Annotated in this window: 133 protein-coding genes, 2 pseudogenes and 2 riboswitches (1 of these 137 running past the window's edge); of the genes and pseudogenes, 98 read left to right on the top strand and 37 right to left on the bottom strand. The window is 36.8% G+C overall.

Annotation, left to right across the window (positions count from 1 at the left end):
- Together MKY13_RS09950 and MKY13_RS09945 are read right to left on the bottom strand one after the other, a co-directional pair.
- Nucleotides 1–96, bottom strand: the 5' portion of a protein-coding gene (locus tag MKY13_RS09950) for an MFS transporter (protein WP_339212308.1). The gene continues 1137 nt to the left of window position 1, outside the view; the window shows 96 of its 1233 coding nt (coding positions 1–96); the start codon lies at nucleotides 94–96; the stop codon falls past the left edge of the window.
- A 127-nt stretch (nucleotides 97–223) separates the two neighbouring features.
- The gene (locus MKY13_RS09945; RefSeq protein WP_339212307.1) at nucleotides 224–850 is read right to left on the bottom strand and encodes a LysE family transporter; all 627 of its coding nucleotides are present in this window, start codon (nucleotides 848–850) and stop codon (nucleotides 224–226) included.
- A 491-nt stretch (nucleotides 851–1341) separates the two neighbouring features.
- Between MKY13_RS09945 and MKY13_RS09940 the strand changes: the two genes are divergently transcribed.
- Nucleotides 1342–1710 (top strand): VOC family protein, encoded by a 369-nt coding sequence (locus tag MKY13_RS09940; protein ID WP_339212305.1) that lies wholly within the window; start codon nucleotides 1342–1344, stop codon nucleotides 1708–1710.
- Between the two features lie 14 nt (nucleotides 1711–1724).
- Here MKY13_RS09940 and MKY13_RS09935 read toward each other — a convergent pair.
- Nucleotides 1725–2387, bottom strand: a pseudogene (locus MKY13_RS09935) (GNAT family N-acetyltransferase).
- A gap of 401 nt (nucleotides 2388–2788) precedes the next feature.
- Here MKY13_RS09935 and MKY13_RS09930 point away from each other — a divergent pair.
- From MKY13_RS09930 to MKY13_RS09885, 10 genes are all read left to right on the top strand, one after another.
- Nucleotides 2789–3217: a DUF1641 domain-containing protein gene (locus MKY13_RS09930; RefSeq protein ID WP_191698805.1), complete on the top strand. Its 429-nt coding sequence runs from the start codon at nucleotides 2789–2791 to the stop codon at nucleotides 3215–3217.
- A gap of 32 nt (nucleotides 3218–3249) precedes the next feature.
- Nucleotides 3250–4437 (top strand): NAD(P)/FAD-dependent oxidoreductase, encoded by a 1188-nt coding sequence (locus MKY13_RS09925; protein WP_339212301.1) that lies wholly within the window; start codon nucleotides 3250–3252, stop codon nucleotides 4435–4437.
- Between the two features lie 120 nt (nucleotides 4438–4557).
- Nucleotides 4558–5175 carry a serine protease gene (locus tag MKY13_RS09920; protein WP_339212299.1) on the top strand — a complete coding sequence of 206 codons (618 nt, stop codon included), beginning with the start codon at nucleotides 4558–4560 and terminating at the stop codon, nucleotides 5173–5175.
- 23 nt (nucleotides 5176–5198) lie between these two features.
- Entirely contained in the window at nucleotides 5199–6536 is a 1338-nt protein-coding gene (locus MKY13_RS09915; protein WP_339212297.1) for a dehydrogenase, read from the top strand.
- A gap of 339 nt (nucleotides 6537–6875) precedes the next feature.
- Nucleotides 6876–7517, top strand: coding sequence for a cyclic di-AMP binding protein CbpA (gene cbpA / locus MKY13_RS09910; protein WP_191698809.1), 642 nt, complete (start codon nucleotides 6876–6878; stop codon nucleotides 7515–7517).
- 137 nt (nucleotides 7518–7654) lie between these two features.
- Nucleotides 7655–8287 (top strand): hypothetical protein, encoded by a 633-nt coding sequence (locus tag MKY13_RS09905; protein ID WP_339212295.1) that lies wholly within the window; start codon nucleotides 7655–7657, stop codon nucleotides 8285–8287.
- 122 nt (nucleotides 8288–8409) lie between these two features.
- Nucleotides 8410–8796: a hypothetical protein gene (locus MKY13_RS09900; RefSeq protein WP_339212293.1), complete on the top strand. Its 387-nt coding sequence runs from the start codon at nucleotides 8410–8412 to the stop codon at nucleotides 8794–8796.
- Between the two features lie 136 nt (nucleotides 8797–8932).
- Nucleotides 8933–9643, top strand: a complete 711-nt coding sequence (locus MKY13_RS09895; protein WP_339212291.1) for a cytochrome c biogenesis protein CcdA — start codon at nucleotides 8933–8935, stop codon at nucleotides 9641–9643.
- Nucleotides 9644–9698: 55 nt separating this feature from the next.
- Nucleotides 9699–10064 carry a response regulator gene (locus MKY13_RS09890; RefSeq protein WP_339212289.1) on the top strand — a complete coding sequence of 122 codons (366 nt, stop codon included), beginning with the start codon at nucleotides 9699–9701 and terminating at the stop codon, nucleotides 10062–10064.
- Nucleotides 10065–10096: 32 nt separating this feature from the next.
- Entirely contained in the window at nucleotides 10097–10588 is a 492-nt protein-coding gene (locus tag MKY13_RS09885; protein ID WP_339212288.1) for a cytochrome c biogenesis protein CcdC, read from the top strand.
- Nucleotides 10589–10641: 53 nt separating this feature from the next.
- Here the strand turns inward: MKY13_RS09885 and MKY13_RS09880 are convergent, their stop codons facing one another.
- A complete protein-coding gene (locus MKY13_RS09880) occupies nucleotides 10642–11076 on the bottom strand; it encodes a DUF2621 domain-containing protein (protein ID WP_339212286.1) in 435 nt (144 codons plus the stop codon).
- Between the two features lie 119 nt (nucleotides 11077–11195).
- Here MKY13_RS09880 and MKY13_RS09875 point away from each other — a divergent pair, with 119 nt between their 5' ends.
- From MKY13_RS09875 to MKY13_RS09860, 4 genes are all read left to right on the top strand, one after another.
- On the top strand, nucleotides 11196–11414 hold the full coding sequence (locus tag MKY13_RS09875) for a DUF1659 domain-containing protein (RefSeq protein ID WP_339212284.1): 219 nt from the start codon (nucleotides 11196–11198) through the stop codon (nucleotides 11412–11414).
- A gap of 32 nt (nucleotides 11415–11446) precedes the next feature.
- Nucleotides 11447–11668, top strand: coding sequence for a DUF2922 domain-containing protein (locus MKY13_RS09870; RefSeq protein ID WP_191698816.1), 222 nt, complete (start codon nucleotides 11447–11449; stop codon nucleotides 11666–11668).
- 62 nt (nucleotides 11669–11730) lie between these two features.
- Complete coding sequence (locus MKY13_RS09865) at nucleotides 11731–11871, top strand: YvrJ family protein (RefSeq protein WP_191698817.1); 141 nt, start codon at nucleotides 11731–11733, stop codon at nucleotides 11869–11871.
- Between the two features lie 113 nt (nucleotides 11872–11984).
- Complete coding sequence (locus MKY13_RS09860; RefSeq protein ID WP_191698818.1) at nucleotides 11985–12596, top strand: SCO family protein; 612 nt, start codon at nucleotides 11985–11987, stop codon at nucleotides 12594–12596.
- Between the two features lie 387 nt (nucleotides 12597–12983).
- On the opposite strand, the gene MKY13_RS09855 is transcribed toward MKY13_RS09860, so the two are convergent.
- Entirely contained in the window at nucleotides 12984–13469 is a 486-nt protein-coding gene (locus MKY13_RS09855; protein WP_339212282.1) for a diadenosine tetraphosphate hydrolase, read from the bottom strand.
- 142 nt (nucleotides 13470–13611) lie between these two features.
- On the opposite strand from MKY13_RS09855, the gene MKY13_RS09850 reads away from it, so the two are divergent.
- From MKY13_RS09850 to MKY13_RS09820, 7 genes are all read left to right on the top strand, one after another.
- Entirely contained in the window at nucleotides 13612–14142 is a 531-nt protein-coding gene (locus MKY13_RS09850) for a GNAT family N-acetyltransferase (RefSeq protein ID WP_339212281.1), read from the top strand.
- 33 nt (nucleotides 14143–14175) lie between these two features.
- Complete coding sequence (locus MKY13_RS09845; protein WP_339212279.1) at nucleotides 14176–15087, top strand: hypothetical protein; 912 nt, start codon at nucleotides 14176–14178, stop codon at nucleotides 15085–15087.
- Complete coding sequence (locus tag MKY13_RS09840) at nucleotides 15065–15745, top strand: HAD family hydrolase (RefSeq protein ID WP_339212278.1); 681 nt, start codon at nucleotides 15065–15067, stop codon at nucleotides 15743–15745. Before MKY13_RS09845 ends, MKY13_RS09840 begins: the two co-directional genes overlap by 23 nt.
- 16 nt (nucleotides 15746–15761) lie before the next feature.
- Complete coding sequence (locus MKY13_RS09835) at nucleotides 15762–16517, top strand: nucleotidyltransferase domain-containing protein (protein WP_339212277.1); 756 nt, start codon at nucleotides 15762–15764, stop codon at nucleotides 16515–16517.
- Nucleotides 16518–16631: 114 nt separating this feature from the next.
- On the top strand, nucleotides 16632–16958 hold the full coding sequence (locus MKY13_RS09830; protein WP_339212275.1) for a hypothetical protein: 327 nt from the start codon (nucleotides 16632–16634) through the stop codon (nucleotides 16956–16958).
- Between the two features lie 137 nt (nucleotides 16959–17095).
- Nucleotides 17096–17662, top strand: a complete 567-nt coding sequence (locus MKY13_RS09825) for a cysteine peptidase family C39 domain-containing protein (RefSeq protein WP_339212273.1) — start codon at nucleotides 17096–17098, stop codon at nucleotides 17660–17662.
- Complete coding sequence (locus MKY13_RS09820; RefSeq protein WP_339212271.1) at nucleotides 17655–17789, top strand: hypothetical protein; 135 nt, start codon at nucleotides 17655–17657, stop codon at nucleotides 17787–17789. The genes MKY13_RS09825 and MKY13_RS09820 overlap by 8 nt, the downstream gene beginning before the upstream one ends.
- A 79-nt stretch (nucleotides 17790–17868) precedes the next feature.
- Here the strand turns inward: MKY13_RS09820 and MKY13_RS09815 are convergent, their stop codons facing one another.
- Complete coding sequence (locus MKY13_RS09815) at nucleotides 17869–18279, bottom strand: Lrp/AsnC family transcriptional regulator (RefSeq protein WP_339212269.1); 411 nt, start codon at nucleotides 18277–18279, stop codon at nucleotides 17869–17871.
- Between the two features lie 105 nt (nucleotides 18280–18384).
- Between MKY13_RS09815 and MKY13_RS09810 the strand changes: the two genes are divergently transcribed.
- A complete protein-coding gene (locus tag MKY13_RS09810; protein WP_339212267.1) occupies nucleotides 18385–18792 on the top strand; it encodes a carboxymuconolactone decarboxylase family protein in 408 nt (135 codons plus the stop codon).
- A gap of 67 nt (nucleotides 18793–18859) precedes the next feature.
- On the top strand, nucleotides 18860–19429 hold the full coding sequence (locus MKY13_RS09805; RefSeq protein WP_339212266.1) for a GNAT family N-acetyltransferase: 570 nt from the start codon (nucleotides 18860–18862) through the stop codon (nucleotides 19427–19429).
- A gap of 128 nt (nucleotides 19430–19557) precedes the next feature.
- On the opposite strand, the gene MKY13_RS09800 is transcribed toward MKY13_RS09805, so the two are convergent.
- The 3 genes from MKY13_RS09800 to MKY13_RS09790 all read right to left on the bottom strand — a co-directional run bounded on the left by MKY13_RS09800 (nucleotide 19558) and on the right by MKY13_RS09790 (nucleotide 22013).
- Nucleotides 19558–19761, bottom strand: coding sequence for a transcription initiation factor TFIIIB (locus MKY13_RS09800; protein ID WP_339212264.1), 204 nt, complete (start codon nucleotides 19759–19761; stop codon nucleotides 19558–19560).
- Between the two features lie 20 nt (nucleotides 19762–19781).
- Nucleotides 19782–20471 (bottom strand): VC0807 family protein, encoded by a 690-nt coding sequence (locus MKY13_RS09795; protein ID WP_339212263.1) that lies wholly within the window; start codon nucleotides 20469–20471, stop codon nucleotides 19782–19784.
- Between the two features lie 348 nt (nucleotides 20472–20819).
- Entirely contained in the window at nucleotides 20820–22013 is a 1194-nt protein-coding gene (locus MKY13_RS09790; RefSeq protein ID WP_339212262.1) for a transglutaminase-like domain-containing protein, read from the bottom strand.
- A 200-nt stretch (nucleotides 22014–22213) separates the two neighbouring features.
- Nucleotides 22214–22348, top strand: a riboswitch (FMN riboswitch).
- A gap of 100 nt (nucleotides 22349–22448) precedes the next feature.
- A riboswitch (FMN riboswitch) is annotated at nucleotides 22449–22582 on the top strand.
- 121 nt (nucleotides 22583–22703) lie between these two features.
- Here MKY13_RS09790 and ribE (MKY13_RS09785) point away from each other — a divergent pair.
- The 5 genes from ribE (MKY13_RS09785) (at nucleotide 22704) to MKY13_RS09765 (ending at nucleotide 25140) form a co-directional block, all read left to right on the top strand.
- Nucleotides 22704–23339 (top strand): riboflavin synthase, encoded by a 636-nt coding sequence (gene ribE / locus MKY13_RS09785; RefSeq protein WP_191698828.1) that lies wholly within the window; start codon nucleotides 22704–22706, stop codon nucleotides 23337–23339.
- Nucleotides 23340–23353: 14 nt separating this feature from the next.
- A complete protein-coding gene (ribB, locus tag MKY13_RS09780; RefSeq protein WP_191698829.1) occupies nucleotides 23354–23965 on the top strand; it encodes a 3,4-dihydroxy-2-butanone-4-phosphate synthase in 612 nt (203 codons plus the stop codon).
- 15 nt (nucleotides 23966–23980) lie between these two features.
- On the top strand, nucleotides 23981–24445 hold the full coding sequence (ribE, locus tag MKY13_RS09775; RefSeq protein ID WP_191698830.1) for a 6,7-dimethyl-8-ribityllumazine synthase: 465 nt from the start codon (nucleotides 23981–23983) through the stop codon (nucleotides 24443–24445).
- Between the two features lie 162 nt (nucleotides 24446–24607).
- A complete protein-coding gene (locus MKY13_RS09770) occupies nucleotides 24608–24814 on the top strand; it encodes a spore coat protein (RefSeq protein ID WP_339212258.1) in 207 nt (68 codons plus the stop codon).
- 17 nt (nucleotides 24815–24831) lie between these two features.
- Entirely contained in the window at nucleotides 24832–25140 is a 309-nt protein-coding gene (locus tag MKY13_RS09765; RefSeq protein ID WP_339212256.1) for a spore coat protein, read from the top strand.
- A gap of 124 nt (nucleotides 25141–25264) precedes the next feature.
- On the opposite strand, the gene MKY13_RS09760 is transcribed toward MKY13_RS09765, so the two are convergent.
- Nucleotides 25265–25504, bottom strand: a complete 240-nt coding sequence (locus MKY13_RS09760; protein WP_339212255.1) for a hypothetical protein — start codon at nucleotides 25502–25504, stop codon at nucleotides 25265–25267.
- Nucleotides 25505–26089: 585 nt separating this feature from the next.
- Between MKY13_RS09760 and MKY13_RS09755 the strand changes: the two genes are divergently transcribed.
- Nucleotides 26090–26581, top strand: coding sequence for a hypothetical protein (locus tag MKY13_RS09755; protein WP_339212253.1), 492 nt, complete (start codon nucleotides 26090–26092; stop codon nucleotides 26579–26581).
- Here the strand turns inward: MKY13_RS09755 and MKY13_RS09750 are convergent.
- A protein-coding gene (locus tag MKY13_RS09750; RefSeq protein WP_339212252.1) for an IS3 family transposase occupies nucleotides 26542–27671 on the bottom strand; the annotation gives its coding sequence in 2 pieces (ribosomal slippage) (nucleotides 26542–27425 and nucleotides 27425–27671; 1131 coding nt in all). The two genes, MKY13_RS09755 and MKY13_RS09750, sit on opposite strands and share 40 nt — an antisense overlap.
- A 350-nt stretch (nucleotides 27672–28021) precedes the next feature.
- Between MKY13_RS09750 and MKY13_RS09745 the strand changes: the two genes are divergently transcribed.
- The 4 genes from MKY13_RS09745 to MKY13_RS09730 all read left to right on the top strand — a co-directional run bounded on the left by MKY13_RS09745 (nucleotide 28022) and on the right by MKY13_RS09730 (nucleotide 30973).
- Complete coding sequence (locus tag MKY13_RS09745) at nucleotides 28022–28531, top strand: hypothetical protein (RefSeq protein ID WP_339212250.1); 510 nt, start codon at nucleotides 28022–28024, stop codon at nucleotides 28529–28531.
- A gap of 220 nt (nucleotides 28532–28751) precedes the next feature.
- Nucleotides 28752–29591: a methyl-accepting chemotaxis protein gene (locus MKY13_RS09740; RefSeq protein ID WP_339212248.1), complete on the top strand. Its 840-nt coding sequence runs from the start codon at nucleotides 28752–28754 to the stop codon at nucleotides 29589–29591.
- A gap of 357 nt (nucleotides 29592–29948) precedes the next feature.
- A complete protein-coding gene (locus tag MKY13_RS09735) occupies nucleotides 29949–30404 on the top strand; it encodes a DUF2975 domain-containing protein (RefSeq protein WP_339212247.1) in 456 nt (151 codons plus the stop codon).
- Nucleotides 30405–30754: 350 nt separating this feature from the next.
- Entirely contained in the window at nucleotides 30755–30973 is a 219-nt protein-coding gene (locus tag MKY13_RS09730) for a hypothetical protein (RefSeq protein WP_339212245.1), read from the top strand.
- Between the two features lie 95 nt (nucleotides 30974–31068).
- Here the strand turns inward: MKY13_RS09730 and MKY13_RS09725 are convergent, their stop codons facing one another.
- On the bottom strand, nucleotides 31069–31524 hold the full coding sequence (locus tag MKY13_RS09725) for a hypothetical protein (RefSeq protein ID WP_339212244.1): 456 nt from the start codon (nucleotides 31522–31524) through the stop codon (nucleotides 31069–31071).
- A gap of 140 nt (nucleotides 31525–31664) precedes the next feature.
- Between MKY13_RS09725 and MKY13_RS09720 the strand changes: the two genes are divergently transcribed.
- The 6 genes from MKY13_RS09720 (at nucleotide 31665) to MKY13_RS09695 (ending at nucleotide 37558) form a co-directional block, all read left to right on the top strand.
- The gene (locus MKY13_RS09720) at nucleotides 31665–31982 is read left to right on the top strand and encodes a PadR family transcriptional regulator (RefSeq protein ID WP_191698843.1); all 318 of its coding nucleotides are present in this window, start codon (nucleotides 31665–31667) and stop codon (nucleotides 31980–31982) included.
- Nucleotides 31975–33180: a DUF2812 domain-containing protein gene (locus tag MKY13_RS09715; RefSeq protein ID WP_339212241.1), complete on the top strand. Its 1206-nt coding sequence runs from the start codon at nucleotides 31975–31977 to the stop codon at nucleotides 33178–33180. The genes MKY13_RS09720 and MKY13_RS09715 overlap by 8 nt, the downstream gene beginning before the upstream one ends.
- A 412-nt stretch (nucleotides 33181–33592) precedes the next feature.
- A complete protein-coding gene (locus MKY13_RS09710; protein WP_339212239.1) occupies nucleotides 33593–34558 on the top strand; it encodes a M23 family metallopeptidase in 966 nt (321 codons plus the stop codon).
- 29 nt (nucleotides 34559–34587) lie between these two features.
- Nucleotides 34588–35766 carry a DUF2812 domain-containing protein gene (locus MKY13_RS09705; protein ID WP_339212237.1) on the top strand — a complete coding sequence of 393 codons (1179 nt, stop codon included), beginning with the start codon at nucleotides 34588–34590 and terminating at the stop codon, nucleotides 35764–35766.
- 302 nt (nucleotides 35767–36068) lie between these two features.
- Nucleotides 36069–36689, top strand: a complete 621-nt coding sequence (locus MKY13_RS09700) for a LysE family translocator (RefSeq protein WP_339212236.1) — start codon at nucleotides 36069–36071, stop codon at nucleotides 36687–36689.
- Nucleotides 36690–36838: 149 nt separating this feature from the next.
- Nucleotides 36839–37558, top strand: coding sequence for a TspO/MBR family protein (locus MKY13_RS09695; RefSeq protein ID WP_339212235.1), 720 nt, complete (start codon nucleotides 36839–36841; stop codon nucleotides 37556–37558).
- A gap of 388 nt (nucleotides 37559–37946) precedes the next feature.
- On the opposite strand, the gene MKY13_RS09690 is transcribed toward MKY13_RS09695, so the two are convergent.
- A complete protein-coding gene (locus MKY13_RS09690) occupies nucleotides 37947–39026 on the bottom strand; it encodes a CopD family protein (RefSeq protein WP_339216806.1) in 1080 nt (359 codons plus the stop codon).
- On the bottom strand, nucleotides 39023–39568 hold the full coding sequence (locus tag MKY13_RS09685; RefSeq protein WP_191698850.1) for a copper resistance protein CopC: 546 nt from the start codon (nucleotides 39566–39568) through the stop codon (nucleotides 39023–39025). Before MKY13_RS09685 ends, MKY13_RS09690 begins: the two co-directional genes overlap by 4 nt.
- Before the next feature lie 165 nt (nucleotides 39569–39733).
- On the opposite strand from MKY13_RS09685, the gene MKY13_RS09680 reads away from it, so the two are divergent.
- Nucleotides 39734–40480, top strand: coding sequence for an alpha/beta fold hydrolase (locus MKY13_RS09680; RefSeq protein ID WP_191698851.1), 747 nt, complete (start codon nucleotides 39734–39736; stop codon nucleotides 40478–40480).
- Between the two features lie 31 nt (nucleotides 40481–40511).
- Here the strand turns inward: MKY13_RS09680 and MKY13_RS09675 are convergent, their stop codons facing one another.
- Entirely contained in the window at nucleotides 40512–40895 is a 384-nt protein-coding gene (locus tag MKY13_RS09675; RefSeq protein WP_191698852.1) for an SET domain-containing protein, read from the bottom strand.
- Nucleotides 40896–40971: 76 nt separating this feature from the next.
- Here MKY13_RS09675 and MKY13_RS09670 point away from each other — a divergent pair, with 76 nt between their 5' ends.
- The gene (locus MKY13_RS09670; protein ID WP_225231109.1) at nucleotides 40972–41373 is read left to right on the top strand and encodes an SLAP domain-containing protein; all 402 of its coding nucleotides are present in this window, start codon (nucleotides 40972–40974) and stop codon (nucleotides 41371–41373) included.
- Between the two features lie 49 nt (nucleotides 41374–41422).
- On the opposite strand, the gene MKY13_RS09665 is transcribed toward MKY13_RS09670, so the two are convergent.
- The gene (locus tag MKY13_RS09665) at nucleotides 41423–41839 is read right to left on the bottom strand and encodes a hypothetical protein (RefSeq protein ID WP_191698853.1); all 417 of its coding nucleotides are present in this window, start codon (nucleotides 41837–41839) and stop codon (nucleotides 41423–41425) included.
- A gap of 127 nt (nucleotides 41840–41966) precedes the next feature.
- Here MKY13_RS09665 and MKY13_RS09660 point away from each other — a divergent pair, with 127 nt between their 5' ends.
- Complete coding sequence (locus MKY13_RS09660; protein ID WP_191698854.1) at nucleotides 41967–42860, top strand: 3-hydroxyacyl-CoA dehydrogenase; 894 nt, start codon at nucleotides 41967–41969, stop codon at nucleotides 42858–42860.
- Between the two features lie 155 nt (nucleotides 42861–43015).
- On the opposite strand, the gene MKY13_RS09655 is transcribed toward MKY13_RS09660, so the two are convergent.
- Nucleotides 43016–43318 carry a hypothetical protein gene (locus MKY13_RS09655; RefSeq protein ID WP_191698855.1) on the bottom strand — a complete coding sequence of 101 codons (303 nt, stop codon included), beginning with the start codon at nucleotides 43316–43318 and terminating at the stop codon, nucleotides 43016–43018.
- A 474-nt stretch (nucleotides 43319–43792) separates the two neighbouring features.
- On the opposite strand from MKY13_RS09655, the gene MKY13_RS09650 reads away from it, so the two are divergent.
- Entirely contained in the window at nucleotides 43793–44011 is a 219-nt protein-coding gene (locus MKY13_RS09650) for a hypothetical protein (RefSeq protein WP_339216801.1), read from the top strand.
- 86 nt (nucleotides 44012–44097) lie between these two features.
- A complete protein-coding gene (locus MKY13_RS09645; protein WP_225231111.1) occupies nucleotides 44098–44286 on the top strand; it encodes a hypothetical protein in 189 nt (62 codons plus the stop codon).
- Between the two features lie 272 nt (nucleotides 44287–44558).
- Here MKY13_RS09645 and MKY13_RS09640 read toward each other — a convergent pair whose 3' ends face one another.
- Nucleotides 44559–45743 carry an MFS transporter gene (locus MKY13_RS09640; RefSeq protein WP_339216798.1) on the bottom strand — a complete coding sequence of 395 codons (1185 nt, stop codon included), beginning with the start codon at nucleotides 45741–45743 and terminating at the stop codon, nucleotides 44559–44561.
- Nucleotides 45744–46079: 336 nt separating this feature from the next.
- Between MKY13_RS09640 and MKY13_RS09635 the strand changes: the two genes are divergently transcribed.
- The 16 genes from MKY13_RS09635 (at nucleotide 46080) to MKY13_RS09560 (ending at nucleotide 59552) form a co-directional block, all read left to right on the top strand.
- Nucleotides 46080–46541, top strand: coding sequence for an NUDIX domain-containing protein (locus MKY13_RS09635; RefSeq protein ID WP_191698857.1), 462 nt, complete (start codon nucleotides 46080–46082; stop codon nucleotides 46539–46541).
- A gap of 226 nt (nucleotides 46542–46767) precedes the next feature.
- Nucleotides 46768–47907 carry an acyl-CoA dehydrogenase family protein gene (locus MKY13_RS09630; protein WP_339216796.1) on the top strand — a complete coding sequence of 380 codons (1140 nt, stop codon included), beginning with the start codon at nucleotides 46768–46770 and terminating at the stop codon, nucleotides 47905–47907.
- Between the two features lie 4 nt (nucleotides 47908–47911).
- Nucleotides 47912–48784, top strand: a complete 873-nt coding sequence (locus MKY13_RS09625) for an ABC transporter ATP-binding protein (protein ID WP_339216794.1) — start codon at nucleotides 47912–47914, stop codon at nucleotides 48782–48784.
- An 11-nt stretch (nucleotides 48785–48795) separates the two neighbouring features.
- On the top strand, nucleotides 48796–49866 hold the full coding sequence (locus MKY13_RS09620) for an ABC transporter substrate-binding protein (RefSeq protein WP_191704491.1): 1071 nt from the start codon (nucleotides 48796–48798) through the stop codon (nucleotides 49864–49866).
- Nucleotides 49867–49883: 17 nt separating this feature from the next.
- Nucleotides 49884–50654 carry an ABC transporter permease subunit gene (locus tag MKY13_RS09615; protein WP_191704492.1) on the top strand — a complete coding sequence of 257 codons (771 nt, stop codon included), beginning with the start codon at nucleotides 49884–49886 and terminating at the stop codon, nucleotides 50652–50654.
- The gene (locus MKY13_RS09610; RefSeq protein WP_191698862.1) at nucleotides 50651–51007 is read left to right on the top strand and encodes a FixH family protein; all 357 of its coding nucleotides are present in this window, start codon (nucleotides 50651–50653) and stop codon (nucleotides 51005–51007) included. Before MKY13_RS09615 ends, MKY13_RS09610 begins: the two co-directional genes overlap by 4 nt.
- Entirely contained in the window at nucleotides 51004–51495 is a 492-nt protein-coding gene (locus MKY13_RS09605; RefSeq protein ID WP_191698863.1) for a redoxin domain-containing protein, read from the top strand. The genes MKY13_RS09610 and MKY13_RS09605 overlap by 4 nt, the downstream gene beginning before the upstream one ends.
- A gap of 15 nt (nucleotides 51496–51510) precedes the next feature.
- Complete coding sequence (locus tag MKY13_RS09600; RefSeq protein ID WP_191698864.1) at nucleotides 51511–52809, top strand: O-acetylhomoserine aminocarboxypropyltransferase/cysteine synthase family protein; 1299 nt, start codon at nucleotides 51511–51513, stop codon at nucleotides 52807–52809.
- Between the two features lie 15 nt (nucleotides 52810–52824).
- The gene (locus tag MKY13_RS09595) at nucleotides 52825–53196 is read left to right on the top strand and encodes a chemotaxis protein CheY (protein ID WP_339216790.1); all 372 of its coding nucleotides are present in this window, start codon (nucleotides 52825–52827) and stop codon (nucleotides 53194–53196) included.
- 12 nt (nucleotides 53197–53208) lie between these two features.
- Nucleotides 53209–54336, top strand: a complete 1128-nt coding sequence (locus MKY13_RS09590) for an LLM class flavin-dependent oxidoreductase (RefSeq protein WP_339216788.1) — start codon at nucleotides 53209–53211, stop codon at nucleotides 54334–54336.
- 4 nt (nucleotides 54337–54340) lie between these two features.
- Nucleotides 54341–55669 (top strand): LLM class flavin-dependent oxidoreductase, encoded by a 1329-nt coding sequence (locus tag MKY13_RS09585; RefSeq protein ID WP_339216900.1) that lies wholly within the window; start codon nucleotides 54341–54343, stop codon nucleotides 55667–55669.
- A 12-nt stretch (nucleotides 55670–55681) separates the two neighbouring features.
- Complete coding sequence (gene ssuE / locus MKY13_RS09580; protein WP_339216786.1) at nucleotides 55682–56215, top strand: NADPH-dependent FMN reductase; 534 nt, start codon at nucleotides 55682–55684, stop codon at nucleotides 56213–56215.
- A gap of 580 nt (nucleotides 56216–56795) precedes the next feature.
- On the top strand, nucleotides 56796–57305 hold the full coding sequence (locus MKY13_RS09575) for a sigma-70 family RNA polymerase sigma factor (protein WP_191698869.1): 510 nt from the start codon (nucleotides 56796–56798) through the stop codon (nucleotides 57303–57305).
- Nucleotides 57295–57915 (top strand): zf-HC2 domain-containing protein, encoded by a 621-nt coding sequence (locus MKY13_RS09570; protein ID WP_339216784.1) that lies wholly within the window; start codon nucleotides 57295–57297, stop codon nucleotides 57913–57915. The genes MKY13_RS09575 and MKY13_RS09570 overlap by 11 nt, the downstream gene beginning before the upstream one ends.
- Before the next feature lie 260 nt (nucleotides 57916–58175).
- Nucleotides 58176–58982 carry a hypothetical protein gene (locus tag MKY13_RS09565; RefSeq protein WP_339216782.1) on the top strand — a complete coding sequence of 269 codons (807 nt, stop codon included), beginning with the start codon at nucleotides 58176–58178 and terminating at the stop codon, nucleotides 58980–58982.
- Nucleotides 58983–59552 carry a hypothetical protein gene (locus tag MKY13_RS09560; RefSeq protein WP_339216780.1) on the top strand — a complete coding sequence of 190 codons (570 nt, stop codon included), beginning with the start codon at nucleotides 58983–58985 and terminating at the stop codon, nucleotides 59550–59552.
- A gap of 321 nt (nucleotides 59553–59873) precedes the next feature.
- Here the strand turns inward: MKY13_RS09560 and MKY13_RS09555 are convergent, their stop codons facing one another.
- Entirely contained in the window at nucleotides 59874–60410 is a 537-nt protein-coding gene (locus MKY13_RS09555; RefSeq protein ID WP_339216778.1) for a carbamoyl-phosphate synthase small subunit, read from the bottom strand.
- Nucleotides 60411–60516: 106 nt separating this feature from the next.
- On the opposite strand from MKY13_RS09555, the pseudogene MKY13_RS09550 reads away from it, so the two are divergent.
- Nucleotides 60517–60594 (top strand): annotated as a pseudogene (locus tag MKY13_RS09550) (CPCC family cysteine-rich protein); the annotation flags it as partial.
- Between the two features lie 112 nt (nucleotides 60595–60706).
- Here MKY13_RS09550 and MKY13_RS09545 read toward each other — a convergent pair.
- A complete protein-coding gene (locus MKY13_RS09545) occupies nucleotides 60707–62056 on the bottom strand; it encodes an IS1182 family transposase (RefSeq protein WP_191701905.1) in 1350 nt (449 codons plus the stop codon).
- A gap of 253 nt (nucleotides 62057–62309) precedes the next feature.
- Between MKY13_RS09545 and MKY13_RS09540 the strand changes: the two genes are divergently transcribed.
- From MKY13_RS09540 to MKY13_RS09525, 4 genes are all read left to right on the top strand, one after another.
- Nucleotides 62310–62519, top strand: coding sequence for a CPCC family cysteine-rich protein (locus tag MKY13_RS09540; RefSeq protein ID WP_339216898.1), 210 nt, complete (start codon nucleotides 62310–62312; stop codon nucleotides 62517–62519).
- A 113-nt stretch (nucleotides 62520–62632) separates the two neighbouring features.
- Nucleotides 62633–63283: a class I SAM-dependent methyltransferase gene (locus tag MKY13_RS09535; protein ID WP_339216776.1), complete on the top strand. Its 651-nt coding sequence runs from the start codon at nucleotides 62633–62635 to the stop codon at nucleotides 63281–63283.
- A gap of 76 nt (nucleotides 63284–63359) precedes the next feature.
- On the top strand, nucleotides 63360–63551 hold the full coding sequence (locus MKY13_RS09530; protein ID WP_339216774.1) for a DUF4083 family protein: 192 nt from the start codon (nucleotides 63360–63362) through the stop codon (nucleotides 63549–63551).
- Nucleotides 63552–63656: 105 nt separating this feature from the next.
- Complete coding sequence (locus MKY13_RS09525; RefSeq protein ID WP_339216772.1) at nucleotides 63657–64160, top strand: GNAT family N-acetyltransferase; 504 nt, start codon at nucleotides 63657–63659, stop codon at nucleotides 64158–64160.
- A 107-nt stretch (nucleotides 64161–64267) separates the two neighbouring features.
- Here MKY13_RS09525 and MKY13_RS09520 read toward each other — a convergent pair whose 3' ends face one another.
- The 3 genes from MKY13_RS09520 to MKY13_RS09510 are packed head-to-tail and all read right to left on the bottom strand — an operon-like array spanning nucleotide 64268 to nucleotide 66728.
- Nucleotides 64268–65323, bottom strand: a complete 1056-nt coding sequence (locus tag MKY13_RS09520; RefSeq protein ID WP_339216896.1) for an LLM class flavin-dependent oxidoreductase — start codon at nucleotides 65321–65323, stop codon at nucleotides 64268–64270.
- A gap of 13 nt (nucleotides 65324–65336) precedes the next feature.
- The gene (locus MKY13_RS09515) at nucleotides 65337–66275 is read right to left on the bottom strand and encodes a ring-cleaving dioxygenase (RefSeq protein WP_339216770.1); all 939 of its coding nucleotides are present in this window, start codon (nucleotides 66273–66275) and stop codon (nucleotides 65337–65339) included.
- Nucleotides 66276–66293: 18 nt separating this feature from the next.
- The gene (locus MKY13_RS09510; RefSeq protein WP_339216768.1) at nucleotides 66294–66728 is read right to left on the bottom strand and encodes a MarR family transcriptional regulator; all 435 of its coding nucleotides are present in this window, start codon (nucleotides 66726–66728) and stop codon (nucleotides 66294–66296) included.
- A gap of 134 nt (nucleotides 66729–66862) precedes the next feature.
- Here MKY13_RS09510 and MKY13_RS09505 point away from each other — a divergent pair, with 134 nt between their 5' ends.
- The gene (locus tag MKY13_RS09505; protein WP_339216766.1) at nucleotides 66863–67249 is read left to right on the top strand and encodes a hypothetical protein; all 387 of its coding nucleotides are present in this window, start codon (nucleotides 66863–66865) and stop codon (nucleotides 67247–67249) included.
- Between the two features lie 18 nt (nucleotides 67250–67267).
- Entirely contained in the window at nucleotides 67268–68398 is a 1131-nt protein-coding gene (locus tag MKY13_RS09500) for a DUF4362 domain-containing protein (protein WP_339216764.1), read from the top strand.
- Between the two features lie 288 nt (nucleotides 68399–68686).
- Here the strand turns inward: MKY13_RS09500 and MKY13_RS09495 are convergent, their stop codons facing one another.
- Nucleotides 68687–69850, bottom strand: a complete 1164-nt coding sequence (locus tag MKY13_RS09495; protein WP_339216762.1) for an aminotransferase class I/II-fold pyridoxal phosphate-dependent enzyme — start codon at nucleotides 69848–69850, stop codon at nucleotides 68687–68689.
- Nucleotides 69847–70962: a methionine biosynthesis PLP-dependent protein gene (locus tag MKY13_RS09490; protein WP_339216760.1), complete on the bottom strand. Its 1116-nt coding sequence runs from the start codon at nucleotides 70960–70962 to the stop codon at nucleotides 69847–69849. Before MKY13_RS09490 ends, MKY13_RS09495 begins: the two co-directional genes overlap by 4 nt.
- 502 nt (nucleotides 70963–71464) lie before the next feature.
- Here MKY13_RS09490 and MKY13_RS09485 point away from each other — a divergent pair.
- A complete protein-coding gene (locus MKY13_RS09485) occupies nucleotides 71465–71641 on the top strand; it encodes a hypothetical protein (RefSeq protein ID WP_339216758.1) in 177 nt (58 codons plus the stop codon).
- Nucleotides 71628–72113 carry a DedA family protein gene (locus MKY13_RS09480; protein WP_339216756.1) on the top strand — a complete coding sequence of 162 codons (486 nt, stop codon included), beginning with the start codon at nucleotides 71628–71630 and terminating at the stop codon, nucleotides 72111–72113. The genes MKY13_RS09485 and MKY13_RS09480 overlap by 14 nt, the downstream gene beginning before the upstream one ends.
- 109 nt (nucleotides 72114–72222) lie before the next feature.
- Here the strand turns inward: MKY13_RS09480 and mscL are convergent, their stop codons facing one another.
- A complete protein-coding gene (gene mscL / locus MKY13_RS09475) occupies nucleotides 72223–72615 on the bottom strand; it encodes a large conductance mechanosensitive channel protein MscL (RefSeq protein ID WP_339216754.1) in 393 nt (130 codons plus the stop codon).
- Between the two features lie 145 nt (nucleotides 72616–72760).
- Between mscL and MKY13_RS09470 the strand changes: the two genes are divergently transcribed.
- Complete coding sequence (locus tag MKY13_RS09470) at nucleotides 72761–73456, top strand: lytic transglycosylase domain-containing protein (protein ID WP_339216752.1); 696 nt, start codon at nucleotides 72761–72763, stop codon at nucleotides 73454–73456.
- A gap of 69 nt (nucleotides 73457–73525) precedes the next feature.
- Here MKY13_RS09470 and MKY13_RS09465 read toward each other — a convergent pair whose 3' ends face one another.
- Both MKY13_RS09465 and MKY13_RS09460 read right to left on the bottom strand, forming a co-directional pair.
- Nucleotides 73526–73783, bottom strand: a complete 258-nt coding sequence (locus tag MKY13_RS09465; protein ID WP_191698890.1) for a GlsB/YeaQ/YmgE family stress response membrane protein — start codon at nucleotides 73781–73783, stop codon at nucleotides 73526–73528.
- 104 nt (nucleotides 73784–73887) lie between these two features.
- Nucleotides 73888–74433, bottom strand: coding sequence for an isochorismatase family cysteine hydrolase (locus tag MKY13_RS09460; RefSeq protein ID WP_191698891.1), 546 nt, complete (start codon nucleotides 74431–74433; stop codon nucleotides 73888–73890).
- A gap of 736 nt (nucleotides 74434–75169) precedes the next feature.
- Between MKY13_RS09460 and ilvD the strand changes: the two genes are divergently transcribed.
- The 12 genes from ilvD (at nucleotide 75170) to MKY13_RS09400 (ending at nucleotide 90338) form a co-directional block, all read left to right on the top strand.
- A complete protein-coding gene (gene ilvD / locus MKY13_RS09455; protein ID WP_191698892.1) occupies nucleotides 75170–76840 on the top strand; it encodes a dihydroxy-acid dehydratase in 1671 nt (556 codons plus the stop codon).
- 447 nt (nucleotides 76841–77287) lie between these two features.
- A complete protein-coding gene (gene ilvB / locus MKY13_RS09450; RefSeq protein WP_191698893.1) occupies nucleotides 77288–79036 on the top strand; it encodes a biosynthetic-type acetolactate synthase large subunit in 1749 nt (582 codons plus the stop codon).
- Nucleotides 79033–79548, top strand: a complete 516-nt coding sequence (ilvN, locus tag MKY13_RS09445; protein ID WP_191698894.1) for an acetolactate synthase small subunit — start codon at nucleotides 79033–79035, stop codon at nucleotides 79546–79548. Before ilvB ends, ilvN begins: the two co-directional genes overlap by 4 nt.
- An 85-nt stretch (nucleotides 79549–79633) precedes the next feature.
- A complete protein-coding gene (gene ilvC / locus MKY13_RS09440) occupies nucleotides 79634–80647 on the top strand; it encodes a ketol-acid reductoisomerase (protein WP_191698895.1) in 1014 nt (337 codons plus the stop codon).
- A gap of 1 nt (nucleotide 80648) precedes the next feature.
- On the top strand, nucleotides 80649–82193 hold the full coding sequence (locus MKY13_RS09435) for a 2-isopropylmalate synthase (RefSeq protein ID WP_191698896.1): 1545 nt from the start codon (nucleotides 80649–80651) through the stop codon (nucleotides 82191–82193).
- Between the two features lie 102 nt (nucleotides 82194–82295).
- Nucleotides 82296–83396, top strand: coding sequence for a 3-isopropylmalate dehydrogenase (leuB, locus tag MKY13_RS09430; protein ID WP_191698897.1), 1101 nt, complete (start codon nucleotides 82296–82298; stop codon nucleotides 83394–83396).
- Between the two features lie 154 nt (nucleotides 83397–83550).
- Nucleotides 83551–84960 carry a 3-isopropylmalate dehydratase large subunit gene (leuC, locus tag MKY13_RS09425; RefSeq protein WP_339216748.1) on the top strand — a complete coding sequence of 470 codons (1410 nt, stop codon included), beginning with the start codon at nucleotides 83551–83553 and terminating at the stop codon, nucleotides 84958–84960.
- A 12-nt stretch (nucleotides 84961–84972) separates the two neighbouring features.
- Nucleotides 84973–85563, top strand: a complete 591-nt coding sequence (leuD, locus tag MKY13_RS09420; protein WP_191698899.1) for a 3-isopropylmalate dehydratase small subunit — start codon at nucleotides 84973–84975, stop codon at nucleotides 85561–85563.
- 128 nt (nucleotides 85564–85691) lie between these two features.
- Complete coding sequence (locus MKY13_RS09415) at nucleotides 85692–86261, top strand: ABC transporter substrate-binding protein (protein WP_339216746.1); 570 nt, start codon at nucleotides 85692–85694, stop codon at nucleotides 86259–86261.
- 525 nt (nucleotides 86262–86786) lie between these two features.
- Complete coding sequence (locus tag MKY13_RS09410) at nucleotides 86787–88130, top strand: spore germination protein (protein ID WP_191698901.1); 1344 nt, start codon at nucleotides 86787–86789, stop codon at nucleotides 88128–88130.
- Complete coding sequence (locus tag MKY13_RS09405; RefSeq protein ID WP_191698902.1) at nucleotides 88127–89230, top strand: GerAB/ArcD/ProY family transporter; 1104 nt, start codon at nucleotides 88127–88129, stop codon at nucleotides 89228–89230. The genes MKY13_RS09410 and MKY13_RS09405 overlap by 4 nt, the downstream gene beginning before the upstream one ends.
- Nucleotides 89217–90338: a Ger(x)C family spore germination protein gene (locus tag MKY13_RS09400; protein ID WP_339216743.1), complete on the top strand. Its 1122-nt coding sequence runs from the start codon at nucleotides 89217–89219 to the stop codon at nucleotides 90336–90338. Before MKY13_RS09405 ends, MKY13_RS09400 begins: the two co-directional genes overlap by 14 nt.
- Before the next feature lie 60 nt (nucleotides 90339–90398).
- On the opposite strand, the gene MKY13_RS09395 is transcribed toward MKY13_RS09400, so the two are convergent.
- Nucleotides 90399–92135 carry an ABC transporter ATP-binding protein gene (locus tag MKY13_RS09395; protein ID WP_339216741.1) on the bottom strand — a complete coding sequence of 579 codons (1737 nt, stop codon included), beginning with the start codon at nucleotides 92133–92135 and terminating at the stop codon, nucleotides 90399–90401.
- 298 nt (nucleotides 92136–92433) lie between these two features.
- Between MKY13_RS09395 and MKY13_RS09390 the strand changes: the two genes are divergently transcribed.
- The 4 genes from MKY13_RS09390 to MKY13_RS09375 all read left to right on the top strand — a co-directional run bounded on the left by MKY13_RS09390 (nucleotide 92434) and on the right by MKY13_RS09375 (nucleotide 99484).
- Nucleotides 92434–93831: an ABC transporter permease gene (locus MKY13_RS09390; protein WP_339216739.1), complete on the top strand. Its 1398-nt coding sequence runs from the start codon at nucleotides 92434–92436 to the stop codon at nucleotides 93829–93831.
- Nucleotides 93832–93845: 14 nt separating this feature from the next.
- On the top strand, nucleotides 93846–95342 hold the full coding sequence (locus MKY13_RS09385; RefSeq protein ID WP_191698906.1) for an ABC transporter permease: 1497 nt from the start codon (nucleotides 93846–93848) through the stop codon (nucleotides 95340–95342).
- 19 nt (nucleotides 95343–95361) lie between these two features.
- A complete protein-coding gene (locus tag MKY13_RS09380; protein ID WP_191698907.1) occupies nucleotides 95362–97170 on the top strand; it encodes an ABC transporter substrate-binding protein in 1809 nt (602 codons plus the stop codon).
- A 505-nt stretch (nucleotides 97171–97675) separates the two neighbouring features.
- The gene (locus MKY13_RS09375) at nucleotides 97676–99484 is read left to right on the top strand and encodes an S-layer homology domain-containing protein (protein WP_339216736.1); all 1809 of its coding nucleotides are present in this window, start codon (nucleotides 97676–97678) and stop codon (nucleotides 99482–99484) included.
- A gap of 77 nt (nucleotides 99485–99561) precedes the next feature.
- On the opposite strand, the gene MKY13_RS09370 is transcribed toward MKY13_RS09375, so the two are convergent.
- Nucleotides 99562–100041 (bottom strand): YusW family protein, encoded by a 480-nt coding sequence (locus tag MKY13_RS09370; protein WP_339216734.1) that lies wholly within the window; start codon nucleotides 100039–100041, stop codon nucleotides 99562–99564.
- A 417-nt stretch (nucleotides 100042–100458) separates the two neighbouring features.
- Here MKY13_RS09370 and MKY13_RS09365 point away from each other — a divergent pair, with 417 nt between their 5' ends.
- From MKY13_RS09365 to MKY13_RS09355, 3 genes are all read left to right on the top strand, one after another.
- The gene (locus MKY13_RS09365) at nucleotides 100459–101811 is read left to right on the top strand and encodes a TraB/GumN family protein (protein WP_339216732.1); all 1353 of its coding nucleotides are present in this window, start codon (nucleotides 100459–100461) and stop codon (nucleotides 101809–101811) included.
- A gap of 107 nt (nucleotides 101812–101918) precedes the next feature.
- Nucleotides 101919–102437: a sigma-70 family RNA polymerase sigma factor gene (locus tag MKY13_RS09360; RefSeq protein ID WP_339216730.1), complete on the top strand. Its 519-nt coding sequence runs from the start codon at nucleotides 101919–101921 to the stop codon at nucleotides 102435–102437.
- Nucleotides 102424–103668 (top strand): hypothetical protein, encoded by a 1245-nt coding sequence (locus tag MKY13_RS09355; RefSeq protein ID WP_339216728.1) that lies wholly within the window; start codon nucleotides 102424–102426, stop codon nucleotides 103666–103668. Before MKY13_RS09360 ends, MKY13_RS09355 begins: the two co-directional genes overlap by 14 nt.
- 79 nt (nucleotides 103669–103747) lie before the next feature.
- On the opposite strand, the gene MKY13_RS09350 is transcribed toward MKY13_RS09355, so the two are convergent.
- Nucleotides 103748–104086, bottom strand: coding sequence for a GlpM family protein (locus MKY13_RS09350; protein ID WP_191699416.1), 339 nt, complete (start codon nucleotides 104084–104086; stop codon nucleotides 103748–103750).
- 266 nt (nucleotides 104087–104352) lie between these two features.
- Between MKY13_RS09350 and MKY13_RS09345 the strand changes: the two genes are divergently transcribed.
- The 8 genes from MKY13_RS09345 (at nucleotide 104353) to MKY13_RS09310 (ending at nucleotide 110964) form a co-directional block, all read left to right on the top strand.
- Nucleotides 104353–105159, top strand: coding sequence for an AraC family transcriptional regulator (locus MKY13_RS09345; RefSeq protein WP_339216726.1), 807 nt, complete (start codon nucleotides 104353–104355; stop codon nucleotides 105157–105159).
- Nucleotides 105160–105324: 165 nt separating this feature from the next.
- Complete coding sequence (locus tag MKY13_RS09340) at nucleotides 105325–106263, top strand: ABC transporter substrate-binding protein (RefSeq protein WP_339216894.1); 939 nt, start codon at nucleotides 105325–105327, stop codon at nucleotides 106261–106263.
- Between the two features lie 131 nt (nucleotides 106264–106394).
- Nucleotides 106395–107405 carry an iron ABC transporter permease gene (locus tag MKY13_RS09335; protein WP_339216724.1) on the top strand — a complete coding sequence of 337 codons (1011 nt, stop codon included), beginning with the start codon at nucleotides 106395–106397 and terminating at the stop codon, nucleotides 107403–107405.
- Nucleotides 107395–108417, top strand: coding sequence for an iron ABC transporter permease (locus MKY13_RS09330; RefSeq protein ID WP_339216722.1), 1023 nt, complete (start codon nucleotides 107395–107397; stop codon nucleotides 108415–108417). The genes MKY13_RS09335 and MKY13_RS09330 overlap by 11 nt, the downstream gene beginning before the upstream one ends.
- Nucleotides 108418–108423: 6 nt before the next feature.
- Nucleotides 108424–109209, top strand: a complete 786-nt coding sequence (locus MKY13_RS09325; RefSeq protein WP_339216720.1) for an ABC transporter ATP-binding protein — start codon at nucleotides 108424–108426, stop codon at nucleotides 109207–109209.
- 9 nt (nucleotides 109210–109218) lie between these two features.
- A complete protein-coding gene (locus MKY13_RS09320) occupies nucleotides 109219–109950 on the top strand; it encodes an alpha/beta hydrolase-fold protein (protein ID WP_339216718.1) in 732 nt (243 codons plus the stop codon).
- A gap of 451 nt (nucleotides 109951–110401) precedes the next feature.
- Nucleotides 110402–110656 (top strand): hypothetical protein, encoded by a 255-nt coding sequence (locus tag MKY13_RS09315; RefSeq protein WP_339216716.1) that lies wholly within the window; start codon nucleotides 110402–110404, stop codon nucleotides 110654–110656.
- A 53-nt stretch (nucleotides 110657–110709) separates the two neighbouring features.
- Complete coding sequence (locus MKY13_RS09310; protein WP_225231117.1) at nucleotides 110710–110964, top strand: hypothetical protein; 255 nt, start codon at nucleotides 110710–110712, stop codon at nucleotides 110962–110964.
- A gap of 47 nt (nucleotides 110965–111011) precedes the next feature.
- Here MKY13_RS09310 and MKY13_RS09305 read toward each other — a convergent pair whose 3' ends face one another.
- The 6 genes from MKY13_RS09305 to MKY13_RS09280 form a co-directional block, all read right to left on the bottom strand.
- A complete protein-coding gene (locus tag MKY13_RS09305; RefSeq protein ID WP_191698918.1) occupies nucleotides 111012–111269 on the bottom strand; it encodes a translation initiation factor 2 in 258 nt (85 codons plus the stop codon).
- A gap of 22 nt (nucleotides 111270–111291) precedes the next feature.
- Nucleotides 111292–111945 carry an HAD hydrolase-like protein gene (locus MKY13_RS09300; protein ID WP_339216713.1) on the bottom strand — a complete coding sequence of 218 codons (654 nt, stop codon included), beginning with the start codon at nucleotides 111943–111945 and terminating at the stop codon, nucleotides 111292–111294.
- 1 nt (nucleotide 111946) lies between these two features.
- On the bottom strand, nucleotides 111947–112423 hold the full coding sequence (locus MKY13_RS09295; protein ID WP_339216711.1) for a DUF5412 family protein: 477 nt from the start codon (nucleotides 112421–112423) through the stop codon (nucleotides 111947–111949).
- 182 nt (nucleotides 112424–112605) lie between these two features.
- The gene (locus MKY13_RS09290) at nucleotides 112606–113133 is read right to left on the bottom strand and encodes a YceI family protein (protein WP_339216709.1); all 528 of its coding nucleotides are present in this window, start codon (nucleotides 113131–113133) and stop codon (nucleotides 112606–112608) included.
- Nucleotides 113134–113261: 128 nt separating this feature from the next.
- Nucleotides 113262–113864 (bottom strand): FMN-binding negative transcriptional regulator, encoded by a 603-nt coding sequence (locus tag MKY13_RS09285; RefSeq protein ID WP_339216707.1) that lies wholly within the window; start codon nucleotides 113862–113864, stop codon nucleotides 113262–113264.
- A gap of 9 nt (nucleotides 113865–113873) precedes the next feature.
- On the bottom strand, nucleotides 113874–114389 hold the full coding sequence (locus MKY13_RS09280; RefSeq protein WP_339216705.1) for a GNAT family N-acetyltransferase: 516 nt from the start codon (nucleotides 114387–114389) through the stop codon (nucleotides 113874–113876).
- Nucleotides 114390–114569 lie beyond the last annotated feature (180 nt).

The following is a 114569-nucleotide window of genomic DNA, read 5'->3' as shown; positions in this document are numbered from 1 at the left end:
TGGTATAAGCATGGAATTTCCCAACGTCATGATTAGAGGAATTGAAGTTAAACTGACAATACACCAGACACTTACTTTAACCTTACTTTTGTCCATTACCACACCTCGACTAATTTGTTTATTTATTCAGGTATGGTTTCCTTTCCTATTCATTTTATGCGTAACATTATTTTACAAGCTTATCCTGAAACGGTCCGATTATATTAAGAGTTGTCTACGTGCATTAAAATAACATTTGGAAAGCCATTTTGCCGAAGTATAGTCCGAATCCGATCATTAATATAGCTGAAACAAAGGAAACGATTTTCAAAAGCCTCGTGGATAATAATTTTCGTGCGACACTTGAGAAAAAGGACATAAGAAAATCCACTAAAATAATACCAACTAAAATGGCAATACTAAGAATTATGATTTGATAGATTGTAGTTGAACCCGCATTTTTTGCAAGGATGGAGCCATAGATCCCAAGCCAGAAAAGAATCGTTAGCGGATTTAGCAGCGACATGAAGAAACCGGACATAATTGATTGTCTAAGACGTGTTCTTTTTTTGGTATTTGAATCCATCTCAATTTTATGTAGCGATAGAAGATTTTCTATACCTGTATACAAAAGGACAAAACAGCCGAAAGACCAAAGTATCGTTTTCAATAATTCCGATTCAATAAATTGTCCAATTCCAAAATAAACAACAAACATATAGATGACATCGGTTACTATGGCACCGAGACTAAAAAACCAGGCATGAAAAAACCCGTTTTTCAAACCCGTATTTAATAAAACGGTCTTAACAGGTCCGATTGTTGCAGCCATAGATACGCCTAAAAAGACATACGTCAAAATAGAATTCATGAATAGCCCCCCAAGAAAATGATTTCCTTGCATTTTATTCCGAATCAATGACTTCTAGGACTAGTTAAAGGGAAAATCAAATAAGAAATAATTGGGGATTGCATAAAAATAAGATTTTCTACGGGGAATACGCATTGTAAGTGTGGGGGCGGGAAATTGAAGTGCGGAATGTGATAAATAGCGGAATGAATTTCCCTTATTTTAAAAATAAAATAAAAAGTAGGCAAAATAAGGGAAGGAATTTCCTTTATTGAACTAAAAAACATGAAATTTTATGATTTTATTTGAAATAACGGTAAAACGTTCCCTTATTTATCCTAAAAATGAGCTGCATCATTCAAATAACGGTAAAATATTCCCTTATTCTAGGAGGGCATTTTCGTAGATACCAATAAGAAATAGTTATTGGTTTTCATAAATAACCCATAATTTTATTTATATACCATATTACATATAATAAAATTACAGTTTTAATACTTAGGGGGATATATATGATTCTTGGATTACATCATGCTCAAATTACGATACCAAAAGGTGCCGAAGAAGAAGGAAAAAATTTTTATTGCCATGTTTTACAATTAGAAGAAATTCAAAAGCCAGATTCGCTTCAAGGAAGAGGGGGCTTTTGGTTACAAGTTGGTAGTACACAAGTGCATGTAGGAACAGAAGATGGCTTTGACAGATTATCAACGAAAGCCCATTTAGCATATGAGGTAGAAGATGTATCCTATTGGAAAGAAGTATTGATTGAAAATGATATAAAAATATTAGATTCAGTGCCTATTCCCAATTTTGAACGTTTTGAGTTTAGAGATCCTTTTGGAAACAGAGTCGAGATGATAAGTAACACTAAAAAATAGCTTAAGTAATACACCTATTTAAACGGATTTCTCCACTCCATTAGCACCCCGTAATGACAGGATTCTTCGTCCTCCAAATAATTGGTTATGACCTGGACAGGGATTCGTCCACAGCGCAGTAAAAAGGAAATGACAGAATCCTGTATATCGCCGTTTACTACGGACTGAACGTATAGTTCCGGTGTCATGTCATTTTCATAACGATGCTAGCCGGGCATGCGACTTCCTCCTAATAATCTTTCCAGCTTGAGATGGACGACTATGTCATACATCGATAACATGAGCCATTTTCCTAAGCCTAACTTACGATAAACAGGACTTACACAAATATCAACTACATAAAGTGTATTGCCGTTTTGATTGTGATTTCTAATATAACCGTTGTCTGTTATTTCCTCCCATGTATGGTGCGGTGCATTCATATCAAAGTCGACAAGCAAGGCTGTCATAGAGCCAGCAAGTTTACCTTCCACTTCAATACACAATGCACCTTCTGGAAATAGCGCAGTATGATTTTTTAATTGCTCCGTATTCCACCATAATTCTTCGGGGAATGGAGGGGGGAAACATTCTTTTTGAATGCGGATTAATTCAGCGAAATCCTCTTCCCGATAATTTCGAATCGTCGCAGGGAACGGTTTACTTTCATTGGATACATATAACTCTTTATAATACATTGCTCCGCCTCATTTCCGGTTTGGATTAAGATGTTTGCGCAAGTATTTCTAAGTTGTAGCACTCCGCTTTTATAAGTTTCTTCTTATTAATTACTGCATAAATTTATTTACCTAAAAAAATTATCGCAAAAAAATACTTCATTAAAATAAAATATAAAAGAATAATTCAACCCGAAAAATCACAGAATATCTCTTAAAATACATAAAAATAAAAGTTTTTAATCGGTTCAAATTACAGAATATTCGATTATTTTATTTTTCCTAATTTTATTTCATTTTTCTAATTGTAACAAGTGATTCTTTGTGCTATCGTTGCTTAATGAATGGGTATGTGAAAGGAATTACAAATAAGTATGAACTTTCGTTAGAAAAAATATTGGTGTTGGCAAAGGAGAGTTATTATGTCAGAAATGAATAATCAGCAGGTAGAAAAAGTGTCTGTTACACAAGAACAATTAGACGTATTAGACCAACTATTAAAGCCAGAGGTGCAGGCTTCATTGACTACTTTGGTAGATAATTTACCGAAATTAGCTGAAATGACAACTTTATTAACAAAAGCGTATGATTTCGCATCAAGTGTTGCAACAGATGAAACGCTAAAAAATGATACAGTAGCTGCAGTTACTGAAATGGCAAGCCCAGTAGTAGGAACAGCAAAATCTATTGCTCAAACTGCAATTGAAGCGAAAGACCGTGCTGAAGTAAGCAATGAAACAGTAGGCGTATTTGGCTTATTAAAAATGTTGAAAGACCCTCAAGTACAAGGGGCATTACGTTTTGCAAATGCATTTTTACAAGTAGCAGCTGAACGTAAAGAAACGAAATAATTGCATAATCTATTTATTGGAGGATATTGATCATGGTAACTAAAGAAATCGTTATTTTAGGTGCTGGGTTTGCCGGTGTATTAGCTGCTCAAACAGCTCGCAAATTTTTAACTACGAATGAAGCGCGTATTACAGTCGTAAACCAATTCCCAACACATCAAATTATTACAGAATTACACCGTCTTGCAGGTGGAACAATTAAAGAAGGCGCTGTATCTTTATCACTTGAAAAAATCTTCAAAGGCTTAGATATTAACCTTGAAATCGCTAAAGTGAACAGCTTTAATGTAAATAATAAAGAAGTAGCACTTTCAAACGGCAAAACTTTACAATATGATACGTTAGTAGTTGCTTTAGGAAGCCAAACTGGATTCTTCGGTATCCCAGGCTTAGAGGAAAACTCTTTCGTATTAAAATCTGTTGATGAAGCAAACGCTATTCGCGAGCATATTGAAGCTCGTATTAAAGAATACGCTAAAACTAAAGATGAAGCAGACGCGACAATCGTTATCGGCGGTGGCGGTTTAACAGGTGTTGAGCTTGTAGGTGAAATCGTTGACCACTTCCCGAAAGTAGCGGAAAAATACGGTGTACAATTCGAAGACCTAAAAATCAAGCTAGTTGAAGCAGGTCCAAAAATTTTACCAGTATTCCCGGATAACTTAATCGACCGTGCGACAACTTCATTACAAAAACGTGGTGTTGAATTTATCACGTCAACTCCTGTTACAGGTGTAGAAGGAAATGTAATTCAGTTAAAAGACCGTGAGCCAATCGTAGCTAATACATTAGTATGGACTGGTGGGGTTGCACCACTTCCAATCGTAGGTGAATCTGGTTTAGCAGCAGATCGCGGTAAAGCGACAATCAACGATTTCCTACAATCAACTTCTCACCCAGAAGTATTTGTAATCGGTGATGCTTCAGCACATATTCCTAACCCGGGCGACCGTCCAACTTATGCACCAACAGCACAAGTTGCATGGCAGCAAGGTGAAGTAGCAGGCTATAACATCTTCGCTCAAATTAAAGGCGCAGATTTAAAAGAATTCAAATTCACAAACTCAGGTACTTTAGGTTCTTTAGGACGTAAAGACGGTATCGCTACAATTGGTGCTAACAATACGCAACTAGTAGGATTACCAGCTTCACTGATGAAAGAAGCTTCAAATGTTCGTTATATGACACATATTAAAGCGCTATTCGGTTTAGCGTATTAATTATATGGCATACTAGAAAGTTTATTACTTTCTGGTATGTCTTTTTTTTAGGAATAAATTTCACTTTTTTAGTAAAAACCTATTATAATGGAATAAAATGATTGATGAGGTGATATATAGTTGAAATATTTTGAAGCATCCAACTCTTTATTTCTTTTAAATGAGCAACAGCGGAACCAATTTTCAAGACTTGAATACTATGATTACTTTTATCACTTAATTCATCCAGACTTCCATTCCTTATCATTCGCTAATTTTAGTTTAAGTGATTTATGGGTTTACTATTATTTCGAGGAAGTTCCTATTATAAATTCCGAGCATGCGCTCCACTATTTATTAAGAAATTTTATGCTAAATGAAGTCCTGATCAGTTCGAAATTTAAACGTTTAAAGAAAACGACAATCGGTTCCTATACCAATGCTTTAATGGCAGCTGTTCTCACAGTAAATCTGTTTATGGATATTTTAAGCGAGCTTCTCAGTTCCATACCGAAAGAAGAAAGCGATTTTTACATGAAATTTGAAAACAGCTCGAAGCAACTATTTAATGATCGCTTTGCAACTTATGAGCATTACCCGAAAAAACTTGTCCTCATTGAGACTATGATTATTAAAAGCATGCGGGGATACCTAGAACAGCATGAAGCGACCTATACTGATCGGAAATTAAACGTAATACGTTTTATGGATCAATTTACAATTACAAAAAGAGAGCTATTTGAGCTGCCGGTAGTTTAAAAGAATAGGAGGTCCGCAAATCTATGGTAGAACGTGTGAAAACAATACATGAGCTAGAAATTTATCGATCACAGCCATTCCCATCGCAGGAAGCACAATATGAGGGTTTTGAATCGATTTTTACATACATTATTCAAAAAGGCGATGCTGAAACAATCAATGACTTTATACTCTTGGAGAGTAAGCCATTTATATTGTCTCACGACTACAACATGAAGCTGTTGCAATACTTAATGAATCAAGAACCTTATTTCAAGGACAACTTAAAAGAGTGTCTAGCTGTACTCTATTTAGTAATTGGGCATTGCTATTATTTTAGTCTGGATTTTGAAAAGGCAAAAAACTACTATAAAATTGCGAGTAGCTATGCACTTCAATTCGAAAATTATTCCGTCCTGTCAATCGCAATGAACAACTATACTGCAGCACAGAAGGATGTTTTGCCGAGTGATGTATTATGGCAATTGAGTAAACTCCCAGCAGTCTTTTTTAAGATGGGGTCAGAATATGATGAGCGATACTTCATAACTCGATTTATTGCGCATATTGAAATATCACTACAACTTAATAAAGTTCAGTATGCTGAAAGTTTATATAATAGCTATTTTACGGGATATGAAGTAGAAAAGGATTCTCGCAGTGATTTACATATTCGTGTACTTCGGGGGAAAATACATTATCAAAAAGGTGAATATGAAACAGCAATAGAGCTGCTGCATGAAGTACTCATCGTCTGTATGAATTTAAAAAGAAATAAAGATTTAGTTCAGGAATGTTATACGTTCATTACCGACTCATATAAAATGCTGAATGAGGATAGCATCTCTCGGGAAATGGAACAGTTTCATGCGCTGTTTTACCGGAAAATCGAAACAGACAAGCGCTATATGGAAAAGTATATTAAAGCTGCCTATGACAATGAGTATGAACAGGATGATCATTTCCTATCTCCTTTATCACGATTTAAACTTGCAGGAAAGTGTTTATTGAGTAATGTAGAAAATGATGGTCATACACTAGTTCTAGTGGATTGCAAAATATTAACATGCGAAGAAGAAAGCATTAGTGAAATCCTTCATTTAATCAATGACGAAATGATGAAGGCAATGAAGCAAGAGATCATTACGAGCACACGAATCGACGCGTCGACAATCGGCTATATTATCCAATTATCGGAACAGGAGACCGATGAGCTGTGCGCAAAGGTGTTTGCAATAATCCGCGAGCAATACCCAAGGAACGGCAGTGTGTTGGAGGCCATCTATTTTGCCTCAGTTAATAATAAGGAAAATAATCTGGCGAACTATCAAAAATGCATCGATTTAGCATATGCCTATATTTATTATGAACTTTATAAATAGTTTTATTTGATTCTTCACCATAAGTTAGGGATGACAAAATTGCCGCCTCATCGTTAGCGCAAGAGGATTGATTAGGTGTTTTTTACTTCACTATATAACGAGGGCAGATTTTGGGATTGGTGGGCCTCGCAAACGGCAATAGAGGCAGTGATAAAGACACGTATCACATGGCTTTAGCGCTGTCATGCCGCAGCCCACCAATCAAGTGGAATTTTAATTGAAAAGTAACCCCATGTTATGGTGATTAGCTTTTTATTTTACAAAATATTCAAAAAATAACTTCCGTAATTGTGATTCTACTATTAAAATAATAGATAGAACACCAAAGGAGGTAACACAATGCTTGTAAAACAAAAGTATGTTAAAAAGAAAGACGTAAGTTATGCGAAAGAAACGGACCTGATTTCAGATGTACTCGGTCAATTGAATGACAATGGCTATCGATGCATTCCTGTGTTGGACGAAGCCGGCGAAAAATTTATCGGCAATATTTATAAGGTAGAATTACTCGAACATAAATTAAAAGAGGGCGATATGAAAGTACCGGTAAAAATTCTAACAGAAGAGCCCGATGCCTTCATTCATGAAAACAGTTCTTTTTTTGAAGTGTTCCATTCTATTAAACAGCTCCCATATCTAGCAGTAGTTGATACAAAAGGGAACTTTTCAGGCATTTTACCCCATTCAAAAGTGTTCGAGCTTTTGGAAGAAGCATGGGGCTACCGAACAGGCAGCTGTGCGATTACCGTTGCACTGCCGGATACGGATGGCATATTAATTAAAGTGCTAACGGCAGTTAAAAAGGTATGGCCATTACATTGTGTGTTCTCGTTAGATGACGATACAACTTATTTGCGCCGTGTTGTCATGACTTTAACTAAAGGTGCTAAACAGTCTACTGTGGATGAGCTGGAAGCGGCTATTACAAAACAAGGTGCACGCATTATCGATCTTGAAATATTCGATAAAGAGAATTTTTAATGGAAAAGCGATTCGTTCAAATTGAGCGAGTCGCTTTTTTTATTGTACTAATACAGTAAAGACGAAACTTTTAGAGGATTTTGTGAATTTATGTCGAAATTAAAGTGAATGGGGATTTTTAAGAAAGGGGAGCTACTATGTTAATTCAAGTAAAAGGGGAAAAGATACGTTTTACGAAAATCGAAATGCTTGTACTAGAACAGGGGATTGTGAATTTATTCGAAAGTTTCGATAAGAAAACGCTGCATGAACTTACATTACAAAAAAAATACGAACACCTGCTACAAGAGGTTAGCCGCCAAGCACAGCATGTATTAAATTGGCCTGCAGGGAAGGCAATAAAGCAATTAAAAGATGAGGGGAACATCTTTTACAGGCAGTTTCTAAACAACTACGGCGATCTTACATATACACGCTTTATCGTTAAGGGGGAAGAAGACTTACTCAAGCAAAAAGGGATATATACGATTATCGTTAATGATGAGCTGAAATTTTGTGGGGTTTGCGCACGAACATTTAAAGAACGCTTTAATCAGCACATAGGTAACATATATGCGAAAGGCTGCTTCAGAGATGGCACAGCGACACATTGTCATGTGAATGCGAATATTACGTTAATGCTGCCGGATAATGACGTCCATTTTGCAATTTATCCTATGGACAATGAAAAGGAAATGAATAGCCTGAAAAACGCCATTATTAACCGTTTTGAACCGGAATGGAATTTACGTTCAAATAGAGATTTGTACGAATTAACTTCAGCTTTTTAGCGCTTATTAACTGTCATTGTAGAATTTAGAGGTAATTTTTCACATGATTATAAAAATCAATCACTTTTCTCGTTTCATTTGCCTATATTAGTGGGAATAGTAAATGAAAAAGAACAGGACAGGTGATAATTGTGGAAGCAGCTTTAAAATATTACAAGCAAGTCCATAGTGAATATTTATGGCTTCATTTAGTAGTAGCTATCGTATTATTATTTACATCCGTTTTCTGGTTTGTCCTTCCATATTTCGTAATTAGTTACGGAAAATATACGACGACACCTTTTCAGCAAGTGATGATCTTGATTGGTTTATATACGTTACCTTCGTTGGTAGTGACATTACATTGTTGGTTTATCAATTTTAAAGCGGCACTTCGTTGGAAAAAGGTCTATCCAAAGGAATGTGTTTGGCGCTGGTCGATTAAATTTCAGACGATCACAATCTTTATTGTAGTACTATTTACATCGGTTATTTATTCTAGCTTACTGATTATAGATATGATTCGGTAGAAGGTAAATTACTTCGTTTCTTCGTTTCACATATACCTCACACGGCTGTCAAAAAAAATTCACATTAAAAAAGTGAGTAATGTATTGAAAAATTTGGTACGATTGAGGCATCAATGTGAAGGAGATTGAATGCAGCATGAATACAGATTTAAATATCTTCTTAGCGTTTGGTGCTGGATTTCTAAGTTTTATCTCACCATGCACCTTACCGCTTTACCCGGCGTTTTTGTCATACATTACCGGCATGACACTCGATGAGCTCAAAACCGAAAAGGGAATGATGCAAAGACGCGCCATTTTACATACTTTATTTTTCCTGCTCGGATTTTCCATCATATTCATTGCAATAGGGTTTGGAACGTCTCTAGCAAGAGACTTCTTCTTCCAGTATCAGGATTTATTGCGTCAAGTCGGAGCGATTTTAATTGTTGCGTTCGGTTTAATGATTGTCGGCTTATTACAGATCAATTTTTTAATGAAGGACCGTAAATTCCAATTTAAAAATCGTCCTTCAGGATATTTAGGCTCGTTGTTAATCGGTTTGGCATTTGCAGCTGGATGGACACCATGTACAGGGCCAATATTAATGGCGATCATCACACTTGGTGGGACGAACCCTGACTCTGCTATTTGGTATATGATTGCCTATTACTTAGGTTTTGCCATTCCGTTCTTTACATTATCGTTCTTCATCACACGAATGAACTGGATACGTACTCATAGCCAAAAAATCATTAAAGTTGGCGGTTACATTATGATCGCTGTCGGAATCTTATTGTTCTTCGATGGAATGACATATATTATTACAATTTTCTCGCCAATTTTCGGTGGGTTTACAGGATTCTAATAGTTCCATGCTTTTTAATACCATGCTATACTATTGAAAGTGATGTGATCGTTCAATGCCGACTGTATTAGTTGTGGATGATGCGCTTTTCATGCGTGTTACAATCGGAAATATATTTAAGGAATTCGGCTTTGAAGTGGTGGGAGAGGCTGCCAACGGAAAAGAAGCAGTTCTATTATATGATCAGCTATTGCCTGACCTCGTAACGATGGATATTACAATGCCGGTTATGACAGGCATTGAAGCGGTACAACGAATAAAGGCTAAACATTCAGATGCCAATATCATTATGATTACGGCACTTGGTCAGCAAACTAAAATTAAAACCGCCATTGAAAGTGGTGCTAAAGATTTTATAACAAAGCCTTTTCAGCCTGAGCAATTAAAAGAGGTCGCATCGAATGTTCTCAACTTAACGTAATACTTATTTGTCAGCATAAGAGGAGGAATATGATGTTTGACAGTATACCTTCTCACTATTTATTAATTGGTTCGACGATTATGGCCGTCATCATGGGTTCGTTTGTCATGGTAATACGACTGCGCGCACAAAAAAAACCGGTATCCACTAAAAAAATACTCATCCCTCCATTTGCCATGTCTACAGGAGCATTGATGTTTATTTTTGAGGAATTCCGAGTAGCACCTCTTCAAATAGCAGAAGCGGCTGCACTGGGCTTAATGTTTTCGGTAGTGTTAATACTAACGTCGAAATTTGAAATTCGGGATAACGCAGTTTATATGAAGCAATCAAAGGCGTTTCCTTTTATATTAGTGGGATTATTGGTTTTACGGATTATTTTAAAATTAATATTTGCAGAAAGCTTTGATGTAGGTGAGCTTGCGGGAATGTTCTTCATTTTGGCGTTCTTCATGATTTTACCGTGGCGTATCGGTATGCTCATTAAGTATAAAAAGCTTGAAAAGTCTCAAATCATTGCATAAATAAAAGGCTGTCCATGAAAGTTTTTTACTTTCAAGGGCAGCCTTTTTACGCGTTATGCCTCAAATAAATGGTCATAGTCCGTTGTATCAATTTTCATTTCCTTCAGTTTTTTACGCAGAAATTTATGGTCGCGTTTAGGGGAGGCAATAATATAACCACGGATAATTAAGTCTAAATCAATTTTCGTAGCATGTTCCTCTATAGCGATTTCCCCGATTTTGCCGGCAATTTTTTCCTTAGCTACTTGACGAAACAGTTCAGGTACAGGACTTACAAGTTCAGAAAGCAGCTCTTTTTCTTCATTTCCCCATAAGTGGATCGTTTTATCTAAATAAATGGCTTGCCAGTCCAAATCTGATTTCCCATCCTGTTTTGGGAGTGCCTTTAAAAATTTGCGGAACATAAAGAAGCCGCCGATCCCCATAAGCGAAACTAACACAACAACCCAAAATAATATAAACCATAAAAACCAGCCTTCTAAGCCCACAATATTCACCTCAATTTTTACTCAATATGTCTATTATATAAGGTTTTGTAAATTTTTTCATCGTCATTGTCCCTTTTTTCAATAAATCGTGACATATATAGGGCAAGGAGGTGATAAACATGAACGAATTCGGATTCCTTTCCGCAACATTGACAGTGTTTTATCAAACAGGCGTCGATGAATTTAATGAGCCAGTTATTAAAAGCTCAACTTTCCGAAATGTGGCGATGAATGCAACAGCACAGCAACTACACACTGTGGCATCAACGATCGTCGGACTAACAGATTATGATTATATCGAATCTGTGAAGACGCAAAAAGAAAGTGTAACGGCCTAACGAACAAAAAATAATGGACAGGAGGTGAGCATATGGCACAAGTATTACAATTAACATTTGCAAATGCTGCTGGAAGCACAATGACGATTAATATCAATGATCCAAAACCAAATTTAACGGAAGCTGAAGTAAATGCAGCAATGCAAGCAATTATTGACCAGGCAGCATTCTCAAAAGAAGGGTTTTTATTCAACGTGAAAAAGTCTGCAAGAATTGTTGAGCGTCATGTAACAGCGATTGACTTGATTAACTAAAAGGAAGGCCGGTGAAGTGCAATGCTTTACCGGCTTTTTATATAGTCGAAGGAGGGATTAGGATGGACCAGTGGATAGCAATCATTCAGGAAGTAACGTTTCCAATCTTTATTTCATTTTATTTGTTATATCGAATTGAAACGAAGCTTGAAGCGATTCATACAGCACTCGTCTCACTTAGTAATCCGGTAGAACGCAATTAGTTGTGAAGCGCGGTTTCACAATTTTGACACATAACCTTTCGCATGATAACTATTGAGAATGTGGACAACATTCGATAAGATGAAGGTAATGTTTGGGAAGTGGAGAGAGATAAATGAAAAAGAAAAACATAATACTCGCATTTGTACTCGTAATCGCTACAGTACTTTCTGCTTGCAGTAATTATCAATTTAAGCCAACAACAAGTTTCGAAATTTCCGATTTTACAATGACCGATCACCGCAATGAAGAAGTGACACTTGATAGTTTAAAAGGGGAACCATGGCTTGCAATGTTTATCTTTACAAGCTGCACAACAATTTGTTCACCAATGACTCAAAATATGAAACTAGTACAGGATGAAATCGAAAAGAAGGGGCTTGAGCAATATAAAATTGTCGCCTTCTCCGTAGACCCTGACTACGATACACCAGAGCGCTTAACGGAATACTTAAGCCGCCATAACCCGTTAAATGAATCGAAATGGCATATGCTTACGGGATACGACCAGAAATTTATCGAGCAGCTCGCAATCAATTCATTCAAAACCCCGGTTAGAGCAAGCGTAACCGATAATCAAGTCATCCACGCCGATACATTTTTCCTAGTCGATGAAAAAGGAGTAGCCGTCAAAAACTATTCCGGTACAGGTCAGGGAACTGACGGCGTACAATATGAGACAATTGCTAGCGATATGGAAGCATTAATTAATGAACGATTAAAATAATAACAGGTTTAAGTTTGAGCTCACTAAAGGGGGAAATGCTTTTAGTGAGTTTTTTTGTGGTTTTGAAGCGGGTGTGAGGTTGGGCCGGGGTTATTAGCAGATTTTTTATTTTATTAGAAAAACAGGGAGATATATTCGAAATAGCCGAGCCCATTTCAGCGGCGATCTGAGATATTAGCAGATTTTTCATTTTATTAGCATATCGGAGCAACTTATTAGCAAATCAGGTTACTTTATTAGCAAATTTCGCAGGATATTTGAAGAACTCAAGAATATATTAGAAAACCCCAGTTTTATTAGCACATTTTAAAATTTATTAGCACATTTTAGTATGATATTAGAAAAAATTTTCAGTCGCGGATGAATGAAAAGTATCAAGCAGTTAAATTATTTATTCAACTCCTCTGTTAGATCACGGATTGCGTCCATAACTTTTTCAACATTTCCTTTATCATTCATTTTGTTTCTAGCGTGAAGTAATACCGGTCGTACTGACTCTACTGAACGTCCGAATTCATACATCCACTCATATCTCGGAACCATCCAAGTATGGAAATGGTGGGTAGTGTCTTCGTTATAAAAATAATAGACATATTCGATTCCTAAAACGTCTCTTTGTGCTTTTCTTATTCTTGATAAAATATTTATGTAATCTAATCTTTCCACCTCGGTTAATTCATCTAAACATTTAATATGTCTTTTAGAAGCTAAAATTATTAATCCTCTAATTGGATAAGCTACATCTTGATGAGCATGAAAATACGGTGTTTCAACAACCACACCGCCTTCAGGTTCAACTAACCCGCTTGTTATTGCACAACTAAGACATTCAACTTCTACGGTTTCCCCATTTGATAAGGTGATTTTTCTCAAGTGTTTTTCCCCCGAACTAATTTTAAATAACAGCTTTATCCATTATAAAAGTAAATCCAATTTTTTCACAAATAAATTACGAAAATTTTAAAAATATAATCCCAATATAAGGTAAACTAAATGTAAACAGGAGGGGTTTTGTATGCAAATTAGGCAAGCACAGTTGGAGGATGCTGCGGGAATCGCCAAAGTACATGTCGATAGCTGGCGAACGACGTATAAAGGAATTATTCCGGATGAATATTTGGATGGGTTATCCTACGAACAAAGAGAAGAACTGTGGAAGAGAAATATGGCAGCTCCCAATAATTACATTGTTGTTGCAGAAAATAGCGATGGGCACATTGTTGGCTTTGCTACTGCAGGGAAAAGGGAAGAAAATGAAAATGAGAATGCAGCTGATTTAACTTCTATATACCTGTTTGCTGATATGCAAGGTTACGGCATCGGGAAAATGCTCATGAAAGAGCTGTTTATCTATTTCACTCAAAATGGTTATGAAAAGATATTTGTGGAAGTGCTAAAGGATAATAAAACCCGCTTTTTTTATGAACATTACGGCGCTCACCTAGTAAAGGAAGTCCAAATCAAAATAGGCGGCAAAGTAATTGATGAGCTAGTTTATGAGTGGGAAAGTGCTGAGAATGTACTAGAAAAACTATCGATCTCCTAACACCAGATTTATCAGGAAATGAAGTGATAAAATATGTGGCAAATCAAACATGTACAGGATATTGATCTATCTACATTAATGGATGAACTAAGGCTTCAATTGGAAGAGGTAAAGCCTCGTATTGAAAAAAAGGCATTTCATCAGTTATTTATTCTTGAAAAAGATGACGAAATCATGGGGCTCTCGCTTAGCTGGTTAAACAGCTTTCATCCTGAAGCTAAATATGTAAGAGTCTATACAACTTCAGCCTGTACAGAGACAAATTGGCCGACAGCTCTATATGAGCAATTATTCAAAGATACATATTCGCAGAAGCAGCTTATCTTTTCATGTTGGGATGAGAAAAAAGATGCTATTTCTTTTATGGAAAAGCAAGGTTTTAAGCTATTTAGGAAAACGTATATGCCTGATTTAGAAGTAGGGGCTTTATTACAGCAAATGCCGACTGTTCCAACCTTTAAACAATATGAATCTCTAAATGATGTCCTGCAAAACGAGGAGAAGAAACGAGCCTTTCTTACACAACTAAAGGAAAACTATGAGAACACACATTTACATAATCCTGTGCAAACATATACGTGGCAACAGTGGGGAGAAATATTGCTCGATGATGAACCTGATCTAGATTATAGCTATGTTGTATTTGAAGGAGCTCAAGTAGAGGCGTATATTTTGTTGCATAAATTAGGAAATCATTATGAAGTCGGATGGACTGGATTTCAAGGAAATACCGAAGATGAGTGGAAATTGACAGCTCTTTTCAAAACACAAATGGAACTGTTACAGGGTGAAGGAATAAAGAAGGTTTCTATTGAAATAGATACAACAGATAACAGCGCCTTTTCATTATTCAGCTTTCTGGATTTTAAACAATTTCCTAGCTGGAACAGTTATTCACGCAAAATCGATAGGGGTAATTTAAATGATCAAAGCAGTGATATTTGATTTAGACGGTACATTATTAAACAGGGATGCATCGGTTAAGCAATTCATAGCGAATCAATATGACCGTTTCTATCACCAACTACATTCTATTAATCGGCTGGATTTTTTAAACCGATTTATTGAACTGGAACAAAGAGGTTATGTATGGAAGGATAAAGTGTATCAGCAGCTCGTACAAGAATTCAGTATTGAAATCTCATGGGAAGTCCTGCTTCAAGATTATATAGCCCATTTCCATTCTCACTGTATCCCTTTTGCCCTTTTGCATGAAATGCTTAATGAGCTGAAACAGAGAAACCTCCGATTAGCAATCATTACAAACGGTTTCGGACAATTCCAAATGGATAATATCCATGCACTCGGTATTACACACTATTTTGATACCATTTTAGTGTCAGAGTGGGAGCAAATGAAAAAGCCGCAGCCTGAAATATTTCATAGGGCACTGAAACAACTTAATGTTCAGCCTGAAGAAAGTATATATATAGGTGACCATCCTGTAAACGATATAGAAGGGGCGCAGCGTGTGGGCATGAAAACTATTTGGAAAAGAGATCCGTATTTTGGTTCAGTAACTACACCTTATATAGTTGATGATTTAGATGAAATTATAGGTATTGTAGAAACGATCAATGAATCCCAATCCAGTCTGCTTTGATGAGGAGGTATTTTATATGCATTTGGAAGAGGTTGTACAAGTACTGCTTGCAAGTTTAAAAGGAAACCCTTTAGTGAAGGCTGTGTTTTTAAAAGGATCGATAGCGCGTAATGAACATGATTCTTTCTCAGACATCGACTTATATTGCCTAGTAGAGGAAGACGATGTAACTGGGTTTTTGCCGCATCGCCTGGAGCATTTAAAAGCTTATAAAGAACTGATTTTTAGGGATGATATTTTCATAGTAGCGCCCCAAATATTAGGCGTGTATGAAGACTTCATTCACATCGACTTTTATACGGTTACTCCAAAAACACTTAATGAAAAAGATCATATTAAAATACTTTATGACCCCGAGCATTATTTGAGTGATTACGAACCATCTCTTCAAGCATCACCTGCGCAGTTTATCGATGCAGTGGATGATTCGATTTGGTTTTTATATCAGTATAACCAAAGCGCTAAGCGTGGAAATGATTTATGGTGTTGTCACCTGCTTCACCTGTCGTTCGGCAACATCGGTACCATTTTGTTGCATCACTACTGTCCTGAAAAAGCTATATTAGGCTTGAAAACATTAGAGTCTGCCATACCAGGGGACAAGGCAGTACAGATGCACAACATTATGAACCATATTGGCGTCAATACTCATAAAGAAGCTGCACAGTATATGTGCCATCTACTTGAACAGGAAAAGGAATGGATCTTTTCTAAACTAAAGGAGCCGGAAAGAATTTTGAAATTTTGGGAGAGAGTGATGCAAATTATATAGCAAAATAATGAACATTTTGTCCATTAAAGTCCAATCATATAAGCCTCTTTCCTAGATACATACCATATATGTTTGTTAGTATGAAACAGAGATGAATTTAAAAGGGTGAATTTGATGTATAAAAAAATGTTAATCGTATTCAGTGCAGCTACTATTTTATCTGCATGCGGAAATAGCGCCGATGCTGAGAAAGAAGTAATTGAAGCGCAATTTGAATTGCATGGGGATTATGCAAATTTACCAGAATACCAGTATATCCTAGAAGAAATTGAAGCCGACCAATATAATTTCAATACAGTAAGTGACAATGATGATAAGCGTGTCATTACGATTCAAGCGGATCGTGAAAATTACCGATCTATTTATGTTCATAAAACATCTCGCTTAATCATCCAGCATGAAGGGGATCAAGGCGAAATATTTAATGAAGAAATTGATTGAAGTCATATATAACTAATTCAAAGTCCTCCTACTAGTAGCGGGGATTTTTTACTCTATGCTAAGGGGGAAGTACTATATTTATAGTTAATACAGTCATTTTATGGATCGTTATATCCACACTTATTAATACATATTTAATGACATTTCCTATACCCGCTTTACATAAAAAAGCTTATCCTGCCAACTATCTGATTCAACAAAATAATCGGATAGATTTCCAAAAAAATACGGAATGTGCGGCTTTTTCAACAGCGTATATTCTTCGCCATTTTGGTATGGAGGCAGATGGGGAAGCGTTATACACACATTTTCCTAGTAAAACGATGGCCGGCAATGTATATCCTAAGGGAATTCGTACGGTGTTAAGAAAAAAGGGCTTTAAAACAAATTATTATAAAGGGAATATCGACACATTAAAATACGAAGTTAGTAAAGGTACTCCTGTAATAGCTTTTATTAAAGTACATAAAGATTTCAATAACTTGCATTTTGTCCCGGTTGTAGGCTACGACAAGGAGTATATTTACCTTTCAGAGTCTTTAAAGCATCTGGTGAATAGTGAAGGTGAACACAAGAGTTATAATCGAAAAGTTCCAATCGAAGAATTTAAAAAACTATGGGATATAAAGAGAATGCATATGCTTTTTTATAGCAATACGTACTTAGCGGTTCATCCAATTCAAAGGAGGGATGAGAATGCTTAAATTTATCGATGATATGGCTGGGGCTATATTTGATATTTTTAAATATATCTGTTATTTTTTTGCCGGCGCAATAATCGTTGGTACACCACTATATTTAATTGCTAAATTTTTTGAGTGGTTTTTTTAATGGAATATATGAGGTCCGAGTATGTAAGAAAGCTGTTCAAAAATAGAACAACTTCCTTCCTATATTAACTTGCCAATACTTATTTTACTTCAGAAAAAATAAAGTTTGTTTTTGTTTGTGCAAATAATAGTAGTTCATCAATAAAAAGTTCCGCGTTTTCAAGTGTCGAGAAATGTGCTTTTAACATAAAACAGGCATTCCCTGCAATTCTATAACAAAATTCTACATTTGAATAAGACAAAATATGTTGTTTGAATTCCTCGTAACGGTTATTTTTAATTGTTGCTTCGATAATTGCAGCAATAGGAAATCCTAGGTTTTTCGCATTTAAATTAACGGTGTAACCTGTAATAATTTCCTTATCTTCTAATTGCCTTACCCTTTCTCTAACAGCTGGTGATGTTAAATGAACGCGACGACCTAGCTCGCTCATTGATAATCTACTATCTTTTTTTAGTTCTTGTATAATTAATTCATCGATTAAATCCATCTCGAATAATCCTTTCTATTTTTAAATAGTAATCATGAAAACACATTAAATGAATTATGTGAAACTGTCTATAATTATTCTATCCTAAAACAGGAGGGATGAATAATGACAATTATAAAAATGAACAATATAGGGGATACACCATTTCAGCAATTATTTGGCTTCAATCTACAAATTCAAGAGCAATGGGCTAGTTTAGGAGAGGCGCTTGAAAAAGATGGATTTTTATCTGCAACATTAAAAGAGCAAGTTCGTAGAATACTCGCACAAGAAAACGGCTGTCAATATTGTAAAGCAAAACCTGACCCACTACTTTACGATGAAAAAACAGCTATATGTACTGGATACGCTCAAGCCTTTTTGAAAACAAAGGGGCACACACCATTGAATGTTACGTTAGTTTTAAAAGAATATTTATCGGATGAAGAAATTAGTGAACTTCTTGCTTTTATATGTTTTACGACTGCTTCGCAATATTTTGGAGCCTTAATGCAATTGCCGCCTTCTCAATAATCTTTAATGATAAGGTGTTCCACTTTGGAAATATGTAAGAACAATAATTAATAGGCGAGGGTAAAAAATGATAAATTTTTTAGGGACACAGAAAATAGAAACCGAAAGATTAATCCTTAGAAGGATGGAGATATCCGATATTCAAAAGGTGTTTGATCACTGGCTTTCAGACGAGCGGGTTTCTGACAACAGAGCGAGCGCAGCACATAGGACCGTTTCAGAAACAAAAGAAAGAGTAACAAAAATTATAAGTAATTATGCTAGTAATGAATTTTGTTGGTGGGCAATTGAGCGGAAAGTTGATAGAGAATTGATTGGAGAAATCGATTTGTATGAATTCGATAACGCTACCGGAAACTGTGAAGTAAGCTATTCGATTGGATATGAATGGTGGAATCAGGGGTATGGGACGGAGGCGTTAAAGGCGGTTGTGGAATTTGGGTTCAAATATATGAACCTTCATAAAATTTCTGCTGCACATAATACTGACAATCCTGCATCAGGTAAAGTAATGAGTAAGGCAGGGATGGTTCAAGAAGGAATTATTAGACATATGATTCGCAATGCCAAAAACCAATACAAAGACTGTGTTATTTATGGAATACTTCAGGAAGATTATTTTAAAACTAACGATTAAGCCAAAAATATATTCATTAGGTTACTGTAATAAAATATATAGAAACCTTACAAGGTAGTTATCAAAATATGTAGCCCATTGTAAAGTTCAATGGGCTAGGACAAAGGGATTCAAGTTTCCCGGTTCGGTTAATACGTGTCCTTAAACCGCTCCGGCTTTTTCACATAGCCTTCAATTATAAATCCGCACTCCGTACAAATAATGTATTCAATAATAGACCCAAACCCTAATTTATTGACGAGGGACATGACACTATGACCACTGTGCTGGCCTTTTCCTAATTCCGTCGAACCGCATTTTGGACATTCACTTACCTTTGTAGAATGGCTCAATTTCTTCACTCCTCATTTTGCTATACTGATTCCGTTACTACTTCCGAACTTTCTGTCTCCGGTTGCTTGTTTTCCTGAGATTGTTTTGCATGTTTTTGTATAACGTTATTTATATTAAAGAAAAGTCCCATTACGATAATGGAAAATACCCAGCCCGCTACTTTTTTATAGATGAGCATGTCCCCATATCCGTCGATACCATATTTATTTAGCAGAAATGCCGTTAATCCTGCCATAACAAGACCTCGAATAATAAACACCGCTTGGATGATTTGGAACCATTGGAAAATACCCTTTTGAAAAAATAAAGTTTTGCTGTCTTTTCGGTCATAGCCCTGCAAATACGCAAAATCAACCGCGATATATAATGTAAAAGGACGCTTCACAACGAACAGAATAAAATATATAAATGTATAAAAAAGTCCTAAATAAATTCCGTTAATAATCATTTGCTCTGCTGAACCTGACAGTAAATCCACAGTTGTACCAATTAGCATCGAACCTAAAATAAATAACCCCGTTATATTAAATTGTCTATCCACAATAAATCGGTAAAGGGTATAAACAATACCAGGAACGGTTGAAAGCAGCATGGCAACATAATCCCCTAAAGGTTCCCTACCAAAATTCCAAATAATATAGGGTAATGCCGCATAAAATAGCAACTCAAGTAAAATAGAATTTTTATTCGACTGTGTTTTTTTTGCCATAGAATCCTCCATATATATCAAATGTAATTACAATTATTCTCTAATAAAATTCCACTTGATTGGTGGGCTACGGCAAGACAGCGCTAAAGCCACAGATACGTGTCTTTATCACTGCCTTTATTGCCGTTTGCGAGGCCCACCCATCCCAAAATTTTGCCCTCGTTATAAGGTGAAAAACAACCAATCAGCCGCTTGCGCTATCGCGAGGCGGCATTTTGTCATCCCCAACTTATGGTGATGAATCAATTATAAACCCAATTGTAATAAAATGGATTATTTTATTTCCTGAGAAATTGAATGAAAATTAAGAAAATAGATAGAGAAGTTATTTACAATACTGCAATGCAATTAAACTAATTTTGATAAATTAGAGATTAAAGGCAATAAAAAGTACAGTGCAACAACCGTGTAAAATAATGCTCTTTCTCTTCTGGCTATAAATGAAATACATATAACAATAACCGAACCAGCTGTTAATGCAGAAAAGAAAGGACTGCTTAACAGAAAGCTAAATATTATGGAAATAAAGAAAACGAAATAGGAAAAGCTTTTTAATTTTGAAAAGAACCCTAGAGCGCCGGTTTCTGTAATTTTCCATTGACCTAAATAATTATGCTGATTTTTATTAGGTTTTATCGATAAATTTTCCTGGTCAAACCGCACGTAGATCGGCTGCATGTATGGTACACATCCTTTTACTGCCTCGTAGCCCCAATAAAAAGGCTGACCGTCAATTTGAAAAGGCACGATGGGAGGATATTTCGAATCGACTATAGTTTGTTTATCCAGATCATTATATTTAGGGGAAAGATACAGCTCTGCATCATTGGAAAAAACAACTCGCTGCTGTTCTAATTGCCCGAAGTATGCGGTCCATTTTAATGTTCGAACATTACTGAATAAAAATTGAGTTTTTTTCTTCTTTTGAATATAGGCCATGCTGCAATCAACCGGAATCCAGCCCGTTTGTTCGTCAAAAAATTCGTTCCACACATGTGCATTCATCTTGCTGTTTGCCCAACTGCCTACAAGGGATCGGCACGGGATACCAATAGAACGGCAAAGGGAAGAAAACATAAAAGCATACTCGCCACAATCACCTTGCTTCGCCTCTAAAAAAGACTTGATGCCTCTCCCCTTAGGCGGGTACATATATTTAAAATGATTGACTACATAATGGAAAATTGCCTTCGCTTTTTCCATTGTCGATACAGCGCCAGCCGTTATTTCATGTGCTAGATTCCTCATCTGTTCATCCACAACAACAAGTGTGCCGCTGCGTAAATAAAATGCCTTTTCTTTATTCGTAAGTATTTTTTGTTCGTTTTGTTTATACGTATCGATGGAATAATTCATTTGAAACTGTTCATTTTCTTTTAAAGTAAAATAAAAGAGTTCATTGTTCCCGTCATCAATTACTTTTTCTTCAGGAGAATGAGTACAAATCACGTCAGGATGATCCATCGGTAAAGTAGTCCATATCCTTGTTATACCTTTATTTGAGTTATGATACGAATATGCTATATTGACAATGTTTTTCATTATAGACACCTTTTCTTTTCCTAGTTTTTAAAAAATTCTGGATATTTTTATATACGGATGCTCACCTTAAAAGTTTCATTTTAATTAACGGAATAGCAAGTTAGTAGAGGTAAATGGAATGATAGTTATGGAAGCAAGAAGGTCCGAAATGACTATTAGTATTCTAAATAATCTATGTTACAATAATTTTCAAATAAAATAATTTCCTTCGGGGTCGGGTGAAATTCCCAATCGACGGTGATGAGTTTAACTCTAAGCCCGTGAGCCGCTTTTTGCGTGCAGGATTTGGTGCAAGTCCAAAGCCGACAGTATAGTCTGGATAGGAGAAGGAATAGCAACGCATTTTTGAAAATTTGATTTAAAATGTGCTTTTTTGCTATACACTTTTCCCGTCGCACCTACGTGACGGGATTTTTTTATTGATCATTTTATATGAATTTCCTTCGGGGTCGGGTGAAATTCCCAATCGACGGTGATGAGTAAATCTCTAAGCCCGTGAGCCACTTTTGTGTGCAGGATTTGGTGCGAGTCCAAAGCCGACAGTATAGTCTGGATGGGAGAAGGAAGCAATATCATCAGTTTTTTGAAAAATGTAGTCAAAAGGCTTATTTGATGCTGCTAAATTTTCCTCTCATCGAACTCCGAATTCAATCGGGGTTCTTTTTTTACTTTTAAAAAGAGGTGAGTAGGATGTTTACAGGAATTATTGAAGAGTTAGGAACTGTGGAGCAGATTAGTCAGTCCACACAAACGATGGAATTAGCCATTCGCGCAAGTAAAATTTTAGAAGATGTAAAGCTCGGGGACAGCATTGCGGTGAATGGAGTTTGTTTAACGGTGAAACAATTTACGTCCAATTCATTTTTGGCGGATGTGATGCCTGAAACTGTTAAAGCAACAAGTATGCAACAATTGACTGTAGGCATGCATGTCAATTTGGAACGGGCAATGCTGGCGAACGGCCGTTTTGGCGGACATATTGTATCTGGCCATGTTGATGGTGTCGCAATCATACAGCGGAAAAGACCAGTTGCAAACGCGGTTTATGTAGATTTAGCGATGGACCGTAATTTAATTGCACAGTGTATCGAAAGAGGTTCTATTACAGTCGATGGCATAAGCTTAACGATTTTTAATATGACAGATACACTCGTTACCATTTCCTTAATCCCTCATACATACGAACAAACTGTGTTGGGCTATAAAAAGGCCGGGGATGTTGTGAATATTGAAACAGATTTGATCGGGAAATATGTGAAAAAGCATTTACAAAATCAAACGGCAAGTACGATTACACAGGATTTTCTGCAACGTACAGGGTTTTAAAGGAGTGGAAAAAGATGAATACGATTGATGAAGCAATTCAAGCATTAAAAAATGGTGAAATTATTATTGTTGCCGATGATGAAAATCGAGAAAACGAGGGTGACTTTCTCGTGCTGGGGGAATTTGCAACACCGGAAAATATTAACTTTATGGCCCTTCATGGGAGAGGGTTAATATGTACACCTATATCTCCAGCCATCGCTGAAAAACTATGTCTTCATCCAATGGTCCAAAGTAATACAGATACATATCAAACGGCTTTTACGATTAGTATCGATCATATTCACACAACGACAGGAATCAGTGCATTTGAACGTTCAGCAACGATATTGGCATTACTTGATCCAGCAGCGAAGCCGGAAGATTTCCACCGTCCTGGACATGTTTTTCCGCTCATTGCAAAACAAGGAGGCGTAATAGAGCGCTGTGGTCATACAGAGGCAGGGGTAGATCTTGCAAAATTATGCGGGTCGATGGAAGTGGCGGTCATCTGCGAAATTATGAATGAAGATGGTTCAATGGCGCGGATGCCACAGCTTGAAAAACTCGCACTAAAACATCAGCTGAAATTTATTACGATAGAAGATTTAGTTCAATATATAAAAATAAACACAATGGTTGTATAAGAAGGAGCAGATAAAATGGGTAAAACATTTGAAGCACAATTAGTAGGTACAGATTTAAAAATCGGAATCGTTGTCGGCCGGTTCAATGAATTTATTAATGATAAATTATTAAGCGGTGCAATTGATGGATTAAAAAGACACGGTGTAAATGAAGATAATATTGATACTGCCTGGGTACCAGGGGCATTTGAAGTACCCTTTATCGCAAAGAAAATGGCAGAAGCCAATAAGTATGATGCAGTAATCGGGTTAGGTACAGTCATTCGCGGATCAACAACACATTATGATTACGTATGCAATGAAGCAGCTAAAGGCATTGCCAAAGCGGGTTTGGATACTGGGGTACCGGTTATTTTCGGAATTGTCACAACTGAAAATATCGAGCAGGCAATTGAACGCGCAGGGACAAAAGCGGGGAATAAAGGATATGACAGTGCAATGTCTGCTATAGAAATGGCGAATTTAAATAAGATGTTTTAGTTTCATAAATAAAAGGGCTTTTCGGAAAAGATTCATTCAAATTTTCGAAAAGCCCTTTTTTCTTTTATACATTTCTTACATAGCTTCATCAATCCATAGTGATTATTTTTATGTAAGTTGGGTAAATAACTGTGAACACTTTATGAAAGAGGAGGTATTATAATGGCCGCTAAAAAGGAACTAGCTTTACATGAGCAACTTGAAGTCCATGAATTACTGATTTTTAAAACGAATTGTGTGACAAAAGGGAAATTGTTTGTTGATCTTGTACAGGACAAAAAGTTAAAAGAAATTCTTGAAGAGGATTTGGAGCTTTCAGTAAAAGCAATTAAAGATTTAAAAAAAGTGCTTGCTGACGCAAGTAAATAATACGTGAGGTGAAAAAAATGGCGACAAAAAAATCAGAAACTCAAACTGAAGAGCTAAATGTATCGATCATTGATGATATGGCAATTGCGACAGATTTACTGCTTACATCGAAAGCTGCAGTCAGAAGTTTAGCGGTAGCTATTACAGAAACAGCAACACCTTCTGTGAAGAAGCTGTTACGTCGTGAGCTTGATAATGCGATTGACACACATGATAAAATTGCACAGTATATGATTAAAAATGAAATGTACCATGCCTATGATTTACAAGAGCAGATGGAGCATGATCTGGAAAAAGCGGATATTGCATTAAAATTAGCGAAATAATAGTTTAAAGCGGCTGATATTTAATCAGCCGTTTTCTTCAGCCTAAAACTGTCGTATCGATTAACATTCATGCCTTTTTCGATTTGATTTGGAAACGTTATTTAGAATGATTCTGTATGCTTTATCAATCTTTTAATGGAAGGTTAGACAACAATAAATTGATTAGGAAACCACTGATGGTAAATATAATCGTCCCGATCAGCACCTTTACTAATGACACCTCGATATCCACAATATGATCAGTCTCCTGTGTTATTTCAAGTACTGTCCACCAGTTATCGATTGAGGATTCATATATGGCAAAGTATAACCATATTAAAAAACAGAAGGATACAAATATAAAAATCCCCATTTTTTTATTCATAACACACCTCCTATACAACTTTTCGCAAAATCAGAATGTTATACCCATTTAATCTTTCTGATATTTTTTATTCTGAATAGCAAAGAAAATCCAAATCATTACTAAGAAACTAGCAATTCCATTTATCGAAGAAAAATTTATTTTAAATATCCACCTAATTATGTCTTGGCTAATTATAGATATTAGTGTCAAAACGCTGACTAATAGCAAGGAGTGTAATATTAATTTTGGGAAACGTATTTGAGAAAGTCGTGGGAAATTCATTATATTATCACCTAGTATTGAAGAATTCTAATAATTCAATTATACACTTTATTAGTAAGGGCGCCTCTATTATTGTGAGTTATTTTATTCCGAGCAGGTGACATATTGCATGAATTTTAGTGTGGTCTTTAATAAAGATTGATAATTAATCTGTAAGGATTACAATTTTCTTATTCCACAAACGGGCCATTATCTTGAATAACGCCTAATAAGAAAAACTGGATATTTATGTTAATATATAGAGGGTCTTGTGAATAAGTGAACTTAAACTAAGCAGGTTAGGTTGAAAAAGCGTCCAATTGATAGGGGGATTTAGTATCAGTGAAGAAGTTAAAATATCTGAGTTTGATTCCATTATTCTATTTTGTCTTAATCCTTTCAGGTTGTAATGAGCGTGTAGACAATTATTACTTGTCGTTAATGGGTGAAAGTGATAATTGGAGTTTAACAAACTATGAAATTGTTCTAACTCAAGAGGACTTTAAAGCAGGTAACGGAACATTAAGAATCAAAGATGAGAATGAATATATGATAGATTGGTTTGAGTTTATTACCCATGTAGTTATTAACAATAAAGATACAGTAGTTCATCACAATATGGAAAGTGGCCCAGGTACAGATTTAACAGAAAAATCGACTGGAGCAATTGAAGGGCCAGCGTACTTTAATGAAAATAAAGCCCCGATAACAATTGAGCAAGTTGATAGCATCTATATGATTGTTAAATGGAAGGATAATAATAACTGGAATGTCAACACTAAACTGGACAAAAATTATAAGGGTTGCAGCTTGAATTCCACAGGCGTTAAATAGCCAAGTGTTCCGTGAATTCGTAAGTTGTTAAACCAATGGACGTAATCTCCAAGTTCAAGAGCGAGCTGTTCAAGAGAGGTGAAGTGGGCTTGATTAGCGAATTCTGTTTTAAATACCTTGAATGTTGCTTCAGCCACGGCGTTATCATAAGGACATCCCTTCATGCTCAGTGATCGCTGGATTCCAAACGTTTCAAGTGCCTCTGAAATTAGTTTGTTATCGAACTCTTTTCCACGATCCGTATGAAACATTTTGACGTCATGCAGGTTGGCCTGAATGCTCGAGATTGCTTGATATACAAGCTCTGCTGATTTATTTTTACCAGCACTGTAACCTATGATTTCACGATTAAACAGGTCGACAAATAGGCATACATAGTGCCACTTTTTTCCGACACGGACATATGTTAAATCGCTGACAATGACAGCTAACTGTTCTTCTTGATTGAATTCGCGTTTCAATTCGTTCTTAACAGGTGCTTCGTTACAGCTTGATTTATATGGCTTAAATTGAGCTACAGTATAGTTTGAAACAAGCCCTAGTTCATTCATAATCCGTCCAATTCGACGACGGGAAACCTGTTTTGGTTTAGATAATCTCATTAATTCTTTCTTGATTTTACGTGTACCGTAATTATTGCGGCTTTCTTTAAAGATACTTGCGATTTCCTTTGTAAGTGCTATTTCTTCAACTTTCTTTTCACGCTTCCCAGAAAGGTCGGCATGGTAATAATACGTGCTTGTTGGAATATCTAGGACGGCACACATTGCTGATACCGAATACTTGTGAGTGTTATTACGAATCACATTTATTTTCGTCCCATGATCAGCGCCGCTTGCTTTAAAATATCGTTCTCCATTAATAAACGTTGGTTTTCCTTGCGTAATCGAGCCATTTCATTTTCTTCTTCTGTTCGATTATCCTTCGCTGAAAACGAACCTGTTTCCTGGTGATTCTTAATCCAGCGATCTAACGCAGAAGGCGTAATATCATATTCTCGGGCAATGTCTGCACGAGACTTACCGTTTTCATAAAGCTTCACTAATTGCAGTTTAAATTCGGGTGTAAATGTTCGACGTTGACGTGTCATAATAGCACGCTCCCTTTAATTGATAGTCTAAGTTTACAATCCCTTATTTTATCTGTCCAACTTAGTGTAGCCTATTCAAACAAAGTTGAAGAGAGAATCGATTTATATAACAAGATAAATAAAGAACATTCTTTCTTAAACTAACGAGAGATTTTAGTTGAATAACAAACTTCCACAATCGGGCGCAATTCTTTAATAAGGATCACACCACTTTTCATTAAAGGGCCATATTGTTGAATAACATTTATATAGGGTAGTGTCTGAATAGATTAAAATTTCGCCGATAAGAAATATGTTAATAAGCAAGATGGCACCATGGTAAGCTATTTTTAAAGGGGGAGTTTAATTAAGTGAAAAGAAAATTATTTTTCAGACTTTCAATAGGTTTGAACATATTACTCGTGGCAATTGTAGCTTGGGGAATTATAAAGATGAACTTCGTAAAGGAGCAAGTTGTTGTTACAGAAGTCCAAAGTAATTTAGTAGAGTTGGAAGGCTTGATCGCTAACCAGATGGAAGATAATTGGTCTGAACCTAATTTGGTTACAACTGAATTAGGCGATGTATTAAACGGTATTTGGCTTGGAATGACAACTGGCAAGCAATTGGGAACGCTTTCTAAAAGTGAAAAGGAAATTCTTGAACATTTATATTTCAAGTTAAACCAATTTCCAACTGATGAATTATATAGATTTGCTGATTTAACCGTAGAAGATAAGCGGAACTTTGAAAACTTAAGGGAAGCACTTCGTGAAGTTGGATTAGGATTACGTATTACTAGAAGTGCCAATATGAATTCTTTTATGAGCCAAGCAGAAGCGTTAAATAATAAAATTGAATCCCCATTAGTTCCAAAATGACAGTTTGTTAACCAACACCCCCAAATAATTGAAAGTGGGGTGTTTGCGATAAACTCACTAACTCAACCCATGCTCCCCAGAATATTATTTTATAGGACCTATGTAGCGTATATTTTAAAACCGTGTTATGTTATTTAAAGAAATACAATAATTACAAGCAGCGTTTTTTTCAAAAGCATTGACAAGATGAAAATTAGCAATTACTCAAAGGAGAACAACAATGTATAAACTCAATTCAAACACAGCTATTCATCCGACGTTACAAAACTATTTAGATGTCTTACCTTTATTCCATTCGATGTTACCAGACTTAGCTATCGGATTAACTGATACAGAAGAATGGATCGCTTACTTTCCAGGGCGAAAAATAGATATAGGAGCGAGACCAGGTACTAAAATAAATCCACAAGAACCTCTAGCAGATTGTATTAAAAACAACAAATTAATACAGGATGAAGTTCCACCGGAGTTCTTTGGACTTCCTTTTACCGGCATAGCTGCACCTATATTAGATAATGGTCAGGTAATTGGAGCACTAGCGATTCAATTACAAAAACAAAATGAAAAACAACTTAGAGCGATTTCAGATGAGATTGTACAATCACTTGAAAAAGCTAATAACCGTGTTGTATCAATCACAGATAGCTCAGAAGGTCTCTCAAAAATCAGTGATAAATTGTTAGAACAATCCACTCATGCAATGGAAGAAGTGAAAAATACAGATGAAGTATTAAATTTCATTAAGAGAGTTGCTGATCAAACAAACCTTTTAGGGTTAAATGCCGCTATTGAAGCAGCAAGGGCAGGGGATAAAGGTCTTGGCTTCACAGTAGTTGCTAATGAAATAAGAAAACTTTCTTTTGAAACCGTTTCTTCAACAGAAAAAATAAGACAAACACTAACGAACATCCAAAATTCCGTGAATGAGATTACAGCTTCTATTCAAGAGGTTGTGGTTGTTGGACGTGAACAAGCATCCTCTACTGACGAAATTTCAAACATTATGACTAAGATTGAATCTATGAGTAAAGAGTTAAACAAGTATGCTTCCGAATTATAAAAATTAGGAACGTTAAAAATATACATATAATATGGATTTCCAAAAATAAAAGCGAAGTAGTACCTTAAACAAGGAGCTACTTCGCTTTTAACTTATAATTAATGATTAAGTTCGATCATTTATAGTAAAGTTTGATAAAAATTTGTTTGAATTGATTAAGCGCTATGTGTATGAATTACATTGGCACTTACCTGAAGAAACAAAACGGGATGCAATATAGTGGCTTGATTCACTCCTCCTCTAATTGAAATGACAGTAAAAAACATTTTAAAAAGAGAAGGGGAACAATTTGATTACGGAAACCTTCATCAAGATAATTCGTTTAAATGAAAAACATTGGAAAATAAGGAGGACACTATGAAGAGAATTAATTCTATTCTTTTAAGTTTAGGTATTGTAGTGATTGGCATAATCGTATTGTTTTTATGTGTATATCTTTTACCTATCCTTGCCCAGGAAGCAGCTACTGTTCATCCGGAAGTCGCCTACTTGCAATATCCTATTTTACTTGGATTATACGCAACAGCAATCCCATTTTTTTATGCGCTTTATGAGTCAGTGAGTATGATTTATGTGATTGAACGCAAATCATTATTTTCAAGCAGCATTATAAAAGGGTTAAATTATATTAAATATTGTGCATTCATAATTATCGCTTTGTACGTAGCAGGATTTATTATACTTGATACGGCAAATGCATTCCCGCCAATCATGGCAGTTGCAGGGGTAGTAATTATTGCCGTATCAATAATGGTAGCAACCGGAGCAGCATTCATTAAAAATGTAATAATGAAAATTTCATTATCAAACTAATGACAAATTACTTAGTAGTATAAAGAAAAAAAGAGACGAAATTAAATTCATGTACGGTTGATGGGGAGAACCTATTAAATAACAAAACAATTGGGGACTAATTCGTAAGATGAATTATGTCCCTATTTTTATTGTTAGATCGGTATTTAAGGTAATTTACCGACCGAAATGGCACCTCAATGTGTTTATAAATTAAAGTAAAAACATAAATTTATGTAATTTTGTTAAAACTAGTGCTAAAAGAAGTGGGAAATGGTTCTGGGATTATTAGAGAATATCCATTAATTGAAATAATTCACTAATAATTTGTAAATATATGTTAAATTTGTTTTACAAGGTGGGTGAAAATTATGGATAGTAAGAAAAGAAATCTTATTTTAAATTTCGTAATCGGTATTACTGCAACAGTTTTAGGAGTGCCATTACTGTATGCGATGGGGGTTCCTACGTTTGATGTCGTATTAACTACATTGTTCGGAGAAGGAAGTATATGGGCTTTAGTCTTTTCTGTAATGTTAATCCTGTTAATCATTTTAGGTGCTAATAAGGTTATGAAAAGCAGCACTTAATTCTTTTTAAATTAATTGATGTTTTAGTTTAACAGTAAAAATGCTCAGAGAGTAAATCTGAGCTTTTTTACTTGGAATTTTAGCATGAAAGTATGCTATTTAATAAACTCAATTAATTTTTCCGTCATTTCTTTCCCAACTGTATAAGCTGTATGGGTATCTTCGGTGTTCATCAAAGTACTTGTTTCACCTTTTTCATGTATCCATAGATGAAAATATTGTACATTTCCATTCTCATAAATAATGTTCATATAATATTCTGGATTAGTCATATCCGCTATGCCATTTACTTTTATACCACTCATAATTATAGTTTTTAACGTCTCAATAGAACTATCTTCAAGAACAATTTTGTTGCTTCCATTAGTTTTTGAAATACTAATTTCTTTAATTTCCCCATCGATTTTTATTGTTGGAATCTCTTCTACCTCGGACTGCTGTTTAGGTTTATTTTCACTACTGTTTATTGTATTGCTTTCATTTGTTTGGCAACCAAAAAGTAGCGTTGATGTAATAGTCAGTGATAAAACGAGTAACATTATTTTTTTCATATAATAATCCCTCCATAATTGTTAGACGGAGTTAACCCCCTGAAAGTTACAATTAAAAATAAAGTTTACAAATATTTCCGCATACTTTACTATTATGTTATACGATATATCGCGACACATAATAAAAAGGAGTGATGGACATGTCCTATAATGGTGGACCGATGACAGAGGCAATGTATTACGTCTTATTAGCGTTAATACGTCCAAACCACGGATACCAATTAATGCAATCAATTACAGATGTATCGCGCGGACGGTTAAAAATGGGACCAGGCACATTATACGGAGTTCTTTCACGTATGCAAAAGGACGGTTTAATTGTTCTGGCAAAGGATGATGGACGAAGAAAAACGTATGAAATTACGAAAGAGGGCGAGCAGGCATTACGTGTGGAGTACGAGAGGTTGAAGTCTTTAATTTATGACAGCCGCATTTTAGAGGAGGGAAACGATGAGTAAAATTGTACGTAAAATTCGACCATCTGAATACTGGCGCATCGGTGAGCATGAAAGCTATTTCTCCGATATGTCTTTAATGGGGCTGCACCTTCATAAAATAGGGACTCATTTTATTCATTTTAAAAAAGGGGAGCCGAATCGGATTGAGTATCGCATGGAAGTAACGAAGAAAAAATCCATTTCGTATGAACAAATAGATTTGTATGAAGAGAATGGCTGGGAACATGTAACAAGCTATCAATATTTTCATGTCTTCTCATCGCCGGAAGAGAGCAATGCACCCGAAATACATACAGACCCGGCGGAACAGGCTTATACGTTACAGCAATTAAGTAAAATTCTTCTCGTTAATTTAATCGCAATGTCATTGATAGTACCATTATCAATCGGTCTGCTGAGCGCTACTTGGTTTTTGGATGGAACACCAGTTTTACGATTAGTAGAAGGTCGTATGATTCAGCAAAGTATCATGGGTATCATCCTTCTTTACTATGTGTATTACTCTATAGGTGCAGCAAGGGCAATCCGTTCATTAAAAAGAGATTTAAAGGAAGGAAAAGCAATAAACCATCATGCCCCATGGCAAAATAGTTTGCATAAAAATTCTGTTCTTCCGTTTATATTTTTTGGAGTAGCGCTTGTCAGTACTATATTGCCAGTGATGCAATTAATAAAGATGGATACTTATACTCTGCCACAAGAGGATATAGGCTTACCGATTGTCCGTTTGGCTGATATTGAACAAAATCCATTGCTTAAACGTGATGAATATTATATTGATGAAGTGGATTGGGCAAACCGCTACTCGACGAATTGGGGGATTTTTGCACCTGTGCAGTATGAAGTAGATGAAAGTGGTATCGTAGAGGGGAGGACGTGGTTAGATGAAAGCGGCCCATATTCACCTAGTATTTCAACGGAAGTTTATGAACTCACTTTTCAAGCTTTTGCAGCTCCATTAATATCCGATCTTATTAAGTGGAATTCGTATGAAGAGGAAATAGATTCGTACTTAGAAATAGATCATGCCACACTAGATGAATTACTCGTATATGAAGAGGAAGGAAAGAAACAAATAGTCGCTGCTAAAGGGAAAGTAGTCATGTACGTGCGGTATTACGGTTATGCGGACGTTGATCATCTAATAGAAAATGTCGCACAAAAAATAGAAGTGCTTGCTAAAAAAGATAATATCTAATACAGATTTCCGACAAAAGATTTCGAGAAACCTCTTGCCTTTTTATTATAAATTTCATCTAGATGCTTAGCAGGAACAGTTGTTCACGTTTATTGATTTTATTACTCGTCATTGTAGATATCGTGCTCACTTTATTTAAAGCGACGAATAAGTTGATTGGAATGGAGGGACCGTGACTCCACCGGGAACCGCACGCGCGGAAGATCCACTAAATTGTGCCTGCCGTTGTAGGCATAATTTAGTTAGCTGGAGCCGTGCCCGGAGAAAGCATCGGTCCCGGAATGGAAATCAACGGTTTAATGTTAATTTATTTTAACTAACACTTTTTATTGATCTAGGATCTTAATATTATTTTGAAACGAATGTGGGACTCAAATCGTACATATATAAAGAACTTTTAGGAGGGATTGTTATGTCTATTCAGGATCCACTTTCGTTTGGTACATATTTTATCAATAATGAATTTGAAACAATTTATAACGCTACTACTGCCGATTTCCATACTTTAATATCTTTTGATGATTTTATTGAAGTTGGGAAGGAATACAATAAAGGTGTAACACACTATGAAATTGCCCATCAATTTCAATACGATGACATCACTCAATTTGTCTGGCTGGATGATCAGAAGAAAAAAGCAATCGTCGCTGCATTTGATGTGGAAAATGTCATTCAAAGTCTTTATTTAAAGCCATATGTTACATTTCCCGAAACGGATCAGAAACTTACGAAAAATAAATATCGTATGCCCATTGAACAGGAATGGTTTGTATTTTGGGGCGGTACGAATGAATTCGTCAATTACCACTATCCATATGAACAGCAGCGCTATGCCTATGATCTAATTATCATGAAAGATGGCAGAAGCTATATGGATTCACCGACATTGAATGCTAATTACTATGCATTTAATGCAGATGTTGTAGCTCCATATGCAGGGGAAGTAATAACAGTTGTCTCAGACATAAAAGATAGTGTACCTGGGGAAATGGATGAAGCGAACGCTGCAGGAAATTATATTGTCATTGCCCACCCTAATAAGGAGTACAGTATGATTGCTCATTTTAAGAAAGATTCAATCGTTGTAAAACCCGGGGATACAGTAAAAGAAGGGCAACTGCTTGGTCAATGTGGGAATTCAGGCAATTCGTCGGAAGCGCACATTCACTTTCAAGTAATGGATAAAGCCAATAAGAACGAAGCAAAATCGATTCGAATTCAGTTTCAGGATGATTATGAACCAATACAGGGCGATACAGTTAAGCCACTGCCTTTTAAAGATCATTCTGAAGAAAAGTTTGATAAAGTCGAGAATTCATTTTCAATTGTTGAAATGATACAGATGATACCTAAAGTAATCGGTCAATTATTTAAGTAGAACAGATCCAGAAGAAGGAGGTTTAAAGAATGACGAAAACTGTACGCAAGTTAAGACCTGCTGATTTTTGGAAAGTTGGAGAACATGAGAGTTGGTTTTCGGATATGTCCGAACAAGGCCTCCATATATATGATATTGGTACCCATTTTGCTAAGTTTAAAAAAGGCGAACGAAAGCAAATGGAATACCGATTGGAACTGGCGAAGGATAAATATATTTCAAATGACAAAATCGATTTATATAAGGAAAATGGCTGGGATTATATAGCGAGTGACCGCTACTTTCATATTTTTGCAGCCCCGACTGAAAGAAAGACGAAAGAGGTAGAAGTCCATTCGGTAGAATATATCGCTGTATTAAAATCACTTCAGAGAAAAATGCTGCTGAATCTACTTGTAACAGTAGGAGGAGTAGCATTAATACTTTTCATATTATACAGATTTTGGTTCCTTGATAATACCAAAATATTGCTTTTAATTGACGGGTCCTTAGAAGCTACATTATTTTTAGCTGTATTTAATTCCTTATATATAATATCTGCTTTTAAAAGCTGGTGGGGAATTACTCGAGTACGTAAAAAGTTTATAGAAGGTGAATTGATCGATCATCATAAACCTTGGGAACTCTCTTTTTTATATAATAAGATTTCCTATATATTTAATATCGTAATTGCAATAATTTCTATAATTATCCCGATTTACCAAATAACTAAAATGGATCATTTGACGTTACCGAGGGAGGATACGTCATTACCGATTGTCAGACTGGAGTCGATTGAAAATAATCCGAATTTAGTAAGAAAGGAATGGGGTAACTATGTTAGCGTTAATTGGAGTGCTTTTGCCCCAATCATATATGAGACTGTAGAGAATGGTGAAGAAAAAACGGGGGAATGGACTGATCCCTATAACAGTTACACATCAATAATATACTCAAATATTTATCAGCTACGTTTTCAATTTCTTGTAGATCCTTTAGTTAAAGATTTAATAAAAGAAAGTAATAATGAAAGCAATGATAAAAAGATTTTTACAGAAACAACACATGAAAAATTTGATCAACTGTTAATTCATGAAGGAGATAAAGTTAAAGAATTTATTTTCGTAAAAGAAAATGCCGTAATGTATATTTCCTATAATGGTCAGGTAAAAGCAGATGTCATAATAGATCAAGCTGCTGACAAAATCAGCTTACTAACAAAAAAATAGGTTGCCTAATGAGATAAATAAAGGAATAAATTTCCATTATTTTTAAAATAACATAAAAAATAGAGAAAATAAGGGAAAGAAATTCCGTTATTGACCTAAAAAACATGGGATTTCATGATTTTATTTAAAATAACGGTAAAACGTTACCTTATTTATCCTAAAAATAATCTACATCATTCAAATAACGGTAAAATATTCCTTTATATTCTATAGTGATGAGCCAACAAAAATAAAATGTATGTAGCTTCCTTCGTCTTAATTATGTTAAAATAACTAAAAATTTAGAAAACGAAGGTGAGGAAATGGAGAATATCGTATTCTTTATTATTGCATGTGTGCTGTTGATTATTTTGCCGGGTCCTGATACAGCCATTGTAACGAAAAATACAATCGTCAATGGACAAAAGGGCGGCTTTCAGACGATGCTCGGATCATGTGTAGGCTTAACCGTTCATACGATTGCTGCGGTTGCCGGATTATCAGCCCTTATCGTAAAATCTGCCGTAGCATTTACAGTGTTAAAGTATGTGGGTGCCGCTTACCTATGCTATTTGGGTATCAAAACATTGCTTGCAATGCGTGTGAAAAAAACAGAGATCGATGAAGTTCCGACTATCGATGCAAAGGGGAATTCCTATTTCAAGCAAGGGTTGGTAACGAATATTACAAATCCTAAGGTGGCGGTATTTTTCCTGACATTTCTACCGCAATTTTTATCAGCAGGCAGTGAGCCATTTTGGCCGTTCTTAACAATGGGTATTATTTACATTGTACTCACGTTTGTATGGTTTGCTGTTTATGTATTCTTATTAAACAAAATCCGCAATTTCATGAAAAAACCAGCTACACAATCAGCTATTGAAGGGTTAACTGGAGCTGTGTTAATCGGATTTGGCATGAAACTTGCATTTGAAAAACAGTAAATAATAAAAATCGATTAATTGCTACTTGGGCATTTAATCGATTTTTTTATATTTTAAATGGGGTTTAATTATAAAGCCTGGAACGGTCGCATACTTTTTTATCAGGTAGGGTATGGATACCTAATCTTATAGAAAAAGGGTGAGACTTTATGGGGTTATATATTGTCATGTGGATTGCGTTGATTGCCGTAATTGTCGTCAATGCATTATCCAATACACTACCAATAAACGGAGTGACAGCAGCTGAAATTTCGAATAGGCTTGATGTACTCTTTACACCAGCTGGCTATGTATTTTCGATTTGGTCGCTTATTTATCTATTATTAGTAATTTGGTTAATTGCCATTTACAAAAAAGTGAAAGAAAACCGTTTCAAATCAAAAGTCGGATTTTTATTTGTTTTAAGTTGTATATTTAATATTACTTGGTTATTTAGTTGGCATTATGAGCAATTTATTTTATCTATTATCGTCATGTTTTTATTACTGTTCACGCTCATCACGATATATTTGCAGTACAAAAATACAGAAAAAGGCTTATCAGAACGTTTTCCATTTTCATTTTATTTATCATGGATTTCAGTGGCAACCATCGCCAATATGAGCTACGTATTAAAATATTACAATGTGGACCTTGGTATTTCGGAAGTAGTCGGTTCTCTTGTACTTGTAGCAGTAGCAGTCATACTCGGCTATTTGGCAGTTGCGCTATCCCATGATATTTTCTTTGTACTAGTAATTGTTTGGGCATTAATCGGTATCGCTGTCAAAACAGACGACACTACAATGCAATACGGAACAATCGCATTAACGATAATATTAATTATCGCATCGCTCATTCGCTATATGCGAAATAAGAAATTTGCTTAAGAGGATTAGGCAGTATGAAATAGGGACATTTCTTTAGACGGAGATAATTAAATTTTTAATAAGAATGTACAATATTAATAGATCTACTTGAAATTGAAGAAATTAAGTTGTTCGCAGTGAAGGCGGCGACTCCCAGGGGGACAGCGCGAGGGAGAGCGAAGGGAACAAAAGCTAAAAACGCCACGTCCTGTGGCAACGCTTTTGTGACCAACATCGTGTTGGCCTCGTGCCCCCAGGAAAGCGTCCGCCGTAACGGAGAACAACGTCTACAAAGGAGACACAATAATAAAACCGTACAAACTTTACTCAGCGTAAAATTTGTACGGTTTTTGAAGTTGAGGGGATTATCCTAGCCCCTTTCGATATTGCCATATACTTCAGTTGTAAATCATTTAAAAAACACAATCGACATAAAGCCCATATAAAAACATAAAGCAACAGCGAATGTCATAGCTGCTGAAATAATAATAGGAAGCTGTTTAATATAGCTTACAATGACCAGACCAATAAATAGGACGGTAAGTAAGAAAAAGCCTAAGCCAATTCCAGTCATTTGCAAATATGCCCGCATGCCTGTCTCAATCGAGCTACTATAAAAAAGCTCAAAAAATGGTGAAATATCCTGTACAGTAAAGCTTGGTGGCTGTTGTTCACTGAACAGCGCAGTAATAAACAAAATAATGATCAATAAAGTAGTCTCCATTGTAACCCACGTACGAGGCTCAAATAACGGCTTTTTTATATTCAGTTTAATTAATAGCGCATTGGCCAAAATGATTACGGTAAGGGGTACAAGCAATGCATGTTTAATAAATAAAAATTGCCCGTAATTGCTTGACCAGCTTGTTACATAGCCAGGGACAATCGCTTCAGTCATCATCACACCGCTTAATGCAATTGCTGTAAGAGACACAAGCGCGACCGGTGAAAACCATTTTAAATAAGCTTCCCAATTAGCCGCGTCTTTTGAGAAGAAGCTAATCATGATTAAAATACCAAGCCAAACACTTACAGCAAGCAAATGTACAAAGTCGAAAATGGAACCAACAATGCCTGACATCGATCCTGCGTGACTAATATAGCCAATTGCAGCCATAATTGCGATAAGGACTAAAATGCCCATAACAGCACTAAGCTTCGACTCATGTTTTACATACATTCGAACGATTAATAGTAAAATAATCGTGAAGCCAACGATGGCAAGCCATGAATGCCCGACTTTAAATTTCGAAAGCAGCATCCATATTGAGTCGAAAAAGCCGAATTGTGGCGTTAATATCGTAAGCAATTGTATATTAGGAACAAACGATACAATAAGTAAAGCAATCGTACTGATTATTAACCATTTTTTTGAAATATAAACTTGCGGACGTAACGAAGTGGGGATACAGCTTAGAATAAATGTCCCCATTAAAATCGATAAGCCTATATAGAGCAGAAATTGGCTAAAAATCGTTATAGCTATCATTTAGTCTTTTTCCGTGCTAAAAGTATTATTATACTAATGAAAATAATAGCTAGTAACATACCGCCAACGACCAGCAACGGCATATTATTTTTATCATCCTCTACACTTACGGGTTCAGATTCAGATACATCAACTTGTGCCGAATCTTCTACTTCAGCCTGCTCAACGTTCTCTTCAGCTTCCTCTGTTTCAGGTGCATTGACAGTAAAAGAAAACTCTCCTGATAATGGATGTCCGTCTTCACTTATACTGTTCCACTGAACTGTATAATCACCATTCGGTAAAGGGTTATCAAAACTACCAGTTAACACACCATCTACTAAAGTCATATTGCTAGTTTCCATTTGCTCGCCATTAGCTGTAATGACTTTAAATGTGCTACCTTGTTCGATTTTACCGGCATATGTAAGCGAAATAGATTGCAGCGGTTCTACAACAACTTCGCCATTTTCCGGTTTTGTCGTATCCAAATAAGTATGTGCTGCAGCATTTGGAACGAATAAAACTAGTGCAGCTAGAATCGATAATAATATTGTTTTCATATTATAATGATTCTCCTTTCAAGTTTTTTTCACTCACCCATCATTGTAGCTGAAACATGAAACATTTTCATCATTTCGGTTTTGAAAACCTATTAATCCAAATAAGATAAGTAATAGATGGGTGCTATGCTATAATAATTTGAACTATTCATAAAGGAGATTACGATGCAGTTGGTTGAAAATATCTTTTTACGGGGCAACGAAAAAGCGGTTTTACTTTTACATAGTTATACAAGTAATGCGAAGGAAATGCAGTATTTAGCAAAAGAGCTTCATGAGGAAGGTTATACATGCTATGCACCAAACCTGGCAGGACACGGTGCTACACCTGAGCATCTATTTGCAAGTTCCATTGAAAAAGTAGCAGCCGGCAGTAGAGAGGCTGTTAAGTATCTAATTGAGCAAAAATATGAAACAATCTATTTGATTGGTCAGTCTTTAGGTGGTGTGTTAAGTATTCGCTTGGCCAATGAATTTCCGCAAATTAAAGCAGTTTGCATTATTTCCTCGCCTATATTGGAACGTCCAGCGGCAGAGCTAGAAAAAAGGGCGGCCCATTTTTCAAAGCGGTATTTAAAAAATAATGGAAGCACGGAACATGAAATACAGGAGTTTATGAGTCAACACTTTCCAAGACCTATCGAAAAATTCATTGCCTTTCAGCAATTTATCGTCCAGTCCGGAAAGGAAGTACACGCGATGAAGCAGCCGTTGTTTTTAGCAAAGGGCGGGTTGGATGAAGGGGTATTTCATAAGAGCATTGATTTAATCGAACAGAGGGTTAACGGAAATATTGTCTGCAAAAAGCTATATAAAAATAGTGGACATCTTATTTCATTAGGAAAAGAACGTGATTTGCTAGCAGAAGATATTTTAGATTTTTTAAAGAAAATTGAAAAAAGAACTGTTTAAAGTTACCTTTAGACAGTTCTCGATACCATACTTATTCTTCTTCTTTATTAAACCATAATGGATCATTATCATCGATATCACCATTATAATTAATAAAAATTTCTTCGCCAGCTTTAATATCTTTGTAGGCAAAAAAATCGAATGTTTCATTTTCAAAGTTTATTTCATACGTAGCATTTGGCGTATAAGAATGATTAAATAACATCCCGTAGCCTAATAATATCGCAGATCGGCCTACACCGAACTCAAATGCATAATCTGCAAGACTGGTTTTTTCAATATGTTTATGCTGCTCATTCGGGTAACTTAGGACAGGAGCCTGGTGGAATAAAGTGCCTTCCGGTATTGCTTCTTGCGCAAAAACACCGCGAGTATATTCTCCCTCACTAATTGGGGAATTTTTTATTTCAATCATTTTTTCGCCTTCTATCTTTTAAGATTCTACTCTACTGTAACACGGATGTTGTAAGAATGGTTGTATTCTAGCTTATTTGCTGAAAAAACGGGAAGGAGAGGTTATTATCGTACAAAAACTACAATTTGAAGCGGCATGGGATAAAACGATTGCAAAACAAGACCGCCTCAGTATCGAACAATTATTTCATCATTCTAAAGATGAAGAAACGGATGAGATTTCGTGCTGCTTCGTACGAAAAGCATTAAATCATCGGCAGCAGCTGCTCCTAACAGTACTCATTCATAATAGAAGTGAAGAAGTGCTAAATTTTCAAAATAGAGAAGTTACCTGCACAACAGCTAAGGGTGTTTTTGCAAAAGCATTCACCATTCCAAAACTGAATATTCCTCCAAATACTTCAATGCCATGGACCTTTATTTTTGATGACTATGAAGATTTCCTATTCACTGAACTTTTGCATGTGGATATTCAATAATTTATTTGAAAACTAGGGGAGGGGCGTCATATCGTTTGACAACCCCCCGTTATTTTAAACTTTCCACAAAGGCTAATAGGTCACGAGCATCTATAATAGTAAATGGTTCTAGCCTCCCATTATTTTCAATAAGAATGACTTCCTTTATTGAATCAATATATAGAAAAAATGAACGATCGGCCCCTGTGAGATACAGGTCAAAAACAATTTCTTTTTTAGTATTTGGCAAGTTAGGAATTAATTTTTTTCGATAATTTTCTTCGTCAAGTAGCTCAAGCAGCTGCTTTTTTTGTTCTTGGTTTAAATTAATAGTTTCTCTTTCAAAGAGTGCAGCATTTTCAAATTCTTCACCGACAATAACCGCAGGAAGCGATTCCATAATGGAAGTCGGCTGTTTAAAGTAAAATAAAAAAACTGTAAAGCCTACAACGAACATGACTCCTAAGCTTAATCCATATTTCTTCAAATAATCCCTCCATCAATTCTCCTTAAATTAACATTTCTTTATATGTATATAATACCGTTAACTCGCCTTAAAATAGATAAATTATTCTTGAATATTAGAAATGATTTTACTAAAAGGAGCGGTTTTTATGCATTTTAATAATGTAACGATTGCAGGTAGTGGTGTTTTAGGGAGTCAAATAGCATTTCAGTCCGCATTTTTCGGCTTTAATGTAAGTGTTTATGATATAAATTCTGGAGCTATTGAGGCAGCAAAAGGGCGTATGGCAACATTAAAAACAACATATGGTGAGTATTTTAATGATACTAACCGTGCTGAAAAAGCATTCAGCAGTCTGAAGTTTTTCACTGATTTAGCGGAGGCAACAAAAGATGCGGACATCGTAGTAGAAGCAGTACCAGAGCGCATCGAAATTAAACAGAGTTTTTATGAAAATCTTGGGAAAGTAGCGCCTGAGAAAACAGTATTTGCTTCAAATTCTTCTACTTTTTTGCCAAGCCAATTTGCAGCGTATACAGGTCGTCCTGAAAAATTCCTTGCATTGCACTTTGCCAACTCCATTTGGCAAAACAATACTGCCGAAATAATGGGACACCCGGGAACAGATACAAAGTACGTGGAGCAGGTGGCGGATTTCGCCCGTGCAATCGGCATGATTCCGTTTGTGCTGAAAAAAGAGCAGCCTGGCTACATTCTAAACACATTACTAGTTCCATTTTTATCTGCGGCAATGGAGCTTTGGGTAAAGGATAATGCCGATCCGCATACAATCGATAAAAACTGGATGATTTCAACGGGCTCACCTCGTGGACCATTTGCCATTTATGATATCGTTGGAATGGAAACACCATATAACCTGAATTTAATGCGTGCAGAGCATGACCCGGCTGCAAAATTTGTTGCCGACAAAATAAAACGTGAAATGATTGATCAAGGCAAAATGGGCATTTCAACAGGTGAAGGCTTCTACAAATACCCAAATCCAGCCTATATGGATCCGAGTTTTTTAAAATCGAATTAACATTATTTTTGCGGTGCACATCATGAAAAGGTTAACGGGTTCGGTTGATGGGGAGAAAATGCTGAAAATTAAAAAACGCACAGGGTTGTCTGTGCGTTTTTACTTGCCATATTCTATTATAGTGACTTCTTTAACAATCCCGTCCGTTAACTGTATTATAAACTAGTTGCAAAATTAGCACCGAACCATAGGAAAAAAACCACTATGCTCACGTTAATTACAGTCAAAACACTTGCTATTATAGGTATAATTTTCCCTTCCGATTTTGAGAATAAAGCAATGATGCCTATTACCACTGAAACGACTAAGCTCAATAATATTAACAAAAGCCAAGCCCCTGTGAATTTTCCACCTGTCGCAGTCAAAATCAGGTCCAATAAAAGCATAAATATAGCGCTTAAAACACTTGTGATTAAAAAGACATAGCTCTTCCAAGTGTATCGTTTATTCGATTCCAAATGAGCACCTCCTGGTGAAATTTGACTTTCGTTCTATCAAAAAACTCCCACATAATCTGACTCCGTTTGTTGAGCAAGCCGACTTCGTATATCTCTATTTTATCATAAAATAATTTGTTCCCTTCAATGTATTCAGTTAATTTCAAAGTGATTTCCCGACATCCAATTAACTTGCTTATTAGCATCAGAATTAGCACTGTAATTCGCAACAGCACCTAATATTATGCGGTGTTGTGAATTACCTTGCTAATTGCTATACAGATTCACCCAAATTTCAAGTCATAACGTTGATATAGCAACAAAAACAAAGACGCCAATTCATATGCGAGTTGCGTCCCCAATTTGTATGCTATTTAATGTTTTTCCCCCGTGTTCCGATTCCGAACCCGTTATGAAAAGGTGTGCGCTTTTTTATTTTGTAGTCACATTTAGTGCTACTTACAGTATACTGGAAAATGAGGTGATTTTATGGAAATGATGAATCAATTTAATTCGGCAATATGGATATCCTTTGTGACGCCGATTTTCTTAATAAGCTGTCTATATTTTACGCTTTCTTTTTTACAGCATATGAGAAGCGGCAACGAGCAGCTTTTAAATTATAACAAGTGGGGCGCTGTATTATCGCTCGCTTTTGCGCTGCTTGTCCCAGCAATCTATAATATTTATTTTTATTATCAAGTAATGCAGTAACAGGGATTACATAAGAGGAACAGGAAAGTCACGAAACGCTGGTGAAGCAGCATTTCGTGACTTTTTTAAGTGTTCTTTGTTAAATCTTGTTAGTTGGATGTAATAAAATTGGTGGTGCTGATGGATATACAGTATCAGTAGGTTTCCCGAAGGATACTAATATTGATGGTACGGAAATTCAACAACTAGTTGAAGATTCGATTAAAAATATTTCTGAAAGAGAAACAACGGGCGAAGAGAAAGTAAAAATGACAATTAAGATTGAAAAATATTAATTGTTTTTATTAGGACTAACCCTTGTTAAAAATAGAAGGAGAAATTCCGCTTATTAAGTAAATAAATTAAAAAAGCACCAAAATAAGGGGAGGAATTCCGTCTATTGATTAGAATAAACATCAAAGGTACTGGTATTAGTGTACATAAGCGGAATTTCTACCCGTATTTTCAGTGAAACGAACATATTTTTTTAAATAAGGGGAAATCCTCCGCTTATTTAACTCTCTGTAATAGTTTAAAAAGTTCTGTATTAATAATCATTCATAGGTGATTAAGCGATTTTTCTTAATTTCCATAAAAAATATAATGTAGGCATAATTAAAAGAGCAGAGGTGATAATTCCACCTTGCAGCGATGTATAAAGTGCAATTATGCCAACTAATGGTCCACCAGCTACTTGGCCAAACGCATCCAATTGACCGTACAACGAAAGCGTAGTTGCTCGACCTTGTGAATGTAGTTGTTTGTTCGTCATGACACTTATTAATGGATAGTTCACTGCTCTAAGTGATGCGATTACCCAGTATAAAATTGCCGCTACTAAAAACAGTTCAGTAATTGCGAAGTATACCATCGCAATTACAAGCAAGCTATTAAGTAACACTAAAATAATGGCAAAACGCTCTTTTACATATGTTTCTATAATTTTAAGTAAGCCAATATTTAGTAAAAAAGCAACTGCATAAAAAGCACCAAACCAATAAATTGCATGTTCTTCATTCATTTCAAAGCCTTCAATAAAATGAGGACCCCAAAGTCGGTCAAAACCCTCACTAGCAAAACCGGTAAATAACGTAATTGCCGCAAGACTAATTAATATTTTATTTCCTTTAATTAGTGAAAGACTGTCTTTTAGCGCTCCATTCATTTGTTGAATACTAGAAGAGTCCTCACTCACTATACTTATAAATTTTGTTTCGGGTATAACTTTTATCGAAATAATCGCAATTAAAATAAGGAAGCCACCCGCAAGTAATATGGCTATTTGCACTGTAAAAACAATAGCGATCAGCACACTCATAATGATGCCCAAGAAACTACCTAGCGAGCTGAATTTCGCTCCTTTTAATAAAGTAATATCAAGTTCTTTATTTTCTAATTCATCTGCAATCCAAGCCGTTTCTGCGCCACTAATAAACGTCCATCCAATGCCCCATAAAGCAGCACCCATCGCAATTGCCCAAAATGAAGGAATACTACCTTCTAAAAGATGAGCTGACCCGATAATGAAAGTCCCAATAATTAGTGATTTTTTACGTCCAAAAATATCAGCAACTAAACCAGTAGGTATTTCAAAAAAAAGAATGGCCAACTCCATAATTGTTCCAAGTAATACTAACTGCAATGGATTTAGACCTGCTTGCGATACATAGTAAATAGCATTTAGTGTAAAAACAATTTGAATACAAAACGAGCGAGAACTCGTCATTACATAGTAAGCAGTTTTAATGTTCAATTTAATGACCTCCGAATTTATCGAGTAATGTTAACTCTCAAATCGGAGAATAAGTGACAAAACTATTTTAAACCAACATACCCTCCGATTCTTTGATGATCGTAAAAGTAATGACTGTCATATTCCTCTCTCCTTTAAATGTGATTACAAAATTATACCATTAAATACCAATAATAGTGCCTATTTTATTGATTACCATATGGTAAAATATAGGAATATTTATAGGTAAGATTTAATTACCGCTTGATTAGAATATCGAACACAACTTCAACTCTTTCTCGGTAACTATAGAATGCATCTTCCAACTTAATAAGAAAGAGACTCAAGGAGGGAATTATGAATTACATACAAAAAATGCGGAAGCTAATAGGAAATGAAATGCTTATGACTGTAGGCTGCGGCATTATTATTGAAAAAGATAATCAGATTTTATTACAACATCGAAAAGATCATGATGTTTGGGGAATTCCGGGTGGCGTTATGGAACCAGGGGAAACTTTTTATGAAACTGCTATGCGTGAAACTTTAGAAGAAACAGGGTTAAAAGTCGAGCAATTAAAGTTGTTTGGTCTTTATTCAGGTGAAGAGGGATTCTCACAATATCAAAATGGCGATAAAGTTTTTAGTGTGCAGATCATTTTTTATTCAAATTGTTTTTCTGGTGAGTTACTTCAAAGCACGGAGGAAAGTCACGAGCATCGGTTCTTTTCACGAAATAATCTGCCTCATTTGAACTCACATCAAGAAAGGTTTATACATGATTGGGTTACTCGAGTAAATTTGCCGGTAATAAAATAATTCTGCAGATGAAGAGCGATTGGCATGCAAAGCACCATTAAAATTAAATAACTGTTAAAAATTACATTGTAAAGCGTTTTAATACACTGATTCGCTAAAAACATATTATTCCTGTATGAATTGTTTAAATTCGCTATTGACTTTGGGTAAATGCGTCTGTAAACTTACGAATTAAGATTACTGAATTGCAAGAAAATTCTATGACTTATTTAAAGGAGCAGGTACGATGACAGCAGTTGCACACTTTGAAGAGATAGCCCTTCAACTCGCCGCTCAGTTTGCGAAAACTGCAGTGAAACGGGATAAAGATGGGGGTAATGCAAAGCACGAGCGGGATTTAATACGAGAAAGCGGGCTTTTAAAACTTATAATTCCGACTGAATACGGTGGTTTAGGTGGTAATTGGCATGATGTATTTAATGTTATAAGAACTTTCGCCCGTGTAGATAGCTCGCTTGCACATGTGTTTGGTTACCATTTTATTAATCTAGTTACACCGCATTTATGTGGAACTACGCAGCAAAAGGATCACTATTACAGAGAGACAGCTAAGCATAATTACTTTTGGGGAAATGCTTTCAATCCAGTAGATATTAAGCTAAAAGCTGAAAGAACTCCGACTGGTTATGTATTAAACGGGATTAAAACATTTTGTTCAGGCAGTGTCGATTCGGATATTTTATTAGTATCGGCTTTACTGGATGGCCAAAATGAACCTTTGTTGGCCGTTATTCCGAGTAATCGGATAGGTGTAGAAATAAATGGAGACTGGGATAATATGGGGCAACGGCAAACTGATAGTGGGTCCATACAATTTCAGCAGGTGGAAGTGCTTCCTTCAGAAGTATTGCAACGCGGTTTTTATGCAAGCGAGTTTTCACAGCTCCGCTTAAATATTGCAACATTTGTGTTAAACCATGTATATCTTGGTATTGCAGAAGGTGCATTGAAATCAGCGCTTTCTTATACAAGAGAACAAACAAGACCGCGTTCAATGACACAGACTTCAGCAATTGAAGATCCCATCATTCAACATCACTACGGTCAGTTTTTTGTACAGATTGAAGCAGCGAATTTGGTTGTAAAAAAAGCGGATCAATTATTGCAGCAGCTATGGGATCATCCTGAAACGATAACAGCAAACGACCGAAGTGAGCTGGATAATGCCCTACAGACAGCAAAAATATTTACAACGCAGGTTGGGTTAGATATTACTTCGAAAATATTTGAAGTGATGGGAAGCCGGTCTACAGCGAGTCATTATGGATTTGATCGCTATTGGCGCAACCTTCGAACGATGACATTGCATGTTCCAGTTGATACATCGCTTCAAGCATTAGGTAAAAAATTTTTACTGGGAGAGTGATTTAATGGTTCAACTATTAGAACGCCAAGTGCAAGAACCTGAATTACCAAGTTTGGAACAGACTCATAAAAAAACAAAAATTAAAGTGCACAATATTGATTTTAGCTACGATGATAAGACAAAAATTCTCAATGATATCCAGCTTGAAGTAAAAGAAGGTGAATTCCTTGTATTTATGGGACCTTCTGGATGCGGGAAGAGCACATTACTTCGGATGATTGCTGGACTGGAGCCGTTTTCCGACGGTGACATTGTAATTGATGAAAAATCAGTGAGGCAAACGCACCCGGATTGTGGTGTAGTATTTCAGGATTACTCGTTATTCCCTTGGCTGACTGCACAATCCAATGTCATGCTTGCCTTAAAACAGCGCAATAAGAAAATGCCGAAAAAAGAGCTCGCGCATATTGCAGAACAATATTTAACACTCGTTAATTTAGGGCATGCCATTAAAAAGTATCCTGGTCAAATGTCAGGCGGCATGAAGCAGCGTGCAGCTATTGCAAGAGCTTTAAGTTTCGGATCAGATTTACTGTTAATGGATGAACCATTCGGGGCACTGGATCCGGTAACTCGTATAAAGCTACAGGATTTAATCGTTCAAATTAGTGCTGAGCAAAAGCGCACAGTAGTTTTTGTAACACATGATGTCGATGAAGCGATTTACTTAGCGGACAGAATTATCATTTTTGCCCCTGGAAAAAACGGTGCAGTTACAAAAAGCATCGAAGTACCGGTTCAGAAAAAAGGAACAAATCGTCAAAAACTCTTTGAGGACCCGCAATTCCGGGCATTCCGGGAATCATTATTAAACGAAATGAATGAGCAAATCGTTAACAGTTTAAAAACAGAAATAACTGATGGAGCAGGAATTTAGGAGGATGGATAATGCAAAAAAGTAAACTGAAATGGCTGGCATCTTTAGCAATAACGGCAGGGATACTTGGTGCCTGCGGGGATGAAAAGCAAATTTCACAAGGCAAGGCGTCGAATGATTATGAAATTACTGTTGGATTAAGTCAATCTGCGGGTGGAGTGTTAGTCGATATAGCCCACCAGGAAGGTTATTTTGAAGAGGAAAACATCGAGGTGAATCGGGTAGGCTTTGCGAATTCAGCAGATGGGCTAAATGCTTTGCAGGCTGGGAAAATTGATGTTGGCTTAACATTTGGTACTGCAGGTCCCTTAACATTTATCGCCAATGGCTCTGATTTTTCGATTATCGGAGGACATTTGGAAGGCGGTCATCCGATATTAACGAAAAAGGAAAATGCCGGACAGTATACATCTCTTGAAAGCTATAAAGGAAAAAAAGTCGGTACAATCCGTATTTTCACTTCGGATATCGTGTTCCGATCAGCGCTTGAAGATGCAGGCATTGACTGGAAAACAGACTTGGAAATTATTGAATTTAAAACAGGTAGTATGTTACTTGAAGCTGTTGCATCCGGGAAAGTGGATGTTGCCGTATCTGCCAACTCATTTTATGCACAGGGGGTTGAGATGGGGCTAGAAGCAGTTGCCTGGAGCAATGACTTACAGGAAGGTCATGTTTGTTGCCGTGTTGTAACTCGTTCAGAATTATTAGCTGAAGACGATGGCGAAGCGTATAAGCGATTTTTAAAAGCAATAATCCGTGCAGAGCGTAAAAAAATTGAAGATCCTGAAGCTGCCATTACCGCTGCGAAAGAATATATGAACGTTGATGAAGAGGTAATTAATAAAATTGTTAATGAATCACATTCCCATTATTCTTCAGATCCTAGTAAAGAAAAGGTTGTTCAAATGTGGGAACAAATGAAGGAAATTGGCTATGTAGAAAATGTTGACGACATTGATGTGAATGACTATGTCAATATCGATCTTTATGAAAAAGCATTAAGTGAATTAATCGAACAGTATCCGGACGATTCGTATTACAAAGAGCAATTAGTTCGTTTCAATGAACAGAACATTTAAGTAGGGAGTGAGAGTGAATGCTCACATTTTTTAAACGCTATAATCTTACTATTTTGATAGGAATTATATTCATTGCGGTTTGGGCAATCGTCACAAAATATGCAACGTGGATTAATCCGGTTATATTCCCTCAGCCAATAACGGTTATCCAGTCATTTAGTGTAAAAATCGGCGAACTTTTAAACGGTGTTGTGAGTTCGATGAAGCTGCTCATTCCAGGATTTTTCGGAGCATTAATCATAGGAGTTGTAGGGGGGCTGTTCTTCGGATTAAACAGAAGATCGCGAGAAGTGTTAATGCCATATTTCCATGCATTAAGCCCGATTCCTCCGACATTGTTTATTCCATATGTCATCGCAATTTTACCGACGTTTCAAACAGCATCGATGTCTCTTATTTTTATTGGCGCATTTTGGCCCGTGTTCTTAGGAACGATTCACGGAGTTCTTTTAATAGAAAAACATTATTTGGATAATGCAAAATCACTTGGTTTAAAAGGTCCAACATTCTTATTGAAAGTCGTTTTACCAGCGAGTGCACCTCATATTTTAAGTGGTGCTAGTACGTCATTGGCAATGAGCTTCCTCATATTAACGATTGCTGAAATGTTCGGTGCTTCATCGGGAATGGGGTTCTTCATTCAATACTACAGTGATTTTTCACAATACCACTATGTGTTAGCCGGCATTATATTTAACAGTATTATTATCGTCACGGTCATGATCGCCTTTGAAAAGATTAAAAAACGTCTGCTGTTTTGGACGAATTTAAAGGCGGATAGTAAGTGAAGAAATTACTTTATTTACTCGTATTACTGCTTGCCGGCTGTAGCGCACCGTCTGCTGAAACAATTGAAGTGACGATAAAGGCATCAGAACAAGAAGTGGAAGCCTTTGAGCCAGTGAAAATCACTTCACATGTAACACTCAATAACGAATCGATTAGCAGCGGGGTAGAAATTGAGTTTGAATTGATCAATCCGGATGGTACTTCGATTGGAACCGTAACGCCTACAAATGAAGGCGAGGGACTTTATTCAATTGAAACGAGCTTTGATGGTCAAGGTACCTATAAAATCATCTCGCATGTCAGCTACGGGGAATTACATGAAATGCCTGAAGTGGAGGTTACGCTGAAATGAAAAAAGCTACACAGCTAGCCCTTGTTATTGTACTAATTATCGGGCTCAGTTACGCCATTTTATCAAACGTAACGAGCGGTCATGCAGAAGCAAAAATCGATCATATTGAACTTCTGACGCCTACTGGTCAACAAGTCACCATTCCTTCAGAGGGAAGCTACATTCTCAATTTCTGGGCAACGTATTGTCCTCCATGTGAGCGGGAAATGCCGGCGTTTGAAGCAGCTTACGCAACACTGCAAGCACAAAATATCGAGTTGTTTGCGGTGAATGTGGAGGAACCAACGAAACTAGTTAACCGGTATTTAGCACAATTTAATCTATCGTTTCCTATTTTGTTGGATCGGAATGGAGAACTAAAAGAAGTCTATGAAATATTAACATTACCAACAACTTTATTTGTGAAAGACGGAAAAGTTGTACACACCGTCAAGGGTGAACTAAGTGAACAGGAATTGCTTACGTTAACTAAAAATTTTCTTTACTAAAGGAGAGCATCAACTATGACATTTTTTAATCAAGAAACCATTGCCTTACATACAGGGCAAACAGTAGATCCAGTAACAAGATCACGTGCCGTTCCTCTATATCAGACGACTTCTTATGTATTTGATGATACAGAGCATGCGGCAAGCCTTTTTAAACTACAAGGCAGCGGCTATTTATATTCCCGCAATGCGAATCCAACGAATGCCGTTTTTGAAGAGCGTCTCGCTGCACTTGAAGGGGGAGTTGGAGGGTTTGCTGTTTCGTCAGGTCAGGCGGCTATATTAATTGCCGTATTAACTTTGGCACAGGCTGGTGAGGAAATTGTTGCAACAAATGCGCTTTATGGTGGTACTTATACGTTATTTTCCAAAACATTGCCTCGCTTTGGTGTGACAGTACGCTTCGTCGAAGGATCTGATTTACAGCAAGTTGAAGCTGCAATCAACGAAAAGACACGTGCCGTATTTACGGAAACAATTGGGAATCCAAGCTTAGAAATCGCTGACATAGAGGGATTGGCACAAGTGGCACATCGCCATGACGTGCCACTGATTGTTGACAATACATTTGCTACACCTTATTTATCAAAGCCAATCGAATTTGGCGCAGATATCGTTGTTCATTCAACAACAAAATTTATTGGTGGACACGGAACTTCTCTAGGTGGAGCAATTATTGATTCAGGTAAATTTGAATGGAAAGAGACGCGCTTTCCAACGTTTGTACGACCAAATGAATTAATTGATAACCGTTCATTTGTTGAAGCAGCCGGTGAAAAAGCGTTTATCGCGAAAGCCCGTTTTGAATTAGGTCATGATTTAGGGGCAACATTGTCACCGTTTAATGCATGGCTATTTATTCAAGGTCTTGAATCTTTGGCTGTTCGCGTACGCCAGCATGTAGTGAATGCACAGGCAGTAGCCGAGTATTTAGCACAGCATGAATTAGTGGAGTGGGTAAATTATCCGACATTACAAGGAAATGACCCGCAAAACTTAGTAGCAAAATATTTACCAAAAGGTGCAGGTTCAATTTTCAGCTTCGGCATTAAAGGCGGGTTAGAGGCGGCAAAAACATTTATCAACAATGTACAGCTCCTTTCACATGTGGCAAATGTAGGTGATTCAAAATCACTTGTCATTCATCCGGCAAGTACATCACATTCCCGATTAACGGCTGAGCAGCAGCTTGCAAGTGGTGTTACACCTGGGTTAATCCGTTTATCCATCGGTTTAGAGGACATTGAAGATATTAAAGCAGACTTGGCACAAAGTCTTCAAAAGGCTGCCGAAGTCGCGCACATTACAAAATAATAGGGGGATTTGAATATGACAATTGCAGTAGTAGTGAATGATGAAGGTATTGTAACACCAATCGTGGAAGGAACGATTTTACGTATTATTCAAAAAGACCATTCTATAGAAGATTTTCGTAACCCGGCACTCGATTTAACAGAAGGTCGACGCGGTGCTGCATTACGTAAAGCCATTGAACAAGGGGCAACAATATTTATTGCACCGCCTGAAACGTTTTGTGAACTTTCTTATAAAAAAGCGCAGGAAGAACAGATTTCGTTTATTAATATCGCAGCAAACCAATCATTTGCGCAGGTTATAGAACAGGTAAATTCAGGTGAAATTCAAATTTCAAAGGAACTGCCGGCTGAAGAAGTAGTACCAAGCGCACCGGCTGTACAATAAGGAGGAAAACACATGACAAATGTAGAGTTCATTACAATGGCACCAACTTCAGGAGATAGTGAGTATATAGGGAATCAAGTTTCGAATAAAGGCCAACAAACATGGTCTGGCGTTGGCGTAGATTCAGATCGTGAACCTTCTGTAGAGTATATTACACAGATCGCTCAAGCTGCAGAAAAAGCCGGCTTCTCAACATTACTGTTACCAATTGGCGGAAACTGCGTCGATTCTTTAGTCGCAGCATCGCATTTAACTGCCCATACGAAAACATTAAATTTCCTATTTGCAGTACGTCCCGGTTCAACAGCTCCAACTCAATTAGCGAAGCAGTTCGCATCAGTTAACTACTGGACGAATAATCGAGTATTCGTAAACGTCGTAACAGGTGGGGCGCCAAAGGAACTGGAAAATGACGGAGACTTTTTATCACATACGGATCGCTACAAGCGTACGCGTGAATATATCGAAATTTTAAAACGTTTATTCAATGGAGAGACGTTTGATTATGATGGTGAGTTTTACACATTAAAAGGTGCGAACTTGCCGTTACCGGTAAAAGAAGCACCACCGATTTTCTTTGGGGGCTCCTCACCAATTGCAAAAGAAGTCGCTACAGATGTAGCGGATGTCTACATGCTGTGGGGTGAAACATTGGAAACGACGAAAGAAGAGCTGGAGTCGGTTGTCAAACTCGCAAAAGAGAAAAACCGCAATTTATCATACAGTGTGTCATTCCAGGTTGTTTTAGGTGAAACGGAAGAAGAAGCGTTTAAAAATGCCAATAAAATTATAAGTCAAATCGAGCCAGAAGTTTTAGCCGCAAAACATGAAAACACATTAAAAAACGGGGCAGTTGGCGTGAATCGTCTGCATCAGCTAATGCTGGAGGCAAAGGATAATAACTTTGTCATTGCACCAAATATTTGGGCCGGCTTAACACAAGTATTATCAGGCAATTCGATTTCCTTAGTTGGAACGCCAAAGCAAGTTGCAGAACGAATCGTGGAGTTTGTAGATTTAGGGTTTGATAAAGTATTACTTCGTGGATTCCCTCATTTAGAGGTCATTACCGACATTGGTGAAAAAGTCATACCGCTAGTTCACGAAATTTTGGCTGAACGCGAAAAGCAAGTAGTATAGGGGGATCATCATGACGAAAAAGCAAATAAAACTAGGTGTATTTCTAATGGGAACGGGTCATCATATCGCTTCTTGGCGTCACCCGGATGCCCAGGCAGATGCTAGTGAAAATGTAGAGTTTTTTAAAGAAGTAGCTATAAAAGCAGAGCAAGGAAAACTCGACATGCTGTTTTTGAGTGACGGCCTATCTTTTAATGAACTGTCACATCCGGCTGAACAAGTACGCTTTGAGCCACTGACATTATTAAGTGTTCTATCAACGGTAACAAAAAATATAGGCTTAACAGGTACGGCATCGACTACGTATAATGAGCCTTTCCATATCGCCCGGAAATTTTCTTCACTGGATCATTTAAGTAGAGGGCGAGCGGCATGGAATATTGTCACGAGCTATTATGAAGCAGAGGCAAGCAACTTCAATCAAGATAAGCATTTGGACCATTCATTACGATATGAGCGGGCAGATGAATTTGTTGAAGTGGTAAAAGGCTTATGGGATTCCTATGAGGATGATGCACTAGCACGTAATAAAGAAACAGGTGAATATATTAAAAAAGGGAAGCTGCACACTTTGAATCATAAAGGCGAATACTATTCGGTGCGCGGTCCATTAAATTCATCTCGACCACCGCAGGGAAGACCCGTACTAGTTCAGGCAGGTTCTTCAGAAGCAGGCACAACATTAGCCGCAAAACAGGCCGATGTTATTTTTACAGCCCAGCAAACATTAGCAGATGCACAAAGCTTTTATAAAAAACTAAAAGATAAGGCAGTCGCAGCAGGTCGTGACCGTGAAGATATAAAAATCATGCCGGGTGTTTCGGTTTATGTAGCTGAAACAGAGGAAAAGGCACGAGCAAAATACGAGGAGCTGCAGCAATTAATTACACCGGAAATTGGCCTGGACTTTTTGGAAGATTATCTAGGTATTGATCTATCAGGCTATGATTTGGATGGTCCACTTCCAAAAGATATTCCGCCAACTAACGGCAACCGCAGTCGTCAGCAACTTATTATCGAGCTTGCTGAGCGTGAGAACCTTTCAATCCGTGAACTGTATTTGAAAATTGCCGGTTCCCGTGGACACCGAATTATTTTCGGTTCGCCTAGTCAAATTGCTGATCAGTTAATAGAATGGGTGGATAACGATGCGGCGGATGGCTTTAATTTAATGCCGCCATACTTCCCAGGAGGATTTACGGATTTTATTGACCTGGTCATTCCGGAACTTCAAAAGCGCGGCGTCTTCCGTACAGAATATGAGGGCAATACATTACGAGAAAATTTAGGCTTACAGCAAGTGCCATCAAGATATGCATTACAACAAGTTTAGGAGGAGTGAAAGATGACAAAAGCAATCTTAATTAATGGCGGTAATAGTATTTCGTCACGATTAACGGGAATACAGCAATATATTGAATCAGTACTAGATAAAGACGGTATCTCATATGAGACGATTCAAGTACACGAACTGCCTGCAAAGGATTTAATAACAGCCAATTTTGCAAGTAAGGAAATCGCAAAGGAAATCGTCAAAGTAGGGGAGGCGGATATCGTATTTTTCTTAACCCCAATTTATAAAGGCTCATTTACAGGGATATTAAAAACTTTCATCGACTTATTACCGCAAAAGGGGCTCGAAAATAAGACGGTGATTCCGGTAGCTATAGGCGGATCAATTGCGCATTTATTGGCATTGGAGTACTCACTGAAACCTGTACTTTCAATACTAGGGGCTACAACGGTTTCAAGTCCGATTTATATTGTTGATTCTCAAGTGACAAAAACAGAAAACGGCTTTACATTGGATCAGGCAGCAGTAGAACGCATAGAAAAGGTGTGGGAAACCGTTGCGCCACAAGTGAAACAAACCGTATAAAAGATCATCCTCGCGAAGAGTAATTTACCTCGCGGGGATTTTTTAATGTAAATTTAAATTATGGTATAATTTTGCAGGTTATGGGGGTTTTAGTACAGGGGCAACCAGGAGAAGTAACCAAAATAGGCGGACCAATTCCGCTTATTAAAAAAAATAAAATAAAAACCACCAAAATAAACGGAGATATTCCGTCTATTGAGTAAAAAAACATAGAATTTAAAGATTTTCACGTATATAAGCGGAAATTCTCCCTTTATTTTCATGGAAACGAGCACAATTCTTCAAATAAGGGTAAATCCTCCGCTTATTTAACTCTCTTGAGACAGGAGTCGACTCTTCACTCAAATCAATTCATTAATAAGAGTATTTCCCTTTTACAAAGAAATTTCTACTTCTGTATCAGCCTCGTTAAATTTTAGCTGCTTATGTTCAGGATGTCCCGAAACGACGCTTTTGGGAAATTTCAATACATATTAGATTATAAAATTCATTAAATTAATTTAGCATTAATTGTAACGAATCTTTGTTTCATTCTATATATAAGTGAACTCAATTTAAGGATGTTGGAGGGAGGTATTCAGTGGAGGATTTAAGTGAAATCTATAAATCCTATGCAAATGAAGTAAAACTTTTTCTTCTTTGTTTAACATCAAGTGAGGATTTAGCAGAAGAATTAACACAGGAAACGTTTTATCAAGCGGTTAAATCGATTCATCGTTACAATGGCGAATGCAAAATTTCAGTTTGGTTATGTCAAATTGCTAAGCACAGCTATTTTGATTATTTAAAGAAGGCAAAGCATCGAAATCATACGAGTATTGATTACTTAATTAAAACAGGTGTAGATATACGTTCGAAAGAAGATTTGCCTGATATCGCAATGATTAAAGAAAGTACTCTACGTGAAATCCATCAAGAAATTCGGCAATTACAACAACCGTATTCTGAAATTTTTTTACTTCGAATAACTATGAATTTAAGTTTTAAAGAAATAGGTGACATCTATGAGAAAAGTGAAAACTGGGCAAGGGTTACATATTATCGCGCAAAATGCAAATTAGTAGAAAAGGTGGATTTGGATGAACTGTAATATTATAAAGGATTTGATGCCGTCCTATATAGATGGAATTTGTAGTGATGAAACAGGTGCTGCAATTGAAGAACATATTGAGCATTGCCAAGAATGTAAAAAAACTATGCAACTGATGCAGCAACCCACCATACAAATAGTCGAAACAAATGTAGAGGTTGCGAAAAAACCGTTTAACCTCATTAACAAAAAGCGTCGATTTCAAGTTATTACAGCTATTTTGATGACCTTTATGATTACTACAATAAGTGCTCTAGTAGTACAAGATGTAGGGGTTGTTAATCAATTCTTTTTCCCAAAGGTTACAGCAATTGCACATATAACGGATGACAGCGAAGAATGGCAAAGTATTAGATTCTCTGCCGATGGGATTAATACTCAAGATTATGTGATATATGATAGCGTTTTTTGGAAGAAGGAGATTATTAATGATGCTAATAGTGATAGTAATGTGTATCTAAGAGTAAAAGATGAAAAGGGCGATGTAATTATTGATGAATTTCCAATATCCTCTGGAAAAGGGGTTAAATTAGAAGGTTTAAAAAGGAAAGAAAAATATTTTTTTGAAATAAAAGCTTCACCAGGCCGCTTCTTTATTAATGCAGTATAGATGCATCTAGTATCAAGTTGATTTTATAATTCAAAATAACGTTCGTAAAGTGTGGAACATTATATATACTTGCTTTTTTGCAAGGTTCCGCATTTCAAAAGGAAGGATAGAAGAGGTGAGGGAAACCGTTGCACCACACGTGAAAGAAACTGTTTAAATAATAATCCTCGCGAAGAGTTGCTCACTTTGCGGGGATTTTTATATGGAAAACATCAATATATCCAAAATATGGTATAATCTATCGAAGGAGGGGTGAAATTATGAGCAAACGTTTTATCTTGATGCTTACTGTAACGTTCATTATTTTTACAACAAGCAGTGTGATTTTACTTCAAAAGGAAATCGAAGAGCCTATTATTCTTCCAATTAGTACACAGGCACTGTATATGGAAGAAGAGAGCTTCATTAATGTGAGCTATGTTACAAATCATAATGAGGATATAGAACTCACATCTATTCAAGTGGGCGAAATGGAGCTAGTACCGTATAAGAAACCATATCACTTCTCTGCAAAGACAAAAACTGAAGAAAGAGATTCCCTTATACAAAGCTATCTGTATTATGATCTGCATTCGGTCGAATTTAAAGTAAATGAAAATGAATACAGTACATTAACTGCTGCATCCAATAAAAATGCAACGGCATTTTTTTCTAATGGTGTCATTCAGCAGTTTCCTTTGAAAGTCGAGTTGATAACAAATAAGAAGGAAGACTTGTTTGTGAAGGTACAAACTACAGAAACAATAAATGGTGAATCAGAAACAATATTTACTATTACAGAGGCTGGAACTATAGAAGAAATAGAAACAGTATTTCAATTGGCGAATATCAAGTTATATAAAGAAGATAAGCACCTGACACTTCCATACAATACAGAAAAAGGCGAAACGCTATCGATTCGTATCTCTCAAAACTACCGTATTTGGGATTCAAGATATAAGAATACTATTGTTCATGGCACATTTGCGAATGGAGAACCATTTACCGAGGGAATTGAACAATTCATATATGAACTCCCTCCTGAAAAATGGATAAACGATTTTGTAGTAGAAGAGAGGGACAGATAAATGCAGCAATTTTTTTCACGGGTGCTTATTGGCTATATTTTTATTATTATTGATCTGAATTTTTGGATTGATATTATACCGGATATTATCGGCTATATTATCATTGCAAGAGCGATTCAAAAATATGCCAAGTCGAAGTACAATAAAACCGCAGTCCTGCTTTCGTATATTACAGGGGTCATATCTATAATAGAAATGCCTATCATATATAGTGCAGTAGAGAATTTCCCGCCAGTATTGTTTTTACTTTACGGGTTTACAACAAGTATCATTCAACTTCTTTTCTATTATTATATTTTTGGTGTTTTCTTTAGCTTTATAGAAAACACACCGCATGTCAACTTCACGAAAAAAGTTAAACATTTAGTAGTAGGAAGTTTATGGTTTATCATTACTTCGCTTTATATCTTTAAACATACACAAAATGTTATTTTAGGATTATTAATGACACTGGCAGGCATAGTAGCGGTCATTGGACTTATTACATTTATAGTATACTGTTATAAGATGATGAAGTACGGGGAATTAATGGAGTTACACGAAAAGCAGGACCAGATGGAGGCAACGTGAAGATGGTAGAGCAGATGCAACTAGTTTAGACGACAAAAATAGACGGAGAAATTCCGCTTATTAAGCAAATAAAGAAAAAAACCACTAAAATAGACGGAGAAATTCCGTCTATTTCATAAAAACCCATAAAATATCCAGGTGTTAATGTACCATAAGCGGAATTTCTACCCTTATTTTCAGAGAAACGAGCTCAATTTTTCAAATAAGGGTAAATCCTCCGCTTATTTAACTCTCGGTAGCTGTAGATGGTTGCTTTTCTGGTTAAATTCATTTATTTAGCTATGCTACCGCCCTCAAATATAGGATGGAATGTTTGCATATCTAGTCATATGGTTTATCATAATCTAGAATTTTAAGCTCTTTTAGAAATTCAATAAAATTTATTCTATATCTATATTTTTCTCTATAATATGATTTTTTACTGAGAAAATCTTTATGAACAATTTCAACAATATATGATTTCATCCGAGTTTCTTCCGCATTATCATAACTTTCGATAAGCTCTATTAGAAAGGAAACAATATAATTAAATAATACAGGGAAATCTTTTTCGATTTCTTCCTGGTATTCTACTAAAGCTTTAATATACTTATATAACTCACTTTGTTTAGTAAAACGGAAACTGCATCCTGTATTCCAATAGCCAAGCCAAATAGTAAATATTCCAATAGAATACCGTCTCAATTCTTTATCAGGATCCCCGAAATATAAATAATATAGGTAATGAGGAAACGCCATTCCACCATCAAAACCTAATATTCGGAAGCCACTGTTCAATACTTTATTAACTTCTTTAATAATCATACTTTTTTCTTCATTTGTAAGTTCTTTTTGAAGTTTTTTATCTTCTGACTTCATAATACCCCCTCAATTTTTTACTTTTTATTATATCAAAATATTGGTAAGTTATTTTATGAATGAATTCTTGCCTGTAAATAAAGAAAAAATATATTAAGGTGATTATATGAAATATACTTGTCCTTGTTGTGGCTATAAAACACTAGATGAAGAACCTCCTGGAACATATGAAATATGTCAGGTTGTCGACAAAAGGCATCGAGAGCTCGTCTCTCGATGCCTTTTGTCATTTCTTTTATCAAATTAGGCTCCGAAGTTCTGTAAAAGGGCTCCTCTTCGAGGGAAGATGCCCTCATCTAAGCTCCTTGCCAAGTCCATGTGGCAAGTTTCTTCAAGTTCATGGCAGCAAAAGTAAGCATCGCCTGCATGGACAATTTTTTAAGGCCTCTTAGCGTTGTCCATCGCATACCATGCTTCTCTTTCGCATCCGCAAAGACACGCTCAACCGTCTCTTTTCGTTTTGCATAAATGGATTTAATTTCATGATGATGACGAAGATGTTCGGCTTCTTCTAGATAATCTGCCCAAATATGTCGCTGAATCATTTTCGTATGATTTTTACTTTCCGTACATTGTGCTAGAAATGGGCAATCTGCACAAACCGCTGGATTCGATTTGTATTGGCGATAGCCTTCTTTCGTCGTCGTTGTATAGCGCAACATCTGGTCATTCGGGCAAATATAGCAATTATAGTGCTCATCATAGACATACTCATGTTTACGGAAGAAGCCATCTTTCGTTTTCGGTCTTGTATAAGGAAGAACAGGCAACATTTGATTTTCTAATAAAAAGTTCGTAATCGCAGGTGTTTTATAAGCCGCATCCGCAGCAACAGCCACAGGCTTTTTCACACGATGAATGACCTTTTCAACAAGCGGTTGCAGCATATGACTATCATGGATATTGCCCGGTGTCACAATCGTACCTAATACAAAGCCACGTTCATCTGTCGCTGCATGAAATGAATAGGCAAATTGTTTTGTCCGTTCGTCCTTCACATAGTAACCACTTTCAGGGTCCGTTGTGCTCTCTTTGATTTCTTTCCATTCTTCCTTTTCAAACTTCTCCGGTGGAAACGGCTTTTTCCCGTTCTTTTCACGGTCTATGTTTAACTCTTCTTGTAGCTTTTCTTCATAAGCACGTGTCTCTTTTCGAACCATCTTCTTATCAAATTTTCGTTTATTCGCACTTGCCTTAACATGCGTAGAATCAATAAAGATATGGTCAGCTGATAATAAACCCGCATCCACAATTTCTTTCAAGATGCGATAGAAAATCTGTTCAAATACATCTGTATCCTCAAAACGCCGTGTATAATTTTTGCCAAACGTTGAGAAGTGAGGCACTTCTGTATGAAAACCGAAGCCTAAAAACCAGCGATACGCTACATTCGTTTCAATTTCCTTAATCGTTTGACGCATCGAACGAATACCAAAAACGTATTGAATCATTGTCATTTTAAATAAGACAACAGGATCAATACTTGGTCTACCGAAAGGTGAATATAAGTTTTCAACTAATGGATATACAAACGAAAAGTCAATGGCTGCCTCTAATTTACGTACGAGATGATTTTCTGGGACAAGTTGTTCAATCGTCAACATTTCTAATTGATTACGTTCATTCATTTGGTTTTTAGTCATCATATCGGGACACCTCTTTGATTTAGATAAACTATATTAGAAAGAATAGATCAAGTTGATTGGAATGGAAGGGGCGACTTCTGCGGGAATAGCGGGACTGCCGATACACCGCAGGAGCGTAGCGACGAGGAGGATTGGCACCCGCCCGCGAAACGCGTCCCCTGGAATGGAAATCAACGGTTTTCATCATTTTAAATTTATTTTAAAACAAAAAAGACTGTAGGCAAACTCGAATTTCTTCGAGTTTGTCTACAGTCTGACATATGAAATATGTAGTATCTGTTTTTGGGAAGATGATGGAGTTCAATATGATGACCCAGATTATGAGGGAGGCGCAAATCTACCATCTTTAAGAAAGGCACAGAAAAATTATGTCTTATTTGGGGCTTGTGAAGAAAGTTGTATTGAGGCTGTCAGAAAACCAAATGAAAATGATGTAAGAGATCTTGATTGGAAACCATTATAAATTAATAGAAGGTTAATGCATTAAGTAAACTAGAAAGTAGGTAAATAAATGATTCCGTTAGTTTATGATCAAGTAAATGGTTGGGGAAAAGACGATGAATTTTTTTAACATTATTGAAGAAGATTAATGTAAAGACAATAGCTGATTTAGGCTGTGGGACAGGGAGATTAACAACTCACTTTGCAAAAGCAGGCTATCAAATTACAGCAATTGACCCAAATGAAGAAGCAATAGAATATGCGAAAAAAAAGCAACATTCCGGTGAAGTGACATGGATAGTTGGTGATAGTACAAATCTACAAACGAATACATATGAAACAATCATTATGACTGCGAATGTTGCACAAGTATTTCTTATAGAGGAAAGTTGGGAAAAGGTTGTTGCAGATGCTTTCCGAGCATTAAAACCTGGAGGCCATTTTATTTTCGATACACGGAATCCATTAGCAAAGGTATGGGAAGAGTGGGAAAAAGATACGACACCTGATTTAGCAACAGATTTGTTGAACGGTGAGCCACTTGAAATTTGGACACAATATGAAGGATTAGTTAATGATGTGTTTACATTTTATGAAACGGTAAAAAGAAAACACACTGGAGAAGTAATGATTCATGAAAAAATGCAATTGAAATTTAGAACACAGGAAGCAATATATGAATCACTAAAAAGAGCAGGGTTTTCGCAGATTCAAGTTTATGGAGATTGGGAATTTAATCAAGCTACTTCAAAAACAAAATCTTTTATTTTTCACAGTATAAAATAAAACTCTTAAAAGACTCTTTGGGAGCAGATTGATTTATATGGTATAATGCTAAAAAATGGATAATAGGAGGATGAATATGGAAATCTTATTTCCGGTAATCGTGTTGCTATTAATTATTTTGTTCTTTATTTCCTTTACTCTATTTATTAGACGAATAATAATTAATTCCGCGGTTAAAGCAAATAATTCGAATGATTTAGGTAAAAAAATGGATAAGCTAATTGAACAAAACGAACAGCTCCTTTTATTACTAAAAGAACAAAAGTAGATTTACAAGATATATTTGCTCAATACAACCTAGAGGGAATTTAAGTACTTATAAGCTTTTATATTTATTTTTAATATACAAATAGAATGGGGAAGAAAAATAGGCGTGATTTTAGATCAAGAATTACATATTCGACTTATGGACAAGGCTGATTTTAATTTAATGGTAAAGTGGCTAAATAATCAGCAGGTATTAGAGTTTTATGAAGAACCACCTTCAAATTTAGAACGAGTGATAAATAAATACGGACCAAGAATAGACGGCAAACACTATGTTACGCCCTGTATTGTAGAATGCAATAATGAATCAATTGGTTATATCCAATATTATGAGATTAAAGAAACAGAATTGAAAAAGTACGGTTATTCAGGACACCAAAATATTTATGGAATAGATCAATTTATTGGTGAACCTAAATTATGGGGGCAAGGAATAGGGACAAAAATGATAAAAATGATGTTAAATTTCCTTAGTAATAAAGGCGCTTCAAAGGTTCTATTAGAGGTAAAAAGTAATAACGTTAGAGCAATATCAAGCTATAAAAAATGCGGTTTTAAGAGAATTAAAGATCTTAACAACGATCTCGTTTTAATGGAATGGATAGCTTGAATTGATTGAAAATAAAAGAAGAACCTATTTTAACCAAAACGGATTCTCCTTATATTTATTAAATACTTAAGAGCTTTTCATCAATTCCACCACGGCTGTCACTACTGTTATTTTGCTGTATATTTTTTTATAGCCGGAATAATTTCATTGCCGATCAGCTCGATGTTTTTCATCACTTTATCAAATGGAACGCCGCCGAAATCAATTTGAGCCATGAAGCGTTGCATGCCGAACAGTTCATATTGATACAGCATTTTTTCAATAATTTGGTTCGGGCTACCGACCATTAAGGCATCCTCTACGCGAGGGGCCTGTTCTACTTGCCAGCGCGGATATCCTTGTCCACGAATTGCCTGGAAACCGCCGCTTAAAAATGGATGCATCCCGTCAACTGCCTCTTGTTCCGTTTCTGCGACATAAAATAAACTTGTCGTTGCGATCGGTAATGTACTCGCATCAAAACCACTGCGATCCGCCGCTTCCCGGTAAGCATCAACAGAAGCCTTGAAGTTAATCGATGGACCGCCTAATGTTGTGAGCATCATCGGAATCCCCATATAACCAGCTTTTATGGCACTTGCCGGAGGACCTCCAACTGCACGCCAAATTGGAATGGACCCGTTTAATGGCTGCGGTAAAATATGGGCATTATTTAAAGCAGGACGAAATTTACCACTGTAATTGACAACCGTATTGTCATTTAACTGTTTTAATAAAGCTAACTTTTCTTCAAATATTTCCTCGTAATCACGTAAGCTCACACCGAATAATTCATGTGCGCCAACACGCGATCCACGACCCGCAACAATTTCTGCCCGCCCGTTTGAAATTAAATCAATCGTAGCAAAGTCTTCATATACACGAACCGGATCAGCTACACTCAATACGGTTGCAGAACTGGAAAGTTTGATGGTCTTCGTTGCATTGGCTATCGCACCTAACACAACGGAATGTGCCTGTGTTGTAAAATATTGCTGATGGCTTTCTCCGACAGCAAACACATCAATACCAGCTTGCTCGGCTAATTGGCTTGCCTCGATAATCTCGTTTAGACGCTGTTGTGCAGAAATACGAGAGCCTGTTAATGGATTTGGCATATGGTCTCCTAATGTATAAAGTCCAAATTCCATCCCTTTTGTTTCATCAATTCGATATTGTTCCATCATTCATTTCTCCTTAAAAAATCGGTTTTAGTTTTGCGGTAATTTCTTCGCGTTTCTCTTCCAAAAAGTCCGGCAAATCCAGCTGTTCCCCGAGTGATTCGATATCGCCGTCGCGTAAAAAGCCTGGACCATCAGTTGCTATTTCAAATAAAATTCCGTTCGATTCACGGAAATATAAGCTTTTAAAATAATATCGATCTACAATGCCTGAGGAGATGAATCCACGTTTTTTTACTTGTTCATCCCAATAAGTGAGTTCTTCGTCATTTTTCACACGAATCGCCAAATGGTGGATGCTTCCTCGACCTGGCTTTTCGGAAGGACCGTCCTGTTCGTTGATGAAAATCTCACCAAATATTTCACCTTTAACGGATTGGAGAAGGGCAGTGGTTTCTGTCTGTTCCTTTACTTCATAACCGAATATTTCTGTTAATGTATGGATCAGTTTCCCCATATTTTTTACGGTCATTTCTACAGGACCCATACCTTGTATTTGATGTTCAATCGGTACTAACGACTTTTCATACGTTTCCCAATGAGGCACTTTTGTATTGGGTGCAGCAATCAGTGCCATTCGTAAACCTTCTTCATCCTCAAATAACACAGCAGGACGGCTCGTAAATGTAGAGAGCCCCTCATGCTTTACACCAAACTCATTAAAACGCTTCACCCAATAGTTCAAGCTTTCTTCAGAAGGGACGATTAAACCGATTTTCGTAATCGCATTCGTACCGCGGTGAGTGCGTCCGACAAGTGGAATTTCAAAAAATGATAACTCGGTACCTGGGCTGCCTGTTTTATCTCCGTAGAATAAATGATACATGGAAGTTTCATCTTGATTAACTGTTACTTTTACACGGCGCAAGCCTAAAACATCTCGGTAAAATGTATTATTTTGCTGTGCATGTTTCGTGATCATAGAAATGTGGTGATGTCCTGGAATTGTATACATATGTGTTGCCTCCTATTTTTACTTACTTCGTTGTTCACTATTTTTTTGAACACGGGAAATCAGTTTATACAATGTTCTCTGTTCTTCTTTTGTTAATGTTTCATCAAAGAATGATGATTGAAAGGCGAGCTGGGCTTCGAAAGCATTGTTTAACTTTTCGTTACCTTTTGGCGTTAATGAGATAAATTTCGTTTTCCAGTCCTGATGTCTTACAATAAGCTGGTCCTGTTCAAGACGTGTAAGCATTCGGGAAATACCACCTTGTGTCACCGTTACTTTCTCTGCAAGCTCGGATTGTGTAATCGGCTCGAATATGGAAATTTGCAAGAGCACATCGAATTGCGCAGTCGTTAAGTCAAACTGTTTTAAAAACTCATTTGAAAGATTGTTACTTTCATGAGTAAAACGCATCATACGAAGCCATATAAGAGAACCTAAAGTATTTTTCTTCATCGTACACGTCCTTTCTTAATTATCACTTTACTACTCAAATGATAATAATGCAATAAAAATATCTCGAATTCGAAATAAAATAAATTGTAACTTTTTTACTTTTCTTGCGACCAATATAGAAAGGGGGATGACGAATGCGAAAATGGTTGATTGTATGCGTTTTTGTTTTATTAGGTGGCTGTCATTCACCACAGCAATCTGGTTTTATTAAAGCGTTGGAGGAAGTGCAAGTACCTGTTAGAGTGATGGAGAAAAAAGAAAAATCGATTTTCACGCAGGATTTAAATGGGGAAAAGCCGAAAACGTATTTACTGAATGATAAATTACTCTCGGTATATACATTTGACCGAAGCAAAGATCGTTCAAAAGCGAGGCAGCAATTTAACGAAAAAACCGCCTCACAAAATGTCGTCTCTTATGAACTGTATGAGCAAAATACAATGCTCATTTTTTATGTCCATGAACAAAGTTTAAATGTTACCGTTCCATATGATGAGCAGATCCGCAAAGCTTTAACGTAAACTAGGGGAGGATGAGGAATGAAAAGAATACTTGTATGTGCGGTGTTGCTGCTGTTAGTCGGATGTACAGATGAACAGAACGATTCAAGTATAATTCAGCGCGCAGTAATTGAACGGGTAGTTAGCGATAAAAATATTGGGACAGAAGAGATCATGGTTTTTGATCAAGAGGACCTTGATGACATCCAGGGTTATTTGTCCGAAACAAAATGGCAGCCAAATGTCGAGGCCGAAATGGCAAGGGAAGAAGATGTAGTATTGAGATTATTTATTGAATTGGAGAAAAACTTGCCCGAACGAATTAACACGTACCGAATCTGGTATGAGCAGGATCATTCCATAACGATTCTGAGTAATGTTGAAACAGAAGGGTACGGACGGCTGAATGCTGAATTTGGCAAACCATTTAAAGAGCTGCTTCAGCCATTGATAAATGAAAAAAAGCAGGTCATTGATAGACACGGACAGATTGAAAATGAAGAACTGTTTGAACAGTTTTTAAACGACATCGAAGCAAATAATGAAACATTACTTGAAATGATCCGTTACACAATCGAAGGGGACCCGATTTACTGGACAATCGAATATAACGGACAGCATTTTTCTATTGAAATTGATAACCGGGAAGATGCATTTGGAAGTAAAACGGTTGAAAACTATCAATGCACACAACTGGATGAGGTTGTGACAGGTTCTTTAATCGATTATAACTTTACAGGTTGTGATGGAGATTTTGATATTAATTTGCTGTCCGTTGAAAAAACTACAGAAGCATCTACTGAGCTTAAAATTCCAAATATAAACTTCATAATTGGTGATCAAACAATTAAAACTTATAAAGGCGCATATTCCTGGAGCTCATTTGATGCATCAACCGGAGAAACGACTACAACTATGACAGACCACGCTTCGCCCAATCAAATGATGGAGGCAGTTCAGGAAATAGAAGTGAATTTAAATGAACCGGTTGAAATCACTTTTGATAGTGAACCGACAAAGGTAGAATTCAACATTTGGAACGAAGCGGGCATCATCTCAACGTATCAGTCATTGGAAGAAATTAAGGAAACAGGACCTATCATTCTGGAAATTGTAGGCTATTGGAATGAAAGTCGCGCAACGTATGTAACAGCGTTAAAAGTTGAATAGGGGCAACTTAATAATAAACGGATATATGAATTGATTGGAGTGAAGGGTCGACTCCAGCGGGAACCGCACGATGCCTGAGACTACAGGCTCAGGCCGTGCCCGCGGAAAGCGTACCCGGAACGGAAATCAATTCTAGTGGAAGTAGAAAAAACAATTTTCTTCCACTAGACAAAAGGCCTCAAGAGTTTGTCTCTCGAGGCCTTTTGTCTTTTTATTTAACTAGATGCTTAGGAGGAACCGGGGAAAGCTTCGGTCCCAGAATGGAAATCAACGGGTTTGTCCCATAAATTATTTATATGGCCCAGCAATATTCAATGCCTGTGTGAAATCTTCAATTAAATCATCTTCATTTTCCAAACCGACTGAAAAACGCAGCAAGCCATCTGTTATACCACGCTTCGCACGCTCTTCCGGCTCCATTGCCGCATGACTCATTTTAGCAGGGTACGATAAAATTGATTCAACACCACCAAGACTGACAGCAAAAACGGGAATCTTCATTGCGTCAACAAACGCTTTGGCAATCTCATAGTTCGGTAAACTAAACGATAATACCGCTCCGGCAGAAGTTGCCTGCGCTGTATGAATCTCATAACCAGGGTGAGAGGGAAGACCAGGGTAATACACTTTTTCCACTAACGGATGGTCATGTAAAAACTGTGCAATACGCATCGCAACACGTGATTCTTCATTGAATCGGACAGCCGTTGTTTTCATGTTCTGAATTAATGTGTAGCAATCCTGTACACCTAATACAGACCCGAAAGAATTTTGGACGAAATAAATTTGATTGCCGAGCTCTTCATCCTTTGTTACAACTAAACCAGCCACAATATCTGAATGTCCCGATAAAAACTTCGTCGCAGAATGAATGACTACGTCTACACCCATATCAAGCGGTTTTTGATGTAATGGTGTCATGAATGTATTGTCCAAAAATGTCATGGCACCATGTTGTTTCGCAATATCGACAATTGCTCGAATATCTGTAATACCTAATGTAGGATTTGATGGCGTTTCAATATAAATTAGCTTCGTTTCAGGTCGAACTGCTGCTTTAACAGCCTCAATATCCGTAAAGTCTACAAATGTATGGGTAATACCATAGCGGGGCAATACTTTTGTGACAAAACGGTAAGTCCCTCCGTATACATCCTCTGTAATGACAATATGATCACCGGCAGATAAAATCATAAAGCATGCTGATACGGCAGCCATACCTGTAGCAAAGGCGAAACCTCGATTTCCACCTTCCAGTTCAGCGATAGCCTTTTCCAATGCGGCACGTGTCGGATTGCCTGAGCGGGCATAATCATATTCGCCAAATTCATCGATCGATTCTTGATGGAAAGTGGAAGAAAGATACATTGGTACATTTACCGCACCTTTTTTATCGGCATAGCCTTCTCGAATGGCACCGTGAATGAGCGCTGTTTCAATGCGATTTATCATGCGAACTCACCTCGTAACGTATCGAAAACTTGCTTAAGGTCGGCAATTAAATCATCCGCTTCTTCAATCCCTACAGAAAAACGCAACAATCGGTCACATACACCACGTGCTACACGCTCCTCATACGGCATATCTGCATGAGTCTGTGTGGCAGGATACGTAATAAAGCTCTCCACACCACCTAGGCTTTCCGCAAATGTAATCAGTTTTATGCCTTTTAAAAACGGATTGACCATTAACGCTTCCTTTACTCGGAATGAAAGCATGCCGCCTTTTCCTGTATACAGCACATCCGTAACAAGTGGTTCAGTCTTTAAATATTCCGCAATTTTCTTTGCATTTGCATCATGTTGCTTCAGACGAAGATGCAAAGTCTTCAGTCCTCGAATAAGCAACCAAGAATCCATCGGTGCTAACACCATACCGATTCCGTTATGATAATAGGCTAGTTTCTCACACAACTCTGTACCTTTTGCAACGACAAGTCCTGCCAATACATCATTGTGTCCGCCAATATATTTCGTCGCACTATGTAAAACAATATCCGCACCTAATTCAATTGGACGCTGGAAATAAGGTGTATAAAATGTATTATCCACAATTAAAAGTAATTGATGCTTTTTAGCCAATGCTGCATATTGAACTAAATCAATTTCCTGCATTAAAGGATTTGTAGGTGTCTCGATAAACAATGCCTTCGTATTTTCATTGATTGCACTTTCCACATCATTTACATTCGTAAACGCATTATAGACAGGTTTAATGTTGTAATTTTCTGAAAATGTTTTAAATAGTCGGTACGTTCCGCCGTATAAATCCTCTGGTACGATTAGTTCATCATTCGGTTTAAATAATGACATGACAAGCTGAATAGCGGCCATTCCTGAACTGCAGGCAAATCCAGCATCTCCACCTTCAAGTTCTGCAATTCCTTCTTCCAAAATGGAACGTGTCGGATTTTTTGTACGAGTATAATCATAGCCTGTAGATTCACCGATTCCTGTATGCTGGTAGGCTGTTGACATATAAATCGGAGGGTTGATTGCTCCTGTTTTTGCATCACTTAAATTTCCAAGCTGTACTAATTTAGTTTCTATAGAGCGCTGTGACATGAAAACACTTCCTTACACTTAATTTACGAAACATTTCAAATGAATCGATTATTAAATCAATTTAACATGAACAACTGAAAGGGACAATAGCGGAAAGTAGGAATTAACGAAATGGAGAGTAAAACGTGTAAAAAAGAACAATAACGCAAGTCTGCAACTTTTATTCAGCCATACTTTGCTGCTATGAGCCAATGGGTATTTATAAATAAATTCTATAACAGTTGCATATACTTCCAAAAACATACGACGCCAATCGACATTTCTGTTTGACAATAAACGATAATCTTTAATGTTAGACCGTTACGCAATTACTTCCCCAAGTTTTTCACCCCTTTTTCTTTACCGTAAAGTAATTCCACATTTTATGATTGATACATAGTGAAAATAACACGTGAAACAAGAAAATCTAGCAATATACTTATAAAGGATAAGGAATTTTGACAGTAAGCCTTCTAAACAAACATATGGATTTCGAAATCAACGAAGAGGAGAAGGTAATATAATGATACATGTATTTCTAATAGCAGCATTGGGTTTCATTGGAACAGCCTTTGTTATAATGCCATACCATATAGCTGTTGCATTATGTTTACTACTGTATTGGATGATGAGCCGGATTACATTGCCACATCTAAAAAAACACATGATTGAACGGGAACTGCAAAATGGAAGTCCTTAATCAGCTTGTGTCACAATATGGATACTTGGCTATTTTCGTAATTCTTTCATTAGGGCTTTTCGGACTCCCAATCCCTGATGAATTACTCGTTTTATGGATAGGGTATTTTTCTAAAATCGGCACGCTGAATTACACCTATTCTCTTGTCGTTTGCATTATCGGTACGTTTCTCGGGATGATGTTCAGCTATTATGTCGGGAAAAAAGCGGGGCGTCCTTTAATTGAACGGATTGGCAGGTGGATTGGATTAACAGATAAAAGAATAGGAAAGACCGAAAAATGGATTCATAAGTATGGCCCATCTTCTATTGTCATCAGTTTCTTTATACCGGGCATACGGCATGTTACAGGCTATTTTTTTGGTGTTTCGCAGATGAGATTAAAAACTTATGCGATCTATGTAGGCATCAGTGCAATTATTTGGTGTTGTGTACTTTTAACTTTAGGAAGAATGGTAGGTCACTTTGATTAATAACACGGGGGAGAGTTAAAAGAGCAATGTTTAATATTCATTATGAAAGCCACGAAATGTTGTATCAATAACATTTCATGGCTTTTTTAGTGTTTCTCTTAAGATTTGATTATTTAGCTTGTTCGTTCTTTAATAAATCACGAATTTCTTTTAAAAGTTCTTCCTTCGTATCAAGTTCCGGTGTCGGCTCTTCTACAATTTCCGATTCCTTTTTCCGATTTAATTTTGTTAATAGGCGTAGAGCCATGAAAATGGCAAACGCAATAATAAGAAAATCAATGATTGATTGGACAAATACTCCAAGTGCTATTTGTGCCTCACCTGAACCAAATTTCCACTCATCCTTTAAATCAATTCCACCTGTAAGCAACCCTACAAGGGGCATAATAATATTTTCTACTAAAGATGTTACGATTTTCCCGAATGCAGCTCCGATTACAACTGCAACAGCTAAATCGATTACATTTCCTTTCATAGCAAATTCCTTAAAGTCTTTCCACATATTCAACAGCTCCCAAAAATCATTTATTAATGCAGTATACTATTCTAACGATTGCCTCTATAATTATCAACTAGGAATTAAAGTTGAAATTTAGTAAAATGAATAGAATAGTAGGGTTTTAATCAGTTAAAGATTGGTGGCGGCTATGGCAAAAAGCAAAAAGAAACAACCTTTATTATCACCTAAAGTAAAAATTTACTTAATCGTACTACTCATTCCGATATCATTAACAATATACATATTTGCTTTTTTTAGTTGGCAGCAAATTCGTGGATTGCCTTTTATCGAACGATTTACCGAAAAGTCGGTCTACCAACAAATTCAGGATCAATTTGATTTAGAAATCCCGATCGAGTACATACCTGTCTACGTAGCGGCGGAACAAAAGTATAATGTTCCATGGACACTTCTTGCTGCACATCATCGAGTAGAAACACGTTTTTCTACAATGAGAACGCTTATTTCCCCTGTGGGAGCAGAAGGGCATATGCAATTTATGCCTTGTACATTTGTCGGCTGGAAGCATCCATCATGTAAAGACTTAGGTTTAGGTGAGATTCCGGAAAAGGATAAAACGAATCCAGCAGTAATAAAAAAATATGGTGGGTATGGGGTAGATGCCAATGGCGATGGTATTGCAGATCCGTTTGACATTGAAGACGCGATTTTTAGTGCGGCAAAGTTTTTATCGATTGCCGGAGTAAGGAATGGGGAACTGAAAAAAGCCGTTTTTCAATACAATCACAGCGATGCCTATGTAGAAGATGTTTTATATTATTACAAACAATACCGAGATTATGGTGAGCAATTGAAGCAAATTGCAATGGATGATACTAAATAAAAAAAGTGTGACGTGAAGTCACACTTTTTTAAAACTTAGATGCACAGATTTTTTGGGATTTGGTGTTTATTACGCTGCTTTTCGCATAGAACGTAAAATGAAGCTTACGACGAAAATCAATACAATAGCACCAATTAATGCTGGGAATACATAGAAGTCAGAAACTCTCCATCCCCAATTTCCTAATAACATACTACCGATCCAAGAACCGACAATACCTGCAATAATATTACCGATAATGCCTCCTGGAACGTCCTTACCTAGAATTACTCCTGCTAACCAACCTAAAATACCTCCGATAATTAAAAACCAAATAAAACTCATCATATAAATGTCCAACTCCTTCTGAAAATAGTGAATGATAATTGCATCTAGTTAGTTATTTCCTTTCTTCAGAAGGGTTAAACATTTTTAAGCTTTCTATTGGTGTGTTAAATAATGGTAGCGCCTAAACAGCCTTTAAAATGTTGCAGCGCCCAAGCATGTCCTGCCTCATTGAAACTAGCTACCGCCTTATCTGGAATTGTGATTTTATAGCCAAGGTTGTAGCTGTCAACGGCTGTATGCAACACACATATATCTGTACAAACCCCGACAAGAACTACTTCTTCGACACTTCGCTCACGCAGAAGGATATCCAAGTTTGTGCCTGCAAAAGCACTGTAGCGGGTTTTATCGAAAGAAATAACCTGTTCTTTGTATTTTTCATACATGTCCTTTACCGATCCATAAAGGTCACGGCCTTTTGTTCCTCTAATATTGTGAGGCGGGAATAATTTTGATTCAGGGTGGTAAGGATCATTTTCTTCATGTAAATCATTTGCAAAAACGACTACTTCATTTTGTTCTACAAATTGTTCAATTAACGAGCTTATATCCTGTTCAATAGCCTGCCCAGCTGCTCCACAAGTTAATTTTCCATCAGATGCGACAAAATCATACGTATAATCGATTACAATCAGTGCTCTTTTTACCATAATTAGCCTCCTTGATATGTTATAAAGCTATTATGCCATGATAGAAGAAATAATGATAAAATAAATTGTTAACTAAATATTCAAAATATTTTGATTTATTTAGTTGGGTAATGTATATTAAGAATATCAAAAAATTAAACGGGGTGGAGTGGATAAGATGGATCAGGCATTAATGAGGAAATTAAACCGTCAGGCACTTATTTTTGTAGGAATCCACAGCTTTATAATCTTGAACTTTGCAATTGAATTACTACTACTCAAATAAAATGGGATATTCCTAACCTAGCATCAGTTTGCTAGGTTATTGTTTTTTTGTTAATCATTTCAAATGATTTAACACCAATGCTAACAAGGCATGTAAGCATTTAGGTCAAGTACTGTGATGAGCTCCAACACCATTTTCAAATAAATTAAATTTTTTAAAAATTCAAATTTGTAAAAATTGAACTGAAAGAGAATAAACAGCACAGTAATCAGTAAGAAAGCGGTTACAATAAATTAGAACATTTTGAATTGTATAAAAAATTCAAAAAATAGTGTTGACGGTAGCACTCATTCCGTACTATGATAACAACAATTTAGTACACCACATCATTCAAGCACACAAACATGTTAAATGAATGATGTGACAAAATCGATTCCTATAATTAAAATTTAGAAAATTCTTATTTTTAAATACTGGGAAACGAAATATAAAACAACAAGAGTGAAAGCTTTACGTTGAGGGGCGTTTAATATGAGAAGTGATATGATCAAACTTGGAGTTGACCGAGCTCCACACCGTAGTCTTTTATATGCTACAGGTAAAGTAAAGGCGAAAGATTTAGAAAAGCCGTTTATCGGTGTTTGTAACTCATATATTGATATTATTCCAGGCCATGTGCATTTACGTCAGTTTGCAGACGTTGTAAAAGATGCCATTATAGAAGCTGGCGGTATTCCATTTGAATTCAATACGATCGGTGTTGATGACGGAATAGCAATGGGTCATATCGGCATGCGTTATTCATTGCCATCTCGAGAGATTATTGCAGATTCAGCCGAAACAGTTATTAATGCACACTGGTTCGATGGCGTGTTTTACATTCCGAACTGTGACAAAATTACACCGGGTATGCTAATGGCAGCTGTTCGAACGAACGTACCATCAGTATTTGTTTCCGGCGGTCCGATGGAAGCTGGTACTTCATCAACGGGTAAGCAATTATCATTGACGAGTGTATTTGAAGGAGTCGGCGCACATAAGGCAGGAACGATGTCAGCAGAAGAACTTCTTGATATTGAAAACAATGCATGTCCAACATGCGGATCATGTTCAGGAATGTTCACAGCCAACTCAATGAATTGCCTAATGGAAATGCTAGGTTTGGCTTTGCCAGGTAACGGTACAATTGTTGCAACGAGTGATAAGCGGAAAGAGTTAATTTATGAAGCAGCCAAACACTTGGTACGCATGATTAAAGAAGACGTAAAACCACGCGATATCGTAACAAAAGAGGCTATTGATGATGCATTTGCATTGGATATGGCAATGGGCGGTTCAACAAATACAGTACTTCACACATTGGCAATCGCGAATGAAGCAGAAATCGAATATAACATTGAAGATATTAATAAAGTCGCAGAACGCGTTCCTTATATTGCGAAAATTATGCCGGCATCGGATATATCGATGGATGACATTGCAAAAGCAGGCGGCGTACAGGCAATTATAAATGAATTAACGAAAATTCCAGGTGCGATCCATCCAGATCGTCCAACAATCGCAGGTGTAACGATGCGAGAACTTGTAAAAGATTACAAGATCACGAATGATAAGGTTATTCGAACAAAAGATAATCCATATAGTGCTGTAGGTGGTCTTTCCGTTCTATTCGGAAACATCGCACCTGAAGGATCTGTTATTAAGGTAGGTGCTGTTGACCCTTCTATTAAAACTTTTACAGGTGAGGCAATCGTATTTGAATCACAGGAAGAAGCACAAAAAGCAATTGATGAAGGCATTGTACGTGAAGGGCACGTAGTAGTCATTCGCTATGAAGGGCCAAAAGGTGGTCCGGGTATGCCGGAAATGCTTGCTCCTACATCAGCGATTCAAGGTCGCGGATTGGGGACAAAAGTAGCTTTAATTACAGATGGTCGTTTCTCAGGCGCATCACGCGGAATTTCCATCGGTCATATTTCTCCAGAGGCAGCTGAAGGCGGTCCAATTGCTTTAGTAAATAACGGAGATATTATCGAAATCGATTTACCAGGTAGAACAATTAATTTACAAGTTTCTGATGAAGTTCTTGCAGAGCGTCGTCAAAACTTACAACCATTTGAACCAAAAATTAAGCGCGGTTGGCTTGCACGTTACTCAGCTTTAGTAACGAATGCTTCCCAAGGCGGCGTAATGAAAATATAAAAAGAATAATATAAATCGTTGATGAGGTTAAAGAATATAGAGTCTTGTATTTACCAGAGAGCCGGTGTTGGTGGAAGCCGGTGATACAACTATATTCGACATCCCCTCGGAGTGAGCTATTAAACGCATTCGCCATTAGATAGCTCCGGGCATAATCGAAATGCTCGTTATTAATGAATCGCTCTCTTTATTAGTTGCACAAATTTCTTATGGAATTTGGTAATAGAGAGGTCAAGGCGGTTCACGAGGTAGCAAGGTGGACATTGGTTCTTTTAAAGGGGCCTTTGTTGTCTTTGCTATAAATAAGGGTGGTACCATGAAAAGTCTTTTTCATCCCTACGTAAGAGGTTTTCTTTTGCGTGCGGATATAAGAGGCTTTTTCTTTTTATATAAAAATCGACCATGAGTTAACATATAAATTTTTTTCAAAGGAAGGAGTATTAAAAAATGAGTACAAATGTTTCAATCAGTAAAGAAATTGAAATGCCTGAGGAACAGCCACAAGTAATTAAATCTAGAGATGGTGCCGATATTTTAGTGCAGGCATTACATGATCAGGAAGTAGAAATTATTTTTGGTTATCCAGGTGGGGCCGTATTACAGATTTATGATGCACTTTACCGTAACCCGATTCGCCATATTTTAACACGACATGAACAAGGTGCTATCCACGCAGCAGAAGGTTATGCTCGTGTAATGAATAAGCCGGGTGTAGTCATTGCAACATCTGGACCAGGTGCAACAAACCTTGTAACAGGTATTGCGGATGCGATGATTGATTCCATTCCACTAGTAATTTTTACAGGTCAGGTAGCCACATCAGTCATCGGTACGGACGCTTTCCAGGAAGCAGATATTATGGGGATTACAACACCAATTACAAAGCACAACTATCAGGTTCAGGATGTAGCGGATATTCCACGAATCGTTAAAGAAGCATTCCATATTGCGAATACGGGACGAAAAGGGCCGGTAGTTATTGATTTCCCTAAAAATATTTCACAATCTGTTTTCCTTGAGGATATAAAAACACCGGAGGATATTTATTTACCAGGATATCAACCAACGACTAAACCGAACTATTTACAAATACAAAAAGCGATTCAGGCCATTACTTTAGCTAAAAAACCTTTAGTGCTTGCAGGTGCAGGTGTATTATTCGCAGATGCTTGCGAACAATTGACTGAATTTATTGAAAAATATAATTTACCGGTTGTAAACACTCTACTTGGTTTAGGAAGTATACACGGACAGCATAAACAGTTCTTTGGTATGGCAGGAATGCATGGTTATGCAACAGCTAATGATGCCATTACAAAATGTGATTTATTAATCAATATCGGGGCACGATTTGACGATCGCCTGACAGGGAACTTAGCTACTTTTGCGCCAAATGCGACGATTATCCACATTGATATCGATCCAGCAGAAATCGGGAAAAATGTTCCGACAGACATTCCGATTGTAGCGGATGCAAAAGAAGCACTTTATGCATTATTGAAAAAAGATTTCCAAGGACCGGATACGACGGACTGGATGGATTACTTAAATGATAGTCGCGACAGATATCCACTTTGGTATGAAGATGCTGGTGAAGAAATTTTACCGCAGCAAGCAATGGAAATTATCCATAGGTTAACGGATGGCGACGCAATTGTTACAACTGACGTAGGGCAGCATCAAATGTGGGCAGCGCAATATTATCATTTAAACAATCCACATGGCTGGGTTACATCAGGCGGATTAGGAACGATGGGCTTCGGATTCCCTGCAGCCATCGGAGCACAATTTGCGAAACCTGATAAGAAGGTTATTTCCATCGTAGGTGATGCAGGATTCCAAATGACAAACCAAGAGCTGATTCTATTAAAAGAATTCAATTTACCTGTAAAAGTTGTCATTTTGAATAACAGCTGCTTAGGAATGGTACGACAATGGCAGGAAACTTTCTATGAAGAGCGCTACTCTCAAAGTCTTATGCCGATTCAGCCGGATTTCGTAAAGCTTGCTGAGGCATATGGAGTAAAGGGCTATCGAATTGATAATTTATCGGAGGCAGAAGCAATTTTTGCCGAAGCAATTAATTCAGATGAACCAGTCGTAATTGACTGTCGAGTGAAACAGCTCGTGAGCGTCTTCCCAATGGTCGCACCAGGAAAAGGATTACATGAAATGATTGGAGTGGAAAAGCCATGAAACGTGTGCTCACAGTAACAGTAATTAATCAAAGCGGAGTATTAAATCGAGTGACAGGTTTGTTAATGAAACGCCAATTCAATATTGAATCAATTACAGTTGGTCACTCAGAACAGCCGAACTTCTCAAAAATGACGTTCATCGTTCATGTGGAAGATGAAAATAAAATCGAACAGTTAATTAAACAGCTATCGAAGCAAATTGACGTATTAAAAGTAAATGATATTACAGAAAAATCAATCGTTCTTCGTGAGCTGGCACTCATTAAAGTAGTATCACCACCGAATATGCGAATGGAAATGAATGCAATTGTTGAGCCGTTCCGACCACAAGTTGTCGATACGTCAAAAAATGTTGTCACATATGAAGTTGTAGGTCATCCGGAAAAAATCGATGCATTTATCGAACTGATTAGACCATATGGCATTAAAGAATTAACACGTACTGGCGCAACAGCGTCGATACGTGAAGCACAAAAAATCGAAGGTCCACAACTTTCAATTTTAAAATAGCCGGCATTCCATACGGGGCGGAGGATGTCATCTGAAGCCCGTATATCAAAAAATATATAATTCAACTTAATTGGAGGAAATGAAAATGTCTAAAATGTATTATGAAAATGAAATCAACGAGCAAGTATTACAAGGGAAAAAAATCGCGATTATCGGTTATGGTTCACAAGGCCATGCCCATGCGCTTAACTTAAAAGAATCAGGCTTTGATGTAGTAGTAGGTATCCGTCCAGGTAAATCTTATGATGCAGCTAAAGAAGACGGCGTAGAAGTAAAATCAGTTGCTGAAGCAGCAGCAGAAGCAGATGTAATCCAAATCCTACTTCCGGATGAGCGTCAAAAAGCAGTTTACGAAGCAGAAATCGCACCGTACTTAACACCGGGTAAAGCGTTAATGTTCGCACATGGTTTCAACGTACACTTCGGTCAAATTACACCACCAGCAGATGTAGACGTATTCCTAGTAGCGCCAAAAGGTCCTGGTCACTTAGTACGACGTCAATTCGTTGAAGGTGCAGGCGTACCGGGCTTATTCGCAATCTACCAAGATGCAACTGGTCAAGCACGTGATTTAGCCCTTGCATACGGTAAAGGAATTGGTTCAGCACGTGGTGGTTTACTTGAAACTACATTCGCTGAAGAAACAGTAACAGATCTATTCGGTGAGCAAGCAGTACTTTGCGGTGGTACAACTGAACTTGTAAAAGCTGGTTTCGAAACATTAGTAGAAGCGGGCTACCAACCAGAATTAGCTTACTTTGAAACTTTACACGAATTAAAGCTAATCGTTGACCTAATGTTCGAAGGCGGTATGGCGACAATGCGCTATTCAATCTCAGATACAGCTGAGTGGGGAGACTATGTATCAGGTCCACGTATTATCGACGCATCTGTAAAAGCACGTATGAAAGAAGTGTTAACAGATATCCAAGACGGTACTTTCGCGAAACGCTGGATCGAAGAAAATGAAACGGGTCGTCCAGAATATACGAAGTTTAAAGAAGCTGGCGCTAACCACCAAATTGAAGAAGTAGGCGAAAAATTACGCGCAATGATGCCATTCATCAACAAAGGAAAACAAAAGGTTACAGTGAAATAATATGAGAAAAATTGACATTTTTGATACAACATTGCGCGATGGTGAACAGTCTGCTGGTATTAATTTAAATACAGCAGAAAAAGTGGAAATCGCAAAACAACTAGAGCGTTTAGGTGTCACAATTATTGAGGCGGGATTTCCTGCCTCATCTCCAGGTGACTTGGAAGCTGTTTCGTTAATTGCAAAAACAGTGAAAAATTCAATTGTTACAGGCTTAGCGCGTGCCGTGAAAAGTGACATCGACGCAGTTTGGGAAGCAATTCGCCATGCAGAACAACCACATGTTCATACATTTATCGCAACAAGCCCGATTCATATGGAATACAAATTAAAGAAAAATCCGGATGAAGTAGTCGAGCAGGCAGTAGCCGCAGTGAAATACGCAAAGGAAAAATTCTCGCTTGTAGAATTTTCCGCAGAAGATGGCTTCCGTTCCGATAAAGAATTTTTAGTACGTATTTGCCAGGAAGTAATTAAAGCAGGTGCCACAACAATTAATATTCCGGATACAGTTGGTTACGCATCGCCGGAAGAATATGGCGCATTATTCCGCTATTTACGTGAAAACGTCATCGGTGCTGAGAAAATTAAGTTTTCTGCCCATTGCCACGATGATTTAGGAATGGCAGTAGCAAACTCATTAGCAGCCGTTCAAAATGGTGCCGATCAAGTAGAATGTACGATTAACGGTATCGGTGAACGCGCCGGAAATGCAGCATTAGAGGAAATAGGTGTTGCGCTTCACATCCGTAAAGATTTTTACGGTGTTGAAACAGGGCTTAACTTAAAAGAAATTAAACGTACATCTCAAATGGTAAGCCGCCTGACAAATGTAGTTATTCAGCCTAACAAAGCTGTTGTAGGTAAAAATGCATTTGCTCATGAATCGGGTATTCACCAGGACGGTGTATTGAAAAATCCAGAAACTTACGAAATTATTTCTCCTGCACTTGTAGGAGAAGACGATATTCCATTAGTTTTAGGGAAGCATTCCGGACGCGCAGCATTCCGCGACCGTGCAGAAACAATGGGCTTCGAGCTATCGGATGAAAAACTGAACAAAGCATTTGCTGAATTCAAAAAATTGGCCGACCGCAAAAAAGAAGTTACGGAAGACGATTTAACAACGATTTTAACTGAGCAACAAGTTTCAATAGAAGATGTTCCGCTATTTGAACTAAAATCAGTTCAAGTTCAGTACGGTACCGAAAATATTCCGACTGCTACTGCATCAGTACTTACTCCTGGAGGTGAGTTGAAAACACTCGCTTCAACAGGATCAGGTTCAGTCGAAGCAATCTTCAATACGTTGGAATTACTTGTTGGAGGAAAGGTAAACATACTAGATTACCGAGTACAATCAGTCGGCAAAGGACGCGATGCACTTGGAGAAGCGGTCGTTAATTTAAAATACAATGGCTATACCTCTACAGGACGCGATTCAGCACAAGATGTATTAGAAGCAAGTGCAAAAGCATACTTAAATGCAGTCAATCGCCAACTGATTCAACAGCAAGTACGAGAAAGACAGACAATCTCAGTTTAAAAGATTTCAACTAGCAATCTCTTTATATTAACAATAGCGTCATCACAGCAGATGGCGCTTCTACATCAAGTAACTTCACGTAGAAAGAAAGGTGTTTTACAAATGGAAAAGAAAATTACAGTACTACCAGGTGACGGCATTGGTCCAGAAGTTGTTGCAAGTGCAGTAAAAGTATTACAAGTAATCGGGAAACGTTTTAATCATACATTTCATTTAAACTACGCGGCAATCGGCGGAGCAGCAATTGATCAATACAACAATCCATTACCGGATGAAACAATTGCGATGTGTGAAGCAAGTGATGCTATTTTATTAGGCGCTGTCGGCGGACCGAAATGGGATAATAACGCACCAAGCCTACGACCGGAAAAAGGTTTATTAAAAATTCGTAAGCACTTTGATTTATTTGCGAATTTACGTCCTGTGAAAGCATTCCCTAGTTTACTTGCATCTTCTCCATTAAAGCGTGAAGTTGCGGAAAATGTAGACTTAATGATTGTCCGCGAATTAACAGGAGGGCTTTACTTCGGAGAGCCACGTAAAAAAACAGATGCAGGTGCTATTGATACATGTGTGTATTCACGTGAAGAAATTGAGCGTATTGTCGAAAATGCTTTCGAATTAGCTCGTTTACGTCGTGGAAAACTTTGCTCAGTAGATAAAGCAAACGTACTCGATACATCACGTTTATGGCGTGAAATTGTAGAAGAGAAGAAAAAGCAGTACCCAGATGTAGAAACAGAACATAACTTAGTTGACTCAGTGGCGATGAAGCTAATTACAAATCCTGGTCAATATGATGTCATCGTTACTGAAAATTTATTCGGTGATATTTTAAGTGACGAAGCTTCTGTTATTACAGGTTCACTAGGTGTATTGCCTTCAGCATCAATTCGCGGTGATAACTTCGGTCTTTACGAGCCAGTACATGGTTCAGCACCTGAAATTGCAGGGCAAGGTGTTGCCAACCCGGCAGCAACAATTCTTTCAGTAGCAATGATGCTACAATACTCATTCGGTTTAAAAGAGGAAGCAGCCGAAATTGAACGTGCGGTTACAGCAGTGTTTAATGATGGGTATTTCACAGCAGATTTAGCACAGGAACATACACGTTCACTATCTACTGAAGAATGGACTGAACAAGTACTAAACGAAATCGATGCAAGCTTCGTTTCGGACAGCATTATGATTTCATATAATTAATCATTTTTTAAGTAAGCAGATTGTTGATTGTAAAAAAGGGGAGCATGGTGCGAATAAAAAATGTCACGCTTGTTATGACGTATTTTTAGCCAACATCATGTCTGCCCCAAGAATGAACATCAACTCTATATATGGGTAAGGAACGGTGAAAACTATGGGGAAAAATATTATTGAAAAAGTGTGGGAACAGCATGTTGTACATCGTGAAGAAGGTAAGCCAGATTTACTATATATCGACTTACATTTAATTCACGAAGTTACTAGTCCACAGGCGTTTGAGGGATTACGCTTAGCAGGGCGAAAAGTGCGTCGAACAGATTTATGTTTTGCTACAATGGACCATAACGTACCAACGAAAAATTTACCGACGATCAATGATCCAATCGCCAAAAAGCAAATTATGACACTAGCTGAAAATGCGAAGGAATTCGGCATTGAATTAGCAGATATCGGACACCCTGATCAAGGGATTGTTCACGTAATCGGACCAGAACTAGGGTTAACACAGCCTGGTAAGACGATTGTTTGCGGAGACTCACATACAGCTACACACGGTGCTTTCGGTGCCATTGCATTCGGTATCGGAACATCGGAAGTGGAACATGTTCTATCAACTCAAACATTATGGCAATTAAAGCCACCTACAATGGAAATTCGTGTTAACGGTGAACTTGGTCTTGGCGTAACAGCAAAAGACATCATTTTAGCGATTATCGCTAAGTGGGGAATCGGTGTAGGAACAGGCCATATCGTTGAATATACAGGAGAAGCAATTCGCAAACTTTCTATGGAAGAACGAATGACAATCTGTAATATGTCAATTGAAGCCGGAGCAAAAGCTGGTCTTATTTCTCCAGATGAAATTACAGTCGAATTCCTTCGCGGACGCCGCCATGTACCACAGGGCGAACAGTTTGAAGAAGCGGCAAAGTACTGGTTAAGCTTAGCGTCTGATGCAGATGCTACTTATGATGTAGTACTTGAAATCGATGCAGACGAAATCGAACCAATCGTAACATGGGGTACGAATCCGGCAATGGGTGTAGGTGTTTCGAAAACTGTACCAACTGCTGCAGACTACAATAACGAGACTGATAGAGCAGCATTAAATAAAGCGTTACAATATATGGATTTACAAGAAGGACAAAATATTACTGACATCGAGATTCAGCACGTATTTATCGGTTCTTGTACGAACTCACGTATTAATGACTTACGTGCAGCAGCAGATATCGTTAAAGGCGAAAAGATAGCTCCAGGTGTTAAAGGGATTGTTGTTCCAGGCTCTTGGTCAACAAAACGTCAGGCAGAAGAAGAAGGCCTTCACCAAATTTTTCTTGATGCAGGCTTTGAATGGCGCGAATCGGGATGCTCAGCTTGCCTAGGCATGAACGAAGATGTCATTCCATCCGGTGAACGTTGTGCATCGACGTCAAACCGTAACTTTGAAGGGCGTCAAGGCGCGGGTGCACGTACGCATCTTGTGTCACCAGCTATGGCGGCTGCCGCTGCAATTCACGGGCGCTTTGTTGATGTCCGTAAGCTACAAAAGCAGGAAGCATAAGGAGAGATTAGTATGGAACCGATTAATATTGTCAACAGCATATATGCACCACTAGACCGTAAAAATGTCGATACTGACCAAATTATTTCAAAAGAGTTTTTAAAGCGCATTGAGCGTACAGGGTTTGGACAATACGTATTTTATCACTGGCGTTTTGACAAAGACGGCAAGCCAAATGAGGATTTCGTATTAAACAAGCCTGAATATAAGAGTGCTGAAATTTTAGTCGCACAGGATAACTTCGGCTGCGGCTCTTCACGCGAACATGCACCATGGGCCATTCTTGATTACGGCTTCCGTGTAGTTATTGCACCGAGCTTTGCAGATATTTTCCATAATAACTGCTTTAAAAACGGTATTTTACCGATTAAATTAACAGAAGCTGAATGTGATGAACTACTGGAAAAAGGCTTAGAAAAAGCACAGGCTATTGAAGTGAACCTGGAGCAGCAAACTGTTACTACAGGGTATGGCAAAACGTATTCATTTACGATTGACCCATATTATAAGCAAATGCTGCTAAACGGCTGGGATGAAATTTCATTGACATTCCAATATGAAGAACAAATCGCGGCATATGAGAAAAAGCGTATAGCGTATTAAAAAACAAGCCTGTTATGAAGGGTCAACACCTTCCGTAACAGGCTTTGTCTTATTTTACCGGTTGTTGCAGAAATTTGCCGATGCTATAATTCCGGTAGAATGTTTAATTATTAGGAGTGTAGTAGCTGGTGAAGAAATTTTGGAGTTGGTTCGGAATAATTTTTGTAATATTACTTTTAATGAGTAATTGGATGGTTTTCGTAGGGGCCGGTGTTCTTTATTTTGGCTTCAAGAAGTTTAAAAAATATAAAAAAGAAAAGCAACTGCAAAATGCATTGGAAGCTCAATTAAAGCTAAAAAAAGAAAGTCAATCCACGATCGAATATAAAATGGAAAGACTGTTAACAATAACGAAAAACCTCGACCCGAATCGCTCTAAGCGTCAGGAATATAAAAATAAGCAGCAATTGGATTTAAGGGATTACTGGTATAAATATTTGGATTTACGTGCCAAGTTAATTTTAAATGACACGTCTACATACCGTGAAGAGGAAGTACTACATATCATGTGTGATGAATTGCTTAATAGTATGGACAAACTGGAAATCGAAGTGACTGATGCGGTGAAAAAAGAATTCATTGAGGAAAACTTGATGCCATTATTACGAGATGTAGTTGAAATAATGGAAGGTATTAGTCCTGTAAAATCTATTAATATTAATGCTTACCGTTTACTAAAGCAAATCAATAATGATTAATAGCTTAAAATCATTCTTATTAGTTGAGAATGATTCAGACTGTAGACAAACTCGAAGAAATTCGGGGTTGCCTACAGTCTTTTTTATTAAAATAAAGTTAACTAATCATAACCGTTGATTTCCATTCCGGGACCGATGCTTTCCCCGGGCACGGCTCCAGCTAACTAACTTGTGCCTACGACGGCAGGCCCAAGTTAGTGGATCTTCCGCACGTGCGGTTCCCGGTGGAGTCACGGTCCCTCCATTCCAATCAACTTATTCATTCCTTTAAATAAAGTGAGATCGATATCTACGATGACTAGAAATCAATTTAAAATAATGAGCGTGAACAACTTGTTCCTGTTAAGCACCTAATTAAAATTTATAATAAAAAGACAAAAGGTTTTTCGAGACCTTTTGTCGACAATCTGGACCATTCTCATTAGTTGAGAATGGTTTTTTCATTGACCTAAATTAACCTTACATGATTAATATTCCTAGAATTGGACATACTAAATGAAGATATTTAAGAATAGGAGAATTAAGATGTCTTCTGAAGAAAATATTAAGTCAATTGAAGAACAATTCAAGGATACAAACGAACTCACAAAGAAGACGCTAGAAGATGAGGGGAAAAAAGCAGAAATACATTATATTAAGACCCTTATTAATTTGGAATTATTTCAAAAAATTATTATTAAACCTTTTTTTGAAATGACCTCCGAAACTAAATTTATTCGGTATATTCAGGCTTTGCCCCAATTTCAAGAAAGTAAATCATTAGATCAGCTTAAACAGGATGTAATGAGTGGTAATGTAATAATCGTGATTCAAAATGAAATTCTATTACTCGATTTAAAGTTTTCTACGAATGATCAAATAAATACAACCTCAGTAGAAATGACTATACATGGATCACAAATAGCGTTAAGTGAAAATCTGACAATGAGTATAAATATGATTCGATCGAATTATCATCAGCCTTCATTATTCGTTGATTATGTAGTAATGGGGGAAGTGAACCAACAAAAATTGGCGATCATTTATGATAAAGAACATGTAAATAAAAGTGCATTGAAGCTAATTGAAGAAAGGCTTCAAACTGTTGACAACAAGATTATTACTTCGACAACTCAGTTAAATAATTATATAAACAATCAGAAATTTTCCTTATTTCCTCAAATGATTATGACTGAAAGACCAGACCGTATCGCATACAATCTTTCGGGTGGAAAAGTTGTATTACTACTTGACGGAAATCCTCAGGCGCTTATTGCACCCGTTTTCTTTTTTGATTTCATGACAACAATGGAAGATAATTATCACACATTTTTAATATCATTTTTTTTGAAATTCCTCCGCTATACAGGTTTGTTTATAAGTATTCTCCTGCCGAGTTTATATATTGGTATTACCTCATATGCACCGGAAGTATTCCGTACAGAGTTAGCATTAACAATTGCCGGTAGTAGAATTGGTGTCCCTTTTTCATCCTTTATAGAAGTATTATTTATGCTATTTTTTATGGAAATGCTTTTAGAAGCAAGTATACGTCTCCCAAAAGCTGTAAGTGCAACTGCTACTACAGTAGGTGGATTAATATTAGGAACTGCTGTAACAGAGGCTTCCCTAGCATCAAATGTAATGGTTATTATCGTATCTGCTGTTGCCATTTCCACTTTTGTTATTCCGATAAATGAAATGGCCTTTTCTATTCGTGTGGTACGTCTATTTTTCATATTAGTGACAACAATATTTGGCTTAGCAGGTTTAACACTGGGGCTGTACGCTTTAGTTATGTACTTAGTAAGCATTAATAGCTTTGGAGAACCTTATTTAAAACTGAGTATGGATAAAAAAAATAAAATGAAATCAGGGGAGGAATCATGAACCGATTTTATTATTATTTAATATTAATTAATATGGTTGCGAATATTATCGCTTCAGTCCCTGCCATTCTTTTACATTACCATAAAGAAGGTACCGTTTCTGCTATGATAATGGGAGTAATAGCAGGTGTGATTCTTGTTACAATTTATACTCGCTTTTTTAATTCCTATCCGGGTATGACTTTACCTGAGCTTTTACAGAAAACGACACCTAAATGGTTTTATTTCCCGTTTGTATTTTCACTCGCGATTTTATGGTTTGTTGCGGGACTGATCACCTTAATCACCTTTACATTTCTGTTAATTCGTTACTTAAGTCCAGAAATGCCTATTATGCAAATTAGCTTAACGATAATCCTTTCCGTTATTTTTGGATGTTTAATGAAAACACAACGTGTATTATTTACAACGGAAATTATATTGTTAATTACAAGCCCATTAATCCTGTTCATTTTTTATAAAGCGTATACTAGTCCTAATTTGGAATGGGATTTTGTAAGAGAAGCTGCTTTATATATTAACAAAATTCCAAACTGGCATTCATTTTCTTCATGTTTTTTTCTATTTTTAGGCGTTGCAAATTTGTTTATTTTTAATCGATACTTTACTGAAAAACAAACATTTGGTTGGAAACAGATTAGTCTCATCACACTCATAGCAGGCGCAACATTATTTACGACATATTTTATACCAATTGGATTTAATGGCTTTGAAAATATTAATCAGCTTGTTTACCCATGGATTTCTACTACAGACTCATTAAAAATGGACTTTTTTGTAATAGAGAGAGTATTATTCATTTTCTTGTTATTTTACTTAGGGATTGCATTTATAAGTATTCTCATTCATTGGCATGCTTCGATGGAATTTTTAAGTTTTATTTTTAAGTTTGAAAATATAAAATTCAAAGGAAATAGCATCGGAAAATTTATACCAATTCCTTTCTTCATAGCCATTACACTGTATTTAGTAACCGAACTAAATGAGTACCAACTATTTCGTTATACAAGTTTTTTTTATAGCATTTTAGTGTTTATATTTCCTTTAATGGTTCTAGTGTTTGTTTTTATAAAAAGGAGAATGAAATATGCAAAATCTTAATATTAAAATGAAGGCTCTCATTTTGTTATTAATTTGCAGCATTTTCATAGCAGGTTGTGAATTTAAAGATATCGATAAAACAGTTTTTATTGCAATGATAGCGGTTGATAAAACAGATGAAGAGGACAAACCTTATAAAATAACGTTAAAGCTATATGAACCAACAAGCTCATTTAAAGAAGCGACTGCTCCGGAGTACTCTTATTTAACACAGACGGGTGAAACATTATCAGAAGCCATTCGTATATTGGAATCGTATTCCGATAAGGAGCTTGAATTTGGGCATTCCAAACTAATTGTTATTGGAGAAGAGTTATTAAAAGAGGATAAAAATGAGGAAATTATTGATTTTTTATTAAGAAGACCGGACATTCAAATGATTTCATGGATCAGTATAGGACGACCATCTGCTGAAGAAATTATTAAACTGATTCCACAAGGGGAAACTGCCGCCTATCCGGAGCTATTTAACTATTTTGATGGAAATGGAACGAATAGTCCTTTTATCGTGACGACATATTTATTTGAATTTAGACGAAATATGAAGGAAACTGGAATAGATACAGTTATACCAATTATCGAGATAGTTAAAAAAGATGAGCATTTTAAAATTAACAAGTCATTTTTATTAGCAAATAACAAAGAGCCACATGAACTTGAAACGCTAAATACCTCCATCTATAATTTGCTCACAAAAAAATCAAAAAATGCTGAATTAAAAATAGAAGAAGATGGCGATTCATTTATAGCTAATATTGATACAATCCGATCCAATTACAAAGTCATTATAAAAGATGAATCAACTATAGAGCTTGAAATAAAAGCTAGCTTAAAAGGCTCAATTTCAGAATCAAAGAAGCCGTTAAAAAATAAAGATTTGCCAAAGTATAATAAACAGCTTAAACGTGAAACAGAGGAAAAAATTACAGCGTTTATTAAAGAGATGATGGAAAGTGGCTATGATCCGCTTGGCTTTGGAATTGACTATAAAGGCAAAGTCCTTCATAACAGGCGTATGAGCGAAACGGAATGGATGGAAGCCTATAAAAATGCAAAAGTAAATGTAACTGTAACTCCGGGTCTGAAAAGTACAGGGTCCATTCAATAAAAAGAAAAAAGATCAATTTTTTCATAGGAGAAAAATTGATCTTTTTCGTGTTCTTACTTATTAAATTGCAACCCAATGACCTTTTGATACTTCAACAAGCTCTGTATTTTCCACATCAAAGCGGTTCGCAATCAGCTCTTCTTCAGTCATTACTTTGCGTTTTTTCTGTTTTTCAATTGCTGGGTCGGGAATGGGGATTGAATCAAGCAGCATTTTCGTATAAGGATGCTGAGGGTTTGCATACAATTCTTCGCTTTCTGCTAATTCAACAATTTTCCCACCATACATAACGGCGACACGGTCACTAATATGCTTTACCATCGATAAATCATGTGCGATGAACAAATACGTTAATCCAAGTCGCTGCTGTAAGTCTTTCAGCAATTCCACTACTTGCTTTTGAATGGAAACATCCAATGCGGAAAGTGGTTCATCGCACACAATAAATTGTGGCTCTACTGCAAGTGCACGGGCAATACCGATTCGTTGGCGCTGACCACCACTGAATTCATGCGGATAACGTAGTGCATGCTCTTTTTTCAGTCCGACAAGCTCTAATAATTCCTCCACTCGAATGCGGCGAGCTTCTTTAGAAGGGGATAGCTTATGCACATCAAGTGCTTCTCCAATAATATCCAAAACTTTTTTCCGTGGATTTAAGCTTGAATACGGATCCTGGAAAATCATCTGCATGTAACGGCGCATACTTTTCAACTCATTTTTCGAAAGACGGGTAACCGGTACACCTTTATAGAGTACCTCTCCTTCAGTCGGTTCATGGAGTTGCAATAATGTCCGACCTGTTGTGGATTTACCTGAACCGGATTCACCGACTAGCCCAAGTGTTTCACCAGGATAAATATAGAATGATAAATCATCCACTGCCTTCAGTACATTGCCTTTTGCTAGTTCAAAATGCTTGGAAATGTTCTTCACTTCTACTAAAGGAACATTCACATCCAAATCCGGTGATAAATTAGGCATGACTTTCGGTTCTTTCTTTTCATGGAGCTTCGGTAGCGCATTTAATAGACGCTTTGTATAAGGGTGCTGTGGATTTGCGAAAATTTCCTCTGTCGTACCTTGCTCTACCACTTCGCCTTCCTTCATCACAACAACTCGATCGCACATGCCTGCTACGACACCTAAATCATGCGTAATCAAAATAATGGATGTACCAAATCGTTCTTGCATATTCTTCATTAAAGAAAGAATTTGTGCTTGAATCGTTACATCGAGTGCAGTTGTCGGTTCGTCAGCAATTAAAAGGGAAGGGTTACACGCTAAAGCCATAGCAATCATTACACGCTGACGCATGCCGCCACTAAATTCATGCGGGTATTGATTGTAGCGTTCTTCACTGTTTTTAATACCGACAAGCTTTAATAATTCAATTGTCTTTGCATAAGCATCTTTCTTTGAAGCCCCTTGATGCTTAATAATTCCTTCCGCAATCTGGTCACCGATACGAATTGTCGGGTTTGTAGATGTCATTGGATCCTGAAAAATCATACTGATGTCTTTTCCACGAATTGACTCCATTTGTTTTTCTGATTGTGTAATTAAATTTTTTCCTTGAAATTCAATCGTTCCATCTTTCAAAAAAGAGGGGGGAGAGGGAAGCAAGCGCATAATGGAACGAGCAGTAACACTTTTCCCACTACCGGATTCACCCACAATCCCGACTGTTTCTCCTTTATTTACATGAAAACTTACGCCTTTTACTGCTTCGAATTCTTGTTCACCCGTAATAAAAGAAACGCGTAAATCCTTCACTTCAAGCAACTTCTCACTCATAAAATGCTCATCCTTTATTTAGAATCAATTGCGCCAAGCAGGCATTATGTACGAATTAGGCATCAAACCTACGTATGGAACATCTTACGTAATTCGTGACATCCTCCTGGGCAGATTACTTCTTTAAGTGGTTGTCTCACAACACGGAAAAGAAGTTTAAATATTTTGTTGACTTATTCATATTCGTTCTACATAATACATTACTATACAGGTAGGAATTATACAATATTTAAAGTTTTACGACTCTTATCTTTTAATAAGTCGAAAGATTATAAGTTAGAAAGGAGCTTTAAGTTCCATGCAGCAATTGTTTTTTGAAAGCTTTCAAAAAAATGCTTCTAAAAAAAGCTATTATTTTGCCTATGTATTATTCGGTTTGCTTGTTCACATGATCACGTTTCCACTTTATTTAGTGAAACGTTCCAAAACTACGTATGCTGAAAATGCATTGAAGGTGAAACAACAAATAATAGAAAGTGGCAAAGTCATAGAGTGGCAGCAGCAATATGAAGCAGAAGAACGAACGAAAGCACAGTTTTTCAAACAAAGTATGAATGAGCAAGAAATTGAGGTAAATGCAAAACAGTTGGCGCAAATGAAATTAGAGCGGGAAGTAGAAAAAACGCTTGCGACTACTGGTATCCAGAAAAACTCCTATAAAAATTATTTCAGTAATCTCCTAAAACAACCACTATTTTTACTGATTACAATAATTCCAGGTATTTTAATGTACGCTCTTATACTTATTACGAGTAATCCTTTTATTCGTTTTATATTTGAACGCTTACTGCAAAGTGTGTTTGTCATTATTGGAGTGGCCACACTTGTGTTTACAATTTTGTATATTTCTCCATTTGACCCAGCGCGTAATTTACTGGGGGTAGAGGCTACACCTGCTCAAATTGAAAACTTTAATAAGCTTTACGGATTGGATCAGCCATATTTAGTACAGCTTTGGCATTCATTATCAGGCCTTTTTACTTTCGATTTAGGAACTTCTTTTGCCGGGAAGGAAGATGTCACACAAAGCATCTTAAACAAATTCCCTGTAACGCTTGAAATTGCCATGTTTTCATTATTGATGGCGATTGCCATTGCGATTCCCGTAGGTATTATTTCTGCAGTTAGACCGAACTCATTTATTGATTACGTATTCATGTTTGTTGCGTTAATCGGTTTATCTATTCCAAGCTTCTGGCAAGGGTTAATCTTTATTTTAACATTCTCTTTAGAACTGAAATGGTTCCCTGCAACGTATAATCCAAGCAATTGGATGTCCATTGTATTGCCGATTGTCGTACTCGGAACATCGATCACCGCTTCGATCGCACGTATGACCCGTTCCAGCATGCTGGAAGTCATTCATGAGGATTACATTATTACAGCAAAAGCAAAAGGCTTAAGCGAACGCAAAGTTATAACGAAGCATGCGATTCGCAATGCAATGATTCCTATAATTACAGTAATCGGATTGTTATTTGGCGGAATGCTTGGCGGTGCTGCGGTAACAGAGAAAGTATTTAATATTAGTGGAATCGGGAGCTATATTGTCGATAAACAATTTATTCCGGACATTCCGGCAATTTTAGGCGGGGTTGTTTATATTGCAATCACGATTTCGATTGTTAATATGTTGATCGATATTTTATATGCATTCTTTGACCCGAGAATTCGATCAAAAATGAAAAAATCATAGGAGAGAGTACCGACGTGAAATTTATATCAGATGTAAAACTGCTGTTGAAAATAACACAAGAGTATGTAAATGCACAGTTTACCATTGCTTTTTCTGCGATTTTTTCATTGCTGTTTTTACTTTATAGTTTTAACTTTTCAGAAGGTGTATGGAGACCGATCGTATTGGTGTTCTTTGCAATCTATGTTGCCACAACGATTTACGTCTCGTTTACTTCACACCTTATTAAAAAGGATTTGGCAAAGCATAGTGAAGTGACAAAACGGACTCGATTACTCGGTATTCCACTTGTAGCAACCGTTTTTACAGGAAATGTTTTTGCTGCGGGCTATGGTTTTATGCTGGCATCGAAAAATAAAACAGCAGAATATACATTTGCTGTCTATGCGTTTTTAACACAAATCTTTATTTTAATGATTTCAGGGTTAAATATTTTCAAGCCATATGTAGTGGATACATTTATACCTGCTATGGGTGCGTTTATCATTTTAGCATTGTTATATTTAATTACAGCTATTTTAATAGCGAGATATGTAACGTTTGATACAGCTCCAAAATGGATGCTGCCGCTAGGAATCGTATTACTTATTCCAACGTTAACAGGTAATTTCTTTTCATTACTTCTTGGAATTACATTAATACGAAAAGCACGTAACACGGACCCGTCTGCTGTGGAAAAATGGCAAAAAACGTGGAACAAAATATTGCGTAATACGATGGCAGTGTTCGGTTTATTTTTCATCGTATTTATGTTCAGTTTATCGGTTGTCAGCTCATGGACATTTGACTATGACTTTGCAGTTGAAAATAACTATGCTGTGTTATTGCAAACACCGACACTTGAGTATCCATTAGGTACTGATAATTTTGGACGGGATTTATTTTCACGTATTGTTTTTGGTGCACAAATTTCTTTAATTGTAGGTTTTTGTGCAACGATTATTCCTGCTTTAATTGGTGGGGCACTTGGTGCGATTTCAGGGTATTACGGTAAAAACACGGACAATATTATTATGCGTGCATTGGATGTGCTATATGCTATTCCTGGTATTTTACTGGCTATTGCCATTATCGCCGCTTTTGGAGCAAATACGACGAATTTAATTATCGCATTAAGTGTTGGCGCGATCCCGACTTATGCGCGTACGATGCGTGCAAATGTAATGCAAATCTCAAACTACGAATTTGTGGAATCTGCCCGGGCATTAGGGGCAAACGATCGCTCGATTATTTTCAGGCATATCGTACCAAATGCCTTAGCACCAATGATTGTAAAGGCAACTTTAACAATTGGGGGGGCGGTTATTTCCACAAGTAGTTTAAGCTTCCTTGGCCTCGGTATTGAGCCACATATACCGGAATGGGGCAATATTTTAAAAGTAGGAAGCACATATTTGGAATCACATTCTTATTTAGCGATTTTCCCGGGGCTATGCATCATGCTACTTGTTTTATCGTTTAACTTCTTTGGCGATGGACTGCGTGACGCACTAGACCCGAAATCAAATTAATTTTTTGGAGGAATTTTTCATGAATAAAAAGTTATTTACATTAGCATCAACAGCAACAGTAGCAGCAGTAGCATTAACAGGCTGTGTCGAAACAAAATCGGATGTAAAAGAAAACGATGGGGCAGAAAGCACTGGAACGAAGCCGGTTATTGAATTATTAGGTATGGCTTCTTCAGAGCAGGATATGAACATCGTACGTGATCAATTAGTGAAAAATGGCTTTGATGTAAAGCTGAACATTCAACCAGATTACGGTTCATTTACAGCACAGCAAGATGCAGGCAACTTTGATATTGCGATTTCAAGCTGGACGACAGTTACAGGGAACCCTGACTATGCAGTGCGCGGCTTATTTAAATCAGGTGGCGACTACAGCCGTACAGCAGATGAAACAGTTGATCAATTAATCGACGAGGCAAGCACTTTAACAGGTGATGAAGCGAAAGAAAAATATAAAGAGCTTGAACAAGCACTAGTATTTGATAATGCTTACATTGCACCACTTTACATTTCACAAAAATTCCAAGGGATTTATAAAACAGAAGTTAACCCAGATACAGTTCGATTACCAAAATCACGTGCTCAAGCTTGGGAAACAATTTCATTCAATGATGAAGGTAAAAATGCTTCTGAAACGTTAGTGCTGCACCAAGCAATCGCATCATTAACATCACTTGACCCAGTAAAAGCAAACGACGGATCAATTAACACGTTAAATACGAATATGTATGTGCGTTTAGTCAACTTATCGGATACAGATGATGTTGTTTCTGAAGGTTCATTATCTTATGATCATGCAATAGCTGAAAACAACGAAGAGTATTATTTCGTACTGCGTGATGACATTAACTTCGCGAAAGTAGAAGGTGACAAAGCAGTTGATACGGGTGATTTAGTATCAGCAGAAGATGTTGTATTCTCACTAAACCGTGCGAAAGATGAAAATTCTGTACCGGATCACCGCACATATTCAATCCATGAAAATATCGATACAGTGGAAATCGTTTCAGATCTAACTTCATTAGAATCTGTAAAAACAGCTGATGGTAAATCGATTTTAGAAGAATTATCAGATGAATTACCGGCTGCTATTTCTGAAGTTGTAACAGATGAAAAAGATGTAGACAACGCATCAGGTAAGTACCAAGTAGTTAAATTAACAACGCCAAATCCATTCCCACAAGTATTAAATTACTTAGCACACCAATCAGGCGGGATCGTATCGGAAGCTGCAGTAACTGCGGTAAATACATTTGATGTAACAAGCTATGACCCGAACTCTGATATTGCTTACGGCGACCAATCGACAATTACTGAAGGCGGCAGCTATGCCAACCATTTAGCTGCATCTGGTCCGTATATTTTAGTTAAGAAAAATGACTATGAAGCAACATTCGTGAAAAACCCGGCATATCAAGCAGGAACTGAGAACGAGCCAAAAATTGAAAATATAAGCGTTCGTTTCATCCAAGATAACGACAGCGCACTTTCTGCATTGCGTAACGGTGAAATTCACGTATTACAATCAGTGCCTGAAACGAAAACAGACGTAGTAGAAGGCGATGAAAACTTACAATTAAAAACTGCAGACAGTAACGCTGTATCTTACTTATTATTCAATACAAGCGGCCGCGAAACTGCTAAATCAGCAGACTTACGTAAAGCAGTTCTTCACTCGATCAATCAAGACGAGTTCATCAGCTACTACCAAGGTAAGAAAAAGCCGGCTGTATCAACAGTAACACCTTTAATTGACACAGGCTTAAAATTAGAGGCTGATAGTGCAAAAGTAAAAGAGTTTTTAAAAGCATATAACGAATCAAAATAATAGAAGTTTAACCGGAGTATTCTTAATCGAATGCTCCGGTTTTTTTTGTGCACCTGATTAGTTCTTATTTGGTTCATCACCATAAGTCGGTTCTAATTAAATTTGTTCTGCTGCGCTACGGGGAATGGCTTTCCGGGAGATTGAATTGCGTGCGTAATGAGGTAAATAGCGGAAGAAATATCCGTTATTTTAAAAATTACACAAAAAATAGTGAAAATAAGGGAAAGAATTTCCGTTATTGACCTAAAAAACATGAAATTCCGGTCTTTTATTTAAAATAACGGTAAAACGTTCCCTTATTTATCCCAAAATGAGCAACAACAATTAAATAACGGTAAAATCTTCCGTTATTTTGACGGCGCCTTATTTTTTTAAGCAAAGTAAGCGTTCTGCCCACTCAAAGTTGTTCGGACGTTGATTAACCCCTTATTTAGAATATTTAACATCAACTACCTTTTTCATGCTACAATTTACATGCAAGTTTTATTTAGAAAGGTAGATATTCATGACTATAAAAAAATCAGCAGCACTATTTTCCATTCTTTCTATTCCTGCTGCAATTGTGATTACCGATGCACCAGCCTTTGCGAATAGTAGTAATTCCTATGATTGGCAAGTTTATAACGTAGAGAACTTAATCGATCAGATCAACACATCGAGCAGTACATATGAGTATTACATAAAGGAAGCACGAAATGCCTACAACGCCTTAACTTATTACCAGCAGACGCAAGTAAGGAATGCGGCGACATTATTTTATTACTTAGATACATATGAAAACCATCAGGAAGTTTTGAATACATTTGCTGCAAAAATGAATGCAATTTCAGCGAGAAAAAGTACATTTATTCGGGACATAGAAGAGGCGAATCGTTATTACAATTCATTAACGTATTCACAGAAAAATGCTATACCGAGCCATTCATACATACAGCTTCAAAATTATATGGAGAACCTGAGAAAAATGGAGGCTGTCCAACTCAGCTTCGAACAATTAAATACGAAAGATTGGAACTATCTATCCAACTACCAATCGGCGATGCAGGCGTACAATTTATTGCCATATGATTTCCGCACTTTACTTTCTACAATGGCAAATGAAAAAATGCGTGAATATGAGCTGCACCAGTCACCTGCCTACAATCGCTCAATTGCGCAGCAAGTAATGACCGCTATATCAAAATTGACTACTTCTTCTACACAGCAGCAAGTAGAAGCGGTTCGAAAGGAATATAATGCATTAAACGCATTACAGCAACGATTAGTGACGAATTTACAAGATTTATTATATATAGAAGAGGCTCAGCGTAATATACCATTTGGATGGGATCCGTATTATTATGAAGAGCTCGAGGAAAAGGAAAACCCGACGTCGATTGAAGTTTCAAAGAAAGGTAATTCGTATTCTATACTAATCCCAGTATCGGATATGAACCGTCATATACCAACAAAAATCACGGTTTCCGATAGCATTTCACTTTCCATCCCCCGATCTGCAATTCCTGCTTCAAATAATAATGCAGTCATTGCTTTGACAATTGATGAAGTAAAAGGGCAGTCTATTTTGCTTTCAGCAAGTATGCATAATGAAAATTTACAGTTCTCATCCTATATTGATATCGAAGTAAAAGGTTTCCCGGCTTCAGCAACAATACTTCGTTTAGGTAATGATGGTGAATATGAAGCAACGCCATATACAAGAGTGTTGAATAAGCATGTATTGAAGACAAAAAACTCCGCAGAATATATTGTTTCCGAGCACAATCCGAAGTTCTTTGATATTCAGGCAGACGGGCACCGTTATCAAATTGAGCAGCTGGCGAAACGTAAAATTGTTTCTGGAGTTGAAAATAATTATTTTAAACCAAGTGCTCACGTTACGTTAGCACAATATGCAGCAATGATTTCCCGTTCAATGGGTTTAACAGCTAATGAACATTCTACCTATCTGGATATACAGGGGAAATGGTATGAAGCATCTGTTCAAGCGCTACTGGAGGCAGGGATATTGGATGATAAAAAATCAAATTACTTTCATGCCGAACAAGTCGTGACTAGAAAAGAAGCAGCCCTAATATCCATACGTATGCTGCAGCATGCAGGAGTGGCAATGGCTGATCCTAATTTAAGTAAAATGCCATTCACGGATATTAAACAGCTTTCTTCTTTGGAGCGTTACTATATTGCATTGGCGTATGAATATGGAATCTTTGGAGGAAAAGAAAATGGCCATTTCGATCCAAATGGAAAATTAACACGATCCCAAATGGCAAAAGTACTACATCGCACGCTTCAGATTGCGAAGATGCTTTAAAGTAATCCAGTGAAAAAGAGAGACTGCATAATGCAATCTCTCTTTTAGCATGAACCGGCATTATTATCCGCAGGTTCTTATTGGTTTGTACGACGGTATTCTTTCACTGTACCGTCAGCAAACTTAATTTCAATTTCAACTTCTAAGAAGCTGTCAGGCTGATTGAATTTTTCTAAAACTTCATCAATGACTGCATCAGAATCTGTATTCGCATCAAATGTAAAGCTCTCAAAAATCGGTACTAAAGTATTTGTAGCTTCATTACCTTCGATTTTAGAATTATTTACTTCATCATCGATGGATGCCTCTGCACGAGATGCTTCATTTTCATAATCCACTTCATAGCTCTTATTATCAGCATACTTAATATCTAAATCAAAGTGTGTAAAGTTATACGGTGCATTCGTCGTATCAGTATTAGTATCTTTACTTGTCTGATCCATTGTATTTTGCTCTGTAGGTGCATTATCCGGTAAATTAGTTGCTTCCTCTTTATCTCCGCAAGCTACTAAAAATGCACTGGTTCCTATTGCTAAAAATAAAGCGAGTTTTTTCATCCTTTTTACCACCTTTCGATTATCTACAGTTAAATTACCCTGAATAAAAAAAAATAATCATGAAAATATTATTTTAAAAAGATGATTATTCCATATAAAATTTTATTGGTATCAAATTAAATTGTATAAATCAACCTAATTTAATATGTCTCAGACAGAAATAAAAAATACTTAGTAGTCAGTAATATGAACGGATTTCATCAATCATCAACCAAATATAGCAATATAAATAATTTGCATAAAAATTACCATTAAATGAAAATATTTATAAAAAATTATGATACAATTATTGGGTGAAATATAATTTTAGAATGTATTCAGGTAGAGTTATAGAGCGACTACAAACTAATAAAGCTATTTCATATATTCTATTTTGAAAAAGCGATTTCATAATCGTTTTTTAGGAGGATGTTAACAATGAAAAAGTTTACGAAAACGGCTATCGCAACAACATTAGGAACAACTTTAATGTTTACAACAATTATGCCAGCCGTTAAAGCAGAACAGGTTACACCCGATATTAGTAATTGGGCAATCCAAACATTAAATGATGGCGAAAAGTTCGGCATTTTCCCGATTGAATGGTATTATGATGGCTTTCGATCCACTATTTCTACTGAACGTTTAAATTCATTAATGACATTAACAGAAAAGAAAATTGCAGGTTTAAATTTAGCTAAAAATGAAGCATTTACACCACTAAAAGTTACTGGCGATAAAACACGCGGTGATATCATTAATCAACTATATAATATTGTCGCACAATACGATTTGAATGTATCAGAAGATGCGGTTAAATATATGCAGGAGCGCAAAGTACTGCAAGGGTCTGAAAGTGGATTAATGCTGGATGCTAAAGCAACGACACAGCATGCTGTCATTTTTGCTGTCCGTTTAATTCAAGATACTTTCGAACAGGCCAATGCAGGTGCAAAAGGGGTTGCCTGGGTAGTAGAAGACGAAGATACAAAAGTATACTTATTAGGCTCTATTCATGTAGGTACACCGGATTTACATCCAATGCACAAAAAGCTTACGAATGCCTTTAAAGACTCAGATGGTCTATTTGTTGAGGTAAACTCATTGGACCCATCCGGTTTAGATTACTATATGGAAAAAGCGATGTTTACGGATGGTCGCACAATTAAAGATGTCGTAAGTGAAGAAACGTATGCAAAACTGGAAAAAGTTGCAGAGCAATTGGGAATGCCGATGGAAGAGTTAGCATTACAAAAACCTTGGTTTATTTCAAGTAATTTTTCATCAATGGCGCTTGACGGAGTGTTTGGTTTAACACCGGAGGAAATGGCGATGCATGGTGTAGATATCCAATTTATACTAAGTGCTTATTTACAGCAAAAGCCTATTTATGAGCTGGAAGGTATGAATGCCCAAGTTGATATGTTTGATGGCTTGTCTCAGGAATCACAGGAACAATCCCTTGTTGAGGCCCTTGATAGCATTTTAGAACCAGCTGAGCAAACAGATGAAGATGTTAAAATCATGGCCGACTGGTTTACGAACTGGGTCAATGGCGACATTGAAAAATTTGCGGATAGCTTAAAAGAAATGAATGAAGATACTTCAGAATTTAACGAAATGCTTTTCGGCAAACGTGATGAACAAATGGCTGACAAACTTGTAGAAGTACTGGAAAAACAACCGGGTACTTTCTTTGTCGTAGTTGGGGCAGGTCACTTTTTAGTAGACAAAAATATCCGCTATCATTTAGAGCAAAGCGGATATAAAGTAAAACCGTTTTATCAATAATATGATCAGCACGGAGTTTGTTTACGAAAGTAAATGCTCCGTGTTTTTTTATATTTTCAACCTAGCCATATTTACATTCGTTATTATAGTAGAAAGGAGTGAAATGAGTGGATGAGCAACAACTTAATTTATTGATGCAACAACATACAGCAAAGCTTTTTCGCATTGCCTATTATTATTCTAAAAACTTACATACAGCCGAAGATATTGTTCAAGATGTTTTTATTAAATTTTATGAAAGAAAAATGGACCTCGATCCCACTTCAGTGGAACGCTATTTGATTACGATGACAACAAATAAATCAAAAGATTATTTAAAAAGTTGGCATTACCGAAAAATCATTTTGCAGGAAAAATGGCTTCATACATCTTCTCATAAACATACTGATGCATTAGTCGTACAGGATGAGGAGCAGCTCATAAGTGAGGCTGTACTAAGCTTACCGTTAAAGCAGCGCGAAGTAGTAGCCTATTATTATTTGGAAGGTTATTCAGTGAAAGAGCTGGCAGAAATTTTAAATTTAAATGAAAACACAGCAAAATCAAGACTTGTAAAAGGCAGGGAGTTATTAAAGGATAAGTTACAGTCAATGGAGTGGGAGGTGTTAAAAAATGACACGTTATAAACTGAAAGAGTTGAAAAATACGTCACTGCATGAAGAGAAAATTCAACAAGCCGTACAAATGAAAATTCAGCAAAGAAAACCGAAACGATTTGTTCATATTACGTTAATTACAGCTCTAATTAGTACAGCCATTATAATTTTTGTAATGAATCAATTGAATCCAGAGCAAAACCGGCTTCAAGCGACTGAAACACCAACTCTTTTAAATATATTCCATGAAATCGATGGTACAGGTGTTGCTTACAGTGAAAACTTTAGGGAACAGGATATGCAGCATATCCGGTCATTACGCTATTACAGGGAAATTCCATTAACTGATTTTTTGAATAAGAGCGGCGTCACTTTTCCAAATTTACCGCAGCCATATGTTCGGGAAAACGGAACGGTCATTGCAGTAAATGACGGATTCTTTACAGAGCTGCAGTTTCATTTTAAGTCGGAAAATCATTTTTTAAATATTTCAATTGCTCCATCGTGGATTAACCCTGTAAATGTTGAAGAGCTTCAACAAAACTTAGTCGATGCAGCCGGCAATCCATTAGAGATAGAACAGATTAACGATTCTACAGCAATTGTGAAACAGAAGATAAATAATGGTTCAGGGCTCGTATATAGAAATTACTTTTATAATGAAAAGAGTGATGCTATAAATGTGATGACTAGTTCAGCAAACGAATACTACAGCTATCATAATGGATTGATTTATCATATTGGCTACAGTGAAACGGCACCTGTTGACGAACAGCTGATGGATGAATTCGTAAAGGATTTTATCGTCAATAACGAAATTCGTACGTTAAATTTAGAGGAAGCAACAATTGAGGACAATTGGTTGAATCGCGGCGGAAAGACAATGCTCATTTGTCTGCTTATTTCGATTGTGAGCTTTAGTATTTTACATGTTCTGTTGAAAAATGCCTCGAAAAAAAGTACGAAAATTATATGGTCCATTGTTTGGGTGGTGCTCCATACACCAATATTAACGTGGCTCGTTTCATTCAGTACAGGGATCTTATACGGCAATGGCTTTGCTGTGGCAGGCATGCTTCTAATAAGTTTTCCATTACTATTAATTATAGGTTTGTGTATTATTTTACCGAATAACAGAACATTTAGAGGACAGTTAATGCTGTTGCATATACTCATTTATTTATTCACCTTTAGTTGCTCTCTATATGATGAAGTAAATCGACCATCCTCCACAGAACAAATAGAGAAATCTTTAAAATAAAAAAGACTATAAACAAACACTTATTAAGAGTTTATCTATAGTCGATGCTGCATAGGGAAAACTATGCAGCTTTTTTTTATTATGCTTGGATAAATGCTAAAACCGGCTTGCCAATCAACATAAAAATAACATAGATTGAAAGCGCACTAAGAACAGCTTGGCCGGGTTTCCAGTAACTCGAAAAATAAAACACGAGCGCGGTAAACAAAACCATTCCTACAGCTCCAAAAATAGCGTTTTGCTGCACAATGTGAAAGGTTTCATCCGTCATATTTTTCATCTGCAGCCGCATATTCAGTAACGTTAAAATCGGCAAAAGCGTAATGACTCCAGATAAAAAATGCAAGTTTGAACGACTTAGCCATGTAGCTAGCAACATGACAGTACCGCCAATGATAAACTGGATTAAATAAAACACGATCCCCATACCTCTATTCCATTAAAATATAATAAATATAAATCATTATTTCTAAAGTATCAATATCAATTTTTGAAAATAGAATCAATTAGGAAAAGTGAGATTTAATGTGATGGAAAGGAGCTTTTTACCTACATATTTTTCTGTATCAATCGATAATTTCACTCTTTTTTCTAAAATAGGTTGTACTGTCACAGCATAGTAGTGTACCCTTATCGAAAATGATTATCATTTGCATATGGTGATCTTAGAAATAGAAGGGTGTGATGGCAATTCAAACAAACGACTTAATAAAATACTTTGCTAATACAACAATACAATATGAAGATTTATTCGTTACAAGCTTAGGTGTGAATGCACATGATCACAGTCGAAACACGGCACCACTTTTAAATGGACTCGTGATAACACTATCAGGAAGTGCGAATTTTTCATTGAATGGGCAAGTGTATGCTTTACATAAAGGGGTTATTTTACACGCGGGACCGAATATGGAAATTGATATTTTAGTTACAAGTCAGGAACCGTGGCATTATACGGTTATTCATTACAAATCAATGAACAGCACTCAATCAATTAAAACAGGTCATTTTGAAATCGTTACAGGTCAACACCATAAAATGGATTATCTTGTCCAACAACTGATTCACTTTGAAAAAATACCCGGTGATTTGAATAAGTTGAAGTGCAAATCTTTATTTTTGCAGCTTATAGAGTTCATCGTCATATGTGCAAAAATGCAAACATCAAACAATGTCGTTGATCAGGCCATTACATTTATGACTGAACATTATACATCATCTATTTCCATTGCAGATATTGCAGAAGAGGTAGGGTGTGATCGTCGACGTTTAGCTTACTTCTTCGACAAGCAAATCGGGATGTCACCAATTCAGTTTTTAACAGAATTTCGTTTGAAGCAAGCGAAAGAATTATTGCGAACAACTTCTATACCGATTAAGGATATTGCTGATTTAGTAGGTTATCAAGATGCGTTTTATTTTTGTCGTGTATTTAAAAAACAATATGAGCAAACGCCGACTAATTTCCGAAAACAATTTTATAGCGATTAAGCAAAAGTCCATTTCTATTGTAAAAAACTCCATTTACGTACATACAGCCGTTTGATAACATCAGATTTGTAAATAAAATGATAATGATAATCGTTATCAACAAATCAGGAGGAACTAATTGTGAAAAAATACCGTACGTTAGTAAGTGCCGCGGCGTTGGCCTTAATGCTAGCTGCTTGTAATGCAGAAGAAGAGGTGGAATCATCTGAAGCTAATACAGAGCAAGTTTCTAAAGATGATCAATCTGTAGCTGATGAGGCAACTGTACAAAAAGTATCTTATTTAGGGAACGACTACGATGTGCCAGCGAAAGTAGATACGATTATTGCTGCAAGTTTAGAGGCGATGGAAGATGCTGCAGTACTTGGTGTTAAACCTGCAGGCGTTATTTCAAATGATGGTAAGACAATGCCTAAATACTTGGAAGCTGATTTAGCCGGAGCAACGGTTGTCGGTTCGAAAAAAGAGCCGAATACAGAGGCAATGCTTTCTTTAAACCCGGATGTAATTTTAGGGACAAGCAAATGGGATGAAGCGCAAATGACAAACTATAACAAAATCGCGACAACATTCCCGTATTCGCATATTTCTACAAACTGGAAAGAAAATCTCCTGTTATTCGGACAATTAGCGGGTAAGGAAGCAGAAGCGCAAAAAGCACTGGAAGACTATGAAACAACTCTAGCCAATACGAAAGAAACTATTGCCAGCAGTGATTTAAAAGATAAAAAAGTGTTGATTATCCGAGTACGTGGCGGCTTGGCGGTATACCCAGCAGGTGTTTATTTAAACCCTTCCATCTATGAAGATTTTGGTTTTAGTGTCCCAGAAGAATTAAATGCAATCGAAGCACAAACGGTTATTACATATGAAACATTAGCTGAGTGGAACCCGGATATGATTTTCCTGCAATATGCAGATGATGAAAATAAAGAAACGCCAGAATTATTAAAAGAGATTTTGGATAACCCGATTTTCAGCAGTACAACTGCCGCAAAAACGAATAATGTGCATGTCAATCTGATTGATGCAATGGCACAAGGGGGAACAGCCTGGTCAAAAATCAATTTCCTAAAAGCGTTTAATGAAAACGTATTAAAATAAGCTGGATTCACTTAAAGCGTTTGCTTGTATGGGTAGTTAGAACTACCTCATAAAAAGTGGGTGCAGGGGGCTGTCCGAAATGATTTCCGGGCAGCTTCTTTCTTTTATTTTTTCAAAGGAGGCCATTATTTTTGAAAAATTCCTATAGGCATTTCATTTTATTTTCAATAATAATGCCAATTTTAATAGTAATTGTGGCAATTCTATCGATCTCAATGGGTACGAAATCGATTCCAATTGAAACGATTATAGAAGCAATTATCCAATATGATGAAGAAAATATAGATCACCAAATTATTTGGTCAGGACGGGTTCCACGAGCGCTTGCTGTCTTATTTGTCGGTGCATTTTTAGCAGCAGCTGGTGCCCTTATGCAGGGAGTTACTCGAAATTTTCTTGCCTCGCCATCGATAATGGGTGTAACAGATGGTTCTGCCTTTTTCATAACGATGGCATTCGTGTTTTTACCGGGTCTATCAAGCTTTAATTTAGTATTGCTATCAATGCTTGGCTCACTGTTTGGCGGTGCACTCGTTTTTTGGTTTGCTTCCATTATCAAAAACGGGTTATCCCCTGTAAGATTAGCCATTATCGGTACGGTAATTGGTACATTTATTAGCAGTATAGGAACGGCAATCGCCATGTACTATCAAATCTCACAAACGGTCACAATGTGGTATAACTCGAAAGTACATATGGTTGAAATGGAGTTAGTGTTTTTATGTGTACCGATTGGATTAATTGGGCTTATATTAACGATAGTATTAGCTCGTGCTGTTACAATAACCGCACTTGGTGAAGATGTGGCGGTTGGCTTAGGGCAAAATACGCGTACTGTAAAAATACTTAGCATGCTAGCTGTTGCCATTTTAACGGGTACCGCCGTAGCTCTTGTCGGAAAAATTGCATTTGTTGGGTTAGTCGTTCCGCATATTGTACGAATGTTAATGGGGGTAGATTATCGCGTAATTATTCCTTGTTCTGCCGTGGTGGGCGCATTCTTCTTAGCCGCATGTGATTTAATTAGCCGATACATAAATTTCCCATACGAAACTCCAATTGGCGTCATTACTGCAATCATTGGCGTGCCATTTTTCTTATATTTGATTCGTCGAAAAGGCGGTGAAAAATATGCAGCATAAAAAATGGTTGTTTATGAGCGGTACATTAATACTTCTCCTTCTTTTAGCTATGTATATTCATTTAACGAGCGGTGCATTTGCAATGACTACTCCGGAAGTTATTAAAACATTGCTGCGTATTGAGTCAACAGCGCAATTTGATTTAGTAATATTTGATTTTCGTTTGCCTCGAATTATAACAGCAGCATTAGTTGGAATGGGTCTTGCTATGGCTGGTGTCGTGCTCCAGGGAATTACTAAAAATGCACTTGCTGATCCCGGCATTATTGGAATCAATGCAGGGGCGGGTTGTGCCATTGTAATCTTTATGTTCTTTTTCCAGGTGGAATTAGTAAACGTTGAAATAAATAGTGTGTTAAAAATATTGATTGTCCCGTTATTTGGTTTCGTAGGAGGCGCCATTGCAGCTGCTATTATTCTGGCCATTTCGTATAAACAAGGACGTATGGATATGCAAAAGCTTATATTGACGGGTATTGCGATTAATACAGGTTTTAGTGCAATCACCCTTTTTTGGTCGTTAAAAATGGATGAGGGAGATTATCAGGCTGCAGCCATTTGGATGAATGGCTCGATCTATAATTCCAATTGGTATTTTGTAAGTGCGATGCTTCCATGGCTTATCATATTGGGGATCTATATTTATAGAAAGGCCTATTTGCTCGATTATTTTCAGTTGGAAGAAGAGACGGTTTTGAGTCTAGGTATTTCACTTGAAAAAGAAAAAGTGAAGTTATTACTTGCAAGTGTTGGCCTAGTAAGTGCGTGTGTATCGGTTTCCGGCAGTATTGGGTTTATTGGATTAATGGCACCGCATATAGCGCGCCAGCTTGTCGGAATTCATCACAGGTATATGATGCCGGTAAGCCTTTTTATAGGGGCTATTTTACTTGTGTTTTCAGATTATATTGCCAAAACGGTATTTTCGCCTGTGGAGCTTTCAGTTGGTATTGTCGTGTCCCTCGTTGGCATTCCGTATTTCTTATATTTACTAGTAAAATCGAAAGGGTGAGGCTTTATGTATGCATTTCAAGTCGAAAGATTAACTACAGGGTATGAAAATACGCGAATTATCGAGAATTTAAATGTATCAATTCAAACAGGGAAGATTACGACGATTATCGGACCGAATGGCTGCGGAAAATCTACTTTCCTGAAAACGATTGGGCGCATTTTAAAAAAGGAATGCGGTGATATTTTCCTTCAAGAGGAGAATATGAATACGATGTCTACAAAGGAAATAGCAAAAAAACTTGCCTTATTAGCACAATCACCTGCTGCTCCAGGGCAGTTAAAAGTACATGAGCTGATTGCTTACGGTCGCTATCCACATCGGAAAAATGTTGGGCGTCTTACGAAAGAAGACATAGATAAAATTAATTGGGCGATGGAAGTGACACATACAGAGGAGTTTCGGGACCGAGAACTAGCGGCATTATCCGGAGGGCAACGTCAACGAGTTTGGCTGGCGATGGCATTGGCACAAGAGACGGATATTTTACTGCTGGACGAGCCGACAACATATTTAGATATGGCACACCAGCTTGAAGTGTTGGAAATTGTGCAGCAGCTCAATAAAAATTTTGGTTGTACTATTATTATGGTGCTGCATGATTTAAACCATGCGGCACGATTTTCGGATGAACTCATTGTTATGAGAAAAGGCAAAGTGCTTCATACCGGCACACCAGTGCAAATAATGACTACAGAAGTTTTAAAAGAAGTTTTCCAAATTGATGCTAAAATTATAGTCGATACGGAGCATCAAGTGCCAGTCTGCTTTTCTTATAATTTAATGAAATAGGTGAATACAATGCAATCAAACTATAATAACTATCCTTATATATTGGATATTTATGTACCGGACGAAGCTCCTCCTGCAAATGGCTTTTCTGTGATTATTGTGTTGGATGGAACACGCTATAGTAAGCTATTCCATGAAACAGTAACAAACCAAATCCGCAATCGTATGAAGACGAACATAGAGCCTGCAGTCATTGTAGGAATTGGGCATCAGGAACAAGATATTCCAAAACAGCGATTTTATGATTTTACCGCCCCTGCAGCAGAGTATCATTTTCCAGTGCGCCGAGGTAGAGCAATGAAAGAAGTACCGGCTGGCGGCGCGGAATATTTCATGGATTATCTTATGCATCAAATTATCCCGATACTTCTTGAAAAATACACGATAAACAAAAATAAAATCTCCATTTATGGCCATTCATTAGGTGGACTGTTCGTGCTGTGGAGCTATTTAACTTATCCTAATGTATTTTTTAAATATGCTGCAATAAGTCCATCGATTTGGTGGAATAACCATGAGATAGTAACCCGATTGAAACAAGTAGAACATAGTTATACTGCGCCTTTATATATATCTGTAGGGGGCAATGAAGGCGATATGGTAGTCGATGCCGAAAGCTTCTATACAAAAGCAATTCAAAAGGGAATTAACAGTGAGTTTTTTATAGCAGAAGGTGAAAATCATGCATCGGTCATTCCAACGACATTAAGCCGAGTTTTACGCTTTTTAAAATCAAACTGATTGAAAGAAAGACCTTTCTTAAGGCTAAGATAGATTGTCGACAAACTGTCTCTAGAGAACAATTTGTTCAATCGTATTTATTTAAAGTGATGGCTAAGTTGATTGGAGTGGAGGGACCGTGACTCCACCGGGAATAAGCACGCGCGGAAGATCCACTAAATTGTGCCTGCCGTTATAGGCACAATTTAGTTAGCTGGAGCCGTGCCCGGGGAAAGCATCGGTCCCGGAATGGAAATCAACGGTTCAATGCTAAACAACACATTTTAAGAGTCTGTCAACAGTCTAAGCCTTTCTTTTAGAAGGCTTTTTTTATTGTCTTAACTAATCACAAAAACGTATTAATTGTACAGCTAGTTATGCAAAATGTTTTTATACAGCTTATTAAGGGAAAAGATAAACTACCAAGCTCCTAACATTGTTTAGGGACTTCTGAAATCAGTAGGAGGAATGCATGATGGGAAACAAAGAATTTGAAACGAATAAAGAATCATACAACCGATTACCGGATGAACGAGACGATCGAAAAGTGAAAAAGTTTGATGAGACAAAGCATGTAAATGTTCAAAATGAATCAATAAAAGATGACCTATTATTAAAGACAAATAAAGAGTCTTATAATCGCTTACCAGATGAGCGTGATGATGAAGAAATGGAAAGCTACGATGAACGAAGTCATGTAGATGGTAATGAGGAAAAAAAAAACTAGAAACCGTTAAGGAGTCGTATAACCGATTACCGGATGAACGGAATGATGAAGAAATGAAAAATTATAACGAACGAAGTCACGTAGAAGCACCAGAGCAAGATAAAAGTATTGTAACCGTTAAGGAATCGTACAATCGATTACCGGATGAACGGAATGATGAAGAAATGAAAAATTATAACGAACGAAGCCATGTAGAAGAAGTTCAGGATAAAGAATTGATAACTGAGAAAGAATCCTATAATCGCCTGCCGGATGAACCAGTGCAGGAAACTTCTGTCCATGAACAATATAAAAGCGGAAATGCTTAAATTTCAAAGGCATCGGGTGAAATATTCCCGATGCCTTTAATATGCTGTTATTTATTTTTCATCTGATACCAACTAAATATCATTGCAAGGAAGCTAACACTAAATAAAATACCTCCAATGACTAGAGAAGCGTTTGCGTAGCTCGTCTTCATGAAAAAATATTCCTCGGTATCCATGATCCCGCCATTTGATTGAAGCCAAACAGAGCCGAAAGCATTTGCGAAATGACCATTAAATACAATGAATACTATACCAATAATTGCAAAAATCATGCATAATTTTAGTAAATCATTGTTTTTATTCATTCCATACACCTCACTTCCATTTTTAATGCTGTCTATCTATAATATCAAGAATATGTATAAACTGTTCTACAATAAAGTGAGCCTTTATTATTTCGTCAAGTTGTGCAAAATCAAAGTTTACTGCTATAGATGTTAAATTGTTATCGATTGCTGCATTGATATCTGAGGCACGGTCGCCGATAACATAGCCACTGTTTATTTGCTGTTCTTCCATAATGTGCTGAACTAAAGAGGATTTATTATTTGTAACAATACAGTCAATGCTGTAAATTCCTTTAATCCATCGATCTAAACGGTACTGCGCTACAATTGCCTGTAAATAAGCCGTTTGTCCATTACTCGCAATATATAAAGGATAATGTTCACTCAACTTTTGTAACGTAGGGAGAACATCCGGATATAATGCACCGTTTCCTCGCTGTATTTGCTCAATAAGCGCTAATTGAAAATGGTCATTACTTTGTTCGCGAACTTCGTTGGAATGATTCGGACATAAAGTTTCCCATACGACATTTAATGGGACGCCCATTATTTGACGGTACTGTTCGATAGGTGTATCACCTGACCAAAGTCCGTTTACACGTAAATATTCAAAAGTCTTTTTCAATGCGGATTCTAAAATAAGATTCGTTTGAAATAATGTTCCATCCATATCAAAAATGATTGCTGTTTGCATTTTATCTTCCTTTCTCCGGTACTTGATAACCGAAAGTGTCTCCGTTTTTTAAATTCAGTTCATGACCATTAATTATAACAATGTCATCTGTAAGCCACTGAACATTCGCTTCTTCTCCATGCCGTTCATAATAAAGCTGCTTTTTAAAGCCTAAAGGACCATCAAGTTCAGCACGAATACCGAACGTTCCCATCGCACCTGCATCAAATGCATAAAAATCAAGTGTGTAATGTCTGTTTGGTGAATTGGAAGTGAATAAATGTTCTGCACCACCAACTGAAAAAATGAGGATTTTTAATGCAAAATAAACTAGAATAAGTCCCGTGAAAATAAAGGAAATTGTGTTAATGAAAATAGCGATAATTTTTTTAGAGAGGTTAAGCTGTTTAAACTCTTTTATTAGAATATAAATGACTATTACAAAGCAAATGTTCAGTACAATCAGGGTCATATTGGAATATGTCCATAATGTATTCATTATCAAATAAAAGCAAAAAAACAAAAATGCAATGCTTGAACAAAATATCGCAACCGCCGAATAAAAATTACGCAAATAAGCACCTCTCATATGGAAAATAATGTTTTAAATGAGGACGGCAATAGGGGAGGAAGGTTGCACAAAAAAGCAACCGACCAAAAAAGGGTGCGGTTGCTTATAAATTATTGTGCTGGGTTTAACTCAAGCTCTAATTTAATTTTAATATCTTTACCTACTAACACGCCACCAGTTTCAAGAGCGGCATTCCATGTTAAGCCGAATTGTTCACGGTCAATTTTTGCTTTTCCTTCAAAACCGTAAACCTCTACGCCCCATGGATTTGTCCCTTTACCGCCATATTCCACATCAAGTACAACCGGTTTCGTTACATCCTTAATTGTTAAATCGCCTGACACTTTATAATCGTCCCCATCTTTTGTAATGCTTGTCGATTTAAATTTAATGTCAGGGAACTGCTCAATGTCAAAGAATTCTGTTGATTTCAAATGATTGTCTCGATCATCATTGTTCGTCGTAATACTTGTTGCATCAATTGTAATATCAATGTTTGCTGATGTTAAATCAGCTAAATCATCCGCTTCAATATCTGCTGAATAGTTAGTAAACTGTCCTTTAACTTTTGAAACCATCATGTGCTTAACTTCAAAACCTATTGATGAGTGTGCCGGATCGATTTGCCATTTTGCCATGTTAAATTCCTCCCAACTATTATGAAACTCCAAGACAATCTTTATCTTGAATTCGAGATAAATTTACCATATTAGGATAAAAGTGTCAAATCATTCATCCAGGTAAAAGTTAAATATTTTAATAGCGACTAGTTTTCCTTCATTAATTTTGCAATTTCCGCATCAAATCCGTTATTTCTCTTTAATAATTCTTCAATAACAAGTCCTTGTCGCTCCTTTGAATGACCTTGGCTTAACTTTGCGACAGCTTCTATAGAAGTAATGTGAAGTTTAAAAGGCACAATACCCTTTAATAAGCTGTTCATATAATTCGAATCAACCGCATTGACGTCGTATGTACTATTTGGAGTTTCGTACTTATCAATTAAATGATGCAATGATAAACGGATTTCTTCTTCATCTTTTAAAAATTCAATAGATCCATTCACATGAACCGCTACATAATTCCAAGTAGGCACCGAATCTTTCGTTTCATACCAGGAAGAGGAGATATAACTGTGCGGACCGCTGAAAATTGCCAGCACCTGCTGACCTTCAATGTCTTTCCATTGAGGGTTTGCACGTGCAAAATGTCCGTATAAGTATTGATGATCTGCACTTAAATAAAGCGGTAAATGCGTTGCAGAAGGCACACCATCATGCATTGAAACAAACGATGCAAAACTATACTCTTTAATAAACTGACGAATTTTTTGTTCATCTTTTAATAGGTATTGCTTTGGAATATACATTTTTTCGCCTCACAATTGTTTTGTCATAATAAAATCGATTTGCTCGTCTTCACCCATAAAAAATGAATGAGTGCCTGTTTTTTGAAAGCCAACTTTTTCGTAAAACGCAATGGCATTCGAATTTTGTTCCCAGACACCAAGCCAAACTTTAGTTTTCTGCATGTGTAGCGCAATTTTCATTGCCTCTTCCATTAAGACTTTCCCTAGACCTAATTTATGAAAACGGCTTAAAATATATATTCTTTCAATTTCTAAGTAGTCAGGTCCCAATTTTTCTGATTGAGCTTCATCGGTATTCACTTTTAAATACCCTGCAAGCTCCTCATTTACAAAAAGCAGCTTAAATAGCGAGTGTGGATTTTGAAGCTCGGCTGTTAGTTTTTCAGTTGAAAAAGCTTCGTCTAAGTAAGTGGCCATATTTTCCGTATTATTTTGATCATGAAATGTTTCATAAAACGTATCACGGCCTATCGATTGCAAGTCTGTTAAATTGTTTGTAGTGCATTGTATTAGTTGAATGTTCATATGTAGAATACCTCGCTTTAAATATTTTTCCTCTATAGAGAAAGCCTTCTGGCAGTCAATACTGTTAAAAAAAGAACGGTAAAAATAAATAGAATAGAAAAGAAGAAATTGATTATTGTTGAAGAAAACGAAACCAGTGAATTAACGATAGTAAATAACACGATAAAATACACAATAAAA

Origin of the sequence: Solibacillus sp. FSL W8-0372 (genome assembly GCF_037969735.1) — a bacterium.
In the GTDB taxonomy this organism is placed as follows: Bacteria; Bacillota; Bacilli; order Bacillales_A; family Planococcaceae; genus Solibacillus; species Solibacillus faecavium.
This window is presented reverse-complemented; position numbering and strand designations above follow the sequence as displayed.

Bases quoted from the DNA above. Each gene is read 5' to 3' on its own strand.
- MKY13_RS09700 (WP_339212236.1), top strand. From the start codon at position 36,069: ATGGAGAATATCGTATTCTTTATTATTGCATGTGTGCTGTTGATTATT.
- MKY13_RS09865 (WP_191698817.1), top strand. From the start codon at position 11,731: ATGGACCAGTGGATAGCAATCATTCAGGAAGTAACGTTTCCAATCTTT.
- MKY13_RS09720 (WP_191698843.1), top strand. From the start codon at position 31,665: ATGTCCTATAATGGTGGACCGATGACAGAGGCAATGTATTACGTCTTA.
- MKY13_RS09460 (WP_191698891.1), bottom strand. From the start codon at position 74,433: ATGGTAAAAAGAGCACTGATTGTAATCGATTATACGTATGATTTTGTC.
- mscL (WP_339216754.1), bottom strand. From the start codon at position 72,615: ATGTGGAAAGACTTTAAGGAATTTGCTATGAAAGGAAATGTAATCGAT.
- cbpA (WP_191698809.1), top strand. From the start codon at position 6,876: ATGCTTGTAAAACAAAAGTATGTTAAAAAGAAAGACGTAAGTTATGCG.
- ilvN (WP_191698894.1), top strand. From the start codon at position 79,033: ATGAAACGTGTGCTCACAGTAACAGTAATTAATCAAAGCGGAGTATTA.
- MKY13_RS09740 (WP_339212248.1), top strand. From the start codon at position 28,752: ATGTATAAACTCAATTCAAACACAGCTATTCATCCGACGTTACAAAAC.
- leuD (WP_191698899.1), top strand. From the start codon at position 84,973: ATGGAACCGATTAATATTGTCAACAGCATATATGCACCACTAGACCGT.
- MKY13_RS09885 (WP_339212288.1), top strand. From the start codon at position 10,097: ATGTTTGACAGTATACCTTCTCACTATTTATTAATTGGTTCGACGATT.
- MKY13_RS09915 (WP_339212297.1), top strand. From the start codon at position 5,199: ATGGTAGAACGTGTGAAAACAATACATGAGCTAGAAATTTATCGATCA.
- ilvC (WP_191698895.1), top strand. From the start codon at position 79,634: ATGTCTAAAATGTATTATGAAAATGAAATCAACGAGCAAGTATTACAA.
- MKY13_RS09825 (WP_339212273.1), top strand. From the start codon at position 17,096: ATGACATTTCCTATACCCGCTTTACATAAAAAAGCTTATCCTGCCAAC.
- MKY13_RS09325 (WP_339216720.1), top strand. From the start codon at position 108,424: ATGTATGCATTTCAAGTCGAAAGATTAACTACAGGGTATGAAAATACG.
- MKY13_RS09355 (WP_339216728.1), top strand. From the start codon at position 102,424: ATGACACGTTATAAACTGAAAGAGTTGAAAAATACGTCACTGCATGAA.
- MKY13_RS09500 (WP_339216764.1), top strand. From the start codon at position 67,268: ATGAAAAGAATACTTGTATGTGCGGTGTTGCTGCTGTTAGTCGGATGT.
- MKY13_RS09705 (WP_339212237.1), top strand. From the start codon at position 34,588: ATGACGAAAACTGTACGCAAGTTAAGACCTGCTGATTTTTGGAAAGTT.
- MKY13_RS09380 (WP_191698907.1), top strand. From the start codon at position 95,362: ATGAATAAAAAGTTATTTACATTAGCATCAACAGCAACAGTAGCAGCA.
- MKY13_RS09870 (WP_191698816.1), top strand. From the start codon at position 11,447: ATGGCACAAGTATTACAATTAACATTTGCAAATGCTGCTGGAAGCACA.
- MKY13_RS09465 (WP_191698890.1), bottom strand. From the start codon at position 73,783: ATGATGAGTTTTATTTGGTTTTTAATTATCGGAGGTATTTTAGGTTGG.
- MKY13_RS09810 (WP_339212267.1), top strand. From the start codon at position 18,385: ATGACAATTATAAAAATGAACAATATAGGGGATACACCATTTCAGCAA.
- MKY13_RS09285 (WP_339216707.1), bottom strand. From the start codon at position 113,864: ATGTATATTCCAAAGCAATACCTATTAAAAGATGAACAAAAAATTCGT.
- MKY13_RS09815 (WP_339212269.1), bottom strand. From the start codon at position 18,279: ATGGATTTAATCGATGAATTAATTATACAAGAACTAAAAAAAGATAGT.
- MKY13_RS09300 (WP_339216713.1), bottom strand. From the start codon at position 111,945: ATGCAAACAGCAATCATTTTTGATATGGATGGAACATTATTTCAAACG.
- MKY13_RS09805 (WP_339212266.1), top strand. From the start codon at position 18,860: ATGATAAATTTTTTAGGGACACAGAAAATAGAAACCGAAAGATTAATC.
- MKY13_RS09905 (WP_339212295.1), top strand. From the start codon at position 7,655: ATGTTAATTCAAGTAAAAGGGGAAAAGATACGTTTTACGAAAATCGAA.
- MKY13_RS09305 (WP_191698918.1), bottom strand. From the start codon at position 111,269: ATGAATAAAAACAATGATTTACTAAAATTATGCATGATTTTTGCAATT.
- MKY13_RS09680 (WP_191698851.1), top strand. From the start codon at position 39,734: ATGCAGTTGGTTGAAAATATCTTTTTACGGGGCAACGAAAAAGCGGTT.
- leuC (WP_339216748.1), top strand. From the start codon at position 83,551: ATGGGGAAAAATATTATTGAAAAAGTGTGGGAACAGCATGTTGTACAT.
- MKY13_RS09860 (WP_191698818.1), top strand. From the start codon at position 11,985: ATGAAAAAGAAAAACATAATACTCGCATTTGTACTCGTAATCGCTACA.
- ribB (WP_191698829.1), top strand. From the start codon at position 23,354: ATGAATACGATTGATGAAGCAATTCAAGCATTAAAAAATGGTGAAATT.
- ribE (WP_191698830.1), top strand. From the start codon at position 23,981: ATGGGTAAAACATTTGAAGCACAATTAGTAGGTACAGATTTAAAAATC.
- MKY13_RS09485 (WP_339216758.1), top strand. From the start codon at position 71,465: ATGATACATGTATTTCTAATAGCAGCATTGGGTTTCATTGGAACAGCC.
- leuB (WP_191698897.1), top strand. From the start codon at position 82,296: ATGGAAAAGAAAATTACAGTACTACCAGGTGACGGCATTGGTCCAGAA.
- MKY13_RS09320 (WP_339216718.1), top strand. From the start codon at position 109,219: ATGCAATCAAACTATAATAACTATCCTTATATATTGGATATTTATGTA.
- MKY13_RS09845 (WP_339212279.1), top strand. From the start codon at position 14,176: ATGTGGCAAATCAAACATGTACAGGATATTGATCTATCTACATTAATG.
- MKY13_RS09850 (WP_339212281.1), top strand. From the start codon at position 13,612: ATGCAAATTAGGCAAGCACAGTTGGAGGATGCTGCGGGAATCGCCAAA.
- MKY13_RS09565 (WP_339216782.1), top strand. From the start codon at position 58,176: ATGAGCAAACGTTTTATCTTGATGCTTACTGTAACGTTCATTATTTTT.
- MKY13_RS09370 (WP_339216734.1), bottom strand. From the start codon at position 100,041: ATGAAAAAACTCGCTTTATTTTTAGCAATAGGAACCAGTGCATTTTTA.
- MKY13_RS09410 (WP_191698901.1), top strand. From the start codon at position 86,787: ATGTCTTCTGAAGAAAATATTAAGTCAATTGAAGAACAATTCAAGGAT.
- MKY13_RS09515 (WP_339216770.1), bottom strand. From the start codon at position 66,275: ATGTATACAATTCCAGGACATCACCACATTTCTATGATCACGAAACAT.
- MKY13_RS09480 (WP_339216756.1), top strand. From the start codon at position 71,628: ATGGAAGTCCTTAATCAGCTTGTGTCACAATATGGATACTTGGCTATT.
- MKY13_RS09570 (WP_339216784.1), top strand. From the start codon at position 57,295: ATGAACTGTAATATTATAAAGGATTTGATGCCGTCCTATATAGATGGA.
- MKY13_RS09530 (WP_339216774.1), top strand. From the start codon at position 63,360: ATGGAAATCTTATTTCCGGTAATCGTGTTGCTATTAATTATTTTGTTC.
- MKY13_RS09925 (WP_339212301.1), top strand. From the start codon at position 3,250: ATGGTAACTAAAGAAATCGTTATTTTAGGTGCTGGGTTTGCCGGTGTA.
- MKY13_RS09790 (WP_339212262.1), bottom strand. From the start codon at position 22,013: ATGAAAAACATTGTCAATATAGCATATTCGTATCATAACTCAAATAAA.
- MKY13_RS09365 (WP_339216732.1), top strand. From the start codon at position 100,459: ATGAAAAAGTTTACGAAAACGGCTATCGCAACAACATTAGGAACAACT.
- MKY13_RS09715 (WP_339212241.1), top strand. From the start codon at position 31,975: ATGAGTAAAATTGTACGTAAAATTCGACCATCTGAATACTGGCGCATC.
- MKY13_RS09840 (WP_339212278.1), top strand. From the start codon at position 15,065: ATGATCAAAGCAGTGATATTTGATTTAGACGGTACATTATTAAACAGG.
- MKY13_RS09620 (WP_191704491.1), top strand. From the start codon at position 48,796: ATGCAAAAAAGTAAACTGAAATGGCTGGCATCTTTAGCAATAACGGCA.
- MKY13_RS09725 (WP_339212244.1), bottom strand. From the start codon at position 31,524: ATGAAAAAAATAATGTTACTCGTTTTATCACTGACTATTACATCAACG.
- MKY13_RS09340 (WP_339216894.1), top strand. From the start codon at position 105,325: ATGCTAGCTGCTTGTAATGCAGAAGAAGAGGTGGAATCATCTGAAGCT.
- MKY13_RS09735 (WP_339212247.1), top strand. From the start codon at position 29,949: ATGAAGAGAATTAATTCTATTCTTTTAAGTTTAGGTATTGTAGTGATT.
- MKY13_RS09635 (WP_191698857.1), top strand. From the start codon at position 46,080: ATGAATTACATACAAAAAATGCGGAAGCTAATAGGAAATGAAATGCTT.
- MKY13_RS09505 (WP_339216766.1), top strand. From the start codon at position 66,863: ATGCGAAAATGGTTGATTGTATGCGTTTTTGTTTTATTAGGTGGCTGT.
- MKY13_RS09625 (WP_339216794.1), top strand. From the start codon at position 47,912: ATGGTTCAACTATTAGAACGCCAAGTGCAAGAACCTGAATTACCAAGT.
- MKY13_RS09695 (WP_339212235.1), top strand. From the start codon at position 36,839: ATGGGGTTATATATTGTCATGTGGATTGCGTTGATTGCCGTAATTGTC.
- MKY13_RS09545 (WP_191701905.1), bottom strand. From the start codon at position 62,056: ATGATGACTAAAAACCAAATGAATGAACGTAATCAATTAGAAATGTTG.
- MKY13_RS09830 (WP_339212275.1), top strand. From the start codon at position 16,632: ATGTATAAAAAAATGTTAATCGTATTCAGTGCAGCTACTATTTTATCT.
- MKY13_RS09730 (WP_339212245.1), top strand. From the start codon at position 30,755: ATGGATAGTAAGAAAAGAAATCTTATTTTAAATTTCGTAATCGGTATT.
- MKY13_RS09595 (WP_339216790.1), top strand. From the start codon at position 52,825: ATGACAATTGCAGTAGTAGTGAATGATGAAGGTATTGTAACACCAATC.
- MKY13_RS09760 (WP_339212255.1), bottom strand. From the start codon at position 25,504: ATGAATAAAAAAATGGGGATTTTTATATTTGTATCCTTCTGTTTTTTA.
- MKY13_RS09495 (WP_339216762.1), bottom strand. From the start codon at position 69,850: ATGATAAATCGCATTGAAACAGCGCTCATTCACGGTGCCATTCGAGAA.
- ribE (WP_191698828.1), top strand. From the start codon at position 22,704: ATGTTTACAGGAATTATTGAAGAGTTAGGAACTGTGGAGCAGATTAGT.
- MKY13_RS09675 (WP_191698852.1), bottom strand. From the start codon at position 40,895: ATGATTGAAATAAAAAATTCCCCAATTAGTGAGGGAGAATATACTCGC.
- MKY13_RS09710 (WP_339212239.1), top strand. From the start codon at position 33,593: ATGTCTATTCAGGATCCACTTTCGTTTGGTACATATTTTATCAATAAT.
- MKY13_RS09820 (WP_339212271.1), top strand. From the start codon at position 17,655: ATGCTTAAATTTATCGATGATATGGCTGGGGCTATATTTGATATTTTT.
- MKY13_RS09660 (WP_191698854.1), top strand. From the start codon at position 41,967: ATGCATTTTAATAATGTAACGATTGCAGGTAGTGGTGTTTTAGGGAGT.
- MKY13_RS09690 (WP_339216806.1), bottom strand. From the start codon at position 39,026: ATGATAGCTATAACGATTTTTAGCCAATTTCTGCTCTATATAGGCTTA.
- MKY13_RS09895 (WP_339212291.1), top strand. From the start codon at position 8,933: ATGAATACAGATTTAAATATCTTCTTAGCGTTTGGTGCTGGATTTCTA.
- MKY13_RS09345 (WP_339216726.1), top strand. From the start codon at position 104,353: ATGGCAATTCAAACAAACGACTTAATAAAATACTTTGCTAATACAACA.
- MKY13_RS09435 (WP_191698896.1), top strand. From the start codon at position 80,649: ATGAGAAAAATTGACATTTTTGATACAACATTGCGCGATGGTGAACAG.
- MKY13_RS09930 (WP_191698805.1), top strand. From the start codon at position 2,789: ATGTCAGAAATGAATAATCAGCAGGTAGAAAAAGTGTCTGTTACACAA.
- MKY13_RS09290 (WP_339216709.1), bottom strand. From the start codon at position 113,133: ATGGCAAAATGGCAAATCGATCCGGCACACTCATCAATAGGTTTTGAA.
- MKY13_RS09470 (WP_339216752.1), top strand. From the start codon at position 72,761: ATGGCAAAAAGCAAAAAGAAACAACCTTTATTATCACCTAAAGTAAAA.
- MKY13_RS09765 (WP_339212256.1), top strand. From the start codon at position 24,832: ATGGCGACAAAAAAATCAGAAACTCAAACTGAAGAGCTAAATGTATCG.
- MKY13_RS09295 (WP_339216711.1), bottom strand. From the start codon at position 112,423: ATGAATACATTATGGACATATTCCAATATGACCCTGATTGTACTGAAC.
- MKY13_RS09560 (WP_339216780.1), top strand. From the start codon at position 58,983: ATGCAGCAATTTTTTTCACGGGTGCTTATTGGCTATATTTTTATTATT.
- MKY13_RS09510 (WP_339216768.1), bottom strand. From the start codon at position 66,728: ATGAAGAAAAATACTTTAGGTTCTCTTATATGGCTTCGTATGATGCGT.
- MKY13_RS09375 (WP_339216736.1), top strand. From the start codon at position 97,676: ATGACTATAAAAAAATCAGCAGCACTATTTTCCATTCTTTCTATTCCT.
- MKY13_RS09315 (WP_339216716.1), top strand. From the start codon at position 110,402: ATGATGGGAAACAAAGAATTTGAAACGAATAAAGAATCATACAACCGA.
- MKY13_RS09555 (WP_339216778.1), bottom strand. From the start codon at position 60,410: ATGAAGTCAGAAGATAAAAAACTTCAAAAAGAACTTACAAATGAAGAA.
- MKY13_RS09400 (WP_339216743.1), top strand. From the start codon at position 89,217: ATGCAAAATCTTAATATTAAAATGAAGGCTCTCATTTTGTTATTAATT.
- MKY13_RS09280 (WP_339216705.1), bottom strand. From the start codon at position 114,389: ATGAACATTCAACTAATACAATGCACTACAAACAATTTAACAGACTTG.
- MKY13_RS09650 (WP_339216801.1), top strand. From the start codon at position 43,793: ATGATGAATCAATTTAATTCGGCAATATGGATATCCTTTGTGACGCCG.
- MKY13_RS09395 (WP_339216741.1), bottom strand. From the start codon at position 92,135: ATGAGTGAGAAGTTGCTTGAAGTGAAGGATTTACGCGTTTCTTTTATT.
- MKY13_RS09590 (WP_339216788.1), top strand. From the start codon at position 53,209: ATGACAAATGTAGAGTTCATTACAATGGCACCAACTTCAGGAGATAGT.
- MKY13_RS09940 (WP_339212305.1), top strand. From the start codon at position 1,342: ATGATTCTTGGATTACATCATGCTCAAATTACGATACCAAAAGGTGCC.
- MKY13_RS09945 (WP_339212307.1), bottom strand. From the start codon at position 850: ATGAATTCTATTTTGACGTATGTCTTTTTAGGCGTATCTATGGCTGCA.
- MKY13_RS09605 (WP_191698863.1), top strand. From the start codon at position 51,004: ATGAAAAAAGCTACACAGCTAGCCCTTGTTATTGTACTAATTATCGGG.
- MKY13_RS09310 (WP_225231117.1), top strand. From the start codon at position 110,710: ATGAAAAATTATAACGAACGAAGTCACGTAGAAGCACCAGAGCAAGAT.
- MKY13_RS09390 (WP_339216739.1), top strand. From the start codon at position 92,434: ATGCAGCAATTGTTTTTTGAAAGCTTTCAAAAAAATGCTTCTAAAAAA.
- MKY13_RS09875 (WP_339212284.1), top strand. From the start codon at position 11,196: ATGAACGAATTCGGATTCCTTTCCGCAACATTGACAGTGTTTTATCAA.
- ilvD (WP_191698892.1), top strand. From the start codon at position 75,170: ATGAGAAGTGATATGATCAAACTTGGAGTTGACCGAGCTCCACACCGT.
- MKY13_RS09890 (WP_339212289.1), top strand. From the start codon at position 9,699: ATGCCGACTGTATTAGTTGTGGATGATGCGCTTTTCATGCGTGTTACA.
- MKY13_RS09630 (WP_339216796.1), top strand. From the start codon at position 46,768: ATGACAGCAGTTGCACACTTTGAAGAGATAGCCCTTCAACTCGCCGCT.
- MKY13_RS09685 (WP_191698850.1), bottom strand. From the start codon at position 39,568: ATGAAAACAATATTATTATCGATTCTAGCTGCACTAGTTTTATTCGTT.
- MKY13_RS09330 (WP_339216722.1), top strand. From the start codon at position 107,395: ATGCAGCATAAAAAATGGTTGTTTATGAGCGGTACATTAATACTTCTC.
- MKY13_RS09490 (WP_339216760.1), bottom strand. From the start codon at position 70,962: ATGTCACAGCGCTCTATAGAAACTAAATTAGTACAGCTTGGAAATTTA.
- MKY13_RS09405 (WP_191698902.1), top strand. From the start codon at position 88,127: ATGAACCGATTTTATTATTATTTAATATTAATTAATATGGTTGCGAAT.
- MKY13_RS09520 (WP_339216896.1), bottom strand. From the start codon at position 65,323: ATGGAACAATATCGAATTGATGAAACAAAAGGGATGGAATTTGGACTT.
- MKY13_RS09770 (WP_339212258.1), top strand. From the start codon at position 24,608: ATGGCCGCTAAAAAGGAACTAGCTTTACATGAGCAACTTGAAGTCCAT.
- ilvB (WP_191698893.1), top strand. From the start codon at position 77,288: ATGAGTACAAATGTTTCAATCAGTAAAGAAATTGAAATGCCTGAGGAA.
- MKY13_RS09615 (WP_191704492.1), top strand. From the start codon at position 49,884: ATGCTCACATTTTTTAAACGCTATAATCTTACTATTTTGATAGGAATT.
- MKY13_RS09795 (WP_339212263.1), bottom strand. From the start codon at position 20,471: ATGGCAAAAAAAACACAGTCGAATAAAAATTCTATTTTACTTGAGTTG.
- MKY13_RS09835 (WP_339212277.1), top strand. From the start codon at position 15,762: ATGCATTTGGAAGAGGTTGTACAAGTACTGCTTGCAAGTTTAAAAGGA.
- MKY13_RS09600 (WP_191698864.1), top strand. From the start codon at position 51,511: ATGACATTTTTTAATCAAGAAACCATTGCCTTACATACAGGGCAAACA.
- ssuE (WP_339216786.1), top strand. From the start codon at position 55,682: ATGACAAAAGCAATCTTAATTAATGGCGGTAATAGTATTTCGTCACGA.